We start from the raw sequence: 113,228 nt of genomic DNA on the forward strand, positions 1-113,228 counted from the left end.
AATTATGTGCAGGTGGTAATGTATCCGGAACGCAAAAACGTTGCAGCCAAGTAACCGTCGTGTTTGATCTGCATGGGCGGCAGCGTGGCGAAGCTGTTAAACTGCCGCTTATTGATGTGATATCGCAATTTAACGAGCAAGGAAATACGATGGCTAAGAAAGAAGAGCTCGATCCGGAAACCCTGGAGTTGATCAACTGGTGTATCGAGGTCGAAGGCTTCCTCGTGGCTGGCGGCGCCACCGTGGCGCAGGCGCAGGACCACATCGAAGAGCAGGTCGAGTGGTTTACCGACCAGTTCTACGACGGCTTGACGCCGGAAGAGGCGGCCAAGGAAGCCTTGGCCTGACCTTCTCAACACGACTTACAGCGGGCGGTGCCTGCCGGGCACAGCCCGGTAGCGCCGCCCGTTTTGCTTTTCTGAAAAGATTTCCATTGGGCAATTAATTCTTCTATTTATTTCCAGGCACCCATGACACTCCGTTCGCGCATTCTCCTCCTGTGTTTCAGCACCTTGCTGGGCATTGTCCTCATCGCTTCATTTTCCCTGTATTCCTTGCGCCAGACCATGATGGCGGAAAGGGTCGAGCAATTGACGGTGCTGGTGGAGCTGGCCAACGCGTCCGTGGAAAAGGCGTATGCGCTGGAACAGTCGGGCAAGCTCACGCGTGAGCAGGCTCAGCAGCAGGCCAAGCTGGCCATCGGCAGCTTCGCCAAGGACGATATGTATTATTTCGTGCGCGATTTCAGCACGGACTTGTTGTACGTGCATCCAAACGCGTCGCGCATCGGCGTGCCGCAAAAGAACATGAAGCAGTCGGGCGACCGCTACCGCGTGGCCCTGGCCTCCAGCCGCATCGGCCTGGTGCAGGCGGACGGCACGCGTCCCGGCGTGAAGGATCCGGTGGCAAAGATGTATGCCGTGGTGAAATTTGCGCCGTGGGACTGGCTGATCGGTACGGGCACGTATATCGATGACATCAACCACAAGTTCTGGGCCCAGGCGGGCGTGCTGCTGGCGATCGGCGGCGCGCTGATGCTGGTGGTGGGCGCCTTGGCGGCCCTGATGCTGCGCCGCATCCTGGCCCAACTCGGCGGCGAACCCGACTATGCAGCGGCCATCGTGGCGCAAATCGCCCAGGGCGATCTGACCACGCACATCGATACGCGCCCCGGCGATACGTCGAGTTTGCTGATGGCGATCAAGGCCATGCGCGATAACCTGGCCCATCTGGTGAGCCAGGTGCGCACCGATGCGGAATCCATTTCCACGGCGTCGGGCGAGATCGCCTCGGGCAACCACGACCTGTCGGCGCGCACGGAGCAGCAGGCGGGATCGCTGGAAGAAACGGCGTCGACCATGGAAGAGATGACCTCGACCGTGCGCCAGAATGCGGACAATGCGCGCCAGGCCAACCAGCTGGCCATTTCTGCCTCGCAAGTGGCGAGCCAGGCGGGCGGCGTGGTGAGCCAGGTGGTCGACACCATGGGCGCCATCAATGCCTCGTCGAAAAAGATTGGCGACATCATCGCCGTCATCGACGGCATCGCCTTCCAGACGAACATCCTGGCCCTGAACGCGGCCGTGGAAGCGGCGCGCGCAGGCGAGCAGGGCCGTGGCTTCGCCGTCGTCGCCAGCGAGGTGCGCAACCTGGCGCAGCGTTCGGCCGCGGCAGCCAAGGAGATCAAGCAATTGATCGACAGTTCCGCCGAGCAAGTGGGCGCCGGTGAAAAACTGGTGGCGCTGGCAGGCGAAACGATGGAAAAAGTCGTCTCCAGCGTGCAGCACGTGACCGATATCGTGGCCGAGATTTCCTCGGCCAGCGCCGAGCAAAGCGCCGGCATCGAGCAGATCAACCAGGCCATCGTCGAGATGGACAACATGACGCAGCAAAACTCGGCCCTCGTCGAGCAGGCATCGGCGGCGGCGCAGGCGATGAACGAACAGGCGGCGGGTCTGGCGCAGATTGTCAGCGTGTTCAAGGTGGGCGCAGTGGCAGGGGCGCCACGCCCGGCGCCGGCGGCCCAGCGCCGGCTGGCCCGCTAAGTTTTCGTCATAACGGGAACTTATCGCCTGCCCATCTGTCGAACTCTTCTTGGTCCTTGGCGGACGCACAGTAGAGGTAAGCATGACAGATGGTTTTTCCTATCACGCGGCATTTGCCCGCAACCTGGGCTGGGTCACGCAGGCGGAGCAAGACAGCTTGCGCGGCAAGCGCGTGGCCATTGCCGGCATGGGCGGCGTCGGTGGCGTGCACTTGCTGACCCTGGCTCGGCTGGGTATCGGCGCTTTTCACATCGCCGATTTCGACACCTTCGATATCGCCAACTTCAACCGCCAGGCCGGCGCCATGGTGTCCACCCTGGGCCAGCCCAAGGTGGCCGTGCTGGCGCAGATGGCGCGCGACATCAATCCCGAACTCGACATCAAGCAGTTCCCCGACGGCATACGCGACAGCAACCTGGCCGAGTTCTTTGCCGGTGTCGACCTGTACGTGGACGGCCTGGATTTCTTCGCCTTTCCCGCGCGCCAGGCCACTTTCGCCACCTGCGCCCGCCTGGGCATTCCCGCCATCACGGCCGCGCCGCTGGGCATGGGGACGGCCGTGCTCAGCTTCATGCCGGGCGGCATGACGTTCGAAGAGTATTTTGGCTGGGGCGACTTGCCCGAAGAAGAAAAAGCGCTGCGCTTTCTCGTCGGGCTGGCGCCGGCCGGCTTGCACGGTCCTTACCTGGTCGACCCCTCCGCCATCAACCTGAAGGAGCGGCGCGGGCCATCGACCATCATGGGCTGCCAGCTGTGCGCGGGTGCGGCCGCCACGGAAGCCTTGAAAATTTTGTTGAAACGCGGCAAGGTGATGGCGGCGCCGCACGGCGTGCATTTCGACGCCTATCGCAACAAGCTCGTGCATACCTGGCGTCCCGGCGGCAACCGCCATCCGCTGCAGCGCCTGACGATGGCCATCATCAAGCGGCGACGCGCCGCGCAGGGGGCATAAATGGCGCAAGCATTGCTGAACGATCCCGTGCTGGAAAGCATCCTCGACCAGGCGCGCTGGGCGCCCAGCGGCGACAACACGCAGCCGTGGCGCTTTGAAGTCGTGGACCCGCGGCACGTGGTCGTGCATGGCTTCGATACGCGCAGCCACTGCGTGTACGACCTCGACGGCCATCCCAGCCAGCTATCGCTGGGCGCCTTGCTCGAAAGCATGGCGCTGGCGGCCAGCAGCCATGGCTTGCGCATGGAAGCGCGCCGGCGTTTGTCCATGCCCGATACCTTGCCCACCTTCGATGTGCACCTGATCGATAGTCCCGGCATGCAAGCCGATCCGCTGGCGGCGTTCCTGCCGCAGCGCAGCGTGCAGCGGCGGCGGCTCGGCACGCGCAGCCTGCGCGCCAGCGAAAAGGCGGCGCTGGCGGCCAGCTTGCCGCCCGGCTACGGCGTGCAGTGGTTCGAAGGCGGACGCGCGCGCCTGACCTGCGCGCGGCTGATGTTCGACAATGCGAAGCTGCGCCTGACCATGCCCGAAGCGCACAAAGTGCACCGCGACGTGATCGAATGGGGGGCGCGCTTCAGCAGCGACCGCATCCCGGAGCAGGCGCTCGGCGTCGATGCGATGACGGCGCGCCTGATGCGCTGGGTCATGCACAGCTGGCGCCGCGTGGATTTTTTCAATACTTGGCTGGGCGGCACCATTGCCCCGCGGCTACAGATGGACTTGCTGCCGGGCCTGTATTGCGCCGCGCATTTCGCGCTGCTGGCCGATGCGCCGCCGCGCCATATCGACGATTACGTGGCGGCCGGCCGTGCCATGCAGCGCTTCTGGCTGACGGCCACGCAGCTGGGATTGCAATTGCAGCCGGAACTGACGCCGCTGATCTTTGCCCGTTATGTGCGCGAGCGGCGCACCTTTTCGCGCACCGATGGCATGCAGGAAATGGCGCAGGAACTGGCCGTGCAATGCCAGGCCGTGCTGGGCGTCACGGCGGTCGAGCGGGCCGTGTTCCTCGGGCGCATCGGCGCGGGGCCGGCGGCCAGTGCGCGCTCGCTGCGCCGTCCGCTGCAAGACTTGCTGGTGGCGCCCACAAAGGGGCAGTAACGCGCGTGACTGCTTGCGCATCTGGGGCTCAGCGCCGGCGCCGTGGCGCCAGGCAAGCCAGCGCTGCCAGGCCCGCCGCCAGCAGCGGCAAGGTGCCGGGCAGCGCCACTGGCGTGACTTCTGGCACGTAGGCCAGTTCGGAACTGTTCAGCATGTTCAACACGAGGGTGTAGTTGCCCGCCACCAGATTGTCCGTGACGGCGCCGTATTGCCCGCCGCACGTCTTGCCGGTGCCCGTGCCCGTGGGCGCACCGCAGCCGCTGGGGTCGTAGGTAAATACGCTGCCGCTGGTGAGCGGCGTTTGCGCGTAGCCCGTATTGAGGTTGGCGGCATCGGCCAGTTCCGTGCCGCCCACGATGCCGAAGCCCAGGCTGCCGTCGGGCGCCCAGTTGAAGACGATCTGGCCATTGTCATCGATGATGCTGAACGTCATCGCCATATTCATGGTGGCCGCCGAGCCTGTGCCGGCCAGCGCGTCCAGGTACAGCTGCATGAAGGGCAGGGCCTGGAAGCTGAAGGCCAGGGTTGCGCCCGGTTGGCCGACGACGAAATTGATGGCCAGGGCCGTGCTGGAACCGTTGCGTCCCGAGGCGTCGGCGCTGCCGCCGCCCGTCAGGAAGGTTTCCGCCGCATTCACCGTATGCGTACTGGTCGAGCCCGGCGGGAACGGGGGAATTTGCGAAGTGATGATTTGCGCCTCGCCGCGCGCATACGCGGCGTTGCCCATGCCTTGCTGGGTAAAATCATTTTGCCCTTTGGTGACGGCGCCGCGTGTCGCTTGCGGCGCGTCGATCTCGTTGCTGCCACCGTTGATGACGCTGCTACCATTGAGCGTGGCGGTGGTGCGCGACACGTCGATATTGCTGATCAAGGTGGTGGATCCGGTGGGATTGCTGATGGCCAGGCCAAAGACGCTGGTGTAGGAATAACCATAGGCGGCGGCGCTGGCAGTGCCGCTGCTTGCCAGCAACAGCAAGGCCAGCAGGGCCGTTGACAGTCGGATGCATAAAAATGTAGTCATGAAAATCCTCATCTCCTGGTCGGCCGCGTTGTAAGGAAAACCGACAGGCTTGCCGCATAAAAAAAAGGCGAGGAGACTCCCTCGCCTGTGAATCCCCCCTGTTGCCTGGTTCAGGCGGCAACTTTGCGGCGGCGGGCGTAGCCCAGACCAGCCAGGCCCAGGCCCAGCAAGGCCAAGGTGCCCGGTTCGGGGGTCGCCGCCTGTTTCACCAAGTCCACGCTTTCCACCGCATTCAAGGTCAAGGTGTAGTTGCCGGCCGTTAAAGCATTGCTGACGGAGCTGAAGTTGCTGCCGCACGCCGTACCCACGCCGGTGCCTGTGGGCGTGCCGCAGCCGGAAGGGTCGTAGGTGAACAGGTTGCCGCGCGTGAGGAAATTGGTCGCCAGGCTGGTGTTCAGGTTGGCGCCGTCGGCGTTTTCCGTGCCGCCGAAGATGCCGGAGCCGATCACGCCATCGGGCGTCCAGTTGAATACCGTCGCGCCAGCCGCGTCCGTGATGGTGAAGGTGACAACCAGATTGGCCGTGGCCGTGGACAACTGCCCGACCGTGCTTTGCAGGAAGACTTGCATGAAGGGCGACGCCAGGAAGTCGAAGCTCAAGGTTGCCGTGGGCGAGCCGACGATGAAATCGACCGAGAAGCCCGTGGTCGAGCCGTTGCGCCCGGACGCATCGGCCGTGCCGGAAGGCCCGTCGAGGTGGGCTTCGGCCACGTTCACGGCCTGGGTGGAGGTGGAGCCCGGCGGGAACGACGGGAACTGCGTGCTGACGATCTGCGCATCGCCGCGTGAATAGTTGCCTGCTGGGCCTTGTTGCGTGAAGTCGTTTTCGCCCTTGATGACGGGGCCGACGTTGGCGCGCGGGGCATCGAGCGAGCCGGCGCCGCCATTGATGACGCTCACGCCATTCAGGGTGGCCGTGCTGCGCGAGATGGTGGTGCTGTTGGCCACCGTGATCTGGCCCGTCGGCACGGCGATCACCAGGCCGAAGATGTTGTTGTACGAATAGCCGTAGGCGCCCGCCTGTGCGCTACCGGCGGCACACAGCATGGCCAATGCCGCTGCGGCCGGGAGCAGTTTCAGTTTCGAGAGTTTCATTGTATTCACCTCATGGTTGAGTGAGTCTGGAAGTCTTGCCTGAGACCTGTCGGCAGGTGCTCATGGCCAGTACCTAGCGACTTCCATGCCAACGCATGAGGTTCTTTTGAAATCAACGACTTGGCGTGCTTTTGTTGACGCGGTGCAAGCTTTGCCGGATGCGCTGTAAGAAAAACCGACGCCGCCCGTCAGGGCTGGCGGCCATGCGGCAACGAGCCCAGCAGGGCGTGCATATGGGGCAGCAAGCGTTGCCCGGGCTCATAGTCGCGCATGGCCGAGGCCAGCTGACGCGCCGCCAGCTTGGCCCGGCCATCGTCGAGCATGCGCGTGGCGGCATGGCGCAAAGCGGTTTCCTGGAAGCGGTCGGCGCGCAGCAGCAGGCCGGCGCCGGCGCCCACGATGCCGTGCATGTTGAGGAATTGGTCGAGGTTGCTGGCGATGCCGATGACGGGCACGCCTGCCGTCAGCGCCTGCTGGCTGGTGGGGCTGCCGCCGTTGCAGATCACCAGGCTGGCGCGCCGGGCGGCCGCGTCGCCTGGTAAAAAGGGCGCGACATAGGCATTCGGCGGCACGGCATCGACGCGGATGGTGCCGGCCGTGGCCGCCAGTACGGTAACGGGCAGGGGCGCCAGCGCGCGCAGCACGCGCGGCAGCAATTGCCCTTGGCCGGAACTGCCCAGGGTGACATAGATGATGGGCCGTCCGCTGCTCAGTTCCGGGCGCTGCCACCAGTCCGGCAAGTCGAGCGGCGGCGCCCAGATGATGGGGCCCAGGTAGTCGTGCGTGGACGGCATGCCGTGCGGCGGGAACAGTTGCGGAATATCCGCGTACAAGGTGCGGTCGGCATCCGTATAGATGCGCCGCAGGTCGCTGCCCAGCGATGGCAAGCCATGGCGGCGGCGCACACGGTTCAGGGGCACGGCGTGCGAAGCGAAGGCCAGCGGGCGGATCAGGCGGAACAGGGGATCGGCCAGCCAGATGGGCAGCACGCCCGTCAGGGGCAGGTTGGGCACCGTGTAGTGCTGGCGCACCCAGGGACTCCAGTAGGCGTTGCTGACGGTAATGTAGGGAATGCGCTGCAGGCGCGCGCTGACCGACAGCGACAGGCGGAAGTCGCCGATCACAAGGTCGGGCTGAACGGCATTGAGCAGGCGCAAGTCGTCTTCCACATACGCGTGCAAGGTGCTTTCCGTATACACGGGCTTGCCGTGCGCCAGCGCCTGCAGAAACTGCAGCGATGAAATACTGTCGATGCGCCAGCGGCGGAAGGGGGCTTGCTTGAAACAAAAGTCATACCCATCGGCGCAGGCAAAATGCACCTCGTATTCTGCCTCGTCCAGCCCCTGGGCCAGACTCAGGGGGCGGCCAACATGGGCCAAGGTCACTGCCTCGGCCATAAAGAGGATTTTCTTGCGCGCCATGGAGATCGCTTGCACTCGTGCTGGAGAGGATGCCTGCAAAGTTGGAGTGGCGCCGCGCCGTTTAGTTCCCCGCCGCCTGCCAATGGCGGGCGCCAGGATTTGGCTGCATCGGCTACAGTGGGGCAAAGGAGGCCACCATGCAGCCACAATTCCATCTTGCCCCGCTGCGTGCGCACAGCACGCCCGAACCCGATATGCCGCCACCGCCGGAAGGCGATCCCCTCAAGCCGCCGCCGGAACCGCCGCCGCACATCGACCCCGTGCCGGTCGAGGAACCGACGCCGCCACCGCCGCCCGTGAAAATGCATTGAGCGGTTTTCGGACCATGGCACCGCGCCATGGCTTGCGGCGGGCAGGCGCGCCATGTTTATTTCCAATCGGAAATGGAAGGGGCGGGCCTCGCCAGAGGCACGCCATTTAAACAACAAAAATGCGCATAAATGTTGCCTTGCGGATACAAATCAAGCTCCAACTGCTGAGTGTCATGCGGCCGTCACGATTCTGTTCTTATAATGAGACATCATAAAAATTCTTGTACAGGAGACCATCGTGGGCAATTCCTTGCATAACAAAATCTATCTGGGCCGGCGGCCTGTGATCACCAGCAAACACCTTGTGGCGCTGGCCCTGGCGGGCGCCGTGGCTGGTTGCGGACTGGCCTGGTTGCTGCTGCGCAGCTACAAATAACGGTCGTCACGCCCGTGTTTCCGTCGCCTTGCCGCATGGCGGGCGGCGGTAGATTCACGTTGCCTGTTGCCGATGCGCAGCGGGGCGCGTACCATGGGGGCCGAACACCTGGCCTTTTATGGAAAAGTAATGAAGAACGAGAAATTAACAACCGATGAATATGACGCGCTGGAGCAAGTTGCACGCGGCATCAAGACCGAGCGCCCCAGTGCTTGCGTTGCCCGCAATGCCAAGCGCCTGTCGGGTCTGAAGCTGCTCAGCTATGCACGCGACGGCCGTCTGTCCATCACCGAGAAAGCACAACAACTGCTGTTCCTGCGCCGCTGCATCATGGGTTTGCGCGCCGTCGCCACCGATCCGCTGACCAAGCTCGATACGGACGTAGCGTATTTCCTGGGCAAGAAAGCCCACATCGTGGCGCGCGCCGAAGGCGAAGGCCACGACATTTCCGACAAGGGCCGCGAATCGCTGGCCGACATCGACACCCTGGGCCTGTAAGGCTCGCAACCGGCCCCTGGGGCCGGTTTTCACATCTTCCCTCACTTTTGATTTCCCCCTTGGAGAATACTTTGGACAGCGCGATGAACTGGTCGGCCCACGAACTGACGATGACGGTCTTGATGACGCCCGATATGGCCAACTTTTCCGGCAACGTGCACGGCGGCACCATCCTGAAATACCTCGACAGCGTCGCCTACGCCTGCGCCAGCCGCTATTCGGGCAGTTATGTGGTGACCTTGTCCGTGGACCAGGTGATGTTCCTGCAGCCTATTCACGTGGGCGAGCTGGTGACGTTCCTCGCCTCGATTAATTACACGGGTACGACGTCGATGGAAGTGGGCATTCGCGTGGTAACGGAAAACATCCAGCAGCGCCTCGTGCGCCATGCCAACAGCTGCTACTTCACGATGGTGGCCGTCGACGCCAGCCGCAAGCCGGTGGCCGTGCCGCCGCTGGTGCTCGAGACACCGGAACAGCACGCGCGCTTCGAGCAGGCCAAGCTGCGCAAGCTGTCGCGCCAGAAGGTGTCGAAGAAGTAAGTGTCGCGGACATGAAAAAACGGCCACCAGAGCGATCTGGTGGCCGTTTTTTATTGCTTGCCGCCGGTTGGCGGCATGGCGCCGTGATTAACGGTCGCCGTAGCTGCGGCGTGCGCCGTCGGTGCTGCGCGGGTTGGAACCCTTGTAGCCGCCGCCGGTGCTCGGTGCGCCGTCTTTGCGTGGTGCGCCCGGCTTGCTGAACGTGCGTTGGCCTGGCTTCGCGCCGCCACGGTTGTCGCCTGGTTTCCAGCCGCCTGGACGGGCGCTCGAACGTGGTGCCGATGCCGTTTTCTTCGGCTCGAAACCTTCGATGACATTGACCGGGATCAATTGCTTGGTGAAGCGTTCGATGCGCTTGACGTTCATGCCTTCAGCGTGGTTCACCAGCGAGATGGCCAGGCCATTGCGGCCAGCGCGGCCGGTACGGCCGATGCGGTGGACGTAGTCTTCAGGGAACTTCGGCAGATCGTAGTTGAACACGTGGGTGATCGTTGGCACGTCGATACCGCGGGCGGCAACGTCGGTGGCAACCAGCACTTTGACCTGGCCGCGGCGCATGCCGTCCAGGGTGCGGTTACGCGCGCCCTGATGCATGTCGCCGTGCAAGGCGGCAGCCGAGAAACCGGCGATGTTCAGACGGTCGGCGATGGTGTCGGCGTCACGTTTGGTGGCGGTGAACACAACAGCCTGGTCCAGCGATTCGTCGCGCAGCAGGTGGTCCAGCAGGCGATTCTTGTGCGACAGATCGTCGACGAAGTGGACGCGCTGGGTGATGTTTTCATGCTTGTTGCTCGAGCTTGCCACTTGGATGACCAGTGGGTTCTTCGTGATGCGGCGGGCCATGTTGCCCACGACGCCGTCCAGCGTTGCCGAGAACAGCATGGTTTGACGGCCTTCTGGCGTCGCTTCCACGATTTTTTCGATGTCGTCGATGAAACCCATGTCCAGCATGCGGTCGGCTTCGTCCAGCACCAGGATTTCCAGTTGCGAGAAGTCGATCTTGCCCGAGTCCATGTGGTCGATCAGACGGCCAGGGGTCGCGACCAGAATCTCAGGATTCTTGGCCAGCAATTGCATCTGTTTAGGGTAAGGCATACCGCCCAGAATCGACACAGCCTTGATGCGGCGGATGCCGGTGCTGTACTTGTCGGTGTTGGTGGTCACTTGCAGGGCCAGTTCGCGCGTTGGCGTCAGCACCAGCATTTTTGGCTGGGCAGCCTTGAAACGTGGACGCTCGCCGCGGGCGCGCGATGCTTGCATCTCCTGGTTCGGCGTTTTGCCGGCGGCGCTTTGTTCGGCACTGGCCAGTTTGTGCAGCGACGGCAGCATGAAAGCTGCGGTCTTGCCCGAACCGGTCTGCGACGAGACCAGCAGGTCACGGCCTTCGATCGCGGCTGGAATCGCTTGCGACTGTACCGCGGTTGGCGCGGTGTAGCCCGATTCGGTCAGAGCGGCGATGATGGACGGATGCAGGCCTAAGGATTCAAATGTCATTCTTTTCTTTCGTAAAAATCAGCGTTCTTGCAAAAAGCAGAACGCAAAATAGCAACGCCAACCAAAACGAAATGACTCAACTAGAAAGAAATTTCGGCACAAAAGCTTTGCGCCGGGACGGTGTCAGGTGCGACACACAAGGCGGGAGGGCTTTATAAGCGGCATCCTGTGGATGCGCTAAGGCTTGCGAAGCTGCTAAGTTTGTAGTGCATGACTGCGGTGTTGCCATCGCTTCAAGGGAACATATTGCAGCGCACAACGACACTATACCGTATTTGACGCCGTTTTGCACGGGCTAAATGGGAAGAAACGAAAGTCCTACCACGTTTTGCGCATGTTTCCTATGTGAAATCAGTAGAAATACGTAGTTTTCACTCGTTCAGTTGAGCATGGCGACGATGTCGGCGGGCAGCGGCGGCGCCTGTCGCGTTTTCCTGGCCAGGTTGATTTGCCGGGTGACCTGCGCCAGTTCGACCAGGCTGCGTTCCAGCTGATACGTTCCCTTTGCGTGCAGCCACGCCAGCACATCGTCCAGGTGCCAGATGGTGGCGCTGCCTTCATGCACGGGCACGGGAAAGCTGTGGCGGTATTTGCTCATCAGCTTGTGCAGGTTTTGCCGGGACAGGCCCAGCACTTGCGCCACGTCGGTCAGGCCCACGAAGTCGGGCGAGGCCTCGACCAGCACGGCCTCGGGCACGATGGCCTTGACGTCGGCCAGGGCGCTGAGCAGCGCCTCCCTGGCATTGCTGGCCTCGCGCGTGAATTCCAGTGCCAGGCGTCCCGCTTGACCGATGCCGACCAGGGCGTCGTCGCAACCGCCACTGCCCAGGCGCCCGGCCAGCGCGTCGAGGTCGTGTTCGTGGTCGGGCAGGCGGTACTTGAGAGTGAAGATGTAATCCATGATGGTTATCCTCTGGATTTGCGTTGCATGCAGTCGTGCATCAGTTTGTTGAAAGTGCAATTGTCGACCACCCGGCGGATCGCCCGCGCGTGGTTGCCCGGGTTTTTCGGCGTGCTCCAGATGCAGGCGATGCAACCTCTCCACAGCGGCAGCCGTCGTCATTGTAGGGGCGACATTTTGCCCCAGGCATGGCTACCGCCCACTTCCACTCGCCAGCCCTGGCTTTCCGCGTGGCGCAGCGCCGCTTCGATTTCTTTCCTGGGATGCGAGGAGCGCGCCATGTGATGCCTCCAATGTAGGTCGATATTTCGAGGTTGTCAAGTGACAACCACAAGATATCGGCCATCACCGCATCACTCTACTTCGGGATTGACGGCCATCACTTGCGAAAAGCCGCCATCGACATAGGTAATCTCGCCCGTGATGCCCGAGGCCAGGTCGGACAGCAGAAAGGCGGCCGTGTTGCCGACCTCTTCGATGGTGACATTGCGGCGCAGCGGGGCGTGTTCGGCCACAAACCCCAGGAGTTTGCTGAAATCCTTGATGCCGGAAGCGGCCAGGGTTTTGATGGGGCCCGCGGAAATGCCGTTGGCGCGGATGCCGCGCGGACCCAGCGATTCGGCCAGGTAACGCACGGATGCTTCCAGCGACGCCTTGGCCAGGCCCATGGTGTTGTAGTAGGGCACGGCGCGCACGGCGCCCAGGTAGGTCAGGGTCAGAACCGACGCGCCCGGATGCAGCAGGGGCAGGGCGGCCTTGGCCATGGCGGGAAAACTGTAGGCGGAAATGTCATGCGCGATGCGGAAGCTGTCGCGCGACAGGCCGTCGAGGAAGTCGCCGGCGATCGCCTCGCGCGGCGCAAAACCGATGGCGTGCACCAGGCCGTCCAACTGGTCCCAGTGACGCGCCAGGTCGCTGAAGACGGCGCTGATCTGTTCATCGCTGGACACGTCGCAGTCGAATACCAGTTCGCTGCCGAATTCCGCCGCAAATTCCGTGATGCGCTCCTTGAAGCGTTCGCCCACATACGTGAAGGCGAGGGAGGCGCCTTCGCGGTGGCAAGCCTTGGCGATGCCATAGGCGATGGAGCGGTTCGACAGCAAGCCCGTGATGAGGATTTTTTTGCCTTGCAAGAAAGCCATGACGACTCCTGTCTGGGTAGGTGGGCGGGTAAGCGGATGTGCAACCGGCCGCGACAGCAAAGCTGTGGCGGCCGGTGAGGTGGATCTATACGGATCAGGCGATCAGTGACGGGCCTTGGCTCGGTTGTTACCGCCGCCGCGCTGGATGCGTGGTTTCACCAGGGAAATTGGCGCCGTTTGCACCTTGCCGCCCTTGGTGACGCGGCGCACGGCCTTGGCGACCCGTTCAGGACGGTCCGCTTCCAGCAGCATGGTGGCGCTGTCGGCGATTTCCTGGGTGATGTCGCTGTTCATCGTGGCCGAGGTTTTCGGCACGAGGATGGTGGAGCCGGCGCGCAAACGCGTGCGCTGGGGAATGTTGTTGGCCTGGCGCAGCACGTCGGCCGTGGTGCCGAATTTCGACGCCAGCGTTTCGATGCGTTCGCGCGCATTGGTGATCTTGTGCGTGGTCCAGCTCGACAAGGCATGGCCCCATTGCGCCAGGTTGGTGGTGAACTTGGCGGCGTTTTCCTGTGGCAGCAGAATCTTCGTCTTTTCGCCGCCGATGATGACGGGGCGGTTAAATTGCGGATTCAAGGCCTTGAATTCATCCATCGACAGTTCGGCCAGTTGGGCGGCGACGGTGATGTCGATGTCGCTGGTCTTGTCGATGGCCGTGAAGTAGGGCTGGTTGTCGACCACGGGCAGGGTCAGGCCGAACTGGGCCGGATTGGCGATGATGTTTTTCACCGCTTGCAGTTTCGGCACGTAGTTGCGCGTTTCGGCCGGCATCAGGTCGGCCAGGCTTTCGAAGTCGGTCGGCTTGCCCATCGCCTGGTTTTTCTTGATGGCGCGCTGCACCGAGCCTTCGCCCCAGTTGTAGGCGGCCAGGGCCAGTTGCCAGTCGCCAAACATGTCATACAGGCGCTGCAGGTAGGTCAGGGCCGCATCGGTCGAGGCCAGCACGCCGCGGCGCTCGTCCTTGAACATGTTTTGCTTGAGGTTGAAATCGCGCCCCGTGGCGGGCACGAATTGCCACATGCCGGCCGCATTGGCGCTCGAGAACGCTTGCGGGTTGAAGGCGGACTCGATGAACGGCAGCAAGGCCAGTTCCGTCGGCATGCCGCGCTTTTCCAGTTCCTGCACCACGTGGAAAATGTAGCGCGAGGCGCGCGCCGTCGTGCGGGCGATGTAGTCGGGCCGGGTGGCGTACCAGTTGACGTGATTCGCTACCAGCTGGTTGTTGATGTCGGGAATCGCATAGCCGCTGCGGATGCGGCCCCAGACGTCGGCTTCGCGCAGCGGATCGGAATTGTCGCTGAGGTTTTTCAGCAGACGGTCGGTCTTTTGCAGGCGGTTGTCGAGGGTGGGGAGTTTCGCCGTGACCTGGGCGGTCATCGGGATCAGGGCGGGTGTGGTGGCGGCGACTGGCGCGTTATCGCTCTCAACACCGGCTTCGTACGCCTGGCTGAGGGCGGGCGCAAACGCCAGGGCCAACGCCGCCAGGACGGTAGATTTAAAGGAGTTTTCGTGCATAGTGTTCCATTGTTGTCGTCGGAGAAACATCGGACAGACCCATGATTAAGCTGCGAGTGTACGTATATCCACATGCCGGAGTCAAGAATTATGTCAGCATGATGACAGCACATAGGCGTCAATAGCGATGTTTCCAGTCGCTAATAATGCAATTATTACAAATTTAATTTGCCGGATGTGCGATTTGGCCGCTGTTATAGCATACATGGCCACGGTCATGGCGCAAGCCTGGACGGCGCCCGGTATGAGGCTGCGCAAAAGTGCGTACAATTTGGCTTTGGCCGGCCATTCAGCCGCCGGCCGCTTTATTAATAGAGAGTCAAGTATATGAACACCCCGCCGCGCCACGACGACGACAACGCCGTCATCATCGCCAATACCGTTGCCTGGCTGGAAAAGGCCGTGATCGGCCTGAACCTGTGCCCGTTCGCCAAGGCCGTGCACGTCAAGAAGCAGATCCGCTATGTGGTGTGCGAATCGAGCAATCCCGAAGATTTGCTGGCGATGCTGATGGACGAGCTGCAAACCCTGGCCGACACGGATCCCGAGCAGATCGACACGACGCTGCTGATCCACCCGTACACCCTGAACGATTTCCTCGACTACAACGAGTTTCTCGATGTGGCCGACGCTGCCGTGGAAGACATGCACCTGGCCGGCGAACTGCAAGTGGCCAGTTTCCACCCGAACTACCAGTTTGCCGAGACGTTCGAGGACGACATCAGCAACTACACGAACCGCTCGCCATACCCGACCCTGCACCTGTTGCGCGAAGACAGCATCGAGCGCGCCGTCGAGGCCTTCCCGGAAGCGTCGGACATCTTCGACAAGAATATCGCCACCCTGGAAGCGCTGGGCGCCGAAGGCTGGGAAAAGCTCGGCTTGCCGAAGGTATCCTGATGGCTGACAAGGAATTGCCGCCGCGTCCAGACACGCCCTGCGTGGCCGTGTGCTCGACGACTTTCGATGAAATCTGCCGCGGCTGCGGCCGCACCGTGGTGGAAGTGGCCCACTGGGTGTCGATGACGGATGAAGAGAAGGAAGTGGTGTGGGTGAGGATACTGGCGCAGGGGTATCCGCGCAGGAATACTTAACCAACCCAATGGCAACTGCTGGGGTCAGACCCGACGGGGGAATGCTTCCCAATGGGAAGCATTCCGATTCCGAAGGAACTGACCCCATTTTCACCGCTAACGATCAATAACTACCAATAAAATCTTTCTTGCCCACTTCAATGCCGTTATGGCGCAGGATGTCGTACGCCGTCGTTGCGTGGAAGAAGAAGTGCGGCAGCGCGTAGTGGAACAGATAGGTCTGGCCCGTGAAGTGCTTGGTCTTTTCGCCGCTGCCGGTGGTGATGGCGCGCGTTTCGCTGCCGTCGATGTCCGCTTGCGGCAGGCTGTCCAGGAAAGCGATGGTTTTCACGATGCGTGCTTTCAGTTCAGCAAAGCTCTGCTCGCTGTCTTCATACGGTGGCACGGCCACGCCGGCCAGGCGCGCGCCGCAGCCCTTGGCGAAGTCGGTGGCGATCTGGATCTGGCGCACGAACGGCAGCATGTCCGGAAACAAGCGGAACTGCAGCAGGGCGTTCGGGTCGATTTTCTTGTCTTGCGCGTGCGTTGCCGCCTTGTCCAGGATGGCGGCCAGGCTGCCCAGGATCTGTTTGAAGACGGGGATCGAAGCGGAGTAGATGGAGAAGGTCATGGTGGTTCCTCTAGGTAAAGTGGCGCGATGATAGCAAGCTAAGCGTTTTTCTGCTGGCGCCGGCCTGGCGCGCCGGCCCGCGTGTGGTTTTTCAACCCTGTCTATATGACATGAGGTTGCCGCTGGCGCGTGTTTATTGGTGACTTATCCCGCTTTTTCCATGCATAATTGCTCCTGAAAAAAGTTTCTTCCCGCCTGACCACCCGACTTCCCCTGTAAAGTTTAATGATCGCCCGCCTGATCCCTGTTGCCCTGTTGCCGCATGTTTAACTCACCTTACCAGCGCCTGCGCGCCAGCCTGCGCGTGCTGTACGGCTCGTCGATCTATGGCGCCTTGCTGCTGGTGGTATTTGGCGGCCTTGTCGTTCCCGCCATCTTCGGCAGCTATGTGCTCGTCGGCGTGCACGAGCGCCAGTCGGCGCGCACCAGCCTGAACGAGGCCTTGCAGCGCAATGTCGATATCCTGGCGCTGGGCATGCAGGAGTCGCTGTGGAACATGAATGCGGAATCGGCCCATTCGTTGGTCGAGTCGGTGATGCGCGACCGTTCCGTGCTGCTGGTGAAGGTGCTGGGGCAGGGTGACACGGAATTCATCAGCCTGCAGGCGCCGCAGCGGCCCGTGGGCAATCTGTACCGCGCCGGGCGCGACATCCTCGTGCGCGGCGAACGCATCGGCCACGTCATCGTCGAGATGGACGACGCGCGCAGCCAGCAGGAACTGCGCGAAAAGCAGATGTCGTATATTTTCGTGCTGGGCGCGCAGCTGGCCGTGTCGATGGCGCTGATCGTGCTGTTCCTGAACCGCCGCCTGCTGAAACCCCTGCGCCGCCTGACGCGCTTTTCCGACCGCCTGTCGCACGGCGATTTCGACACGCCGCTGGCATCGCACAGCAATGACGAACTGGGTCGCCTGACGGCCCAGCTCGAGCAAATGCGCGCGGCCATCGGCCAGCTGTTCGAGGATGTGGGTCAGCGCGAAGAGCGTTTCCGCACCATCGTCACGCAGGTGCCGGGCGCCGTCTTCCGCTACCGGCCCGACGGGCCCATCGATTTCGTCAGCGATGCCATCGAAGATATTTCCGGCTATTCGGCGCGCCAGTTCATGCGCGGCACCACGCATGCCTGGGCCGACCTGATCTGCCCGGAAGACCGCCGCGAGCACCGCCGCGCCGTCGGCCAGGCCGTGCTTGACGAACGGCCATATGCGCTGGAATACCGCATCATCGACGCTTTCGGCATCGAGCGCTGGGTGGCCGAGAATGGCCAGCCACAGGTGGGCGAGCAGGGCGTCATCTGGATCGACGGCATCATCGCCGACATCAGCCAGCGCAAGCACCACGAGATGCGCATCGAAGCGCTGCTGACGGAGCAGAGCGCCATCCTCGACAACGTGATGTTCGGCGTGATGTTCGTGCGCCACCGCCGCATCATTTCCGTCAACCGCCGCTGCGAGGAACTGTTCGGCTACGGCCATGCCGAAATGACGGGCAGTTCCACCGCCATCGTGTTTACCAGTTCGTATGACTTCGAAGAGGCGGGCGAGCGCCAGTATCCGGCCCTGGCCGCGGGCGGCGATTTCAGCGAGGAGCGCCAGTACAAGCGCCGCGACGGCAGCCTGTTCTGGGCGCTGGTCAGCGGCTGCGCGCTCGATCCGCTGCGCCCCAACGAAGGCAGCATCTGGGTGTATGCCGATATCACGGCGCGCAAGGAAGCCGAGGAGAAATTGCGTTTGTCGGCCACCGTGCTCGAACATATCGCCGATGGCGTGATGGTGGTCGACGCCGATGGCATCATCGTCACCGTCAATCCCGCCTTCACGCAGATCACCGGTTACGCCGAAGCCGAGGCGCTGGGGCAGCATGCGTCGCTGACGCGTTCCGAACGGCACGACGCCGCGTTTTACCAGGCCCTGTGGGATGAATTGGCCGCCTCGGGTTTCTGGCGCGGCGAGATATGGAACCGGCGCAAGAACGGCGAGGTGTACCTGGAATGGCTGACCATCAGCGCCGTGCGCGACACGCGCGCAGTCACCACCCATTACGTGGGCGTGTTCAGCGACATCACCCTGATCAAGGAGTCGCAGGAAAAGCTCGACCACATGGCCCACCACGATCCGCTGACGGCGCTGCCGAACCGCCTGCTGTTCCACGACCGCTTGCAGCACGCGCTGCTGCGCGCCGCGCGCGACCAGGAACAGCTGGCCGTGCTGTTCATCGACCTGGACCGCTTCAAGAACGTCAACGATACCCTGGGCCACCATGTGGGCGACGAATTGCTGCAAAAGGTGGCCGGGCAGCTGGCGGCCCGCCTGCGCGAAGGAGATACCCTGGCGCGCCTGGGCGGCGACGAATTCATCGTCCTGCTCGAACGCATCGACGGCGAGTATGGCGCCACGCAGGTGGCGGAAAAGCTGATGACCATGTTCGACCAGCCGTTCACGGTGGCCGGCCACGAACTGTTCGTCACCTGCAGCGTAGGCATCAGCCTGTATCCGGACGATGCGCTGGACTTGAACATGCTGATCCGCAATGCCGACGTGGCCATGTACCAGGCCAAGGCGCGCGGGCGCAATGGCTACCGCTTCTATGCGCCATCGATGACGGGCGAGGGTGTCGAGCGGCTGCGCCTGGAAACCTTCTTGCGCCGCTCGATCGAGAAGAACGAGATGTTCCTCAATTACCAGCCACAGGTGGAAATCGACACGGGCCGCCTGGTCGGCGTCGAGGCGCTGGTGCGCTGGAACCATCCGGAACTGGGCCTGGTGCCGCCGGCCCGCTTCATCCCGCTGGCCGAAGATAGCGGTTTCATCAACCAGCTGGGCAAATGGGTGCTCGACGAAGCGTGCCGCCAGATGATGCGCTGGCAGGCGCAGGGCTTGCACGTGCCGAAGATGGCCGTCAACCTGTCCGTAAAACAGTTCGAACGGGGCAGCATCGCCGGCATGGTGGCCGCCATACTGAAGGAAACGGGCCTCGAGCCGCAGCGCCTGCAGCTCGAAGTGACGGAGTCTGTCATCATGAACACGGGGGACGCCCTCGGTTTCATCAACGACTTGCACGCCATCGGCGTGGGCCTGGCCATCGACGATTTCGGCACCGGCTATTCCTCGCTCGCGTATCTGAAACAGCTGCCCGTGCAAACCTTGAAGATCGACCGCTCCTTCATCAAGGATATTTCGACGGACGTCAACGACGAGGCGATTGCGATTGCCATCATCCAGCTGGGCAAGAGCATGCATTTGTCCGTGATTGCCGAAGGCGTGGAGACGGAAGAGCAGGCCGCTTTCCTGCTGCGCCATGGCTGCAAGCTGGCGCAAGGTTATTTTTATAGCCGTCCGGTGCTGGCACAGGATATGCTGGAGCGCTGGATCGATCACTCACTACTATAAAGGACAGCCCATGGCCGCACACTCCTCCCCGTCGCGTCGCCGTTTCCTGCTCGGCGGCCTTGGCCTCGGCGTGGCCGGCGTGGGCGCCCTGGTGCTGGGCTGGGGCGTGCTGCCGCCGCGCCAGCGCCTGCATGGCAGCGCGCCGCTGCCGCTTCATGATGGCGCCGTGGCCCTCAACGGCTGGCTGGCCATCGGCACGGATGGCACGGTGACCCTGGCCATGCCGCGCAGCGAAATGGGGCAGGGCGTGCACACGGCCTTGCCGATGCTGGTGGCCGAGGAGCTCGACGTGCCGCTGGCCAGCGTCAAACTGATACAGGCGCCGAACGATAAAATCTTCGGTAATGTCGCCATGCTCAAGGACAGTCTGCCTTTCCATCCTGACGACCAGGGACGCTTGAAGGCGCTGGCGCAGTGGACGGTGGCCAAGGCGGCGCGCGAACTGGGCGTGATCGTCACGGGCGGTTCGTCGAGCGTGAAGGATGGCTGGGGCCCCATGCGCGAGGCGGGGGCGTCGGCGCGTGCCATGCTGGTAGGCGCCGCCGCGGCGTTGTGGCAGGTGCCGGCCGCGCAGTGCCGCACGCAGGACGGTGAAGTGCTGCACCCGGACGGCCGGCGCGCCAGCTACGCCAGCCTGGCGCAGCGCGCCGCCAGCATAGCCCCCGGCACGCCCGTGCTGAAACTACCCAAGGATTTCAAGCTGATCGGCCAGCCGGCACCGCGCCGCGATACGCCATCGAAAGTCAATGGCAGCGCGCGTTTCGGCATCGATGCCCGTCCGCCCGGCATGCTGTATGCGGCCCTGCATCTGCCGCCGCGCCTGGGCGATACCCTGTCCGCGTTCGACGCGGCGCCCATACTCGCCATGCCCGGCGTGAAAAAAGTGCTGGACCTGACGCCGCAGCAGGCGCAGCGCAGCGTCTCGTGCGCGGCCGTGGTGGCCGACACATGGTGGCGCGCGAAGCAGGCGGCAGCCGCCTTGCCGACGCAGTGGAAGGCCGGCCCGCAAGCGAACTTGTCCAGCGCCGACGTCTACGCGGAGTTTGCCCGCCTGTTGGATACTGAAGCCGGTTATGCCTATCACGCCAGCGGCGAGGTGGAAAGCAAAGCCGTGCAGCGCATGCGGCAAGTCAGCGCCGAATACCGCGCACCGTTCCTCGCGCATGCCGCCATGGAGCCCGTCAACTGCACCGCGCAGGTGAAAAATGGCAAGGTGATGCTGTGGGCCTCGACGCAGGCGCCCGGCATCGCCGTCGACGTGGCGGCGAAAGTGGCCGGCGTCGACGCGAAAGACGTCAGCATCGAGGTGCTGCTGCTCGGCGGCGGTTTCGGCCGCCGCCTGGAAGTGGATATGGTCGCGCAAGGCGTGGCCATCGCGCTGCAGTGCGATGGCGCGCCCGTGCAGCTGGTGTGGACGCGCGAACAGGACACAAAGCACGATATGTACCGTCCCGCCGCGCTGGCCCGCTTTGCGGCCCGCCTCGACGAGCATGGCCGCATCGCTTCCTGGGATAACAAATCCGTCAGCGGCTCCATCACGCATCAATACCTGCAGCGCAATTTCGGCTTGCCCGGCGCGGGCCCGGACAAGACGACGGCCGAAGGCGAATTCGACATGCCGTATGAAATCGCCAACCAGCGCATCGCCCACGTGATCGCCGACAGTGCCGTGCCGGTTGGCTACTGGCGCTCGGTCGGACATTCGCACAACGCGTTTTTCAAGGAAAGCTTCATCGACGAACTGGCGCATGCGGCAGGGAAGGACGGTATCGCCTTCCGCCGTGCCATGCTGGTGCGGCATCCGCGCCATTTGGCCGTGCTCGATGCGGCCGTCGCCAGGGCGGGCAGTCCTCCGCCCGGCCATGCGCATGGCGTGGCCTTGCACCAGTCGTTCGGCAGCATCGTTGCGCAAGTGGCGCAGGTATCGGTGGAAAACGGCGAAATCCGCGTGCAGCGCGTCGTGTGCGCCATCGATTGCGGCATCGCCGTCAATCCGAACATCATCGCCCAGCAGATGGAATCGGCCGTGCTGTTCGGCCTGTCGGCGGCGCTGGGCGGCGAGATCACCTTCAAGGAGGGGAGAGTCGAGCAGGGCAACTTCCACGACTACCCCGTGCTGCGCATGGGGCAGACGCCCGAGGTGGAAACTGTCATCATCGCCAGCGCCGAGCATCCGGAAGGCGTGGGCGAACCGGGCACGCCGCCGATTGCGCCGGCCGTGGCCAATGCCGTGTTCAGTTTGACGGGAAAAAGGCTGCGCAGCCTGCCGCTGCGCCTGGCCTGAGGTTGTTACTGTGCCAGGGTGGCGGCCAGCATGTGGCGCAGATTGCAGTCGCGCTGCCAGTCGCGCCGTTCCTGCGTGCTGCCGGCCAGTGCGGCCAGTTCCTCGGCGCTGAGCGCCTGCTGCGCCTGCACCATGCGGTGCGCCAGGCCGCCGTCGGGCAGCACGGTGCCGAAGAAGGCCACGTTGTCCTCGCGCTGTATCAGCAGGGTGGGGAAATTATCGATGTCAAGGTCGCCCACCACGTCGGCCTGGTCTTCGATGTCGATCCAGACGAAGACGGTGTCCGGGTGGCGCGCGGCCAGTTCCTCGAACGTGGCGCGGTAGCTGCCGCAAGTGCCGCACCACAGCGCGCACAGGCAAGCCACCGTCCAGCGCGGGCCGGCCAGGGTTGCCGCAACGTCGGCGCGGTTATCGGTCGTGAGGGTCAGGCTGTGCATGGTCGTATCTGGTCAGTAGGCGAATGGGCGCGGGGCGCCCGATGCGCGTATTCTACCGCGCCCGGCGATGCCAGTCCCGGGAATACATGGGCTTGTTTAGCCGTGTTTTTTGATGCAATACACCTTTCTGGTGGATAATGCTGGTAATTGCGCGCTGATTACGCTGGTCCATGCTGTTTCCTGGCCCCGCAGCCTGACCCCTCCAGTCTGTCTTCATGCCCTGCCCGGTGTCAGCGCTCCCGCCTTTATTTATTTTTATTATGGAATTAGCCAGCTTATGTTGAGTTACCGCCACGCCTTTCACGCGGGTAATCACGCCGATGTGTTGAAGCATTATGTGCAGATTCAGTTGTTGCAATATCTGAATCAAAAAGATACCGCCTATAGTTATATCGATACCCACTCCGGCGCAGGCGTGTATGCGCTCGACGGCGGTTATGCCTCGAAAAATGCCGAGTACGAAACGGGCATTGCGCCCCTGTGGGACCGCACGGACCTGCCGGCCTCGCTGGCCGAGTACATGAGGCTGATCAAGGAAATGAATCCGAGCGGCAAGATGCGCTACTACCCGGGTTCGCCGTACTGCGCCGACAAGGTCAGCCGCGAGCAAGATCGTCTGCGCCTGTTCGAACTGCATCCAGCCGATGCAAAGATTCTGGCCGACAACTTCCGTAAGGTCGAGGCGCATGCGCTGGCCCAGGGCGAGCGTCCGACCGTGCGCGGCAAGCGCGTACTCATCACCAAGGCCGACGGCTTCCAGAGCCTGAAAGCCCTGCTGCCGCCGCCATCGCGCCGCGCGCTGGTGCTGATCGACCCGCCGTATGAAGACAAGATGGATTACCGCAAGGTCAAGGACACCCTGGCCGACGCCCTCGTGCGCTTCCCGTCGGGCATGTATGCCGTCTGGTACCCGGTGCTGCAACGCATGGAGTCGCGCCAGTTTGCCGACAAGCTCAAGCAATTGCCCAGCTCGGACTGGCTGCACGTGACCCTGACGGTCAACACTCCGTCGCCGGACGGCTTTGGCTTGCACAGCAGCGGCATGTTCATTTTGAACCCGCCGTACACCCTGGAGCCGATGTTGCGCGAAGTCATGCCGTACCTGGTCAAGGTGCTCGGCCGCGACGATGGCGCGAAGTTTGTATTGGAAACGGGCAAGGGCGGACAGAAAAATACGGGCACCAGAAGGGTGTAGTCATACTCGGCTTGGTAGCGCCGCAATAAAAAACGCCACGATCATTCGATCGTGGCGTTTTTTTATGATTGTGAGATTACTGTCCCAGCAGCAAGAACACGGTCGGTTTCTTGTGGAAGTCGGGCGCCTTGCCGGCGGCTAATTGTTTTTTCCACTGTCCGCCATTCCATGTCTGCACGCTTTCCGTGTCCAGGCTCAGGTCGGTGGCGACGCAGATCAGGGTCGACGGCGCGCATTGCGCCACGAGCGCTTCCAGCATGGCGGCGTTGCGGTACGGCGTTTCGATGAACAGCTGGGTTTGCTTTTCATTGCGCGAGCGGCTTTCCAGTTCCTTGATGCGCTTGGCGCGCAGGGCGGCGTCCGTAGGCAGGTAGCCGTTGAAGGCGAAGCTCTGGCCGTTCAAGCCGCTGGCCATCACGGCCAGCAGGATCGACGACGGGCCCACCAGCGGGCGCACTTTTATGCCGTGCTGATGCGCCAGACGCACGAGGTCGGCACCCGGGTCGGCTACGGCGGGCACGCCCGCTTCCGACACGAGGCCCGCATCGCGTCCCGCCAGCAGGGGCGCCAGCAAGCCGGCCAGCGCTTGCGCCGGGGTATTCACGTTCAGTTCGGAAATCGTGATTTCCTGCAGCGGCTTGGCCAGCGGGTGCTGGTTGCCGATCAATTTCAAGAAGGCGCGCGCCGTCTTGGCATTTTCCGCAACGAAATAATCGAGCTGCGAGGTGATCTGCCGCACTTGCTCTGGAATGATGTGGGTCAGCGGGTCGTTTGCGCCGTCGGACAGGCCGAGGTGGTTGGGAATCAGGTACAGGGTGCCGGTCATATTCTTCTTGTCGGTAAATTAAATGGTGAAAAACGCCACACCTGCCTTGCGCAGCATGCCGGTGAGGGCGATCAGCGGCAAGCCGGTCAGGGCGGTCGGGTCGGTGCTGTCGATACGTTCGAGCAGGGCGATGCCCAGGCCTTCGTTCTTGGCGCTGCCGGCGCAATCGTACGGCTGCTCGATGCGCAGGTAGGCGTCCAGCTCGGCATCGGGCAAGTCGCGTACGGTGACGAGGGTCTGGACGTCTTCCACCTGCGCTACAGACGGACTCTGGCGGCCATCGAGCAGGCATAGTGCCGTGTGGAACACGGTCTGGCGCCCGCGCATGGTTTGCAGCTGCAACAGGGCATTCGCATGGTTGCCGGGCTTGCCGATCTGCGCGCCGTCCAGGGTGGCGACCTGGTCGGAGCCGATGACGAGGCTGCCAGGATAGCGGTCGAGCACGGCCTGCGCCTTGGCCTGGGCCAGGCGCAGGGCCGTGGCGCTGGGGCTTTCGCCTGGCAGGGGACTTTCGTCGAGATCGGGCACGGCCACCTCGAAAGGCAGGCGCAGGCGTTCCAGCAATTCCTTGCGGTAGGTCGAGCTCGATGCAAGAATCAAGCGCGATGGGGCGGAAGTTGGTATCATTCGGTAGTGGATGGCGGCCGGCATGGCCGCGCTGGTCGATGTCAGTGGAATTTCACGCAAATTCCAGGGCGCAGAGCCCATAACTGAGGCTCCATGCGGCATGACGGTGTTGATGAAGTGTCATGTTGATGGCAATAATTGCGTCAAAAAAGATGCTTAGCCTTTGACTCCGTGCTAAAAACCCTGTTATTATCGCAGGTTTTCCGGGGAAATTTTCTACCAATGAATGCTTTTGTGATCGACGCCTTTGATTTTTGTCGTATCAGCGGGAGCCGCGAGGGTGTAACTCCTGTCGCTGAAATGACCCGGTTGACCAAGGATTGTGCAGATAGTTCCGGCGAAATCGCCTGGAAAATCGTCGGCGGCACCAGCAAGCTGGGCTACCCACAACTGACCTTGTCGGTCAACGGCACCGTTCAGCTGGTTTGCCAGCGCTGCCTGACTCCGTATGCGTACGCAATTGATTCGACGACCACTCTGATGCTGGGCAAGGATGACGAGCACGCGGACGAGATCGAAGAAATCATCAACGATGAATCGATCGACGTGATCGTCGGCAGCCGCAACATGGATGCCGCGGCCCTGATCGAAGATGAAGCCTTGCTGGCCCTGCCGCAGGTACCCAAACACGACGTCTGCCCCGATACGGCGCAGCTCGATGCTCTCAAGACTGAAAAGAAGTCGCCGTTTGCGGCACTGAAAGACTTGAAGCCAGAATAAAGTAGTAAAAAGGAAGCTTTAAAAAACCGTAGCGAGCGGCCTGATATCGTCTTGAGTAGCGCAAGCGTACGAAGGTACGCTGAGCAACGCAAAGGCGATAGCGGGAAGCGCAGTAGGTTTTTGATGCTTCCTGTAAAAGACGTGTCAAACGCGTGTAGTAATCGAGTATGGCAAGTGTAGTGAAATGTAGTTGTAATAAACGATGTCGGTCCGGGCTATTTTCGGGTAGTCTTTGCCGCTGGGATACTCGATTCGCATGTATTTGCCAATCGATTGTGCTAAAATTTTAGAACTTATGTATTAGGAGTCATCATGGCAGTTCAACAGAACAAGAAAACCCCTTCCAAGCGCGGCATGCACCGTTCGCACGACTTCCTGGTCGCGCCGCAATTGAGCGTCGAGCCAGTTACCGGCGAAACACACATGCGTCACCATATCAGCCCTAACGGCTTCTATCGTGGCCGTAAAGTGTTGAAGACCAAAAACGACGAGTAATCGACGTTTTTGTTGGGTAAGATGAAAGCGGTGTTGCGTGGTTATTCGGCGTGGCGCCGCTTCTTCTTTTTTATCGGCTGCAATTCATCTTGCACACCCGTCATTTTGAATCACGCTGTCCAGGCCTGTGCATGACATGCTGCACCCTGCATATGCTCCAGTCCGATTCACATCTTGCCGCACGCCCGCAGCGGTATTGAATCAACACAAATGACAATCAAAATTTCTATCGACTGCATGGGCGGAGATCACGGTCCCTCAGTCACTATCCCCGCAGCAATTTCCTTCGTAAAACATGAGCCTGAAGCCGAACTGATCCTTGTTGGATTGGAGGACGTGATCCGTGCCGAACTGAAGAAACATAAAGCCGACACGCATCCGCGCCTGTCGGTATTGCATGCCTCCGAACAAGTTACCATGGACGACCCCCTGGAAGTGGCCCTGCGCCGCAAGAAGGATTCCTCCATGCGCGTGGCCATCGAACAGGTCAAGAACGGCGTGGCGCAAGCCTCCGTTTCCGCCGGCAATACGGCAGCCCTGATGGCCGTGTCGCGCTATGTATTGAAGACCATGTCCGGCGTCGACCGCCCGGCCATCTGCAGCATCTTGCCGAATCAAAAGAACGGCCCGACCTACATGCTGGACTTGGGCGCGAACGTCGATTGCGAACCGCATCACTTGCACCAGTTCGCCATCATGGGTTCCGTGCTCGTTTCCGCCATGGAAGGCATCGAGCGCCCGACGATCGGCTTGCTGAACGTGGGCACGGAAGATATCAAGGGCAATGAAGTGGTGAAACTCACCTCGAAGCTGCTGCAGGCAGACCACGAGCGTGGCGCGCTGAACTTCTATGGCAACGTGGAAGGCAACGACATCTTCAAGGGCACGACCGATATCGTCGTCTGCGACGGCTTTGTCGGCAACGTCACCCTGAAAGCCATCGAAGGCCTGGCACGCTTCATGAAAGACGTGCTCACTTCCGAATTCAAGCGCAATCCGATTACCATGCTGGGCGCGCTGATCGCCCGCGGGGCCCTGAAAGCCATCGGCAACCGCTTGAATCCTTCGCGTTACAACGGCGCCAGCCTGCTGGGCTTGCGTGGCCTCGTCTTCAAGAGCCATGGCAGCGCCGATGCCTATTCGTTCGAATGGGCCTTGCGCCGCGCTTTTGATGCGGCAAAAAATGACGTGCAAGCGCACTTGGCCAGCATGATCGCCGAGCTGATGCCGCGCACGCCAGTTCCGGATGAACCTACATCAACAAGCTCTACCATTTAGTGGACGGGTACTTGCATGACTGTTTTTAGCAAAACTTACAGCAAAATTATCGGTACCGGCAGCTACTTGCCGGAGAAGCGCGTCACCAACCAGGACTTGACCGAACAGCTCGCCGCCAAGGGCATCGAGACGTCGGATGAATGGATCGTCTCGCGCAGCGGCATCTCGGCGCGCCATTACGCGGCGCCAACGCAAAATTCCTCGGACCTGGGCGTGGAAGCGGCCAAAAAGGCCCTGGAAATGGCTGGCCTGAACGGCAACGATCTCGACCTGATCATCGTCGCCAGCTCGACTCCCGATTTCTTCGGCAGCTTCCCCAGTACCGCCTGCATCGTGCAAAACAAGCTGGGCATCACGAACAACTGCGCCGCCGTCGACGTGCAAGCCGTCTGCAGCGGTTTCGTGTATGCGGTGGCCACGGCCGACAGCTTCATCCAGTCGGGCATGCACAAGAACGTGCTGGTGATCGGCGCCGAAGTGTTTTCGCGCATCCTCAATTTCGACGACCGCGGCACCTGCGTGCTGTTCGGCGACGGCGCCGGCGCCATCGTCATGACGGCGTCAAAAGAGCCGGGCATCCTGGCCACCAAGCTGCATGCGGACGGCCGCCACTCGAACATCCTCAGCGTGCCGGGCAGCCTGGCTGGCGGCGCGCTCGACGGCAGCGCGTTCCTGTACATGGATGGCCCGGCCGTCTTCAAGCTGGCCGTGTCCGTACTGGAAAAAGTCGCGCATGAAGCCCTGGAACACGCCAACATGACGTCGGACCAGATCGACTGGCTGATCCCGCACCAGGCGAACATCCGCATCATGAACAGCACGGCCAAGAAACTCGGCTTGCCTTTGGCAAAGATGGTGGTCACCGTCGACCAGCATGGCAACACCTCGGCCGCCTCGATCCCGCTGGCACTCGACATCGCCGTGCGCGACGGCCGGGTCAAGAAGGGCGACAACGTCATGATGGAAGGCGTAGGCGGCGGCTTTACCTGGGGCGCCGTACTGGCAAAGATGTGATGGCCGAAGGCTGATTTCGGGGGCCGACCCGTTGGGTCGTACCCCAGCGGCTGCATTTGGTTCTCTGAATAAATAGTAAAAAAACGGAGTCGACATGACACAATTTGCATTTGTTTTCCCAGGCCAAGGCTCGCAAGCGATTGCGATGCTCGACGGTTTCGCCGGCAACCCCGTGGTTGCGCAAACCGTGGCCGAAGCGTCGGATGCCCTGCAATTCGACTTGGGCAAGCTGATCGCCGAAGGTCCGAAGGAAGAGCTGGACCTCACCACCAATACGCAACCGGTGATGCTGACGGCGGCCGTGGCCTTCTACCGCGCCTGGCTGGCGGCTGGTGGCCCCGTGCCGACGGTCGTGGCCGGTCACAGTCTCGGAGAATACTCGGCGCTGGTCGCCGCGGGCGTCATTTCGTTCAAGGATGCCGTGCCGCTCGTGCGTTTCCGCGCGCAAGCCATGCAGGAAGCCGTGCCCGTCGGGCAGGGCACGATGGCTGTCGTGCTGGGCCTGTCGGACGACGACGTGCGCGCTGCCTGTGCGGAAGCGGCGGCGGAAAACCCGGTCCTCGTGGTCGAGCCCGTCAATTTCAATGCGCCAGCGCAAGTGGTCATCGCTGGCCATACGGCGGCAGTTGAGCGCGCCTGCGAACTGGCCAAGGCCAAGGGCGCCAAGCGCGCCATGAAGCTGCCCGTCTCCGCGCCATTCCACTCGTCGCTGCTGAAACCCGCATCGGACCGTTTGCGCGAATACATGGCCCGCTTGACGTTCTCGGCGCCGCAGATCGCGCTGATCAACAACGTCGACGTGGCCATCGTCAACGATGTTGCCGGCATCAAGGATGCGCTCGTGCGCCAGGCAGCCAGCCCCGTGCGCTGGGTGGAAACTATGCAAAAAGTGGCGGCAGAGGGCATCACGCAAGTGATCGAATGCGGTCCGGGCAAGGTCCTGATGGGCCTGGCCAAGCGTATCGATCCCGTGCTCGTGGGTGACGCCATCGTCGACCAGGCATCGCTGGAACGTATTTTGACGCAGCTCAAATAAACATCAGATCGCGGCAGCTTGCCTGCCGCGCTTGCACTTAAGGATACTCATGAATTTAGCAAATCAAGTCGTGCTGGTCACGGGCGCCTCGCGCGGCATCGGCCGCGCTATCGCCACCGAACTGGGCAAACAGGGTGCCACCGTGGTCGGCACCGCCACCTCGGAAAGCGGCGCGCAAGCGATCACCGATTACCTGGCCGCCGAAGGCGTGACGGGCAAGGGCCTGGTGCTGAACGTGACCGACGCGGCGCGCTGCGCGGCCGTCGTCGATGAAGTGCAGAAAACCTACGGCAGCCTGTCGATCCTCGTCAACAATGCGGGCATCACGCAAGACCAGCTGGCCATGCGCATGAAGGATGAAGAGTGGGACAGCGTCATTTCCACGAACCTGTCGGCCGTTGGCCGCCTGTCGCGCGCCGTGTTGCGTGGCATGATGAAAGCCAAAACTGGGCGTATCATTAATATCACGTCGGTGGTGGCGTCGTCGGGCAATCCGGGGCAAATGAATTACGCGGCGGCCAAGGCCGGCGTGGAAGGCATGAGCCGCGCCCTGGCGCGCGAAATCGGCAGCCGCAACATTACCGTGAACTGCATCGCGCCGGGCTTCATCGATACCGACATGACCAAGGCGCTGAGCGAAGAGCAGCACGCGGCCCTGTTGACGCAAATTCCCCTGTCCCGCCTGGGCAAACCGGAAGACGTGGCAGCGGCGGTAGCCTTTTTGGCCTCGCCGCAAGCGGCCTATATCACGGGCACGACCCTGCACGTGAACGGTGGAATGTACATGAATTGATGTGAAAGCTAGACGGGGCGGGCGTTTGTGGCATGATTCAACGGCCGTTTTTGTCTATAATCGCATCTTTTAGCAGCAGCTTCGGTCGAATTAGCAGCAGACACCGAAATTAGTATTCGGACGCGCAAACCTGATAAAATGCGCGCACTTTCCGTAACACACACTTTGGAGCCATAACATGTCGGATATCGAACAACGCGTTAAGAAAATCGTCGCTGAGCAACTGGGCGTTGCAGAAGCAGACATCAAAATCGAATCCTCCTTCGTCGACGATCTCGGCGCCGATTCCCTGGACACCGTGGAACTGGTCATGGCCCTGGAAGACGAATTCGAAATGGAAATTCCTGACGAACAAGCTGAAAAAATCACCACCGTGCAACAGGCGATCGACTACGCCACTGCACACGTCAAGGCCTAAGCCTGTCTGACCGACTTCAGGAGAATCGCTTGAGCCGTTCTAAAAACCGTCGTGTTGTTGTCACCGGCCTGGGCTGCGTTTCACCTGTCGGCAATACTATTGCCGAGGCGTGGGGCGCAATCATTGAAGGTAAATCCGGCATTGCCACGATTACCAAGTTTGATGCACAGCCATTCACCACGCATTTTGCTGGTGAAGTCAAAGGCTTCAATATCGAAGAGTACATCTCCGGTAAGGAAGCCCGCCACATGGATACCTTTATCCATTACGGCATGGCTGCGGGCATCCAGGCGATGCAGGACTCCGGCCTGGAAGTGACCGAAGAAAATGCCGAGCGTATCGGCGTGATCATCGGTTCCGGTATCGGCGGCTTGCCGCTGATCGAGGAAACCAAGTCCGAGTACGAAAAGCGCGGTCCGCGCCGTATCTCGCCATTTTTCGTGCCTGCCTCGATTATCAACATGATCTCTGGCAACCTTTCGATCAAATATGGTCTGAAGGGCCCGAACTTGGCGATCGTTACAGCGTGTACCACCGGTTTGCACAGCATCGGTGCCGCAGCGCGCATGATCGAGTACGGCGATGCCGACGTCATGATCGCCGGCGGTGCTGAATCGACCGTGTCGCCACTGGGCCTGGGCGGTTTCGCTTCAGCGCGTGCCTTGTCGACCCGTAACGACGATCCGGCGACGGCATCGCGTCCGTGGGATACCGACCGCGACGGCTTCGTGCTGGGCGAGGGCGCTGGCGTCATGGTGCTGGAAGAGTACGAGCACGCGGTGGCCCGTGGTGCCAAGATCTATGCCGAAGTGCATGGTTTCGGGATGAGCGCAGATGCTTATCACATGACCTCGCCGCTGGAAGATGGCAGCGGCGGCAGCAAATCGGTGATCGCGGCCCTCAACAACGCTGGCTTGAACGCGGATCAGATTCAGTACCTGAACGCGCACGGCACGTCGACCCCGCAAGGCGACGTGGCGGAAGTGATGGGCATCAAACGCACCTTCGGCGAGCACGCCAAGAATCTGGTTGTCAACTCGACCAAGTCGATGACGGGCCATTTGCTGGGCGGCGCGGGCGGCCTGGAAGCGGTGTTTACGGTCTTGGCATTGCACCATCAGGTGTCGCCACCGACCATTAACATCTTCAACCAGGATCCGGCTTGCGATCTCGATTTCTGTGCCAACACGGCGCGGGATATGAAGATCGATTATGCAGTGAAGAATTCGTTCGGCTTCGGCGGAACGAATGGCACGCTGATTTTCGGTAAAGCGAAATAAGCAGGAACTTTCAAGCGCTCGCTACGGTCAAACTGTAGTGAGCGCTGATTCGGTGCCAACATTCGTTGGTGCCTGAATTTGCCCGGCATGTTGCCGGCGCGCCTTTTTTTCCCATGAAGTATGTCAATCGCGGTAGCGGCTGTTATTCGCACGCCTGTCTGTTTGCGTCTGTTGCAAGCGGCGCTGGGACTGTGTGCCTTGCTGGCTGCCTGGCCCTTGAGCGGTGCGTGGCGCGTTGCGGCCGTGTTCGGCCCTGGCCCCGGCCAGATGGTGGGCGCTTATGCGTTGGGCTGGAGCGGTGCACTGCTGAGTGCGGCTGGCGGCGTGTTTTTACTGGCTTTGCTGCGCAGGCGCAGAAAGCCGCACACGCTTGATATTTCGCCGGTTGGCCAGTTGCGGCTGGCGGTATATCTGGAGCATGGCGGAGCGCCAGGGATGGATGCCAGCAGCGTGGCGGTGCCGCTGGGGCTGCGCCTGTTACCGGGCTCGACCCTGTGGCCATCGCTGCTGGTGCTGTGCCTGGCCGATGCCGTGGGGCGGCGCACGCAGGTGCTGGTGCAGCGCGGCAGCAGCTGCGCCGCCTTCCGCCCGCTGGCCGTGGCGTGCCGGGCCATCGCGGCGCGGAATGGGAAGGAATAAAAATGGGGCGAACACTGAACTTCTTGCAGCGGGCCAACTCTATATCCATACAGGCGCCCACGCTGCATGACTACAGGGACATTGGGCGTGAGGACAGAGCGCGAGTATGATCAGTTACTGGTCGAGCGGGTGCAGGCTGGCGACAAACGGGCATTTGATGTGCTGGTATCGAAATACCAGCGCCGCTTGATGCGCCTTGTGTCGCGCCTAGTGCATGACCCGGCGGAGGCCGAAGATGTGGTGCAGGAAACCTTTATCAAGGCATACCGGGCGCTGCGCCATTTTCGCGGCGATGCCGCCTTTTATACCTGGCTGTACCGCATCGGCATCAATACGGCCAAGAATTATCTTGTCACGCAGGGGCGCCGCGCGGCCACGTCCAGCGATACCGACGCCGAGCAGGCGGAGTCCTTCGATGATGGCAATAAATTGCGCGACAACAATACGCCCGAATCGGTGCTGGCCAGCAAGCAGATTGCGGCCACCGTCAATGCGGCCATGGATGTACTGCCCATCGAATTGCGCACGGCCATCGTGCTGCGCGAGATCGAGGGCTTGAGCTATGAAGAAATATCGGAGATCATGGCGTGCCCCATCGGCACCGTGCGCAGCCGGATTTTTCGCGCGCGCGAAGTGATTGCGGAGAAATTGAAGCCGTTGCTGGACATGCCAATTGACAAGCGCTGGTAATCTGGGAGTATGAGGTTGGCATGGCTGTGTCCGGTTTCCGCACCGATCCCTTTGAAATGGCAGGACCCATCATGGATACGCATACAAGATTGCACGAGACTATTTCCGCACTGGCCGATGGCGAGCTGGCGGCGAGCGAACTCGAACTGGCTTTTGCCGCCCTCGACACGGACGAGGGGCGGCAGGCCTGGGATGCCTATCGCCATATCGGTGACGTGCTGCGCTCGGAGCAGTGCGGCCATGCATTGAGCGCCCAGTTCGATGCGCGCCTGGCCAGCCGCCTGGCCGCCGAGGCGGCGCATGAGGGGCCGGCTGCCCATGCTGAGCCGCTGCTGCCCCTGTCCGCCGCAATCGTGCCGCCCGGCACTGCCGAGCCGCTGGAGGCGGGGCCGCTGGCGCAACGCTAAGAACTGTTTGCCATCTTATGCCAGGCTTAACGTTCCTGTCGCCCTCTTGACACTGGAGTTCGGTACGATTGACACTGTGCGCAGGCAATATCTTGCTTTTGCGATATATTGTTGCATTGTTTGCCATGCGCGCTGCCGGTGTGTTCGCCCCCGGGATTCCGTCGTGACGGCCAATCATGCACGCAGGCAATAGTCTGATCCGCGGTTTGATCCGTTTCTATATTCGAGAAGATCTTTTCCATGAAAAAAAACATGTGTGCTGCCAGCAAGTCGTTTTCAGTGAAGACGCTTTCCGCCTTATTGTTCGGTACGGCTGGCGTCTTTTTTGCTCCCTCCATGCTGGGCCTGGCGCCACAGGCGCAGGCTGCCGTGCCGGCCGTGAAATTGCCTGATTTCTCGGACCTGGTCGATGCCGTCGGCCCGGCCGTCGTGAATATCCGCACCACCGAGCGCCTGAAAATGAACGGCGCCGGCGTCGGCAGCCAGGATGAACAGGAAATGCAGGAATTCCTGCGCCGCTTCTTTGGCGGCGCCATGCCGACGCCGCGCCAGCAGGCGCCACGCGGCGGCCGCCGCGCCGTGCCGCAGGAGCAGGAAGTGCAGCGCGGCGTCGGTTCCGGCTTCATCATTTCGGCCGATGGCTACGTGCTGAGCAATGCCCACGTGGTCGACGGCGCCGATGAAGTCTACGTGACCCTGACGGACAAGCGCGAATTCAAGGCCAAGGTGATCGGCGCCGATGCGCGCACCGACGTGGCCCTGCTGAAAATCGAGGGTGGGAACCTGCCGCGCCTGACCATCGGCGACTCGAACAAGATACGCGTGGGCGAGTGGGTCATTGCCATCGGCTCGCCGTTCAACCTGGAAAACTCGGTGACGGCCGGCATTATTTCCGCCAAGTCACGCGACACGGGCGACTATTTGCCCTTGATCCAGAGCGACGTGGCGGTCAATCCCGGCAACTCGGGCGGTCCGCTGATCAATATGCGCGGCGAAGTGATCGGCATCAATTCGCAGATCGCTACCTTGTCCGGCGCCTACAATGGCATTTCATTTGCCGTGCCCATCGATGAAGCCATGCGCGTGGGCGAGCAGCTGAAAAAGACGGGTAAAGTCGTGCGCGGACGCATCGGCGTGCAGATCGGCGAAGTGAGCAAGGACGTGGCGGAATCGCTGGGCTTGCCGAATGCCAAGGGCGCGCAAGTGTCGATGGTGGAGCCGGGCGGTCCGGCCGACAAGGCGGGCATCAAGCCGGGCGACATCATCCTGAAATTCAACGGCGCAGCGATCGAGCGCTCTTCCGACCTGCCGCGCCTCGTGGGCGGCGCCGCCGTCAACGGCAAGTCCACGCTTACTGTGTGGCGCAAGGGGGCACAGCAGGACATTCCCGTCACCGTCGTCGAGCTGGAAAGCGAGAAAACGGCGAAGAAGAGCGCCAAGGAGCCGGAAGCGCAAGCCGTCAATGCCCTGGGGCTGAAGGTCAGCGACGTGCCGGCCGCGAAGAAGCAGGAACTGAAGATCGACGCGGGCGTGCAGGTCGACGAGGCCGATGGCGTGGCGGCCTTGGCCGGCCTGCAGCCTGGCGATGTGATCTTGCAGCTGAATAACGTTGCCGTGAAAGACGCCAGGCAGTTCAATGCCCTGGTCGCCAAGCTCGATCCGAAGAAGACGTCGGCCTTGCTGGTGCGCCGTGGCGACGTGGCGCAATTCGTTTCGCTGCGTCCATCGGCGAAGTAACTATGTGATCATCCCGCATTCCGGCTGCGGCCGGGATGCGGTATCCTGCCCGCCATGCACTTCACCCTTTATTCCCGCAGTTATTGCCACCTTTGCCAGGACATGCTCGACGCCTTGCTCCTGCTGCAGCCGCCCGGAAAGTCGTTCACGGTCGACGTGATCGACATCGACGAGTCGCCTGATGCAAGCTTGCTGGCCCGTTTCGACGAGCTGGTGCCGGTGCTGTTCGGCGACCTGGCGCAGCCTGAGCTATGCCATTATTTCCTCGACGAGGAGGCCGTGCGGCGCTGCCTGGTGTAGCTTGATTGTCAATATTGACACTGCATTGCACCATTCTGGTGCTGAAAACAGCTGAAAATGTCGGCTTGCCCCGGTGCCGGCCTCATAAGACGGGCTTTCTACTCTGAAATCCGGTAAAATGGGGAGGTCGAAAAAGCTACTGTCCGAGGCAGCAGCTTCTGTCGCTTCAAAAGCGCTCGCCTGGGCATGCAGATGTCCTGCTCGGAGCGCTTTTTTTATCATGAGCGGGGCGCCGGGTTTGGCCCGGACATGATCCCCTTGATTCCTGTTAAGCAGTGTCGTCACTCGCACATATATTAGTTAATGAACAACATACGCAATTTCTCCATCATCGCCCATATTGACCACGGTAAATCGACCCTGGCTGACCGCATCATTCAATTGTGCGGCGGCTTGTCCGACCGCGAGATGGAGGCGCAGGTGCTCGATTCGATGGATCTGGAGCGCGAGCGCGGCATTACCATCAAGGCGCAAACGGCGGCCCTGCACTACAAGGCGCGCGACGGCCAGATCTACAACCTGAACCTGATCGATACGCCGGGCCACGTCGACTTTAGCTATGAAGTGTCGCGCTCGCTGTCGGCGTGCGAAGGCGCGTTGCTGGTCGTGGACGCGTCGCAAGGCGTGGAAGCGCAAACGGTCGCCAACTGCTACACGGCGCTGGACCTGGGCGTGGAAGTGGTGCCCGTCCTGAACAAGATCGACTTGCCGAACGCGGACCCGCCGAGCGCCATTGCCGAGATCGAAGACGTGATCGGCATCGATGCGGGCGACGCCGTGCATTGCTCGGCCAAGACGGGCTTCGGCGTGCTGGACGTGCTGGAGCAACTGATCGTCAAGGTGCCGCCACCGAAGGGCGACCCGGACGCGCCGCTGCAGGCGCTGATCGTCGACTCCTGGTATGACGCCTATGTGGGCGTGGTCATGCTGGTGCGCGTCATCAACGGTACCCTGAAACCGAAAGACAAGATTCGCCTGATGGCCACCGATTCGGTGCAGCTGGTGGAAGACATCGGCGTGTTTTCGCCACGTTCGCAATCGTTGCCGCAATTGTCGGCAGGCCAGGTGGGCTTCATCATCGCCGGCATCAAGGAATTGAAGGCAGCCAAGGTGGGCGATACCGTCACCCTGGCCAACCGTCCTGCCGCCGCGCCATTGCCCGGCTTCAAGGAAGTGCAGCCGCAAGTGTTCGCCGGCCTGTTCCCCGTGGAAGCGAACCAGTACGACGCGCTGCGCGACTCGCTGGAAAAGCTGAAACTGAACGACGCGGCCCTGATGTACGAGCCGGAAGTGTCGCAGGCGCTGGGCTTCGGCTTCCGTTGCGGCTTCCTGGGCTTGCTGCACATGGAAATCGTGCAGGAGCGCCTCGAGCGCGAATTCGACATGGACCTGATCACCACGGCGCCAACCGTGGTGTACGAAGTGATCCAGCGCGACGGCACCATGATCAACGTCGACAACCCGTCGAAGATGCCCGATCCGTCGCGTATCGAGGAAGTGCGCGAGCCTATCGTCACCGTCAATCTGTACATGCCGCAGGAATACGTGGGCTCCGTGATCACCTTGTGTATCGGCAAGCGCGGTATCCAGATGGATATGAGCTACCACGGCCGCCAGGTCAAGCTCGTGTATGAAATGCCGATGGCCGAGATCGTGCTGGACTTCTTCGACCGCCTGAAATCGACGTCGCGCGGCTATGCCTCGATGGATTACGAGTTCAAGGAATACCGCGCGGCCGACGTGGTCAAGGTCGACATGCTGATCAACAGCGAAAAAGTCGATGCGCTGGCCATCATCGTCCACCGTTCGAACAGCCAGTACCGTGGTCGCCAGGTAGCCGCCAAGATGCGCGAACTGATCCCGCGCCAGATGTTCGACGTGGCGATTCAAGCGACCATCGGCGCGAACATCATTTCGCGCGAGAACGTGAAAGCCTTGCGCAAGAACGTGCTGGCCAAGTGCTATGGCGGCGATATCAGCCGCAAGAAAAAATTGCTGGAAAAACAAAAAGCGGGCAAGAAACGCATGAAGCAAGTGGGTTCCGTGGAGATCCCGCAAGAAGCATTCCTAGCAATTTTACAAGTGGATGGTTAATCAATGAACCTGCAAGTGATTTTAGGAAATTTCGCTTTAATCCTGTTCGTGCTGATGGTGTTGACGGGCCTGGTCTGGTGCCTCGATGTGTTTTATCTGTCCAAGCAGCGCCGCAAGGCGGCCGACCGTGCCCTGGCTGAATTCGATGCGCGCCAGTCCAAGCTGGCCGCCGAGGGCATCAAGTCCGATGCGGGCGGCAGCCGCGCCAGCATCGAGGCGGCCCTGTTGCGCCAGCCGACCTGGGTCGAGTATTCGGGCAGCTTCTTCCCCGTCATCGCCCTCGTGTTCTGCCTGCGTTCGTTCCTGTACGAGCCATTCAAGATCCCGTCGAGCTCGATGGTGCCAACCTTGCTGGTGGGCGATTTGATCCTGGTGAACAAGTTCACCTATGGTATTCGTTTGCCGATCGTCAACAAGCGCATCATTGAAGTCAACGATCCGCAGCGCGGCGACGTGATGGTGTTCAAGTACCCGAAAGATATGTCGCAAGACTATATCAAGCGCGTGATCGGTGTGCCCGGTGATAAAATCACCTATGAAAACAAGCGCTTGACGGTCAACGGCAAGGAAGTGGCGTACACGCCGCTGGACGACTACCTGGACGATGAAAGCACTGTCTACCACAAGCAGCTGGAAGAAAACCTGACGGGCGTCAGCCACCGCATCCTCAACGACGAGCCTGCTCCTACGTTGAACTTGCGCGAAGTGAAGGATTTCCCGCACAAGGATGCGTGCAACTACAACGAAGACGGTTTTACGTGTGTAGTGCCACAAGGCAATTACTTCATGATGGGCGACAACCGCGACAATAGCGCGGACAGCCGCTACTGGGGCTTCGTGCCGAACGAGAACATCGTCGGCAAGGCTTTCCTCGTGTGGATGAACTTCAGCAATCCGAAAAGAGTGGGCGGCATACACTAGGCCGTCCCTATGGCTGCCGTGCCGATTCCCCGCGCGGCGGCCAGCCGAATTACTCAGATGACACAGAAACAACAATGAATCTTCAGCTATTGCAAACCCGTTTAGGCTATACGTTCCAGGATGCTGGCCTGTTGCAGCAAGCCTTGACGCATCGTAGCCACAGCAGTTTGCATAACGAGCGGCTGGAATTCCTCGGCGACTCCATCCTCAACTGCGTGGTCGCTTCCATCCTGTACGAACGTTTCAAGTCCATTGACGAGGGCGACCTGTCGCGCTTGCGCGCCAATTTGGTGAAACAGCAGTCGCTGTATGAAATCGCGCAAAAGCTGGAATTGTCGCAATTCTTGCGCCTGGGCGAAGGCGAACTGAAATCGGGCGGTTTCCGCCGTCCATCGATCCTTGCCGATACCCTCGAAGCCTTGCTGGGCGCCATCTTCCTCGACACGGGTTTCGATGCGGCCAGCACGGTGATCCGCGCGTTCTACATTCCCATCCTCGACTCGGTCGATCCGCAAACCTTGGGCAAGGATGCCAAGACCCTGCTGCAGGAGTTTTTGCAAAGCAAGAAAATTTCGCTGCCACAGTATAACGTAGTCGCTACCCACGGCGCCGCCCACAGCCAGGAATTCGAGATCGAATGCCTGGTGCCGAAATTGAACATCCAGGTCTACGGCCGTGGCGGAAGCCGCCGCGCCGGTGAGCAAGCCGCCGCCAAACTGGCGCTGGACGTGGCCGAGCAGGCGCTGTTGAAGTCGCCTGCCGCCAGCCGCAAGCCCAAACCGCGCGCCGCCCAGCTCAAGCTGGCCGGCATTGCCACCATCCAGAGCGACGACGCGCAAGCCCCGGCTGCCCCGGCGATCGCCGCTCACACTAAACAGAATCGACACTAGCATGACAGCCACCAAAATGCCCGACAACTTCCGCTGCGGCTATATCGCCATCGTGGGCCGCCCGAACGTGGGCAAATCGACTCTGATGAACGTGCTGATCGGCGCGAAGGTCAGCATCACTTCGCGCAAGGCGCAAACGACGCGCCACCGCATCACGGGCATCCAGACGGTGCCGGACGCGCAATTCATCTACGTCGACACGCCTGGCTTCCAGACGCGCCATTCGAACGCGCTGAACAAGACGCTGAACAAGACCGTCACGAACACCCTGATTTCCTCGGACGTGATTTTGTACGTGATCGAGGCGGGCACGTTTGGCCCGGCCGACCAGCAAGTGATGGACCTGCTGCCGAAGGAAGTACCGTGCATTCTCGTCATCAATAAATCGGACCGCGTGAAAGACAAGGCCGTGCTGCTGCCGTTCGCGCAAAAGGTCGCCGCCATGCGCGACTTCGCCGCCATCGTTCCCGTCTCGGCCAAGCTGCACTTCCAGCTGGAAGGCTTGCAGAACGAAATCAAACGCTTCCTGCCGGAAAACCAGCCGATCTTTGGCCCGGATGACATCACGGACCGCAGCGAGAAATTCCTCGCCTCGGAAATCGTGCGCGAAAAACTGTTCCGCTTCGTCGGCGACGAACTGCCGTACACGAGCACCGTGCTGATCGAGAAATTCGAGCAGGAAGGCGATCTGCGCCGCGTGTTCGCCGCCATCCTGGTCGAGCGCGATACGCACAAGTCCATGATCATCGGTAACAAGGGCGCGCGCCTGAAGGAAGTGTCCACCCAGGCCCGCCTGGATATGGAAAAGCTGTTCGGCGGCCCCGTGTACCTGGAAATCTGGGTCAAGGTCAAGTCGGGCTGGGCCGACAACGAGGCGGGCTTGCGCGCCTACGGCTACGAGTAATCCGCAACCCGGGGGCGACGCCACACGCATGAGCACCACCACGCCAGCGCTGCACGATCCTGCGCCAGCCTCCATCGTTGTCCCCGCGCCGGCGGCCATTGCGCCGCCGGCCGCAACTCCCGCATCCGCCGCGCCCCGGCGCAGCCGTCCGCCCGCGCGCGACGGCAAGGTCACGGGCCAGCCCGCCTTCGTGCTGCACAGCTATCCGCATAAAGAAACCAGCCTCATCGTCGACGTGTTTACGCGCGAGTATGGCCGCATCGCGCTCGTCGCCAAGGGCGCCAAGCGGCCCCATTCGCAGCTGCGCGGCGTGCTGCAGACCTTCCAGCCGCTGCAGGCGGGCTGGACGGGCAAGTCCGAACTGCGCATCCTGACGGGCGCCGAGTGGGTAGGGGGCATGTTGCCGCTGGAAAAGACCGCCTTGCTGTGCGGCTTTTATCTGAACGAATTGCTGGTGAAACTGCTGGCGCGCGACGACCCGCATCCCGTCCTGTTCGACCACTACGTTGCTACCTTGAATCAACTGGCGCACAATGAGCCGCCGCCCATCGTGCTGCGCAAGTTCGAGCGCGCCCTGCTCAAGGAAACGGGCGTGGCGGCCGACCTGACGCGCTGCACGGGCACGCGCCAGGCCGTCGATGCGGGGCAGGTGTACGTGGTCGATCCGGAACGGGGGCCGCGCCCGGCGCGCGCCGCCGACGCCTGGCCGAAGATCACGGGCAAGACCCTGCTCGACATGGAGCGCGAAGATTATCTTGACGTGGCCACGCAGGCGCAAAGCAAGCTGCTGATGCGTTTTTTGCTGGCCCATCAACTGGGTGGTGCCACCTTGAATACGCGCCAGATACTGATCGATTTAATGCAGCTGTAATAGATTTCAGCACTTTACGGACACCATCATATGAGCTTTTTGCAGCCTTCCGGCCCCGTCATCGACCTGGGCGTGAATATCGACCACGTGGCCACCTTGCGCAATGCGCGCGGCACCGCGTATCCGGACCCGATCCGCGCGGCTCTGCTGGCCGAACAGGCGGGCGCCGACGCCATCACCCTGCATTTGCGCGAAGACCGCCGCCACATCAAAGATGCGGACGTCATCGCTATCGCGCCGCAGCTGCTTACGCGCATGAACCTGGAAGCGGCCGTGACCCAGGAAATGATCGATTTCGCCTGCCGCATCCGCCCGGCGGACGTTTGCCTGGTGCCGGAAAAGCGCACGGAAGTGACGACGGAAGGGGGCCTGGACGTGGTGCGCTATTTCAAGGAAGTGCAGGCGGCCGTGCAACAATTGCAAGGCGAGGGTATCCGCGTGAGCCTGTTCATCGATGCGGACGAGCAGCAGATCGCCGCCGCCGCCGAACTCGGCGCGCCCGTGATCGAGTTGCACACTGGCCGCTACGCGGATACGCAAGACGCCGAGCAACTGGCCGAGCTGGAGCGCATCAAGGCGGGCGTGCTGTTCGGCGTGGGCCGCGGCTTGAAGGTCAACGCGGGCCACGGCTTGCATTACACCAATGTACAGGCCATCGCCGCCATTCCAGATATTGCGGAACTGAACATTGGCCACGCCATCGTCGCGCATGCCGTGTTTGTCGGCTGGGAAAACGCCGTGCGCGAAATGAAGGCCATCATGGTGGCCACGCGCCTCGCCGGCAAAGCATAAGCGCGCACAAAGGAGGCAGCATGATCTACGGCATCGGCACCGATATCTGCATGATCCCCCGCATCGAGGCGGCACTGGCGCGCCATGGCGAGCGGTTCGCGAAAAAGATACTGGGGCCGCAGGAGCTGGAAAAATTCCGCGCCCGCAGCGCCAAGAATGCCGTGCGCGGCGTGCGCTTTCTCGCCACGCGCTTCGCGGCCAAGGAGGCGTTTTCCAAGGCCATCGGCCTGGGCTTGCGCATGCCGATGACCTGGCCCGCCGCGCAGATGCTGAACCATCCGAGCGGCAAGCCGATGATCGTCTGCAGCGGCGTGCTGGCGGACTTCATGGAGAAAAACCGCCTGAGCGCGCAAGTGACGATCAGCGACGAAGAAGAGTATGCCGTGGCGTTTGTGATTGTGGAGCAAGCGCCGTAATGCAGACGACTGCTGGGACCAGACCCGGCGGGTCTGACCCCAAACCGAGCCAGCAATGACCGAAGCAAGCCCAGAACCGACCCTGCAATCCACCGTGGCGGAGACGCCGCCCGACCCGCGCGCGCAGGTGCTGGCCACCGTCGCCAAGCTGCCGAACCTGCCCGGCGTGTACCGCTATTTCGACGCCGCCGACAAGGTGCTGTACGTCGGCAAGGCGCGTGACTTGAAAAAGCGCGTCTCCAGTTATTTCCAGAAAAACCTGGCCAGCCCCCGCATCGCCATGATGGTCGAGCGCATCGCGCGCCTGGAAACGACTGTCACGCACAGCGAGGCGGAAGCCCTGATCCTGGAAAACAACCTGATCAAGGCGCTGCAGCCGCGTTACAACATCCTGTTCCGCGACGATAAGTCGTATCCGTATCTGAAAATCACGAATGGCGATGCGCCGCGCATGGTGTATTACCGGGGTGCGGTGGACAAGAAAAACCAGTATTTCGGGCCGTTCCCCAGTTCCTGGGCCGTCAAGGAATCGATGCAGATCCTGCAAAAGGTCTTCCTCATCCGCACCTGCGAGGACAGCGTGTATGCGAACCGCACGCGGCCCTGCCTGCTGCACCAGATCGGCCGCTGCAGCGCGCCGTGCGTGGACCTGATCAGCAAGGAAGATTACAAGAACGACGTGGAAAACGCGGCGCGTTTCCTGCGCGGGCGCCAGAGCGAAGTGCTGGCCGACCTGGAAACGAAGATGCATGCGTTTGCGGCCGAATTGAAATTCGAGCAGGCCGTGGTGGTGCGCAACCAGATCGCTTCGCTGTCGCGCGTGCTGCATCAGCAAAGCATGGAAACGACGGGCGATGCCGATGTCGACATCATCGCCGTGCTGGTGCAGGGCGGGCGCGCCTGCGTCAACCTGGCCATGGTGCGCGGCGGACGCCACCTGGGCGACCGCGCCTACTTCCCCAGCCAGCTCAGCGATGCGGCGGCGATTGCCGAGGAAGCCATCGAGGTGGAAGTGCTGGCCGCCTTCCTGGCCCAGCACTACACGGAAAAATTCATTCCCGGCACCTTGATCCTGACTATCGAATTCGACCAGCCGGCCCTGATGGTGGCGCTGATGGAGCAGTGCGGCCATCGTATCAATCTGATTTTCCAGCCGCAGGGGCAACGCCGCCAGTGGCTGGAAATGGCACAGAAGGGCGCCGAGATTTCGCTGGCGCGCTTGCTGTCCGAGCAGGGGTCGCAGCAGTCGCGCACGCGCGCGCTGGCCGAAGCGCTGCGCCTGGAAACGGAAGATATCGACAGCCTGCGCGTCGAGTGTTTCGACATCAGCCATACGCAGGGCGAGGCGACGCAGGCGTCGTGCGTGGTGTTCCACCACCACGCCATGCAGAACGGCGAATACCGGCGCTACAACATCAACGACATCACGCCCGGCGACGATTACGCGGCCATGCGCCAGGTTCTCATGCGCCGTTACGAAAAGGTGGCGAATGGCGACGGCGTCATGCCCGACGTGGTCTTGATCGACGGCGGCAAGGGACAGATCGAGATGGCGCGCCAGGTGTTTGCCGAGCTGGGACTCGATATCAGCTTGATTGTCGGCGTGGCGAAGGGAGAAGGGCGCAAGGTGGGCCTGGAAACCCTGTTGTTCGTCGATGGCCGCGCGGCGCAGGAACTGGGCAAGGAATCGGCGGCCCTGATGCTGATCGCGCAAATCCGCGACGAGGCGCACCGCTTTGCCATTACCGGCATGCGCGCCAAGCGGGCCAAGACGCGCCAGACGTCGCGCCTGGAAGAGATCGAAGGCATTGGCGCCAAGCGCCGCCAGAAACTGCTGTCGCGCTTTGGCGGCTTGCGCGGCGTCGTCGACGCCAGCGTCGAGGATCTGATGTCGGTGGAGGGGATTTCCACGCAACTGGCGGAAGAGATCTACAAGCAATTGCATTGATGGATCAATGGCCTGGTCCGGTGCTGCGGCAAGCGGACTAGGCTAATACCTTGGGGCCATGTAGACTAGTGGCGCTTTCTTCATGTTCAATTTACCCGTCGGCCGATTGCTCTCTTATGCCTTTTAATATTCCCATCCTTTTGACCTGGCTGCGCGTGGCCCTGATACCGCTCGTCGTCGGCGTGTTTTATTTGCCGCCGTCGATGCTGCTGCATGGCGACCAGAACCTGGTTGCCACCCTGGTCTTCATCGTTGCGGCCGTGACCGACTGGTTCGATGGTTTCCTCGCGCGGCGCTGGAACCAGACCTCGGCCTTCGGTGCCTTCCTCGACCCGGTCGCCGACAAGCTGATGGTGGCGGGCGCCTTGCTGGTGCTGGTGCAGCTGGACCGTGTCAATGCCGTGCTGGCCTTCATCATCATCGGCCGCGAAATCACGATTTCCGCGCTGCGCGAATGGATGGCGCAGATCGGTGCATCGAAATCGGTGGCCGTCAGCTCGATCGGCAAGATCAAGACGGCCGCGCAAATGACGGCCATTCCCTTGCTGCTGTACCACGAAGTGATCTTTGGCGCGATCGATACCCACGTGTGGGGCGAGAAGCTGCTGTGGATCGCCTGCGTGCTGACGGTGTGGTCGATGTTCTATTACTTGCGCCTGGCATGGCCGCTCATCAAGGAAAAAGCGGGAAATTTGTACTAAGAATAAGCAGGCGGCTATTTTCGGCGGAATATTTTGCAAAAGACCAGATATTGCCCGTTGACAGCCCCTGTAATCCCTCTATAATGCTGGCCTGTTGTTGATGACGCGGGAGTAGCTCAGTTGGTAGAGCGCAACCTTGCCAAGGTTGAGGTCGAGAGTTCGAGACTCTTCTCCCGCTCCAGTTTTCTGGATCGTGTCATAGGTAAAAACAGCGAATGCAGTAAAAAGTAGTACTGGCGATGTAGTAGAGCTTCTGATACAATGTTGTCCACTGCGGGAGTAGCTCAGTTGGTAGAGCGCAACCTTGCCAAGGTTGAGGTCGAGAGTTCGAGACTCTTCTCCCGCTCCAGTGAACACTGGATCAGCAGTAAAGCAGCACTGGTAAACGGCAGTAAAAAGCAGTAAAATAGCGGTTCGTATGCGGGAGTAGCTCAGTTGGTAGAGCGCAACCTTGCCAAGGTTGAGGTCGAGAGTTCGAGACTCTTCTCCCGCTCCAGCGAAAGCTGAAGCAGTGCAGCAAGATGGCAGTAGCAGAAAATAGAAGCTCCAATGCGGGAGTAGCTCAGTTGGTAGAGCGCAACCTTGCCAAGGTTGAGGTCGAGAGTTCGAGACTCTTCTCCCGCTCCAGAATTCTAAAGGGAAGCTAAGCTGGCTTCCTTTTTTTATCCGCCGCGGTACGCGGCGCGATTAGGCGGTAACCAAGCTCCAATGCGGGAGTAGCTCAGTTGGTAGAGCGCAACCTTGCCAAGGTTGAGGTCGAGAGTTCGAGACTCTTCTCCCGCTCCAGTTTTCAAGGTGGGCCGCAAGGCACATCCAAGCAGTTCCTCTGGCGAGGTAGCAAAGAGGTTATGCAGCGGCCTGCAAAGCCGTTTAGACGGGTTCGATTCCCGTCCTCGCCTCCAGATAAGTGCATGTGATACATGCGCAAATAAAAAAAGCCCACTTCTGTGGGCTTTTTTTTTGCCTGCGGAGCCGTCCCGGAGTATCTCTGCGCCGGCTGAAGTCGGCGCTAATTAAATGAATGGTTTATATTTATTTGGTTTCCGGGAAATGACTAACCGACAGTAATCTGTGGATCCCAATAAAAATAACCATACAGGCTTTGCGTCTGGCCATCGTCATTCAGACTATATACGGCAATATAGACGTAGAAATTTTCCGTACCCGATTTGGATACCTGCGCCGTGAAATTGGAGAAATTGCGCGATTGCTGTACGGCCGGCAAACCATTCGACGAATCCGTATTCGGCATGGCCGCATTTCTCCGTGTAATGGTATTGGAAACAAAGGTATTGAAGACCTTGTCGCCATTCCAGTAATTGATGCCGTAGACAATGACGGCCGAATCGGCGTTGTCATAGATGGAAGCGCCGGTGAACGAGACGAAGTCGCCCACATTGGCCTTGAAACTCAGGTCGGCGGTGCCTTGCCCGCTATTGATGCCACGCGGGTCGGTGGCAATCATGTACTGGCTGGTATGCGCCAGGCCAACAGGCTTGGTCTGGTCGGGACTCGTCTGACGTGGATGCTGGGCCATGATCAGATCGGTGTCTATTACAACGAGAATGTTGATTGTAATATTACTGGCATATAATTGCGCGTCGGTCATGATTCCTCCTGAGTTTTCCTACTCTTCTGGCTTTTCGGATACGCCCCGTTTTTTTAATGTGGTTAACAGTCTCCACCACTGCTGAGTAGAATAGTGGAGAAAATTGAATAGATACTCTCCAATTGAAACGGCGGAGATTATTTAAAACATTCCATTTAAATTGTTTTTATTTTGAAAATAAAACTATTGGAACATTATTTGCTTGCTAGTGTCCGCTCCCGCTGCGCGCCGCCGCGCCGTCCATCGGGCCCGGCTGCATCTTGTATAATGTGTGCAGGCTCGGCCGCGCCGCATGGCGCTGCTGAATCTTCCTCTGTCCGCCAATCCCATGTAGTCACCGACGATTTTCCTCTGCGTGCGACCTCGGCATGGCTTCGTTTTGACGACCGCTGGCATGGCTGCGCCCGCTGACTGTGCACCGCGCGCGCATTTCTCTGTTCCGACCCTGGATGTGTATTCATGATCAACGCAACTTTTCGGGATGAGTGGTTCTCGAACATACAAAAAAACGTCCTGGCGGGGCTGACCACCTCATTCGCGCTGGTGCCCGAATGCATCGCCTTTGCCCTCGTGGCGCAACTGAATCCCCTGATGGGCCTGTACGGCGCTTTCATCATTTGCGCATTCACGGCCATCTTTGGCGGGCGCCCCGGCATGATTTCCGGCGCGGCCGGCTCCATGGCCGTCGTCATCGTGGCGCTGGTGGCCCAGCATGGCGTGCAATACCTGCTGGCGACCGTGGTGTTGAGCGGCATCATCATGGCGCTGTTCGGCATCTTGCGCCTTGGGAAATTGATCCGCATGGTGCCCTACCCGGTGATGCTGGGCTTCGTGAATGGCCTGGCCATCGTCATCGCCATGGCCCAGCTGGAACACTTCCGCCAGGCCACGCCGCAAGGCGAAACCTGGCTGCAAGGCATGCCCTTGTACGTGATGGGCGCGCTGGTGCTGCTCACCATGGCCATCGTCTACGTGCTGCCGCGCTTGACAAAAGCCGTGCCGCCGGCGCTGGTGGCCATCCTGGGCGTGGGTGTGCTCAGCCATTTCTTGCACCTGCCCACGCGCACCCTGGGCGACCTCGCGCATATCGCCGGCGGCTTGCCGGCATTCCACTGGCCCACGGTGCCGCTGGACATGGCGACTTTGCACATCATCTTCCCGTACGCGGCGCTGATGGCCATGGTGGGCTTGCTGGAAACCTTGCTCACTTTTAATCTCACCGATGAGATGACTGAAACGCGGGGCCAGCCGAACCGCGAATGCATTGCCCTCGGTGCATCGAACGTCGTTTCGGGCCTGTTTGGCGGCATGGGCGGCTGCGCCATGATCGGGCAGACGATGATCAACCTGAGCTCGGGCGGCCGCTCGCGCCTGTCGGGCGTGACGGCCGGCGTGATGATCCTGCTATTCATCCTGTTCCTGTCGCCCTTGATCGAGCGCATCCCGCTGGCCGCTTTGGTCGGCGTGATGTTCGTCGTGGCGCAGCAGACGTTTGCCTGGGGTTCTTTGCGCGTGCTGGGCAAGGTGCCGTTGCAGGATGCGCTGGTGATCGTCGCCGTGACGGTGATCACGGTGTTGACGGACCTGGCGCTGGCCGTGCTGTGCGGCATCGTGATTGCCGCCTTGAATTTTGCCTGGCAACATGCGCGCGACATGCGTGCCGACATCGATGACACTGGCGCGGGCGTGCGCGTGTACCTGCCGCACGGCACCCTGTTTTTCGCCTCGACCACGCATTTCCTGGAACTGTTCCAGGCGGCGACCGACCCGGCCCGCGTCATCCTCGACTGCCGGCACCTGCACATGGCCGATCACTCGGCCATCGCCGCCATCGAAGCCTTGTATGAGCGTTATGAAAAGGCGGGCAAGCACCTGCAGGTGACGCATTTGTCTCCCCGCAACCAGGCCTTACTGCAGCGGGCTGGTGTCGATGTGAGCGTGGCGTAAAATAGGCGATTGTTGAATGTCTGTGGAGTGTGAATGCTGTCGTACGAACAAGAGCAATTATTGCAGCAAAGCCAAACGGCTTTTGATGCCTACTATGACGCGCTGGGCGCGTCGCTGGTGAGCTTTGTCGAACGCCTGGGCATCCAGCCCGCGCACGAAGTGCTGACCAACGCGGCCGAATACCTGCCGTACATCGACGCGGCCATGCGCACCATCGTCATCCGCGACGAAAGCTGGCAATGGGTGAAAACCATGCTCGGCTACTTTATCGGCGAATACTTCGTGCAAGGCCATGCGGGTTGCTGGTATGTGGAAACGCGGGCGGAATCGCCGCATTTTTGCCGCACCATGGTGGGCGGCTTCGAGCATGGCTTGCCGGCGGACGCCGCCATCGATCCAGAGGCGCTGGCGCTGGAATTCCTGGGACAATCCGTGCCGCGCGAGCTGGCGGCACTGATCGCCCAAGCGCAAGCCCGCGCGGCTTGATGCCGCAGGGCTTGCTGAAGAAAATTTAGAACTCTTCCCACTCGCCTTCGGCCGGCGCCGTTGCCTTGCTGCTGGTGCGTGTCACGGGCAGGCGCAGGGCAGGGGCCTTGCGGGCTGCTGTGGCCGGGGCTGCTGGCGCGGCCGGCGCGCTGCGCTGTGCCGCTTTCACGCTGAAACGGTCGGTCGCCGCCGCGTTGGCATCGAGGCGGAAGACGCTGACCACCTGCGCCAGCTCGCTCGCCTGTTCCTGCATCGCTTCGGCCGCTGCCGACGCCTCTTCCACCAGCGCTGCATTTTGCTGGGTCACCTGGTCCATTTCGGAAATGGCCTGGTTGACTTGCTCGATGCCCGCGCTCTGCTCTTCGCTGGCGTTGCTGATCTCGCTCATGATGGACGTGACGAAGCCGATGCTTTGCACGATTTCTTCCATCGTCTTGCCGGCCTTGTCGACCAGGTCCGTGCCCACGTCGACTTTTTGCACGGAGTCGTCGATCAAGCCCTTGATCTCTTTCGCCGCCGCTGCCGAGCGCTGCGCCAGGTTGCGCACCTCCGTTGCCACGACGGCGAAGCCACGGCCCTGTTCGCCGGCGCGCGCCGCTTCCACGGCCGCGTTCAGGGCCAGGATGTTGGTCTGGAAGGCGATGCCGTCGATGACGGAAATGATGTCGACGATCTTCTTCGACGAGGTATTGATCTCGCTCATGGTGGCGACCACTTCGGCCACCACGGCGCCGCCACGACTGGCGATGCCGGCCGCGTCGCCGGCCAGTTTATTCGCCTGGCGCGCGTTGTCGGCATTCTGTTTCACGGTCGAGGTCAGTTCTTCCATCGATGACGCCGTTTCTTCCAGCGAGCTGGCTTGCTGCTCCGTGCGCGACGACAGGTCTTGGTTGCCGGCGGCGATTTCCGCCGATGCCGTGGCGATGGTGTCGGTGCCGCTGCGCACTTGTCCCACGATGCCGACGAGGCTGTCGTTCATGGTTTTCAAAGCATGCATCAGCTGGCCCGTTTCATCGCGGCCTTGCGCCGTGATGGTGCTGGTCAGGTCGCCCGCTGCCACGGTTTCCGCCACTTTCACGGCAGCGCGGATGGGGCCGGTGATCGAGCGGGTGATCCACCAAGCGAAGCCGATGCCCATCAGCACGGCCAGCACGCCCATGGTGATCAGGAAGACGCGCGTGCCGCTGTAGGCTTCGATGATGCTGTTGCCGACGCCGTCGGCCGCCTTGATCTGCATGGTGGCAAAGCGTTTGACTTCGGCCAGATAGGCCACGGTGATCGGCGCGACTTCCTTGTCGAACACGACTTTGGCGCCCGCCATGTCGCCGTCGGCCTTCATCTTGAAGGCGCGCGCGCGCGTCGTCACGTAGTCGGTGCGCACCTTGCGCACGACCTTGAATTGCTCGATCACAGCCGGGTTGAGCAAGGAGGCGACGATGTCGTCCTGCAGCTTGCTGGAACGCTCCGCATCGACTTTCAAGTCTTCCTCGATCTTGGCGCGCACGACGGGATCGGTAATCTCGAACGAGGCGACGCCGCGCACGCTGTTGAGTTCAATGATCTTCGACCATTCGGCCACCATACGCTGGTTCTTGATGCTGGTATTGATGAGACGGTAAGTCAGGTCGCTGGCCGTTTGCATGCGCACGAGGGCGGTGAGGGTCAAGGCGGCAAGCAACAGCAATACGACAGCAAAGCCGACGCCAAGGCGGCTGCCGATGTTCAGGTTTTTCATGTAATTCCTAACAGTTTAATAGTCATGACCGCCGCCGCCAGCAGGGGCGGACAGGCGCCGCAAGGCGCAGGGGATCGGGGTCTTCGGGTGCCGCGTGATGGCTGTGCGGCGCGCCGCGCTGAGCGTGGCGTTGGAGGTGAAGCAAGGGGCATGTCGGTCAGGCTGACCGCTGCCCAGCAAGCCGCAAGTATAGCATTGACACAGAGAAATAGTTTTTCAAAGCAATTTTAATTATTTTTTGATATTGATTTCCTGTTGTGTTTTTACATCAAGTACCTAGTCCATAAGTACTATCACTTACAGAAGTGCTTACGTTAGGCATGCTTGCCTGATAAAATACTAATGATAATCATTCGTATTAAAACATCGACCAGGGAATTGTATGCAGCAACGTCGCAAGCCAGGATTCAAACCGATCGCCATCGCCGTACTGGGCGCCTTGACCTTCGGCGTCACGCCATTGGCGGCCTGGGCGCAGGAAAGTTTGCCAGCCGTCACCGTGACGGCATCGAAAGACAAGGATGGCTATGTCGCCGCCACCTCCGCCAGCGGCACCAAGACGGAAATGGCCCTGCGCGACGTGCCGCAGACGATCAACGTGGTGCCGGCCGCCGTCATCCGCGACCAGAACGCCATGTCGATCCAGGACATCATGAAGAACATCCCCGGCGTGGGTCTGTCCACAGGCGACGGCCAGCGCGACCAGATATTCATCCGCGGCTTCACGGCCATCGGCGACCAGTTCGTCGACGGCTTCCGCGATGACGCTTTGTATTTCCGCGACCTGTCGAATGTGGAGCGCCTGGAAGTGATCAAGGGACCGGCCGCCGTGCTGTACGGCCGCGGTTCCTCGGGTGGTCTGGTCAACCGTATCACCAAGAAGCCGGGCGTGGACATCACGGACGTGGCCCTGAGCCTGACCAACACGACAGGGCGCCGCGGCGAAGTCGACGTGGGCCGTGTCGGCGAGACGGTGGACTGGCGCTTCACGGGCGCGCGCGAATTGTCGGACAGCTACCGCGACCAGCAATTCATCAACCGCACGGCGCTGTCGCCTTCCGTCGCCATCCGCCTCTCCGGCGCCACCAAATTGCTGCTGCAGGGCGATTACCTGGAAGACCGCCGCCTGACGGACTTCGGCATCCCGTCCTACCAGGGCCGTCCCGTCGCCGTCGATGCGCGCACCTATTTTGGCGCCGCGAATGCCCGCGATGCGGACTTCAGCCAGTCGCGCGTCGTGTCCACGGCCGCCACCCTGACGCACAAGTTCAGCGATAGCTTGTCGCTGCGCAATGCTTTCCGCTACTACGATTACCACCTGGACCGCAACAACACGAATATTTCCGGCAACGTCAACGAAGTCAAGGGCACGATGAGCCTCGGTCACGCCAAGCTGAACCGTGACGAGAGCGGCTGGTTCAACCAGACGGAACTGACGCAAAAGCTGGTCACTGGCACCTTGCGCCATGAAGTGCTGTACGGCGCCGAATTCGGCAAGCAAAACAAGGATGCGTCGAGCTGGGCGTCGACCGTCGTGGCGACGAATGTGTCGATCTTCCATCCCGTCCTGCCGCAGGTCAACCGCAGCAAGCTGGGCGCGCGCGGCGATACCTTCGGTACCTATGACACGGCCGCTGCCTATGTGCAGGACGCCATCAGTATCAACGACGAGTGGAAGGCGCTGGCCGGCCTGCGCTACGACCGCTACAAGCAGCAGTCGCGCCTGGCCAATGCGGCCGGCCTGACGCTTGCGGACCTGTCGCGCACGGATTCGGCCTACAGCCCCCGCGCCGGCCTCGTCTGGCAACCCAGCGCCGTGCAGTCGTACTACGCGTCGTGGAGCCGCTCGTTCCAGCCTAGCGGCGAAAACTTCGCCCTGGCCGCGAATAATGCCGACCTGGCGCCGGAAACCACGCGCAACACGGAAGTGGGCGCCAAGTACGACCTGTGGGGCGGCCGCGCCAACGCCACCGTGTCGCTGTTCCGCCTGGAACGTGACAATATCAAGACCAGCGATCCGATCACGAACCGCATCGTGCCTGTCGGCACGCAGCGCACGGATGGCCTGGAGCTGACCTTCAACGCGGACTTGCACGATGGCTGGAAAATGATGGCCGGCTACGCCTACCTGGACGCCACCATCACCGATTCCATCGCCGTCGACCGCAGCGTGAATGTGCCGGGCACGACGACGGCCAGTGCTGTCGCCATCAAGGGCAAGCGCGCTACCCTGACGGCGCGCAACATGGCCAACTTGTGGGTGACGAAAGACCTGGGCCACGGCTTCACGGTGGGCGGTGGCGCGAATGCCGTTGGCAGCCGTTTCGCCAATACGGGCAACACGGTGGTGCTGCCCGGTTACGTGACGGCCGACGCCATGGCCGCGTACCGCACGGGCCGCTATGAAGTGCAGCTGAACGTCAATAATATCGGCGACACGCGCTACATCGTGTCGGGCCACGGTTCCAGCCCGAACCTGAGTCTGCCGGGCGCACCGCGCAATGTGGCGCTGACCTTGCGCTACAGCCTGTAACTTTTTTCTGGCCCCGAAAACCCGCTTGCGAGCGGGTTTTTTGCATGGGGGGGGGGAGCGATGTGCAAGCGCGCGGGGCAGGCTGGCATTGTTTAGAGGGAACGTTCGGTACCGTCAAATTAAAGTTGACTAAAGGAAACTTTCTCCGGCGAACTGAGCCTTGATCGGGATTGAGGGGTAAAATGATGTCATACGGCACAGGCATGGTGCTTATATCTTGGTGATATGACACGACCACGGCGCCGTATGACTTTTATTTACTCACATCATAGAGGCCTGAATATGGTTCAGATGTCCAGGCGCCAGTTCCTTCGGGTAACTGGCGCGACCATTGCTGGTTCCAGCCTCGCCCTGCTCGGTTTCGCACCGGGCCAGGCGATGGCGGAAGTGCGGCAATACAAGCTGTCTCGCACGACCGAGACACGCAATACCTGTCCCTACTGTTCGGTAGGATGCGGCGTCCTGCTGTATGGACTGGGCGACGGCGCGAAAAATGCCGTCTCCAGCATCATCCACGTGGAAGGCGATGCCGATCACCCGGTGAACCGCGGCACCCTGTGCCCGAAAGGCGCCAGCCTGGTCGACTTCATCCACAGCCCGAACCGCCTGAAAGTGCCCGAGTACCGCGCACCGGGCGGCACGGAATGGCAACCGATCTCCTGGGATGTGGCGCTCGACAAGATCGCGCGCCTGATGAAGGATGACCGTGACGCCAACCTGATCGAAAAGAATGCCGACGGCAAGACCGTCAACCGCTGGCTCTCCACCGGCATGCTTGCCGCGTCCGCCGGCAGCAACGAGGTCGGGTATCTGACCCACAAGACAGTGCGCAGCATGGGGATGCTGACCTTTGATAATCAGGCGCGTGTATGACACGGACCGACGGTGGCAGGTCTTGCCCCGACGTTTGGCCGTGGCGCGATGACGAATCATTGGGTCGATATCAAGAATGCCGACGTGATCCTGGTCATGGGCGGCAATGCAGCAGAAGCACATCCTTGCGGATTCAAATGGGTAACGGAAGCGAAGGCGCATAACAAGGCCAAGCTGATCGTTGTCGATCCGCGTTTTACCCGTACCGCATCCGTGGCAGATTACTACTGCGCCACGCGTACCGGCACGGACATCGTCTTCCTCGGCGCGATCATCAATTATCTGCTGACGAACGACAAGATCCAGCATGAGTACGTGCGCAACTACACGGACATGCCCTTCATCGTGCGCGAAGACTATGCGTTCGAGGACGGCCTGTTCTCGGGGTTCGACAAGGAAAAAGGCAAGTACTCCGACAAGGCCACCTGGGATTACGAGATCGGCGAAGACGGCTATGCCAAGGTCGACCCGACCCTGGAACACCCGCGCTGCGTCTACCAGATGATGAAGAAGCACTACTCACGCTACACGACCGAGATGGTCGAACGTACGTGCGGCGTGTCGGCCGACAAGTTCCACAAGGTGGCGGAAGCCCTGGCTTCGACCGCCGTGCCGGGACGCGCCGGTACCATCCTGTACGCGCTGGGCTGGACGCATCACTCGACGGGTGCGCAAACCATCCGCACGGGCGCCATGGTGCAGCTGTTGCTGGGCAATATGGGGATCGCCGGCGGCGGCATGAACGCCTTGCGCGGCCACTCGAACATCCAGGGCTTGACCGATCTGGGCCTGATGTCGAACCTGTTGCCGGGTTACATGACCTTGCCGAACGAGACTGAGCAGGATTTCGATGGCTATATCGCCGCGCGCGCCACCAAGCCGCTGCGGCCGAACCAGCTCAGCTACTGGAGCAATTACCGCAAATTCCACGTCAGCTTCATGAAGACGTGGTGGGGCGACTTTGCCACGGCGGACAATAACTACGCCTTCGACTACCTGCCGAAGCTCGACAAGCCGTATGACTTGATGCAAGCCATCGAGAACATGCACCAAGGCAAAATGACGGGCTACATCTGCCAGGGCTTCAATGTGCTGGCGTCCGCGCCGAACAAGCAGAAGGTCACGGAAGCGCTGTCGAAGCTCAAGTTCCTCGTCATCATGGATCCGCTGGCCGTGGAAACGGGCGAATTCTGGAAGGCGCACGGGCAGTACCACGAAGTCGATCCGACCAAGATCATGACGGAAGTGTTCCGCCTGCCGACCAGCTGCTTCGCCGAAGAGCGCGGTTCGCTCGTGAGTTCGTCGCGCGTGCTGCAGTGGCACTGGCAGGCGGCCGAACCGCCGGGCCAGGCGCGCAGCGACCTGGAAATCATGTCGGGCCTGTTCCTGCGCATGCGCAGCATGTACCAGAAAGAGGGCGGCAAGTTCCCCGATCCTATCGTCAACCTGACGTGGAATTATGCGCAGCCGCATAATCCACAGCCCGAAGAAATCGCCCGCGAATTCAACGGCAAGGCGCTGGCCGACTTGTACGATCCGAAGGATCCGACCAAGCTGCTGGTGAAAAAGGGCGAGCAGCTGGCCTCGTTTGCGCAATTGCGCGACGATGGCACGACCACCAGCGGTTGCTGGATCTTCGCCGGCAGCTGGACGCAGGCGGGCAACCAGATGGGACGGCGCGACAATAGCGACCCGACCGGCATCGGCCAGACGTTGGGCTGGGCCTGGGCGTGGCCGGCGAACCGCCGCGTGCTGTACAACCGCGCTTCGTGCGACTTGAAGGGCAAGCCTTTCGACCCGACCCGCAAGCTGATCGAGTGGAATGGCACCAACTGGAGCGGGGCCGACATTCCCGACTTCAAGGTCGACGAACCGCCGGAAAACGGCATGGGTCCGTTCATCATGCTGGGCGAGGGTGTGGCGCGTTTCTTTGCGCGTGGCGCCATGGCAGAAGGTCCGTTCCCCGAGCATTACGAGCCGTTTGAAAATCCGCTTGGCTACAACCCCATGCATCCGAAAAACCCGCAAGCGACCAGCAATCCGGCCGCGCGCGTGTTTGCCGACGACCGCAAGCTGTTCGGCACGCATGAGGAATACCCGCACGTGGCGACCAGCTACCGTTTGACCGAGCATTTCCATTACTGGACCAAGCATGCACGCCTGAATGCCATCATCCAGCCGGAACAGTTCGTGGAAATCGGCGAGGAACTGGCGGCCAGCATCGGTGTCGTTGCCGGCGGCAAGGTGCGTGTCACGTCCAAGCGCGGCCACATCATCGCCAAGGCCGTCGTCACCAAGCGCATCAAGGCCTTGAAGATCGAAGGCAAGCAGGTGCATACCGTGGGCCTGCCGCTGCACTGGGGCTTTACGGGCGTGGCCAAGCCGGGGTATCTGATTAATTCCCTGACACCGGGCGTAGGGGATGCGAATTCGCAGACACCGGAATTCAAGTCCTTCCTCGTGAAGGTGGAAAAAGCATGATGGGAGATCGATAATGGCACTGCAATCCTTAGATATCCGGCGCCTGTCCGCCACCACGGTGACGCCGCCGCAAGCGCGTACCCCGGTGACTGGCACCGTCGCCAAGCTGATCGATGTGTCGAAGTGCATCGGCTGCAAGGCTTGCCAGACGGCGTGCATGGAATGGAACGACTTGCGTGACGAAGTCGGCGAAAACCATGGCACCTATGACAATCCGACGGACCTGACGCCGCAATCGTGGACGGTGATGCGTTTTGCCGAACACGAAAACAACGACGGCAACCTCGAGTGGCTGATCCGCAAGGACGGCTGCATGCACTGCGAGGATCCGGGTTGTCTGAAAGCCTGTCCGGCGCCGGGCGCCATCGTGCAGTACACGAATGGCATCGTGGACTTCCACCAGGAAAACTGCATCGGCTGCGGCTACTGCGTGGCTGGCTGTCCTTTCGACGTGCCCCGTATTTCGAAAAAGGACGACCGCGCCTACAAGTGCACTTTGTGCTCGGACCGCGTGGCCGTGGGCCAGGAACCGGCCTGCGTGAAAACGTGTCCGACGGGCGCCATCGTGTTCGGCACCAAGGAAGACATGAAGGTGCATGCGGAAGAGCGCATCGTCGACCTGAAGTCGCGCGGTTTCGAGAACGCGGGCCTGTACGATCCGCTGGGCGTGGGCGGCACGCACGTGATGTACGTGCTGCACCATGCCGACAAGCCGAAGCTGTATTCGAACTTGCCGGAACGCCCGCGCATCAGCCCGATGGTGGGTTTCTGGAAGGGCTGGTCCAAGCCGCTGGCGGTGGCCGGCATGGCCGCCACGGCCCTGGCAGGCCTGTTCCATTACACGCGTGTCGGCCCGAACGAAGTGAGCAAGGACGAAGAGCACGAAGCACTGGAAGAGGCCAAGCGCATCCGGGAGGAACAGCATGAAGCATAGTGAACTTCACGATGGCAAGCTGCGCGACAAGGATGGCAATCCCTTGATCGAACGCTACAACCCCAACGAGCGCACGAATCACTGGGTCACGGCCATCACCTTCGTCATGCTGGCCCTGTCCGGGCTGGCCATGTTCCATCCGTCGATGGCGTGGCTGGCGAACCTGTTCGGCGGCGGGCAATGGACGCGCATTCTGCATCCGTTTGCCGGCTTGGTGATGTTCGTCTCGTTCGCGATCCTCGTGGTGCGCTTCTGGCACCACAACAAGTTCGAAGACGGCGACAAGCAGTGGCTGAAACAGATGGACGACGTGCTCAACAACCGCGAAGAGAAGCTTCCGAAGATCGGCAAATACAATGCCGGCCAGAAGATCCTGTTCTTCGTGCTTCTGGTCAGCATGATCGGCTTGCTGCTGTCGGGTATCGTGATCTGGCGCGCGTATTTCGCGTTCTATTTCCCGATCGACGTCGTGCGTTTTGCCGCCTTGCTGCATGCCGGTTGCGCCTTCGCCATCATCTGCGCCATCATCGTGCACATCTACGCGGCCCTGTGGGTCAAGGGCTCGATCGGCGCCATGGTGCGCGGCACCGTCACCTACGGCTGGGCGCGCAAGCATCATCCGAAGTGGTTTGAATCGGTGATCCGCAATACGAGAAAGTAGGCAGCAGGGTAGGTCGGCTTAGCTTCGCGTAAGCCGACATGCTCCGCTGGCGGAGAGCCGGGGGCAGACCCGTCGGGTCTGACCCCGGTTTTTCTTTGCGGCTTGCGCTGCACCTATATCGATTAGAATACTTTACAGCCCCCCTTTTTTTGATGGGAAAACTCCATTGGTACAACGCATACTCCAGCCAGGCGAAATCGAAGGCCTGGACCACAACGCGATTCCGCGCCTGCTGCTGCCGCAGCCTGGCAGCCTGTTTACGGCGCGTGCCTTGCGCCTGCGCGAACTGGCGCAGGGCAAGATCAAGGGCATCCCCGTCGATGCCGGCATGCAGGGCTACCTGGTGCTGATGGCCGCGCTGGCCGATGCGCAGGCGGCCGTGGTGGGAAAACTGGCGCCCGGCGCCGTGCCTGCTGCCGATCCCGACGCGCTGCGCCGCGCCATCCAGCACCGCATGCCGGTGCTGCCCGTCAGCGGCGCCCGCCCGCCCGTCTGGCGCGACATTTTCGCCAGCCAGCTCGATGAACTGGCCACCACGGCGGCAAGCCAGCCGGCCTTGTCCGGCGGCCTGACCCAGGTGCTGGCCCAGCTGCGCGCGCTCGACGTACAAGCGCTGGACGCCTGCGCCGATGCCGTGCTCGATGAAAACGGCGACAACCTCAATCCCATGCATGCGCCATTCGTCGCGGCCGCCCTGCAAATTTTATGGTCGGTATCGGCCAGCGAACTGCGCGCCGCGCGCGTGCCGGACCTGGAAACGGGCACCCTGTGCCCCGTCTGCGGTTCGCACCCCGTCGCCAGCGTGATCCGCATCGGCGGCCAGTCGCAGGGCTACCGCTACCTGCACTGCGGCATTTGCGAAAGCGAATGGCATATGGTGCGCGTCAAGTGCTCGACGTGCGAACAGAATGGCAAGATCGCCTACCAGGGCCTGGACGCGGCCGATGCCAAGCCGTTCGACCCCGTCACGGCCAAGGACGACAAATTGCCGAACAAGGCGAACGATCCGAAGAAGGTGGCGCGCGCGGAAACCTGCGACGACTGCCACACCTACCGCAAGGTCTTCAACCAGGAACACGATTACAACGTCGAGCCGCTGGCCGACGACCTGGCCAGCCTGATGCTCGACTTGCTGGTGGGCGAAGCGGGCTACCAGCGCGCCAGCGGCAATCCGCTGCTGTGGCTGGGCAAAAGCGACGGCAACGAGGGTCAGCCGTCATGACGACGGGGCAAACCGTGCGCCTGCCGTCGGTAGACCGCATCCTGGGCGACGCGGCTTGCCTTGACTTGATCGCGCGCTACGGCCGCGTGCAGACCCTGGCCTGCGCGCGCGCCGTGCTGGCCGAACTGCGCACGGCCATGCTGGCCGGTGCAGTGTGCGAAGAGGGCGCATCGATCGCCGCCATCGCCGTGCAAATGGACGAACGGCTGCAGGCGCAAGCGTGCCCGCAGCTGCGCGCCGTGTTCAACCTGACGGGCACCGTGCTGCACACGAACCTGGGCCGCGCGCTGCTACCCGATACGGCTGTGCAAGCCGTGGTGGAAGCGCTGCAGTGGCCGATGAATCTGGAATTCGACCTGGAAACGGGCAAGCGCGGCGACCGCGACGACCTGGTCGAGGAATTGCTGCGCGAATTGACGGGAGCCGAAGCGGCCACCATCGTCAACAACAATGCGGCCGCCGTGCTGCTGATGCTCAATACCCTGGCGCAGGATAAAGAAGTCGTCGTCTCGCGCGGCGAGCTGGTGGAAATCGGCGGCGCCTTCCGCATCCCCGACGTCATGACGCGCGCGGGCGCCGTGCTGCGCGAAGTGGGCAGCACCAACCGCACGCACCTGGCCGATTACGCGCATGGCGTGAACGAGAACACGGCCCTCTTGATGAAGGTCCATTGCAGCAATTACGCGATTACCGGTTTCACGAAAAGCGTGGAGCTTGATGAACTCGTGCCGCTGGCGGTAAAACACGGCGTGCCGACGGCCGTGGATCTGGGCAGCGGTACCCTGGTCGACCTGGCGCAGTACGGTCTGCCGCATGAAACGACGGTGCGCGAAACCATCGAAGCGGGCGCCGACCTGGTGACCTTCAGCGGCGACAAACTGCTGGGCGGCCCGCAATGCGGCGTCATCGTCGGGCGCGCCGATTTGATCGCGAAGATCAAGCGCAACCCATTGAAACGGGCACTGCGGGTCGGCAAGCTGACCCTGGCCGCACTGGCTCCCGTGCTGCAGCTGTACCGCGCGCCGGACTTGCTGGCCGAACGGCTGACCACCTTGCGTTTGCTGACGCGTCCCGCCGCCGCCATGCGCGCGCAGGCGGAAACCCTGCTGCCGCTGCTGCAAGGCGCGCTGGGTTTGCAGTACGTGGTGACGGCCGAAGCCATGAAAAGCCAGATCGGCAGCGGCGCCTTGCCCGTCGACCAGCTGCCCAGTTTTGGTCTGGCCATTCGCAGCGCGCCGGCCTCGCGCCTGAGCAATCCCCTGGGTGTGCTGGAACAGCGTTTGCGCGCCTTGCCGTGCCCCGTGATCGGGCGCATCGGGCAAGACACTTTGTGGCTGGATCTGCGCTGCCTGGAAGCGGCGCACGAGACGGCCTTCATCGCGCAACTCGCCGAGTTGTCCGCATGATCGTCGGCACCGCAGGCCATATCGACCATGGCAAGACGACCCTCACGCGCGCGCTGACGGGCGTGCACACGGACCGCCTGAAGGAAGAGCAGGCGCGCGGCATTTCGATTGAACTCGGCTACGCCTACCTGCCGCTGGCGGACGGCACCGTGCTGGGCGTGATCGACGTGCCGGGCCACGAAAAATTCATCCGCACCATGGCTTCCGGCGTCACGGGCATTGATTTCGCCTTGCTCGTGGTGGCGGCCGACGACGGCATCATGCCGCAGACGCACGAGCACCTGGCCATCTTGCAGCTGCTCGGTGTGACGCGCGGCGCCGTGGCGCTGACCAAGATTGACCGCGCCGACGGCGCCCGCGTCGCGCAGGTGGAAGCCGAAATAGAAGCGCTGCTGGCCTGCACACCGCTGGCGGGCAGCCCGATTTTCCCCACCGTCGCCCATCGCGACAACGATGCCGGCGTGGCCGCCTTGCTGGCGCACCTGACGCAAGTGGCGCGCAGCCTGCCGCAGCGCGATGAGCGGCGCCTGTTCCGCCTCGGCGTGGACCGCGTGTTTACCTTGTCGGGGCAGGGCACCATCGTCACCGGCACGGCGCTGGCGGGACGCGCGCAGGTGGGCGACATGCTGCAGCTGGCGCCCGGTGGCGCGCAGGCCCGGGTGCGCAGCATCCATGCGCAGAACCGCGCGGCCGAAACGGGTATGGCGGGCCAGCGCCTGGCCCTGAACCTGGCCGGCATCGACCGCGAGCGCATCGAGCGGGGCAACTGGATCGTCGCGTCCGAGCTGGCGCAGTGCTCCGAACGCCTCGACGTGGAACTGACGCTCTTGCCCGATGCAGGCGTGCAACTGAAAGCCTGGTCGCCGCTGCACGTGCACCTGGGCGCGGCGCACCAGCTGGCGCGCGCCGTCATGCTCGATGGCGAGACCCTGTCGCCGGGACAGACGGGAAGAGTACAGCTGGTGTTCGACGCCCCCATGCACGGCGTGCCGGGCGACCGCTTCGTCGTGCGCAATGCGCAAGCGACGCAGACGGTGGGCGGCGGCATGGTGCTCGATCCGTTCGGTCCTGCGCGCAAGCGCCGCAGCCCGGCCAGGCTGGCCTGGCTCGGTGCCCTGGCCGCGTTCATCGCGCACGGCGACTATGCGGCCCTGCTGGCGCAAAGCCCGCTGGGGCTGCGCGAGTCGCTGCTGGTGCGCCTGTCCCTGCTGCCGGCGGACGCCCTGGCGCTGCCGCCCGACACGCGGCGCATCGTCCTGCGCGGCGGCGACGCCTTGCTGGTGGCGCCGCCGGCGTTGCTGGCGCTGCAGGAGCGGGCGCTGGAAGCTCTGGCAATCTTCCATGCGCGCGCGCCCGACGAGGCGGGGCCGGAATTGTGGCGGCTGAAACGCATCGTCGACGCGGAGATGGAAGACGCCTTGTGGAGCCACCTGGTCGAAGGCTTGCTGGCGCGCGGCGATCTCCTGGCGCGCGGTGCCAGCCTGCACTTGCCGACGCACAGCGTGGAACTGACGCCGCAGGAGCAGGCGGTGGCCGAACCCTTGCTGGCCGCGCTGGAGCAGGGGCGAGCCGATCCGCCATGGACGCGCGACCTGGCGCGCAGCTTCGGCCTGGCCGAGGACGAGACGCGCAGGCTGTTGCGCAAACTTGCCAAGGCAGGGCAGATCAGCCAGGTGGTGCACGACCTGTTCTATCACCAGGCGGCGCTGGCCGAGCTGGCGCAACTGGTACGCACCCTGACCGAAAAAGCGGAACTGGACGAAGGCCTGGCGCCCGGTGCCGGCGCCGTCGGTGCGGCCGTCTTCCGCGACGCCAGCGGCCTGGGCCGCAAGCGGGCGATCCAGGTCTTGGAATTCTTTGACCGCGTCGGTTATACTCGCCGTGTTGGCAATGGGCATCTATTACGCCCGCAAGCGCTGTGGTCCTATACGGCAGCCTTGCCCAGCAGCTAAGTACTTAGCTCAGGCACCGCGGAAAGCACACTCATCCGGTGATGTGGCCGGGCTTCAAACCCGGTGGAGGGCGTCAGACGTTCTCCCGTAGGTTCGACTCCTACTGTTTTCCGCCAGTTACTTTTCCTCGCATCCCCTCCCGCATGGCGTTCTGCTGGCGTTGGCTTGTTGCCACGCTGCCGAAAATAGTTGATTGAATTGCCCATATGCGGCGATGCCGCTGCGGGCCGATGGTAACATCGGCTTGAATCCCCTGTAGCAGAAGAAAGCAAGCATGAAACAAGCAAGTATGGCACGGCTGCTGGCAGCGGCGCTGCTGATGCCGGCGCTGGCCGCGGCGGCCGGCCTGCGCATCGTCGGCGAGCATTTGCCGCCATCGAGCATGATGGAAGGCAATGTCGTCGTGGGTCGTGAAACGCTCAAGGTGCGCGGCATCATGGCGCGCGCCGGTATTGCTTACAGCATCGAATTGCTGCCGTGGAAGCGCGCGTATGCGCAGGCGCTGCGCGAAGCCGACACCTGCATCTTTTCCACCAGCCGCACGCAGGAACGCGAAGCGCAATTTCGCTGGATCGGTCCCCTCAACGAAGCGGAATGGATACTGTATGGCCTGGCCGAACGGCACCTCACCTTGCGCACGCTGGCCGATGCGCGCGGCCTGGTGATCGGCACGGTGCTCGGCGACGCGCGCGACGATTACCTGCGCCAGCGCGGCATGAACGTGGCGCCCGTGACGCAGGAGTGGCTCAATCCGCAAAAGCTGCTGCTGGGGCGTATCGACCTGTGGGCCGTCGGCATGGCGGTGGGCAGCAAGCCTTTCGTCGGCAAGGAGTGGGAGGGTAAGGTGGTGCCGTTGCTGACCTTCAACCGCGTGCAGACTTACCTCGCCTGCAACAAGCAATTGCCCGAGGCGCAGGTGGCGGCCATGCAGCGCGCGGCGGCCGCCATGCGCCGCGACGGCAGCATGGCGCGCGAGCAGCTGCGCTGATTCAGCTTTCCAGCCACTGGCGCACGCAGTTGCGTCCTTCGCGCTTGGCCTGGTACAAGGCCTGGTCGGCATGGCTGTAGGCCGTCTCGAACGGCGTGCCGGCACGGTTCCAGCTCAGACCCACGCTGACGGTGATGGCGCGCGTGATGGGCGCCGCATGGCGCTGGCGGCCGACGGTCTCGCAGATGCGCTGCGCCACTTGCGCCGCGTCGTCGCGCGAGGAGGTGGGCCAGACAACGGAAAACTCTTCTCCGCCGACCCGGCCGATGGCCGTTTCCTGTCCCAATAGCCCCTTCAGGCAGTCGACCACGGCCTGGATCACGCCGTCGCCGGCCGGGTGGCCGAAGTCGTCGTTGACCTGCTTGAACAGGTCGATATCGAGCACGATCAGCGCCATGTCGCCTTGCTCCAGACAGCGCGACGCGTGGTCGATCACGGCGCCGCGGTTCAGGGCGCCCGTCAGCGGGTCGTGCGTGGCGCGGTATTCGAGCTGGCCGGCCAGGGTCTGCAATTGGCGGTTCAGCAGATGCATGTCGCGCTCGGCGCGGTCGCTGCGGCCGATCAGGCGCCGCGTCTCGCGCATCAGCCGCTCGTAGTGGATGATCAGTTCACCGAGCACGCGCCGCTGTTCCGCGCCCGAGGCATTGGCGTCGGCGTGCATGCGGCGCGCGGCAGCCAGCGCCGCCGCTTCCACGGTGAACAGGTCGGGCTCCAGGCCGGACTCGGAGAGGGCGGCGCGCATGTCCTAGCTGCCCTGTACGGGATGGTCGTGGAAGTCCAGCGCCGTGAAGTCCTGCTGCAGCTCCTCGCCGAATTCCAGGATGGTGTCGTCGTCCTCGTCGTGGTACCAGTTCAGGCGTACCTGGTTGCCATCGACGGCCGCCTGGTTCAGGGTGTCGAACAGGGTGAACAGCATCTTCGTGCTCGAGCTGTTGAAGTAGGCCAGCGAGACGTTGACGGTGATGGCCGCTTCGCGGCAGCCTTCCAGGTAGGCGCGCACGGCGGCGATCAGCGGGCCATAGAAGGCGGCCGCGTTTTCCGGATACGACTCGCCCTTGATCGACAGGGTGTGCTGCTCGAAACGGAAGTCGATTTCGGGCGAACTCGGGGTCGCGGCGATGAACAGTGGTGACGGTAATTGCATATGCTTTCCTGAGTCGGCTCTTTCAAATGATGGCTTTGATGCAGAAGATGGTGTGGCCCGGCTCCTGGGGATCCTGGACGAATTCGAATTCCAGCGGCTCGCTGGCGTCGCGCGCCATGGTGAGAAACCCCAGGCCCGCGCCCTTGCTGTCGGCCGGCGCTTCCTCGCGCAGGGCCTTCTTGTAGGCCAGGCGGATCTCCTCCATCGTCATCGTGTGCAGCGGCTCCAGGCGGGCGCGGATCTGCGCCACGTTGTCCGTCGAGACGGGGTTGGCGCACAGCAGAAAAAAGCTGTCGCCGCGCGTGCCGATGCAAAACGATCCGCGCCGCATCTGCTGGTCCAGCTGCGCATCGGGCGTCAGGCTGTCGGCGGAATAGTGCATGATGTTTTGCGACATCTCGATGAACGAGGAAAAGATGCGCCGCCGCGTGGGCCCTGCCGCGCCGGCCGTGTCGAGGCGTGCCTTGATGGTTTCGGAAATGGCGTTCACCACGTGCTGCGAGAAATAGCCCACGTAAAAAAAGATGATGTTGCGCTTGCGTGCCACATCCCAAAACTCGTTGAATTCTTCGTACAGCACGTCCGTGCTCCTGGCTAGCCGGTGACCCGGTTTCTTGTTGATAAGGTGGCTCGATGGCGCCAAAACTACAGGCGGAAACAGAAAAAGGTCAGGTCGTCACGGCGCGGCTGCGCTCCCTGCCAGGCGGCGCTGTCCTGCAGCAGGGCTGCCGCCACGTCGCCGGCGGAAGCGTCGCGCTGCGTCAGCAGCTGCTCGCGCATGCGGCGCTTGCCGTAGGCGATGTCGCGCGCGCCGCCAATCTGGTCGAGCAAGCCGTCGGTGGTGAGAAACAGCAGGCTGCCGGCGGGTATGGCCAGCGTCTCGTTGTGCCAGCAGTAGCCGGCCGGCGTGTCGACATAGCCCACGCCCATGCGGGCGCCGTCGATGGCGCGCACGCTGTCTTCTCCGGGCGTCACCACGTGCAGCGCCAGTTTCGCCCCCGCGAAACGCAGGCTGGCGCTGGCCGTGTCGTAGCACAGGAAGGCGCAATCCATGCCGTCATTCGAGCCGGCCTGGTGGCCGGTGCTGGCGCCATCCTGGCCCAGCAAGGTCTTGATGGCGCGGCTGACGGCGCCGATCAGGGCGGCCGGATCGTGCGGCCCCAGTTCGCGCAGGGCCTGGCTCAGGGCCGACGAGGCGATCAGGGTCATGAAGGCGCCCGGCACGCCGTGGCCCGTGCAGTCGGCGATGGCGGCAAACCAGCCGCCCGCGTGGCGTTCGAAAAAATAGAAATCGCCGCCGACGACGTCGCGCGGCTGCCATTCCAGGTGGGCGTCGGGCAGGGTGGCGCGCAATTCCGCATCGGAGGTGCGCAGCAGGGCGCGCTGGATCACGCTGGCGTAATCGATGCTGTGCATGATCTGCCGGTTCTTTTCCGCCTGCATGGTGGCGACCACGTTCATCAGCTGCAAGCCGAAGCCGACGCCGGCCAGCGCGCCATCCTCGGTGATGATGAAGCCGTCGGCCAGCGCCTTCTCGCCCGCTTCCACGGCGCGGAAGGTGAGGTCTTCGATGCTCATGGCGCCGTCGACGATCAGCGGTTCCTTGTCCATGAAGGCGATGCAGCTCTTCTTGCCGTACACCTCGTGATAGAAGGGCTTGGACATCTGCGACATGAAGATGTTGCGGCTGATCAAGCCGATGGGCTTGTGCTGTTCCGTGACGGGCAGGCTCATCATGTCGCGCCGTTCCGTGAACAGTTCCAGCACGGCGAAATTGCTGGCGTCGGCCTGTACGGATTCCGTGGCGATGCACAGGTCGGACGCCACGGACGTGCGATAACGGGGAAGATGCAATCGAGAAGCGTTGAACTCCACAGCGGCTACCTTTAGATGACGGTCGGACCCTTGTTGTCGCGAGAGCAAGGCGACTGACAAACAGGCAATATCATCATGGTAGCCTTTGAATATGACCGCTTGATTACCAGCTTGTCAAAACCGTATGCAAGATGGCTGCATGGCAAGCAACCTACAGGCGCCGGGCCAGCGCCTGCGCCTGTTCCAACCAGCGCGCGCGCTGCGGCTCGGAGGCGTTCAAAATGGGACCGAAGCTGGCCACCTTGACGGGCTTGATGCCGCAAAATTCCAGCGTAGTCTTGCGCAGCTGGTGGATGCCGGGCATGCGGTAGACCCAGCGGAAATACCAGGGCGGCGTATCCATCGTCACCAGCAGCTGGGCCGTGCGGCCCAACAGCAACTGCGCCGGGAAAGCCTTGCCCGGGCGATATTTGAAGGCATAGCCGGGCAGGAATACGCGGTCGATGAAGCCTTTCAGCAGGGCCGGCGCGCCGCCCCACCAGATCGGGTAGGCGAATACGAGGTGTTCGGCCCAGCTGATGGCTTCCTGGGCCGCCAGCAAGTCCGCTTCCAGCGGCTGCACCTGGCGGTAGCCTTCGTGCAGGATGGGGTCGAAGTCGAGCTGGCCCAGGCGCAGCTCGCGCACCGTGTGGCCTTCGCTGCGGGCCGTGGCGGCGTAGGCATCGGCCAGGGCGGCGCAAAAGCTGTCGCCGGACGGGTGGCCGAGGAGTATCAAAATGCGCTTGGGTGTCGTCTTGGTCATGATGCAGGCTGTCCGTTAAAGAAGAGCTTGCATGCTAAAGCCTGCCCCTAGTGGCAGAGTCAAGCGGCCTCTTGCAGACGCTGGCGTGCCAGGCAGTCGCCGATTTCCGTGTCGATGTCAGCCAATTGCGCGTCGAGCTGGCGCAGGCGGGCGATATCCTGCTGTACCTGCGCGCGCTTGGCGGCGATGTGCTGCGACAGGGCGGCCCAGTCGGTATCGTCGCCGGCCAGAACGGGCAGCAGTTCGGCCAGGCGGAAGCCCAGGACCTGCGCCTGGCGTATCAGCTTGACCTGCGCCAGGTCTTGCTGCGTGTAGACGCGATAGGCACCCGAGCGGCGCACGTCCCCCAGCAAGCCCAGTGCCTCATAGTGGCGCAAGGCCTTGGGCGAGGTGCCCGCCAGGCGGGCGATTTCTCCGATGTACATGGCTTTCCTTTGTCGAGAACTGCTGCGCACGCAGTGTAGCGCAGACGCGCTGCCTCAGGACGCTTTGCGCGGCGGGACTTTCTTCGCCGTGCACTCGGCGCAGGTGCCGTACAGCGACAGCGCGTGCTCGTGCAGCACGAAGCCCCGCTCGGCGGCGATTTCGTTCTGGCGCAGTTCGATGCCTTCATCGACGAATTCATCGACCTTGCCGCAGCCCGTGCAGACCAGGTGGTCGTGGTGCTGGCCTTCGTTCAGTTCGAAGACGGCGTGGCCCGATTCGAAGTGGCGGCGAAACAGAATGCCCGCTTCGGCAAACTGCATCAGCACGCGGTAGATGGTGGCCAGGCCCACGTCGATCTTTTCGGCCAGCAAGAGTTTGTAGACATCGTCCGCACTCAGGTGCTTGATCGTGCCTTCTTGAAACAGCTGCAGAATCCGCAAGCGGGGGATGGTCACTTTCAAGCCCGATTCACGCAGTTCCCTCAATATATCCATGTCTCCCATTCCTTTTGTAATCGTCTAGCGAGGTCATTCATTATATCGCAAATGATAATCATTACTATTCTCATTTGTATCGTGCGAACTGGAAATATTATGCTGGCTAGCTGACCTGCCAACCAGTGACATCGGCGCAAGTAGTGATTGCGTGGCGGGCAACATATGCCGGCATTGCGCGCCGAAATGGAGGCCATGCAAGCGGTCACGCTGCATTGCCACATTTTCTTGACCTGGGCAAAGGAAAAAATGCCTCTAGTGATGCCATCTAGCACTATTTGATGTGGATCAAAGTTTTTGTTGCACTGCACTCTTAGACTTCGCAGCGTTACTTAACGACAAAAAAGAGGGAACTAGAATGAAAAAGTCCGCAACCACAGCAGCAATCGTTTTGGCCGCCATCGGCGCATTCGCCGGCAATGCCATGGCACAGGAAAGCCCATGGCTGGTCCGTGCGCGCGCCGTGCACCTCGATCCGGCCAACAAATCTGATGCTGTGCCTGGCCTCGCCGCAGCCGACCAGATTCACGTCAGCAGCAAGACGATTCCCGAAATTGATATTTCGTATTTCTTCACCCCGAATATCGCTGCCGAACTGATCCTGACGTATCCGCAAAAGCATGACGTTACACTGGCTGGCACGAAGATCGGCACGTTCAAGCATTTGCCGCCTACCCTGTCGTTGCAATACCACTTCATGCCTGAAAAACAGTTCAGCCCTTACGTGGGTGCCGGCGTGAACTACACGAATATCTCGGACGTGAAATTGCTGAACGGCGCCGGCCGCCTGGAACATGACAGCTGGGGCTTCTCGCTGCAAGCCGGTGTCGACTACAAGCTGGACAAAAACTGGTCCCTGAACTTCGACATCAAGAAAGTGCAGATCCGCAGCGACGTACTGGCTGCTGGCACCAAGATCAGCGAAGTCAAGATTGACCCAGTCCTGATCGGCGTAGGTGTCGGCTACCGCTTCTAAGCATGGCATGACAGCGCCCACACGGCGCGGACAATAAAAAAGACGGCCAGGTGTGAACCTGGCCGTCTTTTTGCATGCCATGCGCCGCCTTATTTTTTCAGCGTCTTTTCCAGCGCCAGCTGGTAGTCCGTCTTTTCGTAGCCGGCCAAATACTTGTTCGTCGCGTCGAGGAAGGCGCGCGAGCGGTAGGCCGCTTCCAGGTCCTTGACCCATGGCTTGGTCTTGTCGGCCGTGCGGATGGCCACCAGGTTGATGTAGCTGTCCGAGATCTTTTCCACGGCGAGGGCCGACGTCAGTTTCATGCCGGCGGCCAGGGCGAAGTTACCGTTGACGAAAGCGTAGTCGGCGTCCGCCAGCGAACGTGGCAGCTGCGCCGCTTCCAGCGGCACCAGCTTCAGCTTCTTCGGGTTTTCCAGCACGTCGCGCTCGGAAGCGCGCAACGGGTCGACGTTCGGTTTGAGCTTGATCCAGCCCATCTTGGCCAGCATGACCAGCGCGCGCGCCTGATTGGTCGGGTCGTTCGGCATGGTGATGGTGGCGCCGTTCTTCACGTCGGCCAGCGTTTTCTGCTTGCCGCCGTACAGGCCGATCGGCATGGTCGGCACGGTGATCAAGGGGCTCAATGGCAGCTTGTTATCGGTGGCGAACTTGGTCAGATACACGATGTGCTGGAACACGTTGGCGTCCAGCGAGCCTTCGGCCAGCGCGTAGTTCGGCTGCACGTAGTCGTTGAATTCCACGATCTTGACCTTGTAGCCCTGTTTTTCCAGGATAGGCTTGATGCCCAGTTTCAGCTGGTCCGAGTAGGGGCCGGAACTGGTGCCGATGACGAGTTCTTTCGGGTCCTTGGCGTGGGCGGCGGTGGCGAAGGCCAGGCTGGCGGCGGCGACGAGCAGGGTGCGGCGAATGTGGTTCATGCTTTTCCTTGTACTGAAATACTGAAGATGAATTAACGTTTGTCGAGGCGCTTGGCGATGCGCGTGCCGGCGAACTGGATGGTTTGCACCAGCACGATCAGGATGGCCACGGTGGCGACCATGATGTCCGTCTCGAAACGGTAGTAGCCGTAGCGGATGGCCAGGTCGCCGATGCCGCCGCCGCCCACCACGCCGGCCACGGCCGAATACGACAGGAAGCTGATCGACAGCACGGTCAGCGCCAGCACGAGGCCGGAGCGCGCTTCCACCAGCAGCACGCGGAAGATGATCTGCATTTCCGACGCGCCCATGGCGTGCGCCGCCTCGATCACACCGCGCGGCACTTCGCGCAGGTTCTGTTCCACCAGGCGCGCCAGGTAGGGAATGGCGGCGAACGACAGCGGCACGGCAGCTGCCAGCGGGCCGATCGACGTGCCCGCGATGATGCGCGTAAACGGCGTCAGGGCGACGAGCAGGATGATGAAGGGGAAGCTGCGCACGGTGTTCACCAGCCAGCCGAGGATCATCGACAGCGGACGGTTTTCCAGCGACTGGCCTTCCGACACGAGGAACAGCAAGATGCCCAGCGGGCCGCCGACCAGGATGGCGGCCGTGAGGCCAATGCCCAGCATCGTCATGGTCTGGCCCAGCGCCACCCAGATTTCCGGCAGCAGGTTGATGACGTTATTGATCGATTCTTCAAACATGTGTTGCATCCTTCCATGCGGTGGCTTCAAACGCCTCGGTGCCGTAATACGCCAGCTCGCGTCCCAGCGCCGTCTTGCGCGGGGTGGCCGTGTCGCTCAGATCGAATTGTTCGGCGATGGCGCCTTTTTCCACGACGGCGACGCGGTTGCAGATGGCGCCCAGCACCGACAGCTCATGGCTGACGATGACGATGGTCACGCCCAGGCGCGCATTGATGTCGCGCAGGGTGTCGAGCAGGGCGCGCGTCGTTTCCGCGTCCAGGGCGGACGTCGGCTCGTCGCACAGCAGCACGTCGGGGTGGCTGGCCAGGGCGCGGGCGATGGCCACGCGCTGCTTCTGCCCGCCGGACAATTGCGCCGGATAGCTGTGCAGCTTGTCGGACAGGCCGACGAGCGCCAGGCATTCCTCGACTCTGGCGGCGATCTGCTCGCCCTTCGTCGTGCCATGGATTTTCAGGGGGAAGGCGACGTTGTCGAACACGCTGGCGTTTTGCAGCAGATTGAACTGCTGGAAAATCATGCCGATATTCTGGCGCGCGTCGCGCAATTCGCTCTTGCCCAGGCGTGTCAGTTCGCGCCCGGCCACGGTAATGGTGCCGCTGTCGGGACGCTCGAGCAGGTTAATCAGGCGCAGCAGCGTCGATTTGCCGGCGCCGCTCTTGCCGATCAGGCCGAAAATATCACCGGGATAGACTTCCAGCGTGACCGATTTGACCGCGTGGAATTGTTCGCCTTTGGGCAGCGCGAAGGTCTTGTTCGCGCCATCGATGCGAATCACCGGCGTACGGTGTGATATGGTCATGCAGTGTTTCCTTTTTTATTGGACCGTGACAGGCGCGCTTGCAGGGGCCAAATCGCCCAGCCTGTTACGTCGGTTGCGTAGTATACCTCCGATCGTGTTATTACTCCTACGACAGAATCTTGCTTTGAATATGCAAATAATGTCTATGCGTCTGTTTGTTGGTTGAAAAAGCGGGAAAGCGGCGTTCTTGCCGAATTTAATCACGTGGACGGGGGCGAGAGAGCCGTATCTTGGTGAAAAGTTCGCCGCTCTCTGCGGATGCATCGCAGTGCTTTTATGTGCAGTTCGGCTCACTTGCCGTTTTTTGAATGCGGACAGGGCGGTTTACTGCCCGCCATTGCCCTCTTCGCGGGCAGATTCTGCCCCGCTGGCGGCAGGGCCTTCCGGGCGCCGCAGCAGGTAGACGAGGACGGCGATTTCCATGGCGCCCACCAGTGCGATGACCCACCACGGCGGGTGGCCCAGGCACATGGCGACAAAGCCGATGGCCATGCCCAGGCAAGCCATGGTCTTGCCGCGCCGCGAAACGGCGCGGTGTTCGCGCCACTGGCGCAGCGGCGGACCGAAGCGCGGATGATGCAGCAGCCAGTGCTCGAGGCGCGGCGAGGCGCGGCTGAAGCAGGCCAGGGCGAGGATCAGGAAAATCGTCGTCGGCATGACGGGCAGCATGGCGCCGATGATCCCCAGCAGCACCATCAGGGCCCCGGCGGCGGTCCAGGCCCAGCGGCGCAGGCGCACGCCGTGCGCTTCGCGCAGTGGCGGCTGGGCGTGCGGCTCCCGCATCAGGCGAGGGCGCCGGCGGTCAGGCCCTGGCTGCGGGGCGGGGAGGCGGTGGGATGGGCGTTCAAGGTGCGCATATCGTGGCGGGTGTGGCGGGCGGCCGTCATGTTTTTTCTGTGCTGTGTTCTGCTCTATCTGCTCTATTATGGATGAATCAAGGCGCCGCTGCATGCCCGCCAGGGCCGTGATGATAACCAGTGCACAGAATAATAACAAGAATCATTCGCATTTGTTGCATGGTCTGCGGACCGGATAACGCTGGATATTTTTGGCAATGCAGACAATAATCGGCAGCAGAAGGCGCTGTCATGGACATCATTGCCTTTATTATCGATTTTTTCGATGCTAACTAGGCATATTTTCCGTTTTACATCGATCTTCATGCCATGCATAATCTGTTGCAACTGAAGCCAGACAATCAGCCGCAGCGCTTCCCGCCTGCAGCTGCTTGCGGTTTTGACATCCTCCACTCCTATCAGGAATCCATTATGAAAAAACTGCTCGCTTTTATCGCCGCCGCCGGCTTCTCGCTGTCCGCTTTTGCCGCTCCAGAAGTCTATGTCATCGATGGCAGCCATACTTTCCCCCGTTTCGAGTACACCCACATGGGCTTCTCGACGCAGCAAAGCCGTTTCAATAACACCACCGGCAAGGTCACGCTGGACCGCGCCGCCAAGACGGGCGCCGTCGAAGTACTGATCGACACCAAGTCCGTCGACACGGGTTCGACCCTGTTCAACTCGCACATCCAGGGCGAAGACTTCCTCGACACGGCCAAGTATCCTGTCGCTACCTACAAATCGACCAAGTTCAATTTCGACGGCGACAAGCTGGCCTCCGTTGAAGGCAATCTGACCCTGAAAGGCGTGACCAAGCCAGTCACCCTGACCGTCACCTCGTTCGCCTGCGCACCGCATCCGATGCTGAAAAAAGACGCTTGCGGCGCCAACGCCACGGCCAAGATCAAGCGCTCGGAATTCAATGCCGGCAAATATGCGCCAGCCGTCAGCGATGACGTCACCCTGACATTCGCGATCGAAGCGATCAAGCAGTAAAACGTGTGACAAAATCGACTGCGCGTCGCGCTTTGCGGCCTGCGATACTCACCGTGCTCAAGCACGGTTGCGCTTCTTAGCCGCAAATCATCGCCGCTCGCTACGATTTGTGTCAGACGTTTGTGTGGTGCTGAACAGATATCACTGCAAACCAAAAATGGCGGCGGACTTCGGTCCGCCGCCATTTCTTCGTGTGTAATCCGACCTACGTGGTTTTGCAGGTGCCGCAAGAAGCGGCGGGCCAAAATCCACCGCTTTTTCGACAGTAGGTCGGATTAGCGCGGCAAAGCCGCACGTAATCCGACATGCGCCGACATGCAAGACGATCATGCCAGGTGATGCACCTCCTGTTGCCCATACACGGGCGTGTTCAACCCTTCCATGCGCGCCTTCAGCTGCAGCGACAGGTACTGGGAATAGTGGCGCGACTGGTGCAGGTTACCGCCGTGGAACCACAGCGCTTGCTGCTGCGTGGGTTTCCACATATTGCGCTGCTCGCCTTCCCACGGTCCAGGGTCTTTCGTCGTGCTTGACCCCAGCCCCCACACCTTGCCTACTTTGTTCGCCACCTCGGCCGAGATCAGATCCGCCGCCCAGCCATTCATGGAACCGTAGCCGGTGGCGTACACCACCAGGTCGGCCGGCAGTTCCGTGCCGTCCGACAGCACGATGGAATGGGCTTTCAGCTCCTGCACGCCGACGCCGCTTTTCAGCTTGATCTTGCCCTCGGCGACCAGCTCGGAGGCGCCCACGTCGATGTAGTAGCCGGAGCCGCGGCGCAGGTATTTCATGAACAGGCCGGAATCGTCGTCGCCAAAGTCCAGCATGAAGCCCCGTTCTTCCAGGCGCGCATAAAAATCCGCATCGCGCTCGCGGATGGCCTTGAAGACGGGCTTCTGGAAGTCGGCCAGGATCTTGTACGGGATCGAGGCGAAAGTCAGGTCGGCCTTGGCCGTCGTCATGCCGGCCGCCAGCGCCCGTTCCGAATACAGGTCGCCCAAGGCCAGGTCCATCAGGGAATCGGACTTGACGATGTGCGTCGACGAGCGCTGCACCATGGTCACGTCCACGCCCGCTTCCCACAGGGCGGCGCAGATATCGTGCGCGGAATTGTTCGCGCCGATGACCACCACCTTCTTGCCTACATAGGCGTCCGGCCCCGGATGCTGCGACGAGTGCTGCTGCTCGCCCTGGAACACGTCCATGCCCTTGAACTTCGGCATGTTCGCCTTGCCCGACATGCCCGTGGCCAGTACCAGCTGCTTCGGTTTCAGAGTGACGGGCTGGCCATCGCGCAGCACTTGCACCGTCCACTCGCCCGTGGTCTCGTCGAAGCTGGCCGATTCGCAGGACGTCGAGCCCCAGTAATTGAGTTCCATCACCTTGGTGTACATCTCCAGCCAGTCGCCGACCTTGTCCTTCGGCGTGAAGACGGGCCAGTTGTCGGGAAACGGGATATACGGCATGTGGTCGTACCAGACGGGGTCGTGCAGGCACAGCGATTTGTAGCGCTTGCGCCAGCTGTCGCCTGGGCGAGCATTTTTCTCGATGATGATGGTGGGGACGTTCAGCTGGCGCAGCCGCGCGCCCAGCGCGATGCCGCCCTGGCCGCCGCCGATGATGACGCAGTAGGGCTGGCGCGCGTAGCCCAGTTCCTTTGCATCCTGCTCGCGGTTTTCCAGCCAGCTGCTGCGGTTGGTGCGCGCGCCGTGTTCGGCGCCCATGGGCCGTCGGCCGCCCTTGGCTTCCTCAAAACCCTTCAATTCGCTCATGGTGGTGAGCAAGGTCCAGATCTTGCCGTCGCGGATGCGGATGAAGCCCACGCCACGCGCCACGTTCGTTTCCACCGTGATCCAGCTTTGCAGCACGCCACCGGCTTCCACCGCATGTTCGCCGTCGGCGATGCGGATGGAAACAGGCTGCACGGCGCCCAATTGGGCGGCCAGCATGGCGGCGATCTGCTCGCGGCCCTCCAGGGTTTTCAGGTTCCAGGTAAACAGCACCAGGTCGCGCCAGTAGCCATCCTGTTCGAACAATTGCGCGGCGCCCGTGCCGTCGCTGGTGCGAAGAAAGCCTTCAAGCTGCTCCAGGATGCCGGCCACGGCCAAGTCGTGCGGGTTGATATCGGTTTGCATCGTGTCTCCTCCAAGTCTGCTGACTTTATGATGGGATGCGGCTGTGTTGCCGCTGACGATGTTGTAACACCTGCGTTCCGGCGCCGCATTGCGCAGCGCAGCATGGCGGCGATTGAGACGGAAGTCTCAGCGCGTTTGTCGCATCATTGCCGGTGCGGCGCCACGATGTGCAGCTGCTTGAGGCGCCGGTACAGGGTGGCGCGCGAGATGCCCAGCATGGCGGCCGCTTGCAGCGGGCGCCATTTTGCGGCGTTCATGGCGTGGACGATGCGCGTGCGTTCGGCCAGTTCCGGCGCCGTGTAGGCCACCACGTCTTGCGCGACGGGCGCTTCGCGCATGGCGCGCGGACGCGCCTTGGCCTGGCGCAGCGGTGCGCGCACGCGGGCGTGCAGCCACGTGCTGCCGCCGGCCAGGCGCAAGGACAGCAGGCTGCGTCCCGCGCGCGCATCGAATAGCCGTTCGGCACGCACTTCCAGCACCTCGGCGACGGGACGCGGCAGGCTGTCCAGGCCCGCGATGACGTCGCGCGCGCAGCGGTTGGCGGCGACGATGTCGCCATGTTCGTCGATGGCCAGCAGCATCTCCGGCTGCACTTCCACGAAATGGCGGTTGCGGTGCGCCAGCAGGATGCAGCAATGGCTGTAGGACTTGAGAAAAAAGCCGTCCTCGATCAGGGTCGCGCCTTGCCGCACCAGCTGCTTGACGAGGCGCTGGCTGTCGCGCGCGTCGGGCGAACTCAGGGCCGACGCATCGAGCACGCCGATCAAGTCGCCGTGCGGCGAAAAAATCGGCGCTGCGCTGCAGGTCAGGCCCGTGAACGCGGCGCGGAAATGGTCGGTCTTGTGCACGGTGATGGCTTCCTGGTCGAGCAGCACGGAAGCGATGCCGCACGTGCCTTCCTCTTCTTCCGACCAGCACGAACCGGGATACAGGCCCGCCTTCTTGAAATCCTTGCGCTGGCCCGTGTCGACCACGTAGTCGATGGTCACGCCGCGCGCATTGGCGAGGATCACGCAATAACCTGCTTCGCGCACCATGGCGTGCAGGCGCGGCAGGCACTGGCCCGTGGAGCGCAGGAAGTCCTCCTCGGACTGCTGGATGGCGCGCAGTTCGGCGCCCGTCAGGATGCGCGGCCCCGTGGTGGAGGCGGGGTCGAGCCGGTAATCGTCGAGCGAGCGCCGGTACGACGAGGCCAGCCTGGCCGTATCGGCGCCCGGATTGACGATGCGGCCGGCGATCAGGTCGCGCACGCGGTCGATATGGCTGGTCTGGCGGACGTAGGGCATGGCGCTCTCCAGTGTCTCGGGTCTGGTTTTTATGGTGTTTTGCTTGTTGTCTCCGTTTTTAGCACGAAGCGCCGGGCCGCGCATCCTGCGCTGCAGCATGGCGCGCGCGTGAGACGATTGTCTCAGCGCGTGGCCCGCACAATAGGATGCCGCAGGACAAGATAAAAAGTTTCTCTGTTAGCATGCTTCGCATGAAGCGAGCGCCGCCGCGGGCGCCAGCCATGACCGGAGAAATGCATGACGACACTGCCACCAACCCGCCGCCTGGCCCTGGCCGCAGCCTGCCTGGCGCTGGCCGCCGGCGCCCATGCGGCAGAGACGACGGCGCCGCTGTCGGCCGCCGCCAGCGATCCGGCAACCTTGCAATGGATGGTGGGCGCGCCGCCGCCGGCCGATAAAATCATCCGCTTCGACGATGGCAGCTATTTCAATTTCCCGCAGCTGCGCTGGAGCGTGTCGCACTTCCGCCAGCTGATGCCGACGGTGGCGGTGTCGCGCGGCTTGAAGGCGCCCGTGCCCTTGCCGCGCGCGCTGCGCAAGGATATCGACAGCCTGCGCTTCACGCCCCTGGGCGCGAAGGACACGATGACCTGGGAGCAGTCGCTGGGCGCCAATTACACGGACGGCATCGTCGTGCTGCACCGGGGCCGCATCGTGTATGAGCGCTATTTCGGCGTATTGAAGGAAGGCGGCCAGCACGGCGCCATGTCGGTAACGAAGTCCGTGATGGGCACCATCGGCGCGGCCCTGGTGGCCGAAGGCAAGCTCGATCCGGGCAAGAAGGTGGCCGATTACGTGCCGGAACTGGGCAAGTCCGCGTTTGGCGACGCCACCGTGCGCCAGGTGCTCGACATGACCACGGGCCTGAAATTCAGCGAAGATTACGCCGACCCGAACGCGGAAGTGTGGCAGCACGCGGCGGCCGGCAACCCGCTGCCCAAGCCCACGGATTACACGGGGCCGCGCAGCTATTTCGAGTACCTGCAAACGGTGCGGCATGAGGGAAAACATGGCGAGGGCTTCGGCTACCGCACGGTCAATTCCGACGTGCTGGGCTGGATCATCGCCAGAGTCACGGGGCAGAGCGTCAACGACTACCTGTCCGAGCATGTCTGGCAAAAGCTGGGCGCCGAGCAGGATGGCTACATGTCGGTCGATTCGACGGGCACGCCGTTTGCCGGCGGCGGCTTGAGTGCGGGCTTGCGCGACCTGGCCCGCTTTGGCGAGATGCTGCGCAACGATGGCCGCTACAACGGCCAGCAAATCATTCCGAAGGCGGCCGTCGACGATATCCGCCGTGGCGGCGACAAGCAGCTGTTCGCCAAGGGCGGCTACGATTTGCTCAAGGGCTGGAGCTACCGCGACATGTGGTGGGTCACGCATAACGACCATGGCGCCTACATGGCGCGCGGCGTGTACGGCCAGCGCATCTACATCGATCCGAAGGCGGAAATGGTGATCGTGCGTTTCGCCTCGACGCCGACGGCGGCCAATGCGGCCAACGACCCGACCACCACGCCGGCCTTCGAGGCGCTGGGCAAGCTGCTGCTGGCCAGGCCGAAGTAGGCTGCCGGGTTGGCCCGTGCCAGCCGTGCGGCGAAACGGGCACAACTGCAATACACTATCCTTTCGTCATCATTTATTGCTTGAATGATATTCAGCATCGCACGCAAGGGAGCGCACCGTGGAAACCAGCCAGCCGGATCAACCGCGCCCGCCGCTCTGGCGGCGCCTGCTGTGGCCGGCCGTCCAGCTGGGCTCGGCCTTCAAGCTGACGGGCACGCATCTGCTGCACCACGTGATCGGCGCCAGCCTGATCGCCGCGCTGATGCTGGCGCTGGAAGGGTTTCACGTGCTCGAATGGCTCGATGCGGCCATGCTGCGCGCCAGCGCGGCGCAGGAGCAACTACTGGACCGTGGCAAGGACCCGGGCGCCGCCTACCGGCCCGGCATCATCGAAATCGACCAGCCTGCGTTCGAACAGGTCTTCGACGAACGCGAACCGCTGGAGCGCTCGCGCCTGGAGCAATTGATCGCCAGCGCCGCGGCGCGCGGCAGCAAGGTGCTGGCCATCGACCTGGACCTGGCGCCGGCCGTGTACGAACAGCACAAGGAGGGCGAGCGGCCGCTGGACGGCCTGCTCGACCGGCTGGCCGCCGATGGCCGGCAGCTGGTGCTGATCCTGCCCGAGCAATCGGACCGCAACGCGAACCTGCCGTGGATACGCGCGCGCTGCGCGGCCGGCATCCACTTTGCCAGTCCGCGCATCCGCGAACGCATGGGCGCCGTCACGCGCATCGAGCTGAAAAGCCCCGTGCTGGCGGCCGTGGCCTTCGAGCTGGCGCATGGCGCCGACGAGCAGGAGCAGAAGCAGCCCATGCCGGCCGCCCTGTCCGAGCAAAAGGAAGTGGTGGCGCTGGCCGGCCGCGTGTGCCAGCTGGCGCGGCGCACGGGCAGCGAGAAGACATTGGCGCGCCGGGCGTTCGAACCCGTCATCCGCGGCGACGCCAAGGCGGCGGCCGAACAGAACGCCGTCACCGCGCCGTTTCACCCGGCCGCTGTGGCGCCGCAATTCCTGAACCCCACGCGCACGCGCGTCAAACTGGCCGATGGCCAGGCCGGCGTGGACGCCGGGGCGCCGCGCAAGGACGTCGTGTATATCGGCAGCACCCATGACGTGCGCGACCGCTATACGACGGCCGAAGGCGAGCAGGCCGGCCTGCACCTGCATGCGGCCGCCCACACCTCGCTGGGCATCGGCACGGCCGACGTCAACAAATATGTGGTGTTCGCGGCCGATATCGTCATCGGCGTGCTGTTGGGCTGCCTGTTCGGCGGCCTGTGGACCCTGTACGGCCGCGCCGAGCTGGCCATCGACCAGCGCATGGAAGACCGCGATGTCAGCCGCCTGCACCGCATGGGGACACTGGCTGAATTCTATGGCATCCGTTTGATGCTGGCGCTGGTATGGGCCTCGCCGTTTGCCATCGGCGCGCTGGCCATCTATTTGTCGCGCGGCTTGCTCGAGCAGGGCTGGTGGGTCAATCCCGGCCCGCTGATCGCCGGCATGTTCCTGCACGCGATGTCGCTGCGCGACGAAGCCCACCATCCGCACGAGGAAGTGCCTGGCCTGTCCGTGTGGGCCCAGCTGCGCCGCACGCATCCGGGCATCGTGCTGGTGCAGGCGCCGCTGGCGGTGCTGCTGTTTATCGTCGCCGTGATCTAGCGCAAACCGTGGCGCCGCAGCGGCGCTAAACTGGGCGCCTTTTTCATTTGCAGGAGGATGCCATGCTGAGCGGAGGATGTTTATGCGGCGACGTGCGCTACGAAGCGGGCACGGGCGCCTTCCATGAAACGGCCTGCCATTGCCCGATGTGCCGCCGCGCGTCGGGCGCGCCGTTTGTCGCCTGGTTCAGCGTACCGAGGGCGAATTTTCGCTGGCTGCAGGGGCAGGTTGCACCATATGCGTCCAGCGAACACTGCACGCGCAGTTTTTGCCCCCGCTGCGGCACGCAGCTGACGTTCGAGGATGAGCGCGCCCCGGACGAGGTCGGCCTGACCACTGGCAGTCTCGATGAGCCAGGGTGCTTGCCGCCGCACAGCCATATCTATACGGACACGCAGCTGGAGTGGGTGAAGCTGGCAGATGGCTTGCCACGGTATCGCGGGGAGCGTAGCGAAGGATAAATTACCCGATCAGCTTCAACCCCGGCGGCAGCGCCTCGCCCAGCATGCGCTTGGTATTCGCTTCGTCGAGCTGCGTCACTTCGCTGACCATCGCCTGCCACAGTATCGGGGCGCCCACGGCTTTCAGGCGGGTCAGCACAGTGGCGCGCAGCTCGTCGGCGATGTCGCGCGAGCGGTCGCCCGTCATGCGCGCCAAGTGGCTAGCGGCAAAGGCCGCCGGTTCCGTCTTTTTCCAGTCCAGCGCCAGCAGCACGTGCAGCCATTCGGCCACGGTGGCGCTGTCGACCACTTCATGCACGCTGCCGTGGAAGGGCTGGCGCGCGCCGACCCTGGCCAGCGCCCACAGGGTGTGCGTGTCCGCCGCTTCGCGGCCGGCCTTTTCCAAGCGCTTGATCAGCCAGACACCGACTTCGGCCTTGTAGGCGCCGGGGATGCGCTCGAGCGAGGCGCCCAGGCGCAGCATGTCGTCGTCGCTGCCGTTGACGAGGGTGACGGGGCGGCTGCCGCGCTGGGCCGCGTCGGCTTGCAGGTTGAAGGCGAAGTCGTCGAGCAGGCGCAATTGCTGCTCCGTGCTCAAGCCGCCGGCCACGCGGCGCCATAAAGTCCACCATTCGGCGCACACCTGGTTATCCTTGTGATGCTGGACGCCCGTGTCGAACAGGGCCCATAGCTGCTCGATGCGCCATGGATCGAGCGCATCGCCGTAGCCGGGACGCAAACAGTAGCCGGCCAGGTTCAGCCAGACCCGCTCATGCTCGGCGGAGCGGCGCCGGCCGCGCGCGCGCAGCATCAGGGCGTCGAACAGCTGGCGCAACAGCGGCGTGTCCCAGCTTTCGCGTCCGCCCAGTCCCCGTTCCAGGTGCTGGCGCAGCTGGCGCACTTCCTTGGTCTCGACCTTTTGCGCCTTGCCGCCGAAGATGCGCTCGATCTTCTCGACCGCTTCCTTGATGCGTGGCGAAACGGCTTGAGCCTCGCCATCGCCTTGCTCTTCCTTATCAACGCGCAGTTGGAATTCCAGCAGCCAGCGCTGGCCGGCATCGGCTTCGGCCACGCAGTGCACTTCCAGTGTGCCCACTTCCGTCATGACGGTTGCCAGCTGCACGGTGATGTCGCGCTTTTCGCCGCTTTCCGCTTGCAGCACGCTGGCCAGCGGCGGCAGGCGCAAGTATTCCCCAGCGTCCAGATCGACGATCTCGCCCAGTTGCGGCGGCGTGCCCGCCTCAAAGAGGGACGTCGCCAGGTGGAAGCGCACGGGCCGGCCCAGGCGCAGCGCGAACAGGCGCTCCGTCAGGCGGATTTCTTCGCCGCTGGCGCTGCCACGGGGCAGGATGCACACGGCGCGGTGGTCCTTGCCCGCGTCGCCCAGCACGAGGAAATAGCTGCGCGGCGAGCCGCCGCCGATGCGCGGTGCCTGGCCGCGTCGCGCCAGCGCGTAGGCGACGGCACCACGGGCCACGGCCACGTCGGGATTATCGTTATGCAGGATGGTGAGGGGCTGACCCCGCCAGTGCGCCAGGGTTTCCGCCAGGCGGCGCGCCAGCGCGTCGGCGCGGAACACGCCGCCGTTCAGCAGCAGGGTGTCGGGCAGTGCACCCTGATGCTGTTGCAGAAAGCTGGCCAGGTGGCGCGTAATGGCCGCGTCCTGCGCATACGGCAGGCCGAATTCGACGATGCCGGCGCGGCCTTTTTTCGCTGTGTCGCCCAGTTCCACCTTCGGGAAGAAGCCGTCGACCACCATGGCCGCCACTTCCTCGCGCGTGACGTCGGCTGAACGGCTGCCGCCGATCAAACGCGATCCGCCGCCCAGCAAAGTGACGGTGGCCTTGTCCGGCGCGTCCTGCGACAGCAGCAGCTCCTTGGCCGCGCGGCAGCGTTCCATCAGCTGCGACAAGCGCGCGGCAGACAGCTTCATGCCGCCTTCGCTGCCTGCGGCCATGCGCGTTTCCACCAGGTGGGCCAGCGCCAGGTCCATATTGTCGCCGCCGAGTATCAAATGGTTGCCCACGCTGCTGCGCGTGAGCTGCGGTTCACCATCCTCGAATGTGACGTCGATCAGGCTGAAATCCGTGGTGCCGCCGCCCACGTCGCAGACTAAAATGCGGCGCGTGTCGGCCAGGTCGTCGCGCAGGGTGGCGCGCCGGCGCTGCAGAAAGTCATAAAAAGCGGCCTGCGGTTCTTCCACCAAGCGCAAGGTGGACAAGCCCGCCATGCGGGCTGCTTCCAGGGTGAGTGCGCGCGCACCCTCGTCGAACGAGGCGGGGATGGTCAGTACCAGTTCCTGAGCTTCCAGCGGAGAATCCGGGAAACGGTGATTCCACGCGGCGCGCACGTAGGCGAGGTAGCTGGCGCTGGCCGCCACGGGCGACACCTTGGCCACATCGCTATCGGCGCCCCACGGCAGGATGGGTGCCTGGCGATCCACGTTCGCATGCGACAGCCAGCTCTTTGCGCTGGAAACGAGCCGGCCCGGTACCTGGGCGCCCAGCTGGCGCGCCAGGGCGCCCAGCACGGCGTGATCGACGTCCTGCTGTGGCCACGGCAGCTGCAAGTCGCCCGCCGCCAGTTCACCGGCAGCGGGGTGGTAGCGCAAGGACGGCAGCAGCGGGCGTGCGCCCACTTCGCCGGGAGCGACCAGCTGCTCGATGGGAAGCAGCTGGATGCCCGCCTGCGTATCGGTAGCATCTGCATAGGCCACCACCGTGTTGGTGGTGCCCAGGTCGATGCCGACCAGGAAGGCCGGCTGCACCTTCGCGCCGCGCATGCTTATTGCCGCGGCGTGCCGCGCACGTCGAATTCCACTTTCCAGCGCTCGGCGCCGTCAGGGGACACGGCCAGCAGTTCCAGGGTGCCCGCTTCCGTCACGCGCGCGTGCAGTTTGACCTGCACCACGTCGCCGGCCGACCGGCCTTCGGCGGATAACGTCGCCTGGATTTCGCTCAGTTCCTGCAATTCATCGTGGCCCCAGAAATCGAGCAAGTCGCCGATCTGGTCGTTGCGGCGCGTGGACGAGGCGAAGAAGCGGAAGTGTACTGGTTCGCCCACGACGAGGCCGAATTGCTGGCCCGGCAGTTCCAGTTCGCTGCCTTCTTCCATGCCGAACGGCGCCACGCACAGGGCCTGGATCGGCGGTTCCATGCCGGGAATGGCCGGCATGGCCGACTCGACGGCCACATAGAAAGAACTGGCCGTGCCGCCGCGGATGCGCACGCCATGGCCGCGCCGCACGTAGCTGTAGTAGGCGGCGCCGCGCGCGACGGCCAGGTCCAGGTCGGCCCCGGCCAGCATGCGCGCCGGTTCCGCACCTTCCATGTACAGCCAGTCGTTGACGGTGGCCATGATGCGCTGGACCAGCAAGTCGGACTTGAAGACGCCGCCGTTGAACAGCACGGCCGTCGGGTGCAAAAAGCTGGCTTCCGCCGACTGGCGGCCCGCAAAGCCTTCCAGTTCGCTGGTCGCCGCCACTTGCCGGCCCAGGAAGGCGGCCAGGTGGCGCGTGATGGCCGCGTCCTGCGCATACGGCAAGCCCAGTTGCGTGAGGCCGGCGCGCGTGCGCACGGCAGGGCGGCTCGACGCTTCCACCTGCGGGAAGAAACCGTCGAGGATGAAGGTGGACACTTCGGCGCGCGTCAGTTCCGTGCGGATGGAGCCGCCGATCAGTTTCGAGCCGCGGCTCGGCACGACGATCGGTGCTACATCGAGGCCGCTGTCGGCCAGCAGGCTTTCCTTGGCGCTGCGGCAGCCATACGTGAGTGCGCGCATTTGCCAGGCGTCGAGCTGGGTGCCGTTGGCGGCCAGCTTGCGGGCCACCAGGTGGGCCAGCGCCAGGTCCATATTGTCGCCACCGAGCAGGATGTGTTCACCGACGGCCACGCGATGCGGTTCCAGCACGCCGTCGCGCTCGAGCACGGCGATCAGCGAAAAGTCGCTGGTGCCGCCGCCCACGTCGACGACCAGGATGATGTCGCCCGGCTTGACTTCCTTGCGCCAGCGGCCTTCGCTGGTCTGGATCCAGCTGTACAGGGCCGCTTGCGGCTCTTCCAGCAAGGTTAATGAGGAATAACCGGCCGCCTGCGCCGCTTCCATCGTCAGCTCGCGCGCGGCCGGGTCGAACGAAGCGGGAATCGTGACGGTGATTTCCTGCTCGGCGAATGGCGCTTGCGGGTGGGCGTTGTCCCAGGCCTGGCGCAAGTGCGTCAGGTAGCGCGTGGCGGCCGCGATGGGCGAGATGCGCGCGACTTCCGCCGGCGCGTCGTTCGGCAGGATGGCCGCGCGGCGGTCCACGCCCGGGTGGCACAGCCAGCTTTTCGCGCTCGACACCAGACGGATCGGCGTGGTGGCGCCGCGGCTGCGGGCCATTTCGCCAACGACGAACGGCGCTTCGGCTTCCTCGGTCACCCAGGGCAGGGCCAGGTCGCCCGCCGCCACTTCATCGGCGTGCGGCAGGTAGACGAACGATGGCAGCAGCGGCAATTCTTCGACGGTGCCCGGCGCCGACAGTTGCGGCACTTTCAGCACGCCGTGGCTGGATTGCTCGCCGTCGCTTTCGACCAGGTTCACATACGACAGGGCGCTGTGGGTGGTGCCCAGGTCGATGCCGATGGCGTAGCGCGGGGTGTTCGGGGTGGCGTTCGTTGTGTCGTTCACAGTTCCACCTCGGCCGGTGCCAGGATGGCGGCGTCGTGCTGCTCGCTCAGTTTTGGCAGGCGCACGCTGGACGCACGCCAGCCGCGGTGACTGAGGGTGCCCGTGAATGGCGCGGAACCGACCACGTTGCCCGTCAGGCGTACCTGGGCGCTGTCAAAACCTTCCTGCAGCACGATGCGGCTGCCCTCCGCTTCCTGGCGCACGGCGTCGATGGTGAAGTATTCGCGCATGACCTTGGCGCAGCCTTCATGCACGACGCGGGCGGCCGCGCCGATGTCGGCGTCGGCATGGCTGCCCAGGTTTTCCTGGGTGAAGTCGATCAAGCGCGCTTCGCGTTGCAGCAGGGCCAGCAATTGCAAGGCGGCGTCCGGCGTCGCTTCTTTCAAGATGACGGGCGCGGCGGCCGGTGTCGGCACGGGAGCTGGCGCCGGGGCCGCTGGCGCGACGGGAGCAGCCTCGGGCAGGGACAGCTTTTCCACGCGGGCCGCATAGGCTGCGTCCGACAGGGTGTTGAAGAAGGTGCCGAAAGCCAGCGGGACTCTGCGCCAGAACGATGGGTGGGACGATGAAGTGCTCATAGGGAACTCGTTTCTCTGATCTGTAGGGTGGCGACGGCGGCGCGCCCGGTGGCGGGGCCGCTTCGCAGGGGAGTGCTTGTGCCGGGCCTTATAGGGTCGGCTGTGTTTGCCCGCATGATACCAGCTACCGGGCCGCCGCCAAAGTCGCCGGCCCCCGCGCAGCTGGCCCGGCGCGTGGATTTTCTTTGTTCCTGCGCAAAGAAACGGTGAATGTTGCGGCGCTTCGACTAAAATCGCGCATTATCTTTTCGCATTGCCTTTATGCCATGTCTACCGACTTCTCCCCCTATTTAGCCAGCAGCCTGTATATCGACAGCGACCATCCCGCCGTGCGCGCCAAGGCGGCCGCACTGGCGGCAGGTGCCGTGGGCGACGCGGCCATCGCGGCCCGCTGCTTTGCCTTCGTGCGCGATGAGGTGGCCCACAGCTGGGATTACCAGCGCAATCCCGTCACTTGCCGCGCTTCCGACGTCTTGCAGCATGGCACTGGCTATTGCTATGCGAAGAGCCATCTGCTGGCCGCGCTGCTGCGCGCCAATGGCATTCCTGCCGGCCTGTGCTACCAGCGCCTGGCCGTCGGGGAAGTGGGGCCGCCGTTTTGCCTGCATGGCTTGAATGCCGTGTATCTGCAGGATTTTGGCTGGTACCGCATCGATGCGCGCGGCAACAAGCCCGGCGTCGCGGCCGCCTTCACGCCGCCGCGCGAGCAACTGGCCTTTCCCGTGCTGGCGCCCGAGGAACGCGACTTGCCGGAAATCTGGGCGGAACCGTTGCCGCAGGTGGTGGCGTCGTTGACCGGCCATGCGACCGTGCAGGACGTGGCGGCGCACTTGCCCGATATCGAATTGTTGCCGCTGCAAAAATAATCCAGGAAAGAAATCATGAAAAAAGTGTATGTAGGTCTGATCGGCCTGATGTTGCTGGCCGGTTGCGGCGGCAAGGGCGAGAGCGGCGGGCAATCGAGCGCCGCGCGTCTCGAAGGCAAGGAAAAGGGCAGCGAGTTTCTTGCCTATGAACATAATGTCAGCGTCGATACGCACGAGGCGCAAGTGCGACCGCTGTATGAAAAAGTGGTCGCCGCCTGCAAGGCCTATACGGAAAACGGCTGCTTGCTGCTCGATTCCAGCCTCGACAGCGGGCGCTACGTGCACGCGCGCATCAGCGTGCGCGCCAAGCCGGCCGGCATCAGGAAGCTTGTCGCGCTGGTCTCGGCCGAAGGCGACGTCACGAGCCAGGGCACCAAGGTGGAAGACCTGGGCCGTCCCGTGCTCGACAGCAAGAAGCGCCTGGAAATGCTCAGGCAATACCAGGCCCAGCTGCAAGACTTGGAAAAGCGCTCGGGCGCGAATGTCGATGCCCTGATCAAGGTGACCAAGGAATTGGCCACCGTGCAAGTGGAGCTGGAGCAGGCGACGGCGGCCGACGCGCTGTTGATGCAGCGCATCGACACGGACTTGCTGAACTTGGCCATCAGCGCCGAAGGCAAGCAATCGTTCTGGACGCCCGTCAAGCGCTCGCTGGGCAATTTCACGGACAACCTGTCGGAAGGCGTGGCTAACGCCATCACGGCCATGGCCTACATCCTGCCGTGGCTGATCGCTTTCGTGCTGCTGTTCCCGCTGGGACGCAAGGGCTGGCGCCGCCTGCGTGGCGTGCCACGCAAGGATTGATGCCAAGATTGTTGCGTCCGGCGCACCGTTTTACGGCAATTTGAAACCTGGCTGCACAGTCCTTGTGCGGCCAGGTTTTTTTTCGTGCGGCGGGAGCCGCGTGCACCATGGCGGACACCTGCTCGTGCTGGCATGCATTCTGCTTTAACAACATTGTATGCCCAGCTTTGACCCCACGAACCCATCACAGGAGTCCCCATGTCACGACGCATCATCCTGAAAGCGGCCGCCGCCGGCGCACTGGCCCTGGCCACGTCCACTTACATGCAGGCAGCCTTGGCCGCCGACACGATCAAGGTGGGCATTTTGCACTCGCTGTCGGGCACCATGGCCATTTCCGAAACGTCGCTGAAAGACGTGGCCTTGATGACGATCGCCGAGATCAATGCCAAGGGCGGCGTGCTGGGCAAGAAGCTGGAAGCCGTCGTCGTCGACCCGGCGTCAAACTGGCCTTTGTTCGCGGAAAAAGCGAGACAACTGGTGGCACAGGACAAGGTCGCCGTCGTGTTCGGCTGCTGGACGTCCGTGTCGCGCAAGTCGGTTTTACCCGTGTTCAAGGAACTCAACAGCCTGCTGTTTTACCCGGTGCAATACGAGGGCGAGGAGCTGGAAAAGAATGTGTTTTACACGGGCGCCGCGCCGAACCAGCAAGCGATCCCGGCAGTAGAGTACCTGATGAGCAAGGACGGCGGCGGCGCCAAGCGCTTCGTGCTGCTGGGTACGGATTACGTGTATCCGCGCACCACCAACAAGATCCTGCGTGCCTTCCTGAAAAGCAAGGGCGTCAAGGATAGCGATATCAGCGAGGTCTACACGCCGTTCGGCCATGCCGACTATCAAACCATCGTCGCCAACATCAAGAAGTTTTCCACGGGCGGCAAGACGGCCGTGATTTCCACCATCAATGGCGATTCGAACGTGCCGTTCTACAAGGAGCTGGGCAATGCGGGCTTGAAAGCCACGGACGTGCCTGTCGTCGCGTTTTCCGTCGGCGAGGAAGAGCTGCGCGGCATCGATACCAAGCCATTGCTCGGTCACCTGGCGGCGTGGAATTATTTCGAGTCCGTCAAGAACCCCGTGAATACTGCCTTCATCAAGCAGTGGAAGGCGTATGCCGTGGCGCAAAAGCTGCCGAACGCGGGTTCCGTCGTGACGAACGACCCGATGGAAGCGACCTATGTCGGCATCCACATGTGGGCGCAAGCCGTGGAAAAAGCCAAGTCGACCGATACCGACAAGGTGATCGCCGCCATGGCCGGCCAGAGCGTCAAGGCGCCATCGGGCTTCACCCTGACCATGGACGCCACGAACCACCACCTGCACAAGCCCGTGATGATCGGCGAGATCAAGGCAGATGGGCAATTCAATGTCGTGTGGAAAACCAAGGAACCGATCCGCGCACAGCCGTGGAGCCCGTTTATCAAGGGGAATGAGGGCAAGCAGAAGTTGTAAAGAGTCTCGCCAGCGCCATCGGGCAATGTGTCCGGTGGCGCCGACCATCAACGCTTTCCCGGGATATCAATGAGGCTACTCACATCGCTGCTGGTCTTCGCCTGCTTGTGCCTGTCATCCATGGCGCAGGCAGCCATTTCCCCCGACCTGCTCAAACCGCTATCCGGCGACGACCCCGATACCAGAGTCGCCGCCGTCGCCCAGATCGCCGCCCTGGCCACGCCCGAGGCTGCCAAGGTGCTGCAAGCCTTGCAGGACGACGCTTTATACGCAACACCCGACGGCAAGGTGTATATCGTCGACGGCGAGCAGGCATATGACCCGGCGATCAGCAAGAGCGTGCCGCTGCCGGACGGCATCGATGGCGTGATGGTCAACAACCGCTTGCGCTCGGCCGTGGCGGGCGCCTTGTCTGGGCTGAAACTGCTGGCGCCCGAGCGCTCCACACGGCTGGCCGCCGCGCAGGCATTGCAGCAATCCGTGGATCCGGCGCAGCTGCCCCTGATCCACAAGGCGCTGGCGCAAGAGAGCGATGCCGAGATCCAGCAGATATTGCAAGTGCTGATCGCCAGCGCCAACCTGCATGCGCCCGATGCCGCCACGCGCAAGCAGGCCGTGCAGGCGCTGGCCGGCAGCAGCGATGCGCGCTTGCTACCCGTGCTGCAAGCGATGCTCGAGAAGGGAGGCGAGCCCGACGAAGCCGTGCAGCTGGCCGCCATCGAGACCATGCGCCAGATCAAGGGCAGGGTGGCGCGCATGGAATTCGCCGGCAATGTGTTCTACGGCATTTCGCTGGGCAGCGTGCTGCTGCTGGCTGCGCTGGGGCTGGCCATCACGTTCGGCTTGATGGGCATCATCAACATGGCGCATGGCGAATTGCTGATGATAGGCGCTTACACGACCTATTTATGCCAGCTGTTCTTCCGCACCTATCTGCCAGGCCTGCAGGATGCGTATCTGCTGGCGGCGCTACCTGCCGCTTTTCTCGTCGCGGGACTGGTGGGCGTGGCGCTCGAGCGCACGGTGATCCGCTGGCTGTACGGGCGGCCGCTGGAAACCCTGCTGGCCACCTGGGGCATCAGCCTGATCCTCATGCAGACGGTGCGTACGATCTTCGGCGCGCAAAACGTGGAAGTGGCCAATCCCGCCTGGATGTCGGGCGGCGTGACGGTGCTGGGCGGCCTCGTGCTGCCGTACAACCGGCTGGCCATCATCGTCTTCGCCGTCCTTGTCGTGATGGCCGTGTGGCTGATCCTCAACAAGACACGGCTGGGCCTGTTCGTGCGGGCCGTCACGCAAAACCGTCGCATGGCCGATTGCGTGGGCGTGGCCACGGGCAAGGTCGACATGCTGACTTTCGGCCTCGGTTCCGGCATTGCCGGGCTTGGTGGCGTGGCCCTGTCGCAGCTGGGCAATGTGGGGCCGGACCTGGGCCAAAGCTACCTCGTCGATTCCTTCATGGTGGTGGTGCTCGGCGGCGTGGGCCAGCTGGCCGGCACTGTGATCGCCGCGCTGGGCCTGGGCGAAGTGAACAAATTCCTGGAACCGGTGGCGGGCGCCGTGCTGGCGAAGATCGCCATTTTGGTATTCATCATCATTTTCATCCAGCGCCGGCCGCAGGGCCTGTTTGCCATGAAGGGACGCAGCGTCGAATGATTACCTCCTATCAATCCAAGCAGGGCCTGTTCACGCGGCCCGTCTGGCTGGCGATTGCCGCCTGCGCGGTGCTGGTGGCGCTGTTGCCGATTTTTAACCTGGTGTTTGCCGAAGGCCATGCGCTGCACGTGTCCGCCTATACGGTGGCGCTGGTGGGCAAGTTCATGTGCTACGCGCTGGCCGCGCTGGCGCTGGACCTCGTCTGGGGCTACACGGGCATCTTGTCCCTGGGTCACGGCGTGTTTTTTGCCTTGGGCGCGTATGCGCACGGCATGTATCTGATGCGCGCCATTGGCGAGCAGGGCCAGTACCGCAGCAGCTTGCCCGATTTCATGGTCTTTCTCGACTGGAAAACCTACCCGTGGTACTGGGCCTTCACGGAACACTTCTGGTACTGCATGGCCCTCGTCGTGCTGGTGCCGGGGGTGCTGGCGTTTGTCTTCGGTTACTTTGCCTTTCGCTCGCGCATCAAGGGCGTGTATTTTTCCATCATCACGCAGGCGATGACGTATGCCTTCATGCTCTTGTTCTTCCGCAATGACACTGGCTTTGGCGGCAACAACGGTTTCACGGATTTCAAGACCATCCTCGGGCATACCATCACGGCGCCCGCCACCCGGGCCGTGCTGTTCCTGCTGACCCTGGCCTTCCTGCTGGCCGCGCTGGTGGGCGCGCGCGCCATCGTCCGCTCGAAGCTGGGCCGGGTGCTGCAGGGCGTGCGCGACAGCGAGGCGCGCTTGATGTTCCTCGGCTATAACCCGCTGTGGTTCAAGCTGTTCGTCTGGACCTTGTCGGCCGTGCTGTGCGGCATCGCCGGCGCCCTGTACGTGCCGCAGGTGGGCATCATCAACCCGTCCGAAATGTCGCCGGCGAACTCCATCGAGATGGTCGTGTGGGTGGCCGTCGGTGGGCGCGGTACCCTAATCGGTCCCATCCTGGGCGCCTTCACCGTCAACGGCTTGAAAAGCTGGTTCACGGCCGCCTTGCCGGAACTGTGGCTGTTCGCGCTGGGCTTGCTGTTCATCGTCGTCACCCTGTTCATGCAGCAAGGCATGCTCGGTGTGTTGAACAAGCTCAAACGCAAGAAAACGGCCGTCGTGGCAGAGGAGGCCGCATGAGCATCCGCATGTTGCCCGGCATGGCCAGCACAGAGACTGGCGCCAGCTATTCCCGCGTCAAAGGCGAGGGCGTCGATACGACGCATGGCGCCATTTTGTATCTGGAAGACATCAGCGTGTCGTTCGACGGTTTCAAGGCTATCAACAAGCTCAATCTCGATATTTCCGTCGGCGAATTGCGCTGCATCATCGGTCCGAACGGCGCGGGCAAGACGACGATGATGGATGTCATCACCGGCAAGACGCGGCCCACATCCGGCACGGCATGGTTCGGGCAGACCATGAATCTGGCCACCATGACGGAAGCGCAGATTGCCCACGCGGGTATCGGCCGCAAGTTCCAGCGCCCCACCGTGTTCGAACAGCACACGGTGTTCGACAACCTGGAACTGGCGATGAAGATGGACAAGCGCGTGGCGTCCACCCTGTTTGCGCGTTTAAGCTCGGAGCAGGCAGGCAAGATCGAAGCCATCTTGCGCCTGATACGCCTCAATGGACAGGAAGCGCGGCCGGCCGGCTTGCTGTCGCATGGGCAAAAGCAGTGGCTGGAAATCGGCATGCTGCTGATGCAGGAACCGCAGCTGATTTTGCTCGACGAACCGGTGGCCGGCATGTCCGATGCGGAAACGGCGCGCACGGCCGAATTGCTCAATGAATTGCGCGGCAAGCATTCGATCATGGTGGTCGAGCACGACATGGGTTTTGTGACGGAAATTGCCCAGCAAGGCATCGTTACGGTGCTGCATGAGGGTTGCGTGCTGGCGCAGGGCCGTATGGACGAAGTGCAGGCCGACGAGCGCGTCATCGAAGTCTATCTGGGAAGGTGAACACATATGCTGGAAGTCGAGCAATTGAATCAATACTATGGCTCCTCGCACACCTTGCGCGGCATCAACCTGTCGGCACGCAAGGGCGAGTGCCTGGCCTTGCTTGGGCGCAATGGCGTGGGCAAGACGACCTTGCTCAAATGTCTGATGGGCGTGCTGCCCGTGGCGCAGGGCAAGGTGGTGTTCCAGGGACGCGACATCACGAAGCTGACGCCGCATGCGCGGGCCAAGCTGGGCATCGCTTACGTGCCGCAGGGACGCGATATCTTTGCGCGCCTGACGGTCGAGGAAAACTTGTTGATGGGCATGGCGGTGAAGCGCGGCAAACAAGCGTCGCGCATCGATCCCCACGTGTATGAACTGTTTCCGGTGCTCAAAGAGATGCTGCAGCGGCGTGGCGGAGATTTGTCTGGCGGGCAACAGCAGCAACTGGCCATCGCCCGCGCCTTGCTGGCCGAGCCGCAGTTGATCATCTTCGACGAGCCGACGGAAGGCATCCAGCCCTCCGTCATCAAGGATATCGGCCGCGTGATCAGCCTGTTGAAACAGCGCGGCGACATGGCCATTGTGCTGTGCGAACAGTATTTCGATTTTGCCCGCGAACTGGCCGACGAATTCATCGTCCTGTCGCGCGGCAGTGTCGTCGCCAGCGGCAAGGCGGAACAGATGGATGGCGAGGACGTGAAGCGGCACCTGGCCGTGTAAGGTCAGACGAGCTGGAACCAGCCCAGCACGGCACCTGCCGCCAGCAGCCATAGCAAATGGATCTTCGTGCGCCAGATGATGAGGCCGGTGACGATGGACAGGCTCCACAGGGGCCAGTCCGTGCGGATGTCATGGTTGGCGCCGCCCAAAATCATGCCCGTGGAAATCAGGAGGGCGACGACAATGGGCGCCATGCCTTGCTTGAAGGCGCGCACGGGGCGCAGGTCGCGGTTGCGGTAGCCCCATTGGGCCGCCACGTAGGTGAGGGTGGTGCTGGGCAGCATGATGCCCACCATGGTGATGAACACGCCAAGATACGCTGCCGTGTAGCTGCCCGCATTCATGCCCACGTTCCAGCCCATCAGGGCGACGAACAGCACGTTGGGGCCGGGCGCGGCCTGCGCGATGGCGATCGACTCGTTGAATTGCGCCTGCGTCAGCCAGCCATGCTGCTCGACGAGGAAACGGTGCATTTCGGAGGTGGTGGAAATGGCGCCGCCGATCGACATCAGCGACAGCATCAGGTAGTGGCCGAACAGGTTCAGCCAGTCGCCCGCGCTCAACACCAGTTGCAAGGGCGGATTCATGGTGACAGCTTTCGATAGGTGAGCAGGCAGCCGATGCCGCCCAGGCCCAGCAGGATGTACAGCAGGGGCCAGCGGAAGATCGCCACCATCAGCACACCGAGCACGGTGATGGACAAGGCCAGCCACAGGGGCAGCGGATGCTTGGCCAGCGCGGTCGCCAGTTTCACGCCCGTGGCGGCGATCATGCCGGCCGAGACGGCCGCCATGCCGCGCAAGGCGCCCGCCATTTGCGGGTTGTCGCCAAAGCGCGTGTACAGCACGCCCAGCACGAGCACGATGACGAGGGGCGCGGCCAGCATGCCGGCCAGCGCCGTCAGCGCACCCTTCAAGCCGAAATAGCGCCCGCCCACCATCAGGGACAGGTTGACGACATTCGGCCCGGGCATGATTTGCGCCACGGCCCAGTCTTCGAGGAATTCCTCCTGCGTCAGCCAGCGCTTGCGCTCGACCATCTCGCGCTGGATCACGGCCAGCACGCCGCCAAAGCCCTGCAGGGCCAGCCAGGTGAACGAGAAGAACAGGTCGGCAAGCGAAGCCGGCTGTGGACGTGGCAGGTCGGGCGGAAGCGTGGAAGGTGCGGGCATGGCTGATTATCGCCGTGCCTGCTTCGCCTTGTCCATGCTTATGTCCATACATAATTGCCGGTGCGGCTTACACCACCTGACAAAACCGTAGCGAGCGGAAGGAAGTTGCGGTTGAGAAGCGCAACTGTACGAAGTACGGGGCCGCCGAGGCAGTGAGCATCGCAGACCGCAAATTACGACGCGCAGTAGGTTTTGATAGGTGTTCTCAGCCCCCGCCGATGCCGGCAATGACCACGCCCGTGCCACCGCACATGGGGCAGGGCTGGCCATCGGCCCTGGCGCCCCGTCCCTGACAATGCGTGCAGACGTTTTCACCGGTGCCGGGGGTGCCGGGAGGGGCGATGTCGCCGGGATTTTTGGCCGGTTCGGGTGTTGTATTCATGTCGTGTCTCCTCGTCCATGCAGTGTGAACGCCGCGTGATGGCAGCCAGTCCATACTAGGCCGGCGACAGGCGCTGCGTTTGATCTGCCTTAGGCGTGCGGCCTTGTGTATCAGAAAAAAACTGCATGGGAATAACTGCCTGGCATTGACATCGCGCGTTTTTCGGCAATACTTTCGCTGTCACTCTTCCTCGCTGCCATCCCGGAGCCGTTCTCCGCCGCCATGTCCCGCCATGTCTACCTTCCGCAGGAGTCATTCATCATGCTGAGTTCCCAAGAAACCTTGCACATGCCCGTCAAACCCGTGGCGCTGCATGCCCGCGTCGATCAGAAGATGTGCGATATCGTCAATCTGGGCATCGCCGTGCAGGCAGCCTTCAGCACCTTGTGCGCGCTGGAATACCTGAAGTCATACAATGTCGCCCCCGAGCTGATCGAGCGCGTGCTGCTGCATCCGGAGCAGCGCCGCCAGACCGTGCATTGAGTATCCGCATGGCAACTGTGTTGCCGGCAGCGTTAGCCCGGTGTTGTCGGATTGATCATTACGGCTCAGTTATGCACAAATGATGGGTTAACGAAATTGGCGAAATAATTTTCCTGTGATTATGTGTGATTTTCCAAGTGCTTGATTTTAATGGATTTTATTTTTGCTGTTTGATTGAGCAGTTTATTGAAAGCCGCACGGGCTGTGGCTTTGAGGACTGTCAATAGGCCCTTATCCACAAAGATATCCACAGTCCGTGTGGATATCTGAAAAAGCGCTTAACAATCCGCCACTTAGGAAATTGGGGCCGCTGGGCACATGCGATGGGCCGGCAAGATGGGCCAAAATGGGGCATGCCACAAGCCTGTATGCCTATCCAGTGCTCTAGTTTTATGACTGAAAGTAGCGGCCGTGTTCAGGACGTGCCGCCGGCCGGCGCCGCTGGCGTGTTGCCGCATTGGGCCAGGGCTGCGGCCAGTTCGGCGACTTGCTGCTCCGCTTCGCGCAAGGTGGCGTAGGTGCGCAGCGAGGCGATCACGGTGGTAAACAACTTGCGCGTGGTCAGGTCGGTCTTGCACCAGAAATCGTTGATATCGTAGTCGATGATGATGCGGTGCTCGAGCGCCTGGCCGGGCTGGCCCGTGCGCAGGATGATGCGTACGGCGCTGTTGTGCAGATCTTCGCGGATCTGGCGCGCCACTTGCAGCCCGGCATCCTGAGTTTCCATGATCACATCGAGCAGCACCACGGCGATATCGGATGTGCTGCGCAGCAAAGCCAGCGCCTCGGCGCCCGAATAGGCGTGCAAAAAGCTCAGCCTGCGTCCCTGGAAGCTGGCCTGGCTGAGGGCGAACTTGGTTACCACGTGCACGTCGACATCGTCATCGACGATCAGCACGCGCCATGGCGCCGCGGTGGCAGGCTCTGCCGCCGCGTTTGCCCGTTCCAGCGGTTCGTCGACCAGCCAGTCCGGTTCGTCCGCCCCCTTGGCGGCGCTATCGCTATCCATGTTCATGCGTTTATCCACCGTTGATCGTGCTCGCTACTCCACACTATGCCAGTCTACGGGGTTTGTCAAAACAATGCTGTTCAAGCAAGACGCCCTGGCGCCAGGATTGCTTATGCACAGCAAAATATATTTGCATGGTAGTGAAGTAAGTTTGCTTTAGCGCAAATTCGTGCTTGCAAGTCATTGATTTCATTGGGGTAAAAAATTGCCTGTGAAATCAGCAAATTGTTGAAACCCGCATCAATACTGGTGTTGCGGCTTGTCAAGAGGGGCTTATCAACAACTTTATCCACAGTTGCTGTGGATATCTAAAAAAGCCGTGCAAAAACCGGGGCTTAGCGCCCGTTCGTGAGGCAGGGCCGTAGTATTCATGCGGCAAGTCCAAGCCCGCCCAGCTGGGCAAAGGCATGCAGGAAGCGCTGCTTCGCTTCGGCCGGACCCATGGCTTCGATTATACCGGGCAAGGGGGCGATGCCGTCAAGGTAAGCCCAGCGTTCGGCCGAGTGCGGCATCAGGTCGCGCTTTTCCGTGGCCAGCGCGATCAGGTCGGCCCGCTTGATGGGCGCGTAATCGGAAAAATCCAGCCCATACGTGGCGGCGATGATGGCGCTGACCTTGTCTTCCAGCACGGCAAATTCCGGCAGCAACACTTTCAAGGGTTTCACCATGTCGCCCAGATAGGCTTCGGCCGCGTCGTGCAGCAGGGCGGCCAGGCGCAAATGGGGTGGCACCAGTTCGGCGACGATCAGGCTGTGCTGGGCGACCGAGTAAAACACTTGCGTCTGTCCATTGAAGCGGCACTGGTAAGCGAGGCCGTGGGCGATGTCCTCGATGGCGACCTTGTCGATATGCGGGCGCAAGGGATAAAAACGGTTGCCGGAATAAGTGGAAACGTAGTCGGTGGTAATCATTGCCATGGCATGGTGCTCGGAACGGTCAAGAGGCTTCATCGTACACCCGATGGCATGGGCTTGCCCCGGCTGCCGTGCGCAAGCTCAAACTATGCATCTTGGCCAATCCTTTAATTTATTTCATATCATGCAATGCTCTTTCTGAAATACACTGTAGCAATCTTGTTTGTCTGAAACTTTAATTGGGGGCAGGGCAATGACGGCGATACCTTTGGCAAGACCTTCGTATATCTATCAGGGCGGTTCGGTGATGATGCACTCGCCGCTGCAACTGAAACAGTCGGAAATGTACGGCTATTTCGTCAAGGGCGACCTGGCCGAACTGCAGGCCACCGTGAATACCACCTTGAACCAGGTGGCGGGCAGCAAGATGACCCTGAAAGCCCTGTCGCCGTATGTGATGCTGACGTTTACGCGCGTCAATCATGCGGACTCCGCCAACCCCGTTGACCAGGCCAAGGGCTGGATCACGGAAGTCGATATCGTCACCTGGATCATGGTCGGCCAGATGGATGAGCAGGGCAAGCTCGCGCATATCTATTGGTACCCATGCCATATTTTCGTCGATGACGCGATGGCCCTGATCAACGGGCGCGAGCTGTTCGGCTATCCGAAATATCTGTGCGAATACGAGATTCCCGCCGCCGGCAGCGAGCCGCTGCGCTGTTCCGTCGCGGCCAAGGGCTTCCAGCATTTTTCGCCGGAAACGAAACTGGCGCTGCACCCGCTGCTGGAAGTCAACGCCACCGTGCAGACGGGGCCGCACAAGCCCGTCAACAGTTTCCTGGAACTCATCGAGCAGGCGTTCCAGATTTTCCTCTCCATTCCCGATTTCTTCGACATGGACCAGGCCGGCTGGGCCGATATTCTGTCCTTGCTGCGCAACCCGCGCATCGACCAGATTTTCCTCAAGCAATTCCCCGACAGCGCGGGCGTGAAAGCCGTGTACCAGGCACTTGTGGCCGCGCCGGCCGAGATCAACCGCCTGCACAGCGCGCGCCTGCTCGGTTATGAATACGAATGCACCTTGCACGCGTTTGACAGCTTCCCGCTGGACCAGACCCTGGGTTTGCAGCTGGGACCGCAAACGGCGATTTTACCGTTCAATGTGAATTTCGATTTCACGGCCATGCCGGGCGAGGAACTGGTCGACAATTCCCGCATCGCGCCGGAAAAGATCGCCATCCTCGGCGGAGGCGTGGCGGCCATGACCACCGCGTATTACTTGACGAACCAGCCGGGCTGGCAGAACCGGCACACTATCACCGTCTACCAGCTGGGCTGGCGCCTGGGCGGCAAGGGCGCCAGCGGGCGCAATGCGCAAGCTGGCCAGCGCATCGAGGAACACGGCCTGCACATCTGGTTCGGCTTTTATGCGAACGCTTTCAAGATGATCAAGGAAGCGTATGCGAGCCTGGAGCGTCCGCCCGGCGCGCCGCTGGCCACCTGGCGCGACGCCTTTAAACAGCACGATTACGTGGCCCTGTCGGAAGACGTCAAGGGACAGTGGCGCAACTGGTCCATCGTCTTTCCCACCTTGCCGGGCGAGCCGGGCGAGGGCGGCGAAGACATCACGCTGTGGCAGATGGCCATCGCCATGGTGGGCTGGATCGAGCAGTGGATACGCCAGATCCGGCAAGTGGCGGACGCCGATGCGCGCATCGTGCGCGCCAGCGCATCGCAAGGCGAAGGCGTGTGGCCGGGCTGGCTGCGCCGCCTGGCCGACGAAGTGGTGGGACAGGCCGATGAACTGGGACTCGACGTGGGCTTGTCCGTCGGCGCGCTGGTGGCGCTGGTGGCCGACCTGGCGCCCGATTCCACGCGCCACGACCAGGCCCGCCACCAGCTGCTGGCCAGCACCCTGAACGGCATCCGCGCGTGGCTGCGTTTGCGCTACCGGGCCCTGATCGATGGCGACGATGAATTACGCCGCCTGTTCACCTGCCTGGACCTGGGCATCACGGTCATGAAAGGCATGTTCGAGGATGGCGTGTTCAAGAACGGCTTTGACGTCATCAACGACATCGATTTCCGCGCCTGGCTGCGCAAGCATGGCGGCGACGAGCAGTTCAGCATCAACTCGGCGCCCGTGCGCGGCTTTTACGACCTGGTGTTTGCCTACGAGGGCGGCGATTTTTCCAGGCCGAACATCGAGGCGGGGACGCTCTTGCGCTCGATGGCGCGCATCGGCCTGGCCTACAAGGGCGGCATCATGTTCAAGATGCAGGCCGGCATGGGCGACACCATCTTTACGCCGATGTACGAAGTGCTGCGCAAGCGCGGTGTGGAATTCAAGTTTTTCCAGCGCGTGGAAGAACTGGTGCCGGGCGCGGGCGACATCGACAGCATCCGCATCACGCAGCAGGTGCAATTGAAGGACCCCGCCGCCGGTTACGCGCCGCTGGTGGACGTCAAGGGCCTCGCCTGCTGGCCCAGTGCGCCCGATTACACGCAGATCGAACCGGCCCAGGCGGCGTTGCTGCAGGCGCAGGAAGTCAACCTGGAATCGTACTGGAGCGCCTGGCCGCAGCAATACCAGCAGGCGTTCGGCCGCGCGCTGCCCGCCACGGTATTGAAGAAGGGCGTCGATTTCGACAAGGTGGTGTTCGGCATTTCCATCGGTTCGCTGCAAGCCTTGTGTCCGCAGCTGCTGGCGCAAAGCCCGGCCCTGCAACTGGCGGCCGACAAGGTGAAAACCGTCGCCACGCAGGCTTACCAGGTATGGCTCAACAAGAACCTGGCGCAGATGGGCTGGACCACGCAGCCGAAAGGCCAGCAACCGGTACTGTCGGCCTTTACGGAACCGTACGATACGTGGGCGCCGATGGACCAACTCTTGGCGCACGAAGACTGGCCGGCGGGACTGGAGCCGAAAAACGTCTCGTACTTTTGCAGCGCCTTCCCGGTCGACAGCTACCCGCCCGTCACCGACACGGATTTTCCAACCCGCTGCGCGGCCAAGGCGAAGCAGGGCGCCGTGCACCAGCTCGAGCGCGAGATCGGCGCGCTGTGGTCCGAGGCGGGCGCGCCGGGCGCGTTTCCGTGGCAATGGCTGGTCGACGCAAAGGAGAGCGCGGGACCGGCGCGCTTCGACAGCCAGTACTGGCGCGCCAACGTCGACCCGTCCGAGCGCTACGTGATGTCGGTGGTGGGCAGCACGCAGTACCGGCTGGCCACCGACCAGTCAGGGTTCAGCAACCTGTTCCTCACGGGGGACTGGATCAGGACGGGATTGAACGCGGGCTGCGTCGAGGCGGCCGTGATGGCGGGCATGCAGACGTCGCGCGCCATGACGGGCTATCCGGCCGTGATCCAGGGCGAGACGGATTTCTAGGCATGCGAGGCCTGATGCTGTCGTGCCTAGTCCTGCTCCACCTGCACGCGGGCGCGGCACCGGTCGGCGCGATTGTGCTGTGGCCTGGCGCACCGCCCGGTGGCGCGGCGCCGGGGCCGCAGCGCGATAGCGCCAAGGGCTCCATCACGCAGGTCGAGCAACCGTATCTGATCGCGCACCGCCCCGCGCAGCCGAACGGCCTGGCCATCCTGTTGGTCAGCGGCGGCGGTTATGCGCATATCGAGGCGGGCAAGGAGAGCGGCCCCGCCGCCAGCTGGCTGCAGGCGCAGGGTGTCACGGCGTTTGAACTCGTGTACCGCCTGCCGCAGGAAGGCGGCGGGGTGGCCGCGCCATTCCAGGATGGCCAGCGCGCCGTGCGCGTGATCCGTGCACGCGCGGCCGAATGGGGCATCGACCCGGCGCGCATCGGCATGCTGGGGTTTTCCGCCGGCGCGCACCTGGCCGGCATGACGGCCGTGCAGCCCGATGCCGTCCGCTATGCGCCCGTCGATGCGACGGATGGCGTCTCCGCGCGGCCAGACTTTGCCGTGCTGCTGTACCCGGTGCTGACCATGCAGCGGCCATTCGGCACGACGCATGCGAAGAAACAGCTGCTGGGCGCCCATCCCGCGCGGGCGGCGCGCGACGCGCTATCGGTGGAATTGCACGTCGGCGCGCGCACGCCGCCCACCTTCATCGCGCAGGCGCTCGATGACCCGATTTCACCGCCCGATAACAGTACATTGATGGCTGCCGCCCTGCGCCGCGCGGGCGTGCCCGTCGAGCTGCACCAGTTCCAGAGCGGAGGGCATGGCTGGGGCCTGGGCAAGCCGGGCAGCGAACCGGCCGCGTGGCCGCAGCTGTTGCTGGCGTGGCTGCGAGCGCACGGCTGGACGCCTCAAGCGCCCGGCTGATTTTCCAGGTCCCGCCGCGCCACGTCCAGCGCCATCTGCAGCTGTGGCAGGAACTGTTCCACGTTATCGAGCTGGCCGTTCGAGGCCAGGGTTTCCATCTGGTGGCACAGGCCGTGCAGGGTGGGGCGGCTCAGGTAGCCGGCGCTGCCTTTCAGGGCGTGGAAGGCGGCAGCGGCCGCACTGGCGTTACCGTCGCGCACGGCGTGGCAAGCCAGGTCCAGGCGCCGTGGCGCTTCCGACAGAAACGCTTGCGCGATGCGCTGCAGGTGCTGCTGCGACAGGCCTGCCAGCGGCAGGATGTGCACGGGTGCCCTCATGGGATCGGCCGGCGCGGGCGGGTCGTCGGCGGCGTCGTCCAGGCCGAACTGGCGCGCCAGGGTATCGTCCTCGGTGGGTACGGCAGGCGGCAGCGCGTGGCCGCGCGCCAGCAGCAAGTCGATGATGGCGTCGATTTTTTCGAACAGCAGCGCTTCGTCGACGGGCTTGCTGAGGAAGTCGTCCATGCCGGACGCCAGGTAGCGCTGCCGGTCATGTTCGCTGGCGTTGGCCGTCAGCGCAAGGATGGGAATCTGCGCGTCAGCAATGGGGAATTGCGCGTTGCCGCCGTCGCGTATCAGGCGCGCGGCCTGTTCGCCATCCATCTCCGGCATGCGGCCATCCATCAGCACGCAATCGTAGGTGCCAGAGCCCAGCGCGCGCAGCGCCTGCTCGCCGTTTTCCACGATGGTCACCTCATGCCCCATGCCTTCCAGCAGGGTGCCGATGATGATCTGGTTGGTGCGCACATCTTCGGCACACAGAATGCGCAGGCGGCAGGCATGGCGCGCGTGGCGTGCCGGCCGGCGCGCGTCGGCCGCCGGCGCGCTGCCGTCTTCCAGCGGCAAGGTGAAATGGAAACGCGAGCCGATGCCGACCCGGCTTTCCACGCCGATCGTGCCTTTCATCAGTTCGACCAGCTCCTTGCAGATGGCCAGGCCCAGGCCCGTGCCGCCATAGCGGCGCGTGGTGGAATGGTCGGCCTGCTCGAATTTCTGGAACAAACGCGGCAAGGTGTCCGCGTCGATGCCGGGACCCGTATCGCCGATGATGAATTCGATTTCGCTGCGGCCATCGTGGCGCGGCGGCCTGCGGGCGCGCCGCACTTCCAGCAGCACTTCGCCATTGGCCGTGAATTTCAGTGCGTTCCCCAGCAGGTTGATGAGGATTTGCCGCAGCCGCGTGGGGTCGGCGCGCACGTAGCGCGGCAGGTCCAGCGCCAGTTCGCGGCGCAGCAGCAGGCTCTTGGCATCGGCCTGGCCCTGCACGATGCCGGCCGCGTCGCCGATCAGCGCCAGCAGGTCGAAGTCCACGGTTTCCAGGGTCAGCTTGCCCGCGTCTATCTTCGAGAAATCGAGGATGTCATTGAGGATGGTCAGCAGCGACACGCCATTGTGCAAGCCGATGCGCAGGTATTCCTGCGTGCGGCCTTTGACGGACTGGTCGCGCAGCGCGAATTTCAGCATGCCGATCACGCCGGCCAGCGGCGTGCGGATGTCGTGGCTCATGGCCGACAGAAAATCGATGCGGTGGCGGCTGACCACTTCCGCGTGCTCCTTGGCCTTCAGCAGCGCGTCGTTGCTGAGGGTGAGCGCCAGGGTGCGTTCCCGCACGCGCTGTTCCAGGTTATTGCGCAGCAAGCGGATCTGGTCGGCCAGGGCAAAGGCCAGCAGCAAGCCGTCGAGCGTGCCGCCGAGCAGGGTCACCAGCTGGGCGTTGGCCACCATGGCCGGCATCAGGCCCAGGTTGGCCGGCAAGATCAGAAAGCCGGGCAGCATCAGGGCGACGAAGGCCAGCACGAAGAAGCGTGCCGGCTGGTAGCCGCGGCGCCAGACGACGATGCCGCAGATGAGCGCCAGCAGCATCCAGATGCTGATGGCGATGGTGGCCAGGGTGTGCGCATACGACAGGGCGAGAAAACAGCTCGGCAGCAGCAGCAAGGGCAGCACCAGGTTGACCTTGCTGATGCTGTGCAGACGGGGCGAGTAGTCGCGCAGGCGCAGGAAATGCATGTAGAACAGGGTGCTGAAGACGGGCAGCAGGAAAAACGGCACGTAATGGAGCTGCAACTGGTGCCAGTCGAACAGGTCGGCAAAGACGTGGAAAGTCATGGCCCAGGCCAGGCCATACGTCAGCACATACAGCGTGTAATAGGCCGAGGCTTTTTCCAGGGTGATGGAAAAAATGAAAAAATTGAACAGTCCCAGCGCCAGCAGGGCGCCGATGGACGCCACCATCAGGAAGTTTTCCTTGCCCACCAGCTTGCGGTAATCGCGCTGCGTCTTCACGCCGAACATGGGCGCGCGCGCGTAATACGGGCTGGAAAAGCGGATCAGGATGTCATACGTGGCACCCGGCGCCAGCTGCACGTTCCCGCCGTAGTGCAACAAATACTCGTGCGGGCGCTGGTAGCCCGTCAGCAAGGTCTGCGGTGCCGTGTGCTGCCCGGGGCCATACACGTGCACGTCGACCAGATCGATCAGGGTGTCGTTCGGGTCGATGACCCAGGCGGTTTCAGCGCTGTCGTTGCGCACCTGCGCATGCAGCCAGTAGGCGCCACCGACCAGGTCGACCTGGTCGGCCGGACGCTGGCGCGCCAGCCAGGCGGGCAGGGCGGCGGCATCGGCAGGCGCGGCTTCATTGTCGGCGAGAAATAGTTGCCCACCTATGCCCAGGTGATGAATGCCTTGCTTGCCCAGAGGTAATGGATCTGCCTGCGCCGCGCCCGCCAAGCCAAACAAGCCGAACAGCAGGCTGAACAGAAGCAGCCAGCCGCATAGCCAGGCGCTGACGCGGTAGCTGGAAGCGCGGTGGCAGGGAGGGAGCGGGTGGGCTGGCATCGATGGGCTTGGTGATGGTCGCGCGAAAATGGCGGCAACGCCGTTTGCTGTGGAGTGCCCATTTTAATCGACTCTCGGTGACACACGGGCACTCATGTTCTGCCGGCATGGCGAGCGCTCCGGTATCATGGCGCCTTTGCCCGCGAGATATTCATGCTCAGTCCCGACCAGTTCCTGGCCTTCCTGGCCGCCGCCGTTTTGATCACCGCCAGCCCCGGCCCCGACAACCTCATGGTGCTGGGCGTGGGCATGTCGCGCGGACGCCGCCAGGGCATGGTGTTCGGCCTGGGCTGTGCCCTTGGCTGCCTCACGCACACGGTGCTGGCGACCATCGGCGTGTCGGCCCTGCTGGCCGCCTCGCCCACGGCATTTACGACGCTGAAAGTGGCCGGCGGGCTATATCTTGTATGGCTGGGCATTGGCGCCTTGCGTAGCCGTGGCGGCGCCAGAGCCGATGGCGCGGCGGCCTTGCCCGACGAATCCTTGCTGCGCCTGTTCGGCAAGGGACTGTTTGCCAACAGTATCAATCCGAAAGTCGTGCTGTTTTTCCTGTCGTTTCTGCCGCAGTTCATCGTCGCTGGCCAGGGCAATGCCAGCTGGCAGACGGCGCAGCTGGGCCTGGTGTTCACGGCGCAGGCGTGCGTGCTGTTCGGCTTGCTCGGCTATTTTTCCGGCGCCGTCGGCCTGTGGCTCAACCGCCGCCCGCGCGCCGGCCTGTGGCTGGACCGGGTGGCCGGTACCATTTTCATCGGCCTGGGCTTGCGGTTGATCCTGGCGCGCTGAGGTCTTGCCGGGCGGTAATGCGGAACGCCAGTTCCATCTGATCCTGCACGGCCATGGCGCCGCCCAGGACGGCGAACGGCACGATGCCGAAGTCGCTTTGTTTCAACAGCAGGCTGCCGCTGGCGTGCAGGCGGCGTCCGTCGGCCGCTTGCTCGATGCGCACCGGCAGCTGCACCGTGCGCGTCACGCCGTGCAGGGTGATGTCGGCATCGAACACCTCCTTGTTGCCCGTGCGGCGCGCCTCGATGCTGACCCACGGATAGCGTTCCGCCTCGAGCACGCGCACCAGCATGTTGTGGCGCGTGCCGGCGATGGCGTCGGCCGATGGCGTCGTCGTCAAGCCGGCTGCCTGGCGCAAGCTTTCTTCATCCACGCTCATTTCGTCGAGCCGGAAGCGGAACTGCGCGCGCCCCAGCGCGGGCGCCACGATGCCCTGCAGGCTGCGGCTGGCCACCACGTGGTCATGCCCGAGCCGCGCCAGCGCGCCGCCGCGCCGCACGGTGATGGTCAGCAGGGATTCGTCGGGCGCGATGTGCAGCAGCTGCACGCCTTGCCGCTGCCACGCGGGCGCGGGCATGGCGGCAGGGGTAGCCGGCGCGGAGGCAGGGGCAGGCGCGGGCGGCAAGGGCGTGCAGGACGCCAGCGCGGCGCAGGCAAGCAGGAAAACGGTGCGAAGATTCTGGCTGAACATGGGGCAGAAGGGGCAAGGGCGATGGGGGCATAGTACGCGATCCGCGCGGTGGTACGCGTGCAATGTTAGAGCTAGGTCATATGGCGGTCATATGACGCTGTTATGATGCTTTTGTTGGCACACAGCATGCGATGCGCAGATCACTACGCTCCGGGAGCGATAGGATGCAGGCATGACTCAACAGCTTAGCCGGTGAGCTCAACCATCGGCACCAGACACGTAAAACTTGTTTTATGGCAATGATTGCAGGGCGGGGCAGGGGAAATACGGGAAACGGGCGGGGATTTAATGAAGTCCTAAGCCTGTTTCAACGAAGGGCTGGCATAGTGGATACATGGCGCACGGAAACCCCGAGCGCAAGGTTGCCGGACACCTCAATGACCGGCACGATTTCCACTTTTTCATGTGTTTTCCCGTTTTATCCCTGCGCTCTGAAACAGCGTTTCAACCGGCTACCGCACTTTGCGAAGCCGGTTTTTTTTGCCTGCGTTTTCATCAGTTCCCGGCGCCGCGGCGCCGGGAAACCTCTTAGCCTGCCTGTTTCGCCAGCCACGCATCGACGGCCGGCAGCCGTTCGGCGCGCAGCTTGATGCGGTACTTGATGCCGGCCACCGAGCTGTCGGCGTCGCCGCGCGCGCTGGCCGGCAGGTTCGCTTGCGCGTACGCTTCCAGTTTGGCGATCATGCCAGGCTGCGCCGAGCCGGCGGCCAGGCGCGGGAAATAGCGGCTGCGCGAGCTGGCGTCGATGCGCGCATTGACTTGCTCCAGGTGCGCCAGCGCGAAGTCGAAGGCCAGTTCCGGATGCGAGCGCGACACGCGCGAGATCATGGCCGGGCTGTTCGTCACGCCCGGTTCATCCGTCAGTGCCAGCGCCAATGCGCGCTGCGCCAGTGCGGGATCGTCGGTCGAGGCCAGCAAGTCGTATAGCTGATTCTTGACCAGCGGTGTCTTTTCCTGCTGCGCCTTGGCGTGCAGCTGCTCCCAGGTGGCGGCGTCCGCATGCTGGGCCACCACGCCCAGGATGGTACGGCGCAATGGCGCGGGCATGGCGGTGGGGTCCTGTTCGCTGGCCGCGTAGCGGCGGCGCGCCTCCGCGATCACGCCCGGTTCGCCCATGTCGCCGAGGATGGCGATCAGGCGGCCGCGCAGGGTTGCCACGCTCGGTGCTTCGCCCGCGCGCGCTTCCCAGCCCGTCTGCGCCATCATCGGCGCCAGGCGTGCCATGGCGAAGCGGCCGAAAGCCTGCTGGCGAACGGTATCCCCGGCATACTGTTCGTACAGGCTGCCCAGGGAAGCGGCTACCTTGCCCAGCACCTGCGGATCGGCCGACAGCGGCGTCGCCTTCACCAGTTCCAGGAAGTCGGCCAGGTTTTGCGTACCGGCCAGGCCCAGCGACTGGCTGTCCGCCAGCAAGCCCAGTTGATCGATCGGCGCCAGGCGCGCGAAGCTGCCCGCGAGAGCGCGCGTGTTGGCTGGCGCGTACACGGTGCGGTAATAGCCGCTCTGGCCCGCGTTCACGAGCAGGGCGCCGCAACCGGGCACGTTCAGGGTGGCCTTGCCATCCTTGAGCACCACCTTGGCCAGCTTGCCGTTGCCGACCGTCGACGCGATCACGGGCACTTTCCACGACAGCGGTTTCTTATTCGGCTGGTCCTTGGAAAATTCCGTCTGCGTCAAGGTCACGCGCGTGTTGCCGTTTTTGCATACTGCCTCGCCCACCGTGATCATCGGCACGCCCGGCTGCAGGGTGAAATCATGGGCGATGGCGCTGACAGGCTTGCCTGCGGCCGCATCGACTTCGCGCCACAGGTCGTCGGACACCGTATTGCCATACGCATGCTTGCGCATGTAGCTGCGCACGGCCGTGCGCCACGTATCGGCGCCCACATACGCTTCGAGCATGCGGATCACGGCTTCGCCTTTTTGATAGGTGATGCCGTCGAACGCCTGGCTGGCCTGCTCCACGGTGGCGATGCGCTGCACCACGGGGTGCGTGGTGCGCAGCGCATCCTGGCTCATGGCCGACTCGCGTCCGCCGACGCTGGACAGGGCCGTGTTCCACTCCGGGTGCAAACGCTCCGTGGTGCGGCTTTCCATCCACGAGGCAAAACCTTCGTTGAGCCACAGGTCGTCCCACCAGCGCATGGTGACCAGGTCGCCGAACCACTGGTGCGCCATTTCATGCGACAGCGTGGTGTAGATGTTTTCCTTGTCGGTCTGCGTCGAGATGGTCGGGTCGAGCAGCAGGCCGTATTCGAAGGTGAAGACGGCGCCCCAGTTTTCCATGGCGCCGAAGAACTGGCTGCGGCCCGGCGCGGCGATGTTGTCGAGCTTGGGCAGCGGGTAGCGCACGCCGAAATAATCGTTGTATTCGCGCAGCAGGGCGGCCGACTCGTCGAGCGCGAAGCGGCTTTGCGCCAGCGCGCCCTTCTTCGTGATGACGCCTATCTCGGTGCCGTCGCTCATGGCCGTGGCCCGCTCGAAGTCGCCCAGGCCGAAGAACAGCAAATACGTCGACATGCGCGGCGTGGTGGCGAAGCGCACGTGCTTGGTGCCATTGCCCAGGTCCTCGCTGCTGGCGATCGGCATGTTCCCGACGGCCATCTGGCTGCTCGGGACGATCACGTCCAGCGCGAAGGTGGCTTTGTAGTCCGGTTCATCCCACGACGGCAGCATGCTGCGCGCATCCGAATTTTCGAACTGCGTGTACAGCGCGCGCTGGCGCCCTTGCGGCGTGTCGTAGTCGAGCGAGAACAGGCCCGTGGCCTGCGTGCCGATCTTGCCGCTGTAGTCGATGCGCAACAGGTACTCGCCCTTGGCCAGCGGCTGGGCAAAATGCACGGTGGCCGTCTGCTTGTCCGCATCGAAATCGACCTTGCGCGTCACCTGCTTGCTGCCGCCCACGCCTTCGATGGTGGCGGCGGCAAACGCCAGGTTCAGGGCATTGAAGGTGATGCTGCTTGTCGGCGCGTCGACGGCGACCTTGATGGCGGCTGCGCCCTTGAAGGTGGAGGCGGCGGCGTCCGGCGTGATCGACAGCGCATAGTGCAAAGGCGTGACGCCGCGCGGTAGCTGCGTGGTGGTCGTGGTGGCGTGGCTGGCCGAGGCGTATTTCGGTGCCGTGGCGGCGTGGCCCGCATGGGCCGCGGTTATGGAAGCCAGCGCCAGGACGGCGGCGGCCAGTTGGCTGCGGCGGAAACGCGGAGTCGGTGTGCGATGCATGGTATGCCCTTCGTTCATGAGTAAAACGCCCGCCAGCCGGGTAGGCTGCGGGCGTTGATGGCGGTAGCGGGACATCGCTGGAATTGAAAGCCAGCGTTCCCGTACAGCAATCTAAGGTGAAACGGGGGCAAAGTCAACGCGCCAGGGGCGCCGCACCATGGCGGTGCGCTGGTATGATGGGCGACTGACTGTACTGCCGCAGGCCAGTCCCGCAGCCGCGCCCACTAACATAACAAGACGAGACCCAAGCACATGAAACTGATTATCAGCCCCCGCACGCCCAATCCGCGCCGCGTCACCATGTTCATCGCCGAGAAGGGCATCACCGGCATCGAGGAAGTGGCGCTCGACCTGATGGCGGGCCATCACCGCGACCCTGCCTTCCTGGCGAAAAACCCGCTGGGCCGCGTGCCCCTGCTGGAACTGGACGATGGGCGCGTGCTGACCGAGACGCGCGCCATCTGCACTTACCTGGAGGGCTTGCAGCCGCAGCCGAACCTGATGGGAGAAGGTTACGAGGAGCGCGCATTCATTGAAATGGCCGACCGCCGCGTGGAACTGCATTTGTTCAGCGCCGCCGCCAACTGGGTGCGCCACGGCCATCCGGCCCTGGTGGCGCTGGAAAACCCGCAGTTTCCCGATTTCGCCACGGCGCAGGCGGGCAAGCTGCGCGAGACGGCGCAATGGCTGGACCAGGTGCTGGCTCACCAGCCCTACATCGCCGGCGACCGCTTTACGATTGCCGACATCACGGCCTTCTGCGCGCTGGAATTTGTGCGCGGCCTGATGAAGTACCGGCCCGGTGCGGAAGGCTTGGCCAACCTGCAGGCCTACCGCGACCGCATCGCGGAACGGCCCAGCGCGCAGGCGAAGTAAGGATATTTTGCCACCGGCCCATGTCAACAATGGTTGTCGGATTACGCCCGCTGGGCTAACCCGACCTACAGCCTTGGGAACCGACATGCCGGGTAGGTCGGATTAGCGCATGAGCGCGTAATCCGACACCACCACGGAAGCAAGCCAACAATGTTGTCGGGTTACGCCCGCTGGGCTAACCCGACCTACGGCCTTGGGAACCGACATGCCGGGTAGGTCGGATTAGCGCATGAGCGCGTAATCCGACACCACCACATTACTTCAGCTGCTCCCACAGGAAGGTGTAGGTCAGTGCCCACATCAGCGCCTGCTGGTCGTTGTTGGCGGCGCCCGCATGGCCGCCTTCCGTGTTTTCCCAGTACAGCACGTCGTGGCCTTGCTCTTCCATCTTCGCCACCATCTTGCGCGCATGGCCAGGGTGGACCCGGTCGTCGCGCGTCGAGGTGGTAAACAGCACGCGCGGATATTTCTTGTCCTTGAAGACGTTCTGGTACGGCGAGTACTTGCTGATGTAAGCCCATTGTTCCGGCACGTCCGGGTCGCCATACTCTCCCATCCACGAGGCGCCCGCCAGCATCTTGTTATAGCGGCGCATGTCGAGCAGCGGCACCTGGCTGACGACGGCGTTGAACAGGTCGGGACGCTGCACCAGCACGGCACCCGTCAGCAGGCCGCCATTGCTGCCGCCCATGATGCCCAGGTGGCGCGGGCTGGTGACCTTGCGCTTGATCAGGTCTTGCGCCACCGAGATGAAGTCGTCATACGCGCGCTGGCGGTTTTCCTTTAATGCCGCCTGGTGCCAGCGGGGACCGAATTCGCCGCCGCCGCGGATATTTGCCAGCACATACACGCCGCCCTTTTCCAGCCACGCCACGCCGGTGGTGCCGCTGTAGCTTGGTTTGAGCGACACTTCAAAGCCGCCGTAGCCATACAGCACGGTGGGGTTGCTGCCGTCGAACTTCGTCTTCTTGCCCATGATGGCGAAATACGGCACCTTGGTGCCATCCTTCGACGTCGATTCGAACTGCTCGACCTTGTACGGCGTGGCATCGTAGTAGGCGGGCAGCGACTTGATTTTCGTGCGCTTGTCGCTTTGCGCCGTGGCCAGGTACAGGGTGGTCGGGTTGAGGAAGTCGGTCACCGTCAGGAAGTACTGGTCCGAGTCGACGGAGTCGAGCGCGCTGACGGCCAGGGTGCCCAGCTTCGGCGCATCGACGGCGCGGCGCTGCCACTTGCCGTTCACGTGGCGCAGTTCCGTCAGGCGGTTCTTGACCTTGTCCAGGGTGGTGACGAGGATGGCGGACTTGGTCGCCGTCACATTGTCCAGCGACGACGTGGCCGTGGGCGCGTACAGCACTTCCAGCTCCTGCTTGCCCTGCATGAAGGCATTGAAGTCGGTGGCCAGCAAGGAGCCTTGCAGATAGGTCTTGCCGTTGACTTTCCAGTCCGAGCGCAAGGTGATGACCAGCTGGTCGCGCACGGTGAAGGCCGTAGCGTCGTCCGGCTTCGGTACCTTCGTCAACTCGGCGCCGTCGCGCAGGAACATTTCACCGCTGTAGAAATCGATTTGCCGCTCGATGAACTGGTGTTCGTAGCCTGGCGTGAAGTCCTTGTAGGCGCCGGCGCTCAGGTCGTCGGGCTTGGCTTCATACAGCGTTTGCGCCTGCGCCAGCGGCGTGCCGCGCTGCCACTGCTTGATGATGCGCGGGTAGCCCGAGCTGGTCATCGAGCCGGGGCCGAAATCGGTGGACACGAACAGGGTATCCTGGTCGATCCAGCTGGCGCTGCCCTTTGCTTCGGGCAGCGTGAAGCCGCCCTCGACGAAGGCGCGCTTGGCCACGTCGTATTCGCGCACCACCTTGGCGTCGCCGCCGCCGCGCGACAGGGAAATGAGGCAGCGTTCGCCTTTCGGATACAGGCAGGAAGCGCCGCCCCAGACCCAGTTTTCACTCTCGCCGGCAGCCAGCTGGTCGAGATCGATCACGGTTTCCCAGACAGGTTCGGCCAGCTGGTATTGCGCCAGTGTGGTGCGGCGCCAGATGCCGCGCACGTGCTGGGCGTCGCGCCAGAAATTATAGTAAAACTCGCCTTCCTTGCTGACGTAGGGAATGCGCTCCTTCGAGTTGAGGATGGTTTTCAGGCGCGCCTGCAGGGCGGGGAAGCCGGGCTGGGCTTCCAGTTCCCTGGTGCTGACGGCATTGTGCTGCTTGACCCAGGCCAGCGGCTTGTCGCCGAGGACTTCTTCCAGCCACAAATGGGGATCGGTGTTGGCGGCGGCAGGGGCGAGGGCTTGCGCGTGGGCGATGCCCGCTGCGGCAAGGCCGAGCAGCATGCTGCCGGCGAAGGTACGATATGACGACATATAGGGTTCCTGGTTGGTCCGATGGAGGCCGCGTTGCAGGCAAAACGGCGCAGCCATGGTGCCATGGATTGCTGTGAGGAACCAGTGTCTATGGACGGCTACTTAAAAAATAATTACTTTTCCAATATTGTTTGCTGGAATGGAAGCTGGCCGCAGAATCTGCGGCGTACTGCCCCCTTCAGGATACGCCAGGCCCCATCAGGGAGGTTACGGTGAGCCGCGTCTGTTCGACATCGCCGCCGTCGCAGTGATAAATCCATAAGGCATCGTTGTTGCGGCTGTCGATGAACAGGATGCGCGTGTTTACCTCGCCAATGGCCAGGCACCCCGCCAGCTCGGCAGGACTGAACGGTGCTGCCTGCTTCGACCCCGTTCCCGCCGCTTCTGCCAGCGCCTGTGCAAAGCCAGCCAGTTGCCTGACTGCCAGATAGCTTGTTCCATCCACCTCGACCTCTTTGCACAGCGCGTCCAGGCTGTACAGCGTGAAAGGGTC

The 113,228-nt window shown here is 62.7% G+C and carries 102 protein-coding genes, 7 tRNA genes and 1 pseudogene (2 of these 110 cut by a window edge); 70 read left to right on the top strand and 40 right to left on the bottom strand.

Annotated features, from left to right (window positions below; translation table 11 throughout):
* The 5 genes from ACQ4WO_RS16755 to ACQ4WO_RS16775 form a co-directional block, all read left to right on the top strand.
* Positions 1–54 carry the 3' portion of a M16 family metallopeptidase gene (locus tag ACQ4WO_RS16755; protein ID WP_436482412.1) on the top strand. 2,781 nt of this gene lie to the left of the window's left edge, so the window shows 54 of its 2,835 coding nt (coding positions 2,782–2,835); its start codon lies off the left edge, out of view; its stop codon occupies positions 52–54.
* Between the two features lie 95 nt (positions 55–149).
* On the top strand, positions 150–347 hold the full coding sequence (locus ACQ4WO_RS16760) for a hypothetical protein (protein WP_010399555.1): 198 nt from the start codon (positions 150–152) through the stop codon (positions 345–347).
* Positions 348–470: 123 nt separating this feature from the next.
* Positions 471–2,045 carry a methyl-accepting chemotaxis protein gene (locus ACQ4WO_RS16765; protein ID WP_436482413.1) on the top strand — a complete coding sequence of 525 codons (1,575 nt, stop codon included), beginning with the start codon at positions 471–473 and terminating at the stop codon, positions 2,043–2,045.
* A gap of 82 nt (positions 2,046–2,127) precedes the next feature.
* Positions 2,128–2,997: a ThiF family adenylyltransferase gene (locus tag ACQ4WO_RS16770; protein ID WP_436482414.1), complete on the top strand. Its 870-nt coding sequence runs from the start codon at positions 2,128–2,130 to the stop codon at positions 2,995–2,997.
* Positions 2,998–4,098, top strand: a complete 1,101-nt coding sequence (locus tag ACQ4WO_RS16775) for a nitroreductase family protein (RefSeq protein ID WP_436482416.1) — start codon at positions 2,998–3,000, stop codon at positions 4,096–4,098.
* A gap of 28 nt (positions 4,099–4,126) precedes the next feature.
* On the opposite strand, the gene ACQ4WO_RS16780 is transcribed toward ACQ4WO_RS16775, so the two are convergent.
* From ACQ4WO_RS16780 to ACQ4WO_RS16790, 3 genes are all read right to left on the bottom strand, one after another.
* Positions 4,127–5,119 (bottom strand): EDSAP-1 family PEP-CTERM protein, encoded by a 993-nt coding sequence (locus ACQ4WO_RS16780; protein ID WP_436482417.1) that lies wholly within the window; start codon positions 5,117–5,119, stop codon positions 4,127–4,129.
* A 110-nt stretch (positions 5,120–5,229) separates the two neighbouring features.
* Positions 5,230–6,213 carry an EDSAP-1 family PEP-CTERM protein gene (locus ACQ4WO_RS16785; RefSeq protein WP_436482418.1) on the bottom strand — a complete coding sequence of 328 codons (984 nt, stop codon included), beginning with the start codon at positions 6,211–6,213 and terminating at the stop codon, positions 5,230–5,232.
* A gap of 188 nt (positions 6,214–6,401) precedes the next feature.
* Positions 6,402–7,634: a glycosyltransferase gene (locus tag ACQ4WO_RS16790; protein WP_436482419.1), complete on the bottom strand. Its 1,233-nt coding sequence runs from the start codon at positions 7,632–7,634 to the stop codon at positions 6,402–6,404.
* Between the two features lie 137 nt (positions 7,635–7,771).
* Between ACQ4WO_RS16790 and ACQ4WO_RS16795 the strand changes: the two genes are divergently transcribed.
* The 4 genes from ACQ4WO_RS16795 (at position 7,772) to ACQ4WO_RS16810 (ending at position 9,361) form a co-directional block, all read left to right on the top strand.
* On the top strand, positions 7,772–7,945 hold the full coding sequence (locus ACQ4WO_RS16795) for a hypothetical protein (RefSeq protein WP_200873002.1): 174 nt from the start codon (positions 7,772–7,774) through the stop codon (positions 7,943–7,945).
* A 238-nt stretch (positions 7,946–8,183) separates the two neighbouring features.
* Positions 8,184–8,321: a hypothetical protein gene (locus tag ACQ4WO_RS16800; RefSeq protein WP_162995739.1), complete on the top strand. Its 138-nt coding sequence runs from the start codon at positions 8,184–8,186 to the stop codon at positions 8,319–8,321.
* Positions 8,322–8,450: 129 nt separating this feature from the next.
* Positions 8,451–8,819, top strand: coding sequence for a hypothetical protein (locus tag ACQ4WO_RS16805; protein WP_034749696.1), 369 nt, complete (start codon positions 8,451–8,453; stop codon positions 8,817–8,819).
* 83 nt (positions 8,820–8,902) lie between these two features.
* Positions 8,903–9,361 (top strand): acyl-CoA thioesterase, encoded by a 459-nt coding sequence (locus tag ACQ4WO_RS16810; protein ID WP_436482420.1) that lies wholly within the window; start codon positions 8,903–8,905, stop codon positions 9,359–9,361.
* Between the two features lie 87 nt (positions 9,362–9,448).
* Here the strand turns inward: ACQ4WO_RS16810 and ACQ4WO_RS16815 are convergent, their stop codons facing one another.
* The 5 genes and pseudogenes from ACQ4WO_RS16815 to ACQ4WO_RS16835 form a co-directional block, all read right to left on the bottom strand.
* On the bottom strand, positions 9,449–10,855 hold the full coding sequence (locus ACQ4WO_RS16815; protein ID WP_035820280.1) for a DEAD/DEAH box helicase: 1,407 nt from the start codon (positions 10,853–10,855) through the stop codon (positions 9,449–9,451).
* A 379-nt stretch (positions 10,856–11,234) separates the two neighbouring features.
* Entirely contained in the window at positions 11,235–11,756 is a 522-nt protein-coding gene (locus ACQ4WO_RS16820; protein ID WP_436482421.1) for a helix-turn-helix transcriptional regulator, read from the bottom strand.
* A 5-nt stretch (positions 11,757–11,761) separates the two neighbouring features.
* Positions 11,762–12,037 (bottom strand): annotated as a pseudogene (locus ACQ4WO_RS16825) (hypothetical protein).
* Positions 12,038–12,109: 72 nt separating this feature from the next.
* Positions 12,110–12,898 (bottom strand): enoyl-ACP reductase FabI, encoded by a 789-nt coding sequence (gene fabI / locus ACQ4WO_RS16830; RefSeq protein ID WP_436482422.1) that lies wholly within the window; start codon positions 12,896–12,898, stop codon positions 12,110–12,112.
* Between the two features lie 102 nt (positions 12,899–13,000).
* Positions 13,001–14,413 carry a transglycosylase SLT domain-containing protein gene (locus tag ACQ4WO_RS16835; RefSeq protein WP_436482423.1) on the bottom strand — a complete coding sequence of 471 codons (1,413 nt, stop codon included), beginning with the start codon at positions 14,411–14,413 and terminating at the stop codon, positions 13,001–13,003.
* 327 nt (positions 14,414–14,740) lie between these two features.
* Between ACQ4WO_RS16835 and ACQ4WO_RS16840 the strand changes: the two genes are divergently transcribed.
* Both ACQ4WO_RS16840 and ACQ4WO_RS16845 read left to right on the top strand, forming a co-directional pair.
* Entirely contained in the window at positions 14,741–15,313 is a 573-nt protein-coding gene (locus tag ACQ4WO_RS16840; RefSeq protein WP_139089831.1) for a DUF1415 domain-containing protein, read from the top strand.
* Positions 15,313–15,507 carry a DUF1289 domain-containing protein gene (locus ACQ4WO_RS16845; protein WP_034749680.1) on the top strand — a complete coding sequence of 65 codons (195 nt, stop codon included), beginning with the start codon at positions 15,313–15,315 and terminating at the stop codon, positions 15,505–15,507. Before ACQ4WO_RS16840 ends, ACQ4WO_RS16845 begins: the two co-directional genes overlap by 1 nt.
* Positions 15,508–15,610: 103 nt before the next feature.
* Here the strand turns inward: ACQ4WO_RS16845 and ACQ4WO_RS16850 are convergent, their stop codons facing one another.
* Positions 15,611–16,117, bottom strand: coding sequence for a DUF1993 domain-containing protein (locus tag ACQ4WO_RS16850; RefSeq protein ID WP_436482424.1), 507 nt, complete (start codon positions 16,115–16,117; stop codon positions 15,611–15,613).
* A gap of 262 nt (positions 16,118–16,379) precedes the next feature.
* Here ACQ4WO_RS16850 and ACQ4WO_RS16855 point away from each other — a divergent pair, with 262 nt between their 5' ends.
* Both ACQ4WO_RS16855 and ACQ4WO_RS16860 read left to right on the top strand, forming a co-directional pair.
* Positions 16,380–19,505, top strand: coding sequence for a sensor domain-containing protein (locus ACQ4WO_RS16855; RefSeq protein ID WP_436482425.1), 3,126 nt, complete (start codon positions 16,380–16,382; stop codon positions 19,503–19,505).
* A gap of 10 nt (positions 19,506–19,515) precedes the next feature.
* Positions 19,516–21,789: a xanthine dehydrogenase family protein molybdopterin-binding subunit gene (locus ACQ4WO_RS16860; protein ID WP_436482426.1), complete on the top strand. Its 2,274-nt coding sequence runs from the start codon at positions 19,516–19,518 to the stop codon at positions 21,787–21,789.
* Positions 21,790–21,794: 5 nt separating this feature from the next.
* Here ACQ4WO_RS16860 and ACQ4WO_RS16865 read toward each other — a convergent pair whose 3' ends face one another.
* Positions 21,795–22,226 (bottom strand): thioredoxin family protein, encoded by a 432-nt coding sequence (locus ACQ4WO_RS16865; RefSeq protein WP_139089829.1) that lies wholly within the window; start codon positions 22,224–22,226, stop codon positions 21,795–21,797.
* Between the two features lie 277 nt (positions 22,227–22,503).
* Here ACQ4WO_RS16865 and ACQ4WO_RS16870 point away from each other — a divergent pair, with 277 nt between their 5' ends.
* Positions 22,504–23,421: a 23S rRNA (adenine(2030)-N(6))-methyltransferase RlmJ gene (locus ACQ4WO_RS16870; RefSeq protein WP_219327324.1), complete on the top strand. Its 918-nt coding sequence runs from the start codon at positions 22,504–22,506 to the stop codon at positions 23,419–23,421.
* Between the two features lie 76 nt (positions 23,422–23,497).
* Here the strand turns inward: ACQ4WO_RS16870 and ACQ4WO_RS16875 are convergent, their stop codons facing one another.
* Both ACQ4WO_RS16875 and ACQ4WO_RS16880 read right to left on the bottom strand, forming a co-directional pair.
* Positions 23,498–24,247: an SAM-dependent methyltransferase gene (locus ACQ4WO_RS16875; RefSeq protein ID WP_436482428.1), complete on the bottom strand. Its 750-nt coding sequence runs from the start codon at positions 24,245–24,247 to the stop codon at positions 23,498–23,500.
* An 18-nt stretch (positions 24,248–24,265) separates the two neighbouring features.
* On the bottom strand, positions 24,266–24,874 hold the full coding sequence (locus ACQ4WO_RS16880) for a Maf-like protein (protein WP_436482429.1): 609 nt from the start codon (positions 24,872–24,874) through the stop codon (positions 24,266–24,268).
* Positions 24,875–25,096: 222 nt separating this feature from the next.
* On the opposite strand from ACQ4WO_RS16880, the gene ACQ4WO_RS16885 reads away from it, so the two are divergent.
* From ACQ4WO_RS16885 to ACQ4WO_RS17020, 28 genes are all read left to right on the top strand, one after another.
* Positions 25,097–25,594 carry a YceD family protein gene (locus ACQ4WO_RS16885; protein WP_046683963.1) on the top strand — a complete coding sequence of 166 codons (498 nt, stop codon included), beginning with the start codon at positions 25,097–25,099 and terminating at the stop codon, positions 25,592–25,594.
* Positions 25,595–25,906: 312 nt separating this feature from the next.
* Positions 25,907–26,089: a 50S ribosomal protein L32 gene (rpmF, locus tag ACQ4WO_RS16890; RefSeq protein ID WP_034749653.1), complete on the top strand. Its 183-nt coding sequence runs from the start codon at positions 25,907–25,909 to the stop codon at positions 26,087–26,089.
* Between the two features lie 210 nt (positions 26,090–26,299).
* Positions 26,300–27,367, top strand: a complete 1,068-nt coding sequence (gene plsX / locus ACQ4WO_RS16895; RefSeq protein WP_034749647.1) for a phosphate acyltransferase PlsX — start codon at positions 26,300–26,302, stop codon at positions 27,365–27,367.
* 15 nt (positions 27,368–27,382) lie between these two features.
* The gene (locus ACQ4WO_RS16900; RefSeq protein WP_436482430.1) at positions 27,383–28,381 is read left to right on the top strand and encodes a beta-ketoacyl-ACP synthase III; all 999 of its coding nucleotides are present in this window, start codon (positions 27,383–27,385) and stop codon (positions 28,379–28,381) included.
* Positions 28,382–28,475: 94 nt separating this feature from the next.
* Positions 28,476–29,417, top strand: coding sequence for an ACP S-malonyltransferase (gene fabD, locus ACQ4WO_RS16905; RefSeq protein WP_436482432.1), 942 nt, complete (start codon positions 28,476–28,478; stop codon positions 29,415–29,417).
* Positions 29,418–29,466: 49 nt separating this feature from the next.
* Positions 29,467–30,210: a 3-oxoacyl-ACP reductase FabG gene (gene fabG / locus ACQ4WO_RS16910; protein WP_034749638.1), complete on the top strand. Its 744-nt coding sequence runs from the start codon at positions 29,467–29,469 to the stop codon at positions 30,208–30,210.
* Between the two features lie 178 nt (positions 30,211–30,388).
* A complete protein-coding gene (gene acpP / locus ACQ4WO_RS16915; RefSeq protein ID WP_008449912.1) occupies positions 30,389–30,628 on the top strand; it encodes an acyl carrier protein in 240 nt (79 codons plus the stop codon).
* A 29-nt stretch (positions 30,629–30,657) separates the two neighbouring features.
* Positions 30,658–31,908, top strand: coding sequence for a beta-ketoacyl-ACP synthase II (fabF, locus tag ACQ4WO_RS16920; RefSeq protein ID WP_034749634.1), 1,251 nt, complete (start codon positions 30,658–30,660; stop codon positions 31,906–31,908).
* A gap of 162 nt (positions 31,909–32,070) precedes the next feature.
* Positions 32,071–32,547 carry a hypothetical protein gene (locus ACQ4WO_RS16925; RefSeq protein WP_436482434.1) on the top strand — a complete coding sequence of 159 codons (477 nt, stop codon included), beginning with the start codon at positions 32,071–32,073 and terminating at the stop codon, positions 32,545–32,547.
* A 66-nt stretch (positions 32,548–32,613) separates the two neighbouring features.
* The gene (gene rpoE / locus ACQ4WO_RS16930) at positions 32,614–33,237 is read left to right on the top strand and encodes an RNA polymerase sigma factor RpoE (RefSeq protein ID WP_436482435.1); all 624 of its coding nucleotides are present in this window, start codon (positions 32,614–32,616) and stop codon (positions 33,235–33,237) included.
* Positions 33,238–33,308: 71 nt separating this feature from the next.
* Positions 33,309–33,644, top strand: coding sequence for an RseA family anti-sigma factor (locus tag ACQ4WO_RS16935; protein ID WP_436482436.1), 336 nt, complete (start codon positions 33,309–33,311; stop codon positions 33,642–33,644).
* A 240-nt stretch (positions 33,645–33,884) separates the two neighbouring features.
* Positions 33,885–35,381 carry a DegQ family serine endoprotease gene (locus ACQ4WO_RS16940; protein ID WP_436482437.1) on the top strand — a complete coding sequence of 499 codons (1,497 nt, stop codon included), beginning with the start codon at positions 33,885–33,887 and terminating at the stop codon, positions 35,379–35,381.
* A 54-nt stretch (positions 35,382–35,435) separates the two neighbouring features.
* The gene (locus ACQ4WO_RS16945; RefSeq protein WP_436482438.1) at positions 35,436–35,681 is read left to right on the top strand and encodes a glutaredoxin family protein; all 246 of its coding nucleotides are present in this window, start codon (positions 35,436–35,438) and stop codon (positions 35,679–35,681) included.
* 303 nt (positions 35,682–35,984) lie between these two features.
* The gene (lepA, locus tag ACQ4WO_RS16950) at positions 35,985–37,775 is read left to right on the top strand and encodes a translation elongation factor 4 (RefSeq protein WP_034749621.1); all 1,791 of its coding nucleotides are present in this window, start codon (positions 35,985–35,987) and stop codon (positions 37,773–37,775) included.
* Positions 37,776–37,778: 3 nt separating this feature from the next.
* Complete coding sequence (gene lepB / locus ACQ4WO_RS16955) at positions 37,779–38,696, top strand: signal peptidase I (RefSeq protein WP_034749618.1); 918 nt, start codon at positions 37,779–37,781, stop codon at positions 38,694–38,696.
* Between the two features lie 74 nt (positions 38,697–38,770).
* The gene (gene rnc, locus ACQ4WO_RS16960; RefSeq protein WP_034749615.1) at positions 38,771–39,586 is read left to right on the top strand and encodes a ribonuclease III; all 816 of its coding nucleotides are present in this window, start codon (positions 38,771–38,773) and stop codon (positions 39,584–39,586) included.
* Between the two features lies 1 nt (position 39,587).
* Positions 39,588–40,490, top strand: a complete 903-nt coding sequence (gene era / locus ACQ4WO_RS16965) for a GTPase Era (RefSeq protein ID WP_046683972.1) — start codon at positions 39,588–39,590, stop codon at positions 40,488–40,490.
* Positions 40,491–40,518: 28 nt separating this feature from the next.
* Positions 40,519–41,361 carry a DNA repair protein RecO gene (gene recO / locus ACQ4WO_RS16970; RefSeq protein ID WP_070302032.1) on the top strand — a complete coding sequence of 281 codons (843 nt, stop codon included), beginning with the start codon at positions 40,519–40,521 and terminating at the stop codon, positions 41,359–41,361.
* Positions 41,362–41,391: 30 nt separating this feature from the next.
* Entirely contained in the window at positions 41,392–42,153 is a 762-nt protein-coding gene (gene pdxJ / locus ACQ4WO_RS16975; RefSeq protein WP_436482439.1) for a pyridoxine 5'-phosphate synthase, read from the top strand.
* A 20-nt stretch (positions 42,154–42,173) separates the two neighbouring features.
* Positions 42,174–42,569 carry a holo-ACP synthase gene (gene acpS / locus ACQ4WO_RS16980; protein WP_436482440.1) on the top strand — a complete coding sequence of 132 codons (396 nt, stop codon included), beginning with the start codon at positions 42,174–42,176 and terminating at the stop codon, positions 42,567–42,569.
* 55 nt (positions 42,570–42,624) lie between these two features.
* A complete protein-coding gene (gene uvrC / locus ACQ4WO_RS16985; RefSeq protein WP_436482441.1) occupies positions 42,625–44,517 on the top strand; it encodes an excinuclease ABC subunit UvrC in 1,893 nt (630 codons plus the stop codon).
* A 116-nt stretch (positions 44,518–44,633) separates the two neighbouring features.
* The gene (gene pgsA / locus ACQ4WO_RS16990) at positions 44,634–45,218 is read left to right on the top strand and encodes a CDP-diacylglycerol--glycerol-3-phosphate 3-phosphatidyltransferase (protein ID WP_436482442.1); all 585 of its coding nucleotides are present in this window, start codon (positions 44,634–44,636) and stop codon (positions 45,216–45,218) included.
* A 105-nt stretch (positions 45,219–45,323) separates the two neighbouring features.
* Positions 45,324–45,399 (top strand) — tRNA-Gly (locus tag ACQ4WO_RS16995).
* 92 nt (positions 45,400–45,491) lie between these two features.
* Positions 45,492–45,567: transfer RNA gene (locus tag ACQ4WO_RS17000), tRNA-Gly, on the top strand.
* A 71-nt stretch (positions 45,568–45,638) separates the two neighbouring features.
* Positions 45,639–45,714, top strand: a tRNA-Gly gene (locus ACQ4WO_RS17005).
* Positions 45,715–45,769: 55 nt separating this feature from the next.
* Positions 45,770–45,845 (top strand) — tRNA-Gly (locus ACQ4WO_RS17010).
* Positions 45,846–45,928: 83 nt separating this feature from the next.
* A tRNA-Gly gene (locus ACQ4WO_RS17015) sits at positions 45,929–46,004 on the top strand.
* Positions 46,005–46,046: 42 nt separating this feature from the next.
* Positions 46,047–46,120: transfer RNA gene (locus tag ACQ4WO_RS17020), tRNA-Cys, on the top strand.
* Between the two features lie 152 nt (positions 46,121–46,272).
* Here ACQ4WO_RS17020 and ACQ4WO_RS17025 read toward each other — a convergent pair.
* Positions 46,273–46,827: an inclusion body family protein gene (locus ACQ4WO_RS17025; protein ID WP_436482443.1), complete on the bottom strand. Its 555-nt coding sequence runs from the start codon at positions 46,825–46,827 to the stop codon at positions 46,273–46,275.
* A gap of 459 nt (positions 46,828–47,286) precedes the next feature.
* Between ACQ4WO_RS17025 and ACQ4WO_RS17030 the strand changes: the two genes are divergently transcribed.
* On the top strand, positions 47,287–48,774 hold the full coding sequence (locus tag ACQ4WO_RS17030; protein WP_436482445.1) for a SulP family inorganic anion transporter: 1,488 nt from the start codon (positions 47,287–47,289) through the stop codon (positions 48,772–48,774).
* Between the two features lie 33 nt (positions 48,775–48,807).
* Positions 48,808–49,260, top strand: a complete 453-nt coding sequence (locus ACQ4WO_RS17035; RefSeq protein ID WP_436482446.1) for a hypothetical protein — start codon at positions 48,808–48,810, stop codon at positions 49,258–49,260.
* A gap of 25 nt (positions 49,261–49,285) precedes the next feature.
* On the opposite strand, the gene ACQ4WO_RS17040 is transcribed toward ACQ4WO_RS17035, so the two are convergent.
* Entirely contained in the window at positions 49,286–50,995 is a 1,710-nt protein-coding gene (locus ACQ4WO_RS17040; protein ID WP_436482447.1) for a methyl-accepting chemotaxis protein, read from the bottom strand.
* 382 nt (positions 50,996–51,377) lie between these two features.
* Here ACQ4WO_RS17040 and ACQ4WO_RS17045 point away from each other — a divergent pair, with 382 nt between their 5' ends.
* From ACQ4WO_RS17045 to ACQ4WO_RS17085, 9 genes are all read left to right on the top strand, one after another.
* Entirely contained in the window at positions 51,378–53,528 is a 2,151-nt protein-coding gene (locus tag ACQ4WO_RS17045) for a TonB-dependent receptor (RefSeq protein ID WP_436482448.1), read from the top strand.
* Positions 53,529–53,810: 282 nt separating this feature from the next.
* A complete protein-coding gene (gene fdnG, locus ACQ4WO_RS17050; protein WP_436482449.1) occupies positions 53,811–56,882 on the top strand; it encodes a formate dehydrogenase-N subunit alpha in 3,072 nt (1,023 codons plus the stop codon).
* Positions 56,883–56,895: 13 nt separating this feature from the next.
* Positions 56,896–57,816 carry a formate dehydrogenase subunit beta gene (gene fdxH, locus ACQ4WO_RS17055; RefSeq protein WP_230516358.1) on the top strand — a complete coding sequence of 307 codons (921 nt, stop codon included), beginning with the start codon at positions 56,896–56,898 and terminating at the stop codon, positions 57,814–57,816.
* Positions 57,806–58,477 (top strand): formate dehydrogenase subunit gamma, encoded by a 672-nt coding sequence (locus ACQ4WO_RS17060; protein WP_436482450.1) that lies wholly within the window; start codon positions 57,806–57,808, stop codon positions 58,475–58,477. Before fdxH ends, ACQ4WO_RS17060 begins: the two co-directional genes overlap by 11 nt.
* Before the next feature lie 166 nt (positions 58,478–58,643).
* Positions 58,644–59,699 (top strand): formate dehydrogenase accessory protein FdhE, encoded by a 1,056-nt coding sequence (gene fdhE, locus ACQ4WO_RS17065; protein WP_436482451.1) that lies wholly within the window; start codon positions 58,644–58,646, stop codon positions 59,697–59,699.
* Complete coding sequence (gene selA, locus ACQ4WO_RS17070; RefSeq protein WP_436482452.1) at positions 59,696–61,105, top strand: L-seryl-tRNA(Sec) selenium transferase; 1,410 nt, start codon at positions 59,696–59,698, stop codon at positions 61,103–61,105. The genes fdhE and selA overlap by 4 nt, the downstream gene beginning before the upstream one ends.
* Complete coding sequence (gene selB / locus ACQ4WO_RS17075; protein ID WP_436482453.1) at positions 61,102–63,057, top strand: selenocysteine-specific translation elongation factor; 1,956 nt, start codon at positions 61,102–61,104, stop codon at positions 63,055–63,057. Before selA ends, selB begins: the two co-directional genes overlap by 4 nt.
* 20 nt (positions 63,058–63,077) lie before the next feature.
* Positions 63,078–63,173, top strand: a tRNA-Sec gene (locus tag ACQ4WO_RS17080).
* Between the two features lie 158 nt (positions 63,174–63,331).
* Positions 63,332–64,045 (top strand): substrate-binding periplasmic protein, encoded by a 714-nt coding sequence (locus ACQ4WO_RS17085; protein WP_235194313.1) that lies wholly within the window; start codon positions 63,332–63,334, stop codon positions 64,043–64,045.
* Between the two features lies 1 nt (position 64,046).
* On the opposite strand, the gene ACQ4WO_RS17090 is transcribed toward ACQ4WO_RS17085, so the two are convergent.
* The 7 genes from ACQ4WO_RS17090 to fur form a co-directional block, all read right to left on the bottom strand.
* A complete protein-coding gene (locus tag ACQ4WO_RS17090; protein WP_436482454.1) occupies positions 64,047–64,787 on the bottom strand; it encodes a GGDEF domain-containing protein in 741 nt (246 codons plus the stop codon).
* A gap of 3 nt (positions 64,788–64,790) precedes the next feature.
* Positions 64,791–65,189: a DUF1987 domain-containing protein gene (locus ACQ4WO_RS17095; RefSeq protein ID WP_070305130.1), complete on the bottom strand. Its 399-nt coding sequence runs from the start codon at positions 65,187–65,189 to the stop codon at positions 64,791–64,793.
* Between the two features lie 22 nt (positions 65,190–65,211).
* Positions 65,212–65,769 (bottom strand): SiaB family protein kinase, encoded by a 558-nt coding sequence (locus tag ACQ4WO_RS17100; RefSeq protein WP_034756676.1) that lies wholly within the window; start codon positions 65,767–65,769, stop codon positions 65,212–65,214.
* 65 nt (positions 65,770–65,834) lie between these two features.
* Positions 65,835–67,043, bottom strand: a complete 1,209-nt coding sequence (locus ACQ4WO_RS17105; RefSeq protein WP_436482455.1) for a SpoIIE family protein phosphatase — start codon at positions 67,041–67,043, stop codon at positions 65,835–65,837.
* 172 nt (positions 67,044–67,215) lie between these two features.
* Positions 67,216–67,806 carry an NAD(P)H-dependent oxidoreductase gene (locus ACQ4WO_RS17110; RefSeq protein WP_436482456.1) on the bottom strand — a complete coding sequence of 197 codons (591 nt, stop codon included), beginning with the start codon at positions 67,804–67,806 and terminating at the stop codon, positions 67,216–67,218.
* A 59-nt stretch (positions 67,807–67,865) separates the two neighbouring features.
* The gene (locus ACQ4WO_RS17115) at positions 67,866–68,231 is read right to left on the bottom strand and encodes a MerR family transcriptional regulator (RefSeq protein ID WP_046683991.1); all 366 of its coding nucleotides are present in this window, start codon (positions 68,229–68,231) and stop codon (positions 67,866–67,868) included.
* A 54-nt stretch (positions 68,232–68,285) separates the two neighbouring features.
* On the bottom strand, positions 68,286–68,726 hold the full coding sequence (fur, locus tag ACQ4WO_RS17120) for a ferric iron uptake transcriptional regulator (RefSeq protein WP_034756687.1): 441 nt from the start codon (positions 68,724–68,726) through the stop codon (positions 68,286–68,288).
* 358 nt (positions 68,727–69,084) lie between these two features.
* Here fur and ACQ4WO_RS17125 point away from each other — a divergent pair, with 358 nt between their 5' ends.
* On the top strand, positions 69,085–69,702 hold the full coding sequence (locus ACQ4WO_RS17125) for an OmpW/AlkL family protein (RefSeq protein ID WP_436482458.1): 618 nt from the start codon (positions 69,085–69,087) through the stop codon (positions 69,700–69,702).
* Positions 69,703–69,791: 89 nt separating this feature from the next.
* Here the strand turns inward: ACQ4WO_RS17125 and ACQ4WO_RS17130 are convergent, their stop codons facing one another.
* The 4 genes from ACQ4WO_RS17130 to ACQ4WO_RS17145 all read right to left on the bottom strand — a co-directional run bounded on the left by ACQ4WO_RS17130 (position 69,792) and on the right by ACQ4WO_RS17145 (position 72,911).
* A complete protein-coding gene (locus tag ACQ4WO_RS17130; RefSeq protein WP_436482459.1) occupies positions 69,792–70,619 on the bottom strand; it encodes a MetQ/NlpA family ABC transporter substrate-binding protein in 828 nt (275 codons plus the stop codon).
* A 32-nt stretch (positions 70,620–70,651) separates the two neighbouring features.
* Positions 70,652–71,326 (bottom strand): methionine ABC transporter permease, encoded by a 675-nt coding sequence (locus ACQ4WO_RS17135; protein WP_034756701.1) that lies wholly within the window; start codon positions 71,324–71,326, stop codon positions 70,652–70,654.
* A complete protein-coding gene (locus tag ACQ4WO_RS17140) occupies positions 71,319–72,128 on the bottom strand; it encodes a methionine ABC transporter ATP-binding protein (RefSeq protein WP_436482460.1) in 810 nt (269 codons plus the stop codon). The genes ACQ4WO_RS17135 and ACQ4WO_RS17140 overlap by 8 nt, the downstream gene beginning before the upstream one ends.
* Positions 72,129–72,452: 324 nt before the next feature.
* Positions 72,453–72,911 carry a YbaN family protein gene (locus ACQ4WO_RS17145; protein ID WP_139089806.1) on the bottom strand — a complete coding sequence of 153 codons (459 nt, stop codon included), beginning with the start codon at positions 72,909–72,911 and terminating at the stop codon, positions 72,453–72,455.
* 485 nt (positions 72,912–73,396) lie between these two features.
* Here ACQ4WO_RS17145 and ACQ4WO_RS17150 point away from each other — a divergent pair, with 485 nt between their 5' ends.
* A complete protein-coding gene (locus ACQ4WO_RS17150) occupies positions 73,397–73,963 on the top strand; it encodes a YceI family protein (RefSeq protein ID WP_034756709.1) in 567 nt (188 codons plus the stop codon).
* Between the two features lie 326 nt (positions 73,964–74,289).
* On the opposite strand, the gene ACQ4WO_RS17155 is transcribed toward ACQ4WO_RS17150, so the two are convergent.
* Together ACQ4WO_RS17155 and ACQ4WO_RS17160 are read right to left on the bottom strand one after the other, a co-directional pair.
* Positions 74,290–76,098 carry an NAD(P)-binding domain-containing protein gene (locus tag ACQ4WO_RS17155; protein ID WP_436482461.1) on the bottom strand — a complete coding sequence of 603 codons (1,809 nt, stop codon included), beginning with the start codon at positions 76,096–76,098 and terminating at the stop codon, positions 74,290–74,292.
* Between the two features lie 143 nt (positions 76,099–76,241).
* The gene (locus ACQ4WO_RS17160; RefSeq protein ID WP_436482462.1) at positions 76,242–77,384 is read right to left on the bottom strand and encodes a sigma-54-dependent Fis family transcriptional regulator; all 1,143 of its coding nucleotides are present in this window, start codon (positions 77,382–77,384) and stop codon (positions 76,242–76,244) included.
* A gap of 237 nt (positions 77,385–77,621) precedes the next feature.
* On the opposite strand from ACQ4WO_RS17160, the gene ACQ4WO_RS17165 reads away from it, so the two are divergent.
* From ACQ4WO_RS17165 to ACQ4WO_RS17175, 3 genes are all read left to right on the top strand, one after another.
* Positions 77,622–78,950, top strand: a complete 1,329-nt coding sequence (locus tag ACQ4WO_RS17165) for a serine hydrolase domain-containing protein (protein WP_436482463.1) — start codon at positions 77,622–77,624, stop codon at positions 78,948–78,950.
* A 118-nt stretch (positions 78,951–79,068) separates the two neighbouring features.
* A complete protein-coding gene (locus ACQ4WO_RS17170; protein ID WP_436482464.1) occupies positions 79,069–80,610 on the top strand; it encodes a CHASE2 domain-containing protein in 1,542 nt (513 codons plus the stop codon).
* Positions 80,611–80,672: 62 nt separating this feature from the next.
* The gene (locus tag ACQ4WO_RS17175; RefSeq protein ID WP_436482465.1) at positions 80,673–81,071 is read left to right on the top strand and encodes a GFA family protein; all 399 of its coding nucleotides are present in this window, start codon (positions 80,673–80,675) and stop codon (positions 81,069–81,071) included.
* A gap of 1 nt (position 81,072) precedes the next feature.
* On the opposite strand, the gene ACQ4WO_RS17180 is transcribed toward ACQ4WO_RS17175, so the two are convergent.
* The 3 genes from ACQ4WO_RS17180 to ACQ4WO_RS17190 are packed head-to-tail and all read right to left on the bottom strand — an operon-like array spanning position 81,073 to position 86,293.
* Positions 81,073–83,832 carry an Hsp70 family protein gene (locus ACQ4WO_RS17180; RefSeq protein WP_436482466.1) on the bottom strand — a complete coding sequence of 920 codons (2,760 nt, stop codon included), beginning with the start codon at positions 83,830–83,832 and terminating at the stop codon, positions 81,073–81,075.
* A 2-nt stretch (positions 83,833–83,834) separates the two neighbouring features.
* Positions 83,835–85,715: an Hsp70 family protein gene (locus ACQ4WO_RS17185; RefSeq protein ID WP_436482467.1), complete on the bottom strand. Its 1,881-nt coding sequence runs from the start codon at positions 85,713–85,715 to the stop codon at positions 83,835–83,837.
* Positions 85,712–86,293, bottom strand: a complete 582-nt coding sequence (locus ACQ4WO_RS17190; RefSeq protein ID WP_436482468.1) for a DUF2760 domain-containing protein — start codon at positions 86,291–86,293, stop codon at positions 85,712–85,714. The genes ACQ4WO_RS17185 and ACQ4WO_RS17190 overlap by 4 nt, the downstream gene beginning before the upstream one ends.
* Positions 86,294–86,559: 266 nt before the next feature.
* On the opposite strand from ACQ4WO_RS17190, the gene ACQ4WO_RS17195 reads away from it, so the two are divergent.
* From ACQ4WO_RS17195 to urtE, 7 genes are all read left to right on the top strand, one after another.
* Positions 86,560–87,159, top strand: a complete 600-nt coding sequence (locus ACQ4WO_RS17195; RefSeq protein WP_436482469.1) for a transglutaminase-like domain-containing protein — start codon at positions 86,560–86,562, stop codon at positions 87,157–87,159.
* 15 nt (positions 87,160–87,174) lie between these two features.
* The gene (locus ACQ4WO_RS17200; protein ID WP_436482470.1) at positions 87,175–87,963 is read left to right on the top strand and encodes a DUF4349 domain-containing protein; all 789 of its coding nucleotides are present in this window, start codon (positions 87,175–87,177) and stop codon (positions 87,961–87,963) included.
* Positions 87,964–88,161: 198 nt separating this feature from the next.
* Positions 88,162–89,415, top strand: a complete 1,254-nt coding sequence (gene urtA, locus ACQ4WO_RS17205) for an urea ABC transporter substrate-binding protein (RefSeq protein WP_070305111.1) — start codon at positions 88,162–88,164, stop codon at positions 89,413–89,415.
* A gap of 69 nt (positions 89,416–89,484) precedes the next feature.
* A complete protein-coding gene (urtB, locus tag ACQ4WO_RS17210; protein ID WP_436482471.1) occupies positions 89,485–91,071 on the top strand; it encodes an urea ABC transporter permease subunit UrtB in 1,587 nt (528 codons plus the stop codon).
* On the top strand, positions 91,068–92,189 hold the full coding sequence (gene urtC / locus ACQ4WO_RS17215) for an urea ABC transporter permease subunit UrtC (protein ID WP_436482472.1): 1,122 nt from the start codon (positions 91,068–91,070) through the stop codon (positions 92,187–92,189). The genes urtB and urtC overlap by 4 nt, the downstream gene beginning before the upstream one ends.
* Positions 92,186–93,016 carry an urea ABC transporter ATP-binding protein UrtD gene (urtD, locus tag ACQ4WO_RS17220; RefSeq protein WP_436482474.1) on the top strand — a complete coding sequence of 277 codons (831 nt, stop codon included), beginning with the start codon at positions 92,186–92,188 and terminating at the stop codon, positions 93,014–93,016. The genes urtC and urtD overlap by 4 nt, the downstream gene beginning before the upstream one ends.
* Positions 93,017–93,022: 6 nt before the next feature.
* A complete protein-coding gene (urtE, locus tag ACQ4WO_RS17225) occupies positions 93,023–93,721 on the top strand; it encodes an urea ABC transporter ATP-binding subunit UrtE (protein ID WP_072452947.1) in 699 nt (232 codons plus the stop codon).
* 2 nt (positions 93,722–93,723) lie between these two features.
* Here urtE and ACQ4WO_RS17230 read toward each other — a convergent pair whose 3' ends face one another.
* The 3 genes from ACQ4WO_RS17230 to ACQ4WO_RS17240 all read right to left on the bottom strand — a co-directional run bounded on the left by ACQ4WO_RS17230 (position 93,724) and on the right by ACQ4WO_RS17240 (position 95,274).
* The gene (locus ACQ4WO_RS17230; RefSeq protein WP_034756756.1) at positions 93,724–94,308 is read right to left on the bottom strand and encodes a chromate transporter; all 585 of its coding nucleotides are present in this window, start codon (positions 94,306–94,308) and stop codon (positions 93,724–93,726) included.
* Entirely contained in the window at positions 94,305–94,892 is a 588-nt protein-coding gene (locus ACQ4WO_RS17235; RefSeq protein ID WP_436482476.1) for a chromate transporter, read from the bottom strand. Before ACQ4WO_RS17235 ends, ACQ4WO_RS17230 begins: the two co-directional genes overlap by 4 nt.
* A 205-nt stretch (positions 94,893–95,097) precedes the next feature.
* Positions 95,098–95,274, bottom strand: a complete 177-nt coding sequence (locus ACQ4WO_RS17240; RefSeq protein WP_175444610.1) for a hypothetical protein — start codon at positions 95,272–95,274, stop codon at positions 95,098–95,100.
* Positions 95,275–95,535: 261 nt separating this feature from the next.
* Here ACQ4WO_RS17240 and ACQ4WO_RS17245 point away from each other — a divergent pair, with 261 nt between their 5' ends.
* On the top strand, positions 95,536–95,757 hold the full coding sequence (locus tag ACQ4WO_RS17245; protein ID WP_223278779.1) for a hypothetical protein: 222 nt from the start codon (positions 95,536–95,538) through the stop codon (positions 95,755–95,757).
* 415 nt (positions 95,758–96,172) lie between these two features.
* On the opposite strand, the gene ACQ4WO_RS17250 is transcribed toward ACQ4WO_RS17245, so the two are convergent.
* Both ACQ4WO_RS17250 and ACQ4WO_RS17255 read right to left on the bottom strand, forming a co-directional pair.
* Entirely contained in the window at positions 96,173–96,772 is a 600-nt protein-coding gene (locus ACQ4WO_RS17250; protein WP_436482478.1) for a response regulator, read from the bottom strand.
* 362 nt (positions 96,773–97,134) lie between these two features.
* Entirely contained in the window at positions 97,135–97,683 is a 549-nt protein-coding gene (locus ACQ4WO_RS17255; RefSeq protein ID WP_092605902.1) for a phosphohydrolase, read from the bottom strand.
* Between the two features lie 244 nt (positions 97,684–97,927).
* On the opposite strand from ACQ4WO_RS17255, the gene ACQ4WO_RS17260 reads away from it, so the two are divergent.
* Entirely contained in the window at positions 97,928–101,011 is a 3,084-nt protein-coding gene (locus ACQ4WO_RS17260; RefSeq protein ID WP_436482700.1) for an NAD(P)-binding protein, read from the top strand.
* Positions 101,012–101,013: 2 nt separating this feature from the next.
* Complete coding sequence (locus tag ACQ4WO_RS17265; RefSeq protein ID WP_436482479.1) at positions 101,014–101,925, top strand: alpha/beta hydrolase; 912 nt, start codon at positions 101,014–101,016, stop codon at positions 101,923–101,925.
* Here ACQ4WO_RS17265 and ACQ4WO_RS17270 read toward each other — a convergent pair.
* Positions 101,910–104,801 carry a hybrid sensor histidine kinase/response regulator gene (locus ACQ4WO_RS17270; protein ID WP_436482480.1) on the bottom strand — a complete coding sequence of 964 codons (2,892 nt, stop codon included), beginning with the start codon at positions 104,799–104,801 and terminating at the stop codon, positions 101,910–101,912. The genes ACQ4WO_RS17265 and ACQ4WO_RS17270 overlap by 16 nt on opposite strands.
* 153 nt (positions 104,802–104,954) lie before the next feature.
* Here ACQ4WO_RS17270 and ACQ4WO_RS17275 point away from each other — a divergent pair, with 153 nt between their 5' ends.
* The gene (locus tag ACQ4WO_RS17275) at positions 104,955–105,584 is read left to right on the top strand and encodes a LysE family translocator (RefSeq protein ID WP_436482481.1); all 630 of its coding nucleotides are present in this window, start codon (positions 104,955–104,957) and stop codon (positions 105,582–105,584) included.
* Here the strand turns inward: ACQ4WO_RS17275 and ACQ4WO_RS17280 are convergent.
* Positions 105,547–106,275 (bottom strand): YceI family protein, encoded by a 729-nt coding sequence (locus ACQ4WO_RS17280; protein ID WP_436482482.1) that lies wholly within the window; start codon positions 106,273–106,275, stop codon positions 105,547–105,549. The genes ACQ4WO_RS17275 and ACQ4WO_RS17280 overlap by 38 nt on opposite strands.
* Before the next feature lie 528 nt (positions 106,276–106,803).
* Positions 106,804–109,497 (bottom strand): M1 family metallopeptidase, encoded by a 2,694-nt coding sequence (locus ACQ4WO_RS17285; protein ID WP_436482483.1) that lies wholly within the window; start codon positions 109,495–109,497, stop codon positions 106,804–106,806.
* Between the two features lie 252 nt (positions 109,498–109,749).
* On the opposite strand from ACQ4WO_RS17285, the gene ACQ4WO_RS17290 reads away from it, so the two are divergent.
* Positions 109,750–110,373 carry a glutathione S-transferase family protein gene (locus tag ACQ4WO_RS17290; protein WP_436482484.1) on the top strand — a complete coding sequence of 208 codons (624 nt, stop codon included), beginning with the start codon at positions 109,750–109,752 and terminating at the stop codon, positions 110,371–110,373.
* Between the two features lie 256 nt (positions 110,374–110,629).
* Here the strand turns inward: ACQ4WO_RS17290 and ACQ4WO_RS17295 are convergent, their stop codons facing one another.
* Positions 110,630–112,735 (bottom strand): prolyl oligopeptidase family serine peptidase, encoded by a 2,106-nt coding sequence (locus ACQ4WO_RS17295; RefSeq protein WP_436482485.1) that lies wholly within the window; start codon positions 112,733–112,735, stop codon positions 110,630–110,632.
* A gap of 178 nt (positions 112,736–112,913) precedes the next feature.
* A protein-coding gene (locus tag ACQ4WO_RS17300; RefSeq protein ID WP_436482486.1) for a hypothetical protein crosses the window boundary here: on the bottom strand, positions 112,914–113,228 show its 3' end. The gene runs 345 nt beyond the window's last position; only the last 315 of its 660 coding nucleotides appear in the window; its start codon lies beyond the right edge, outside the window; the stop codon is at positions 112,914–112,916.

The organism is Janthinobacterium aestuarii (assembly GCF_051380835.1).
GTDB lineage: Bacteria > Pseudomonadota > Gammaproteobacteria > Burkholderiales > Burkholderiaceae_D > Janthinobacterium > Janthinobacterium aestuarii.

Excerpts from the sequence above, each read along its gene's own strand:
- ACQ4WO_RS16760 (WP_010399555.1), top strand. The coding sequence starts at position 150 with ATGGCTAAGAAAGAAGAGCTCGATCCGGAAACCCTGGAGTTGATCAAC.
- ACQ4WO_RS16765 (WP_436482413.1), top strand. The coding sequence starts at position 471 with ATGACACTCCGTTCGCGCATTCTCCTCCTGTGTTTCAGCACCTTGCTG.
- ACQ4WO_RS16770 (WP_436482414.1), top strand. The coding sequence starts at position 2,128 with ATGACAGATGGTTTTTCCTATCACGCGGCATTTGCCCGCAACCTGGGC.
- ACQ4WO_RS16775 (WP_436482416.1), top strand. The coding sequence starts at position 2,998 with ATGGCGCAAGCATTGCTGAACGATCCCGTGCTGGAAAGCATCCTCGAC.
- ACQ4WO_RS16780 (WP_436482417.1), bottom strand. The coding sequence starts at position 5,119 with ATGACTACATTTTTATGCATCCGACTGTCAACGGCCCTGCTGGCCTTG.
- ACQ4WO_RS16785 (WP_436482418.1), bottom strand. The coding sequence starts at position 6,213 with ATGAAACTCTCGAAACTGAAACTGCTCCCGGCCGCAGCGGCATTGGCC.
- ACQ4WO_RS16790 (WP_436482419.1), bottom strand. The coding sequence starts at position 7,634 with ATGGCGCGCAAGAAAATCCTCTTTATGGCCGAGGCAGTGACCTTGGCC.
- ACQ4WO_RS16795 (WP_200873002.1), top strand. The coding sequence starts at position 7,772 with ATGCAGCCACAATTCCATCTTGCCCCGCTGCGTGCGCACAGCACGCCC.
- ACQ4WO_RS16805 (WP_034749696.1), top strand. The coding sequence starts at position 8,451 with ATGAAGAACGAGAAATTAACAACCGATGAATATGACGCGCTGGAGCAA.
- ACQ4WO_RS16810 (WP_436482420.1), top strand. The coding sequence starts at position 8,903 with ATGAACTGGTCGGCCCACGAACTGACGATGACGGTCTTGATGACGCCC.
- ACQ4WO_RS16815 (WP_035820280.1), bottom strand. The coding sequence starts at position 10,855 with ATGACATTTGAATCCTTAGGCCTGCATCCGTCCATCATCGCCGCTCTG.
- ACQ4WO_RS16820 (WP_436482421.1), bottom strand. The coding sequence starts at position 11,756 with ATGGATTACATCTTCACTCTCAAGTACCGCCTGCCCGACCACGAACAC.
- fabI (WP_436482422.1), bottom strand. The coding sequence starts at position 12,898 with ATGGCTTTCTTGCAAGGCAAAAAAATCCTCATCACGGGCTTGCTGTCG.
- ACQ4WO_RS16835 (WP_436482423.1), bottom strand. The coding sequence starts at position 14,413 with ATGCACGAAAACTCCTTTAAATCTACCGTCCTGGCGGCGTTGGCCCTG.
- ACQ4WO_RS16840 (WP_139089831.1), top strand. The coding sequence starts at position 14,741 with ATGAACACCCCGCCGCGCCACGACGACGACAACGCCGTCATCATCGCC.
- ACQ4WO_RS16845 (WP_034749680.1), top strand. The coding sequence starts at position 15,313 with ATGGCTGACAAGGAATTGCCGCCGCGTCCAGACACGCCCTGCGTGGCC.
- ACQ4WO_RS16850 (WP_436482424.1), bottom strand. The coding sequence starts at position 16,117 with ATGACCTTCTCCATCTACTCCGCTTCGATCCCCGTCTTCAAACAGATC.
- ACQ4WO_RS16855 (WP_436482425.1), top strand. The coding sequence starts at position 16,380 with ATGTTTAACTCACCTTACCAGCGCCTGCGCGCCAGCCTGCGCGTGCTG.
- ACQ4WO_RS16860 (WP_436482426.1), top strand. The coding sequence starts at position 19,516 with ATGGCCGCACACTCCTCCCCGTCGCGTCGCCGTTTCCTGCTCGGCGGC.
- ACQ4WO_RS16865 (WP_139089829.1), bottom strand. The coding sequence starts at position 22,226 with ATGCACAGCCTGACCCTCACGACCGATAACCGCGCCGACGTTGCGGCA.
- ACQ4WO_RS16870 (WP_219327324.1), top strand. The coding sequence starts at position 22,504 with ATGTTGAGTTACCGCCACGCCTTTCACGCGGGTAATCACGCCGATGTG.
- ACQ4WO_RS16875 (WP_436482428.1), bottom strand. The coding sequence starts at position 24,247 with ATGACCGGCACCCTGTACCTGATTCCCAACCACCTCGGCCTGTCCGAC.
- ACQ4WO_RS16880 (WP_436482429.1), bottom strand. The coding sequence starts at position 24,874 with ATGATACCAACTTCCGCCCCATCGCGCTTGATTCTTGCATCGAGCTCG.
- ACQ4WO_RS16885 (WP_046683963.1), top strand. The coding sequence starts at position 25,097 with ATGAATGCTTTTGTGATCGACGCCTTTGATTTTTGTCGTATCAGCGGG.
- rpmF (WP_034749653.1), top strand. The coding sequence starts at position 25,907 with ATGGCAGTTCAACAGAACAAGAAAACCCCTTCCAAGCGCGGCATGCAC.
- plsX (WP_034749647.1), top strand. The coding sequence starts at position 26,300 with ATGACAATCAAAATTTCTATCGACTGCATGGGCGGAGATCACGGTCCC.
- ACQ4WO_RS16900 (WP_436482430.1), top strand. The coding sequence starts at position 27,383 with ATGACTGTTTTTAGCAAAACTTACAGCAAAATTATCGGTACCGGCAGC.
- fabD (WP_436482432.1), top strand. The coding sequence starts at position 28,476 with ATGACACAATTTGCATTTGTTTTCCCAGGCCAAGGCTCGCAAGCGATT.
- fabG (WP_034749638.1), top strand. The coding sequence starts at position 29,467 with ATGAATTTAGCAAATCAAGTCGTGCTGGTCACGGGCGCCTCGCGCGGC.
- acpP (WP_008449912.1), top strand. The coding sequence starts at position 30,389 with ATGTCGGATATCGAACAACGCGTTAAGAAAATCGTCGCTGAGCAACTG.
- rpoE (WP_436482435.1), top strand. The coding sequence starts at position 32,614 with ATGACTACAGGGACATTGGGCGTGAGGACAGAGCGCGAGTATGATCAG.
- ACQ4WO_RS16935 (WP_436482436.1), top strand. The coding sequence starts at position 33,309 with ATGGATACGCATACAAGATTGCACGAGACTATTTCCGCACTGGCCGAT.
- ACQ4WO_RS16940 (WP_436482437.1), top strand. The coding sequence starts at position 33,885 with ATGAAAAAAAACATGTGTGCTGCCAGCAAGTCGTTTTCAGTGAAGACG.
- ACQ4WO_RS16945 (WP_436482438.1), top strand. The coding sequence starts at position 35,436 with ATGCACTTCACCCTTTATTCCCGCAGTTATTGCCACCTTTGCCAGGAC.
- lepA (WP_034749621.1), top strand. The coding sequence starts at position 35,985 with ATGAACAACATACGCAATTTCTCCATCATCGCCCATATTGACCACGGT.
- lepB (WP_034749618.1), top strand. The coding sequence starts at position 37,779 with ATGAACCTGCAAGTGATTTTAGGAAATTTCGCTTTAATCCTGTTCGTG.
- rnc (WP_034749615.1), top strand. The coding sequence starts at position 38,771 with ATGAATCTTCAGCTATTGCAAACCCGTTTAGGCTATACGTTCCAGGAT.
- era (WP_046683972.1), top strand. The coding sequence starts at position 39,588 with ATGACAGCCACCAAAATGCCCGACAACTTCCGCTGCGGCTATATCGCC.
- recO (WP_070302032.1), top strand. The coding sequence starts at position 40,519 with ATGAGCACCACCACGCCAGCGCTGCACGATCCTGCGCCAGCCTCCATC.
- pdxJ (WP_436482439.1), top strand. The coding sequence starts at position 41,392 with ATGAGCTTTTTGCAGCCTTCCGGCCCCGTCATCGACCTGGGCGTGAAT.
- acpS (WP_436482440.1), top strand. The coding sequence starts at position 42,174 with ATGATCTACGGCATCGGCACCGATATCTGCATGATCCCCCGCATCGAG.
- uvrC (WP_436482441.1), top strand. The coding sequence starts at position 42,625 with ATGACCGAAGCAAGCCCAGAACCGACCCTGCAATCCACCGTGGCGGAG.
- pgsA (WP_436482442.1), top strand. The coding sequence starts at position 44,634 with ATGCCTTTTAATATTCCCATCCTTTTGACCTGGCTGCGCGTGGCCCTG.
- ACQ4WO_RS17025 (WP_436482443.1), bottom strand. The coding sequence starts at position 46,827 with ATGACCGACGCGCAATTATATGCCAGTAATATTACAATCAACATTCTC.
- ACQ4WO_RS17030 (WP_436482445.1), top strand. The coding sequence starts at position 47,287 with ATGATCAACGCAACTTTTCGGGATGAGTGGTTCTCGAACATACAAAAA.
- ACQ4WO_RS17035 (WP_436482446.1), top strand. The coding sequence starts at position 48,808 with ATGCTGTCGTACGAACAAGAGCAATTATTGCAGCAAAGCCAAACGGCT.
- ACQ4WO_RS17040 (WP_436482447.1), bottom strand. The coding sequence starts at position 50,995 with ATGAAAAACCTGAACATCGGCAGCCGCCTTGGCGTCGGCTTTGCTGTC.
- ACQ4WO_RS17045 (WP_436482448.1), top strand. The coding sequence starts at position 51,378 with ATGCAGCAACGTCGCAAGCCAGGATTCAAACCGATCGCCATCGCCGTA.
- fdxH (WP_230516358.1), top strand. The coding sequence starts at position 56,896 with ATGGCACTGCAATCCTTAGATATCCGGCGCCTGTCCGCCACCACGGTG.
- ACQ4WO_RS17060 (WP_436482450.1), top strand. The coding sequence starts at position 57,806 with ATGAAGCATAGTGAACTTCACGATGGCAAGCTGCGCGACAAGGATGGC.
- selA (WP_436482452.1), top strand. The coding sequence starts at position 59,696 with ATGACGACGGGGCAAACCGTGCGCCTGCCGTCGGTAGACCGCATCCTG.
- selB (WP_436482453.1), top strand. The coding sequence starts at position 61,102 with ATGATCGTCGGCACCGCAGGCCATATCGACCATGGCAAGACGACCCTC.
- ACQ4WO_RS17085 (WP_235194313.1), top strand. The coding sequence starts at position 63,332 with ATGAAACAAGCAAGTATGGCACGGCTGCTGGCAGCGGCGCTGCTGATG.
- ACQ4WO_RS17090 (WP_436482454.1), bottom strand. The coding sequence starts at position 64,787 with ATGCGCGCCGCCCTCTCCGAGTCCGGCCTGGAGCCCGACCTGTTCACC.
- ACQ4WO_RS17095 (WP_070305130.1), bottom strand. The coding sequence starts at position 65,189 with ATGCAATTACCGTCACCACTGTTCATCGCCGCGACCCCGAGTTCGCCC.
- ACQ4WO_RS17110 (WP_436482456.1), bottom strand. The coding sequence starts at position 67,806 with ATGACCAAGACGACACCCAAGCGCATTTTGATACTCCTCGGCCACCCG.
- ACQ4WO_RS17115 (WP_046683991.1), bottom strand. The coding sequence starts at position 68,231 with ATGTACATCGGAGAAATCGCCCGCCTGGCGGGCACCTCGCCCAAGGCC.
- fur (WP_034756687.1), bottom strand. The coding sequence starts at position 68,726 with ATGGATATATTGAGGGAACTGCGTGAATCGGGCTTGAAAGTGACCATC.
- ACQ4WO_RS17125 (WP_436482458.1), top strand. The coding sequence starts at position 69,085 with ATGAAAAAGTCCGCAACCACAGCAGCAATCGTTTTGGCCGCCATCGGC.
- ACQ4WO_RS17130 (WP_436482459.1), bottom strand. The coding sequence starts at position 70,619 with ATGAACCACATTCGCCGCACCCTGCTCGTCGCCGCCGCCAGCCTGGCC.
- ACQ4WO_RS17135 (WP_034756701.1), bottom strand. The coding sequence starts at position 71,326 with ATGTTTGAAGAATCGATCAATAACGTCATCAACCTGCTGCCGGAAATC.
- ACQ4WO_RS17140 (WP_436482460.1), bottom strand. The coding sequence starts at position 72,128 with ATGACCATATCACACCGTACGCCGGTGATTCGCATCGATGGCGCGAAC.
- ACQ4WO_RS17145 (WP_139089806.1), bottom strand. The coding sequence starts at position 72,911 with ATGCGGGAGCCGCACGCCCAGCCGCCACTGCGCGAAGCGCACGGCGTG.
- ACQ4WO_RS17150 (WP_034756709.1), top strand. The coding sequence starts at position 73,397 with ATGAAAAAACTGCTCGCTTTTATCGCCGCCGCCGGCTTCTCGCTGTCC.
- ACQ4WO_RS17155 (WP_436482461.1), bottom strand. The coding sequence starts at position 76,098 with ATGCAAACCGATATCAACCCGCACGACTTGGCCGTGGCCGGCATCCTG.
- ACQ4WO_RS17160 (WP_436482462.1), bottom strand. The coding sequence starts at position 77,384 with ATGCCCTACGTCCGCCAGACCAGCCATATCGACCGCGTGCGCGACCTG.
- ACQ4WO_RS17165 (WP_436482463.1), top strand. The coding sequence starts at position 77,622 with ATGACGACACTGCCACCAACCCGCCGCCTGGCCCTGGCCGCAGCCTGC.
- ACQ4WO_RS17175 (WP_436482465.1), top strand. The coding sequence starts at position 80,673 with ATGCTGAGCGGAGGATGTTTATGCGGCGACGTGCGCTACGAAGCGGGC.
- ACQ4WO_RS17180 (WP_436482466.1), bottom strand. The coding sequence starts at position 83,832 with ATGCGCGGCGCGAAGGTGCAGCCGGCCTTCCTGGTCGGCATCGACCTG.
- ACQ4WO_RS17190 (WP_436482468.1), bottom strand. The coding sequence starts at position 86,293 with ATGAGCACTTCATCGTCCCACCCATCGTTCTGGCGCAGAGTCCCGCTG.
- ACQ4WO_RS17195 (WP_436482469.1), top strand. The coding sequence starts at position 86,560 with ATGTCTACCGACTTCTCCCCCTATTTAGCCAGCAGCCTGTATATCGAC.
- ACQ4WO_RS17200 (WP_436482470.1), top strand. The coding sequence starts at position 87,175 with ATGAAAAAAGTGTATGTAGGTCTGATCGGCCTGATGTTGCTGGCCGGT.
- urtA (WP_070305111.1), top strand. The coding sequence starts at position 88,162 with ATGTCACGACGCATCATCCTGAAAGCGGCCGCCGCCGGCGCACTGGCC.
- urtB (WP_436482471.1), top strand. The coding sequence starts at position 89,485 with ATGAGGCTACTCACATCGCTGCTGGTCTTCGCCTGCTTGTGCCTGTCA.
- urtC (WP_436482472.1), top strand. The coding sequence starts at position 91,068 with ATGATTACCTCCTATCAATCCAAGCAGGGCCTGTTCACGCGGCCCGTC.
- urtD (WP_436482474.1), top strand. The coding sequence starts at position 92,186 with ATGAGCATCCGCATGTTGCCCGGCATGGCCAGCACAGAGACTGGCGCC.
- urtE (WP_072452947.1), top strand. The coding sequence starts at position 93,023 with ATGCTGGAAGTCGAGCAATTGAATCAATACTATGGCTCCTCGCACACC.
- ACQ4WO_RS17230 (WP_034756756.1), bottom strand. The coding sequence starts at position 94,308 with ATGAATCCGCCCTTGCAACTGGTGTTGAGCGCGGGCGACTGGCTGAAC.
- ACQ4WO_RS17235 (WP_436482476.1), bottom strand. The coding sequence starts at position 94,892 with ATGCCCGCACCTTCCACGCTTCCGCCCGACCTGCCACGTCCACAGCCG.
- ACQ4WO_RS17240 (WP_175444610.1), bottom strand. The coding sequence starts at position 95,274 with ATGAATACAACACCCGAACCGGCCAAAAATCCCGGCGACATCGCCCCT.
- ACQ4WO_RS17245 (WP_223278779.1), top strand. The coding sequence starts at position 95,536 with ATGCTGAGTTCCCAAGAAACCTTGCACATGCCCGTCAAACCCGTGGCG.
- ACQ4WO_RS17250 (WP_436482478.1), bottom strand. The coding sequence starts at position 96,772 with ATGAACATGGATAGCGATAGCGCCGCCAAGGGGGCGGACGAACCGGAC.
- ACQ4WO_RS17255 (WP_092605902.1), bottom strand. The coding sequence starts at position 97,683 with ATGGCAATGATTACCACCGACTACGTTTCCACTTATTCCGGCAACCGT.
- ACQ4WO_RS17260 (WP_436482700.1), top strand. The coding sequence starts at position 97,928 with ATGATGCACTCGCCGCTGCAACTGAAACAGTCGGAAATGTACGGCTAT.
- ACQ4WO_RS17265 (WP_436482479.1), top strand. The coding sequence starts at position 101,014 with ATGCGAGGCCTGATGCTGTCGTGCCTAGTCCTGCTCCACCTGCACGCG.
- ACQ4WO_RS17270 (WP_436482480.1), bottom strand. The coding sequence starts at position 104,801 with ATGCCAGCCCACCCGCTCCCTCCCTGCCACCGCGCTTCCAGCTACCGC.
- ACQ4WO_RS17275 (WP_436482481.1), top strand. The coding sequence starts at position 104,955 with ATGCTCAGTCCCGACCAGTTCCTGGCCTTCCTGGCCGCCGCCGTTTTG.
- ACQ4WO_RS17280 (WP_436482482.1), bottom strand. The coding sequence starts at position 106,275 with ATGTTCAGCCAGAATCTTCGCACCGTTTTCCTGCTTGCCTGCGCCGCG.
- ACQ4WO_RS17285 (WP_436482483.1), bottom strand. The coding sequence starts at position 109,497 with ATGCATCGCACACCGACTCCGCGTTTCCGCCGCAGCCAACTGGCCGCC.
- ACQ4WO_RS17290 (WP_436482484.1), top strand. The coding sequence starts at position 109,750 with ATGAAACTGATTATCAGCCCCCGCACGCCCAATCCGCGCCGCGTCACC.
- ACQ4WO_RS17295 (WP_436482485.1), bottom strand. The coding sequence starts at position 112,735 with ATGTCGTCATATCGTACCTTCGCCGGCAGCATGCTGCTCGGCCTTGCC.